Here is a 113,818-nt window from a genome sequence, read left to right as displayed (position 1 = left end):
TCACGGGGGAGCATCTCGCGGCGTACGTCGGGAGCTGAGACGCCTGGACGCCGAGGTCGGGAGGTGAGCTCCCCGTCCCGGCACAGAGCCTGAGGTTCTGTGCCGGGACGGGGAGCTCGGTGTTCGAGGAGACCAGGAGGCGGTTGTCTCAGTCCGCCTTCCTGAACACCTCTGACATCCCGTCGCCCGTCTCCTGGGCCAGCAGTCCCGTCGCGTCCGGCGCGATCAGGCCGACACGCGTGGCGAGTTCACGGCCGTGCACGTCGACGGCCGCCTCGATCAGGCTCGCGAAAGCGTCCAGCGCCGTCCGGGCGCGGGAACGCGCGACCGCCCAGCAGCCGACGGCGATCAGCACGGCCGGCCACCACCAACAGGCGAGCAGGCCATAGCCCACGGCCCAGGAAGCCAGCCGAGCCGCGGCGCTGAAGGAGTCCCGGCCCGCCCGGATCTGCTGCACGGCTGGTTCGGGGAGGATCAGCCACAGACGCGGCCACAGGACGGCGAGGTCCACGCCGTACGCGGCCTCGACGCGGTCCGCCGTCGCCTGCATGCGGTCGCCGTACCAGGTGGGCCGGGCCGGTTCACGCAGCGCGATGCGGTCACGAGCCGCTGAAAGGGCCTGGATCCGCTCCCAGGTGTCTCTCGGGATCGTCACCACGCCGTCCGCCACCGCACCGGCGGGGCCGGCGTGTCCGACGGCGTCCTCGACCTTCGCATCCCCTTCCTTCCACCGATGTGTACGCCGTGCGGTGAGGACCCGCGAGAGCGGGTCCCGGCCGAGCCGCAGCCAGAACTGCTCGATCGCACCGCCGAGGAACTGCGCCGCGAGCGAGGCCGCGGCCGCGGTGAGAAGAACGACGGCCACGACGAGCGCGGCGGCGCCGGTCCGGTCCAGCGCGGGGCGGGTCGCGAGGTCGTCCAGGGCGCCGCGCAGCCGGTCGAGGTCGTGCCAGTGACGATGCCCCAGGGTCGTGCCGGCGGCCGCGACGGCGAGGAACAGGGCGCCGGGCAGCACCAGCAGGTTGAGCCAGCGTTCGGTGAGCTTGCTGCCGAGGGTGGCGAGGAGAGGATTCATGGGGTCGAGGGTCCGGGGGTGTTCACCGGGCCGGGCTCAGCCGCGACTTGAGCATGCGCGTGTCATTGACGGCGCAGTGCGGGGCGGGCAGCAGATCGCGGGCCCGTTCGAGCCGGGAGCAGCGAGCCGGCCCCGGGCAGACGGCCACCTTGATGTGGGCCAGGACACCGGGTGCCCGGGAGCTCCGGGACTCGCCCAGCAGCCCGCCCGCGTACCCCGCCCTGCGCAGCACGTGGTCCAGGTCGTCGTAGCCGCCCGCCACCGCGGCGTCGTCCGCGTCCCCCGACCGGATCAGGGTCAGTACGCGCTCGGCCGCCGTCCGCACCTCGGACGGCCGCGCATGGTTCGACGAACCGAGCAGAGCACACAACGCCGCTGCCCTCTGGGCGAGTTCGGCGTGATCGGGCGGTACGGTCATGCGCCAAGTGTGCCGCAGAATGAGCCCGGTCGAGGATGATTGCTGTGGTGACGGCGGGTGGAGTCGCATGGGGGAGTTCGGCAACGTGCGGGAGGATCGGGACCGGCTCGTCCGGGCCGTCCGTGATCGCGTCACGCGGTCGGCGACCGTGGACCGGCGTGTGGACAGGGACGCTGTCTTCGGCGACGAGGCGGACACCGAACTGCGGTCACTTCTGCGGATCGTGGACACGAGGACCGACATGGAGGCCCGGCACGTGGCCGGCTGGCTGCTGGCAGCCCGGTCGGCGGCCGACCCGGGGGATCACGGCCGTGTCCACGGGTGCATGGCCGGAACGCTGCTCTTCCCGGTGTGGGTGGTCGATCCGGGACTCGTACCACCGGAGTTGGCGGAAGGGTATGCGCGTACCGATCCCGCCGTGCGCCCCGACCCGGCGAAGGCCGACGGTCCCGCCGACTGGGCGGGCGAGTGCGCCGCGGGCATGATCGCCGCGGAGGGGCGGCAGCACAATCCGCCGCCCGACGCCACCGAAGATGTCCGTCGGCTCTACGAGTTGGCCGCGCGCTTCGGCGCCATGACACCGTCGCGTGACATGCGGCTCGCCGTCGCGATCGGATGCGGCAGCCTCGCCGTGCTCGCGACGCCGGAGGACGACCCCGCGTACGCCGCCCGGCTCGACGTCCTGAGAAACGCGGTGGCCCTCGCCGGGACGGCCGGCCTGTTCGGGGACCCGGGCGTCGACCGCGTCCGGGCGGCCCACCAGGCCCTCAAGGGCATCCCGGCCGATGCGCCCGGCCGGCTCCTCGCCCTGAGCGATCTGGGCATCGCGTTCCTGGAACGCTATCGGCGGTCCCACGACGCCCAAGACCTGGACGAGGCCGTCGGCATCGCGCGTGACGTGCTGGCTCAACTCCCGCCGGAGAGCCCGCATCTGCCCCACTGCCTCGGCACCCTGGCGGGCGCGCTTCTGCTGCTCCGGCAGCGGGAGGGCAGTACGCCGGAGGAGTGCGACGAGGTGGTGGACCTGTTCCGCAGGGCCGCACCGGGCGATCCGAAGGGACCGGCGGTTGCGGGCCTCAACCTGGGACTGGCGTTGATCCTGAGGGCCCAGCGCACCGGCCGCGTGGACGACCTGCACGAAGCGGTCCGGGTGCTGACCGAAGCACTCGGAGCGGCCCAGGACCCGGAGCGGAGCGCCTCGATACGCCGGGTCCTGGGCAACGCGCACCGTGCCCTCTTCACGTTGATCGGTGATCCGGCCGATCTGGACGCGGCCATCACCTACCTCTACGACACGGTCGCCGCGGCCGGTGAGACAACTTTTCGCACCGCGCCGCAGCTACTCGCCCCCGCCATGGCCCTGTTCGCGCGCTTCGAGCGCGATACCGAACGGAATGCGGCGGACCTGGCCGAGGCTCTGCGGCTGCTGCGGCAGGCCGTGGCACTCATGCCGCCGAGCCACCCGGAGCGGCCCGTGGCGCTCAACGATCTCGGCGAGGTGCTGAAGAGCAGCTACGAGCGCACAGGCGACGCGCAGGAGCTGAACGAGGCGGTGCAGGCACAGCGGGAGGCAGTGGCGCTCACCCCCGAGGGGCACGAAATGCTCGGAGTGAGGCTGCTCAACCTGGGCTCCACGCTGGGTCTGCGACACCTTCTGACCGAGGACGGCGAGGACCTGCGGGAAGCCCAGGAGTGCTCGCGCCGGGCCGCGGCACTCCCCGGACCGGGCCGCGCGCATCAAGCGATGCTGCTGGGTGCGGCGGGGATCAGCCGGATGACGGGCTTCCAGCGTGCTCCCGACCTGGCCGCCCAACTCGACGAGGCAGTAGGGCTCTTGAGGCAGGCGCTCGCCCTCACTCCGGAGGGCGACCCGCTGGTGGCCCGGCGACGCCACAACCTCGCCATCGCCCTGTTGGCCCGCTGCGCCCACACGCTGCGGCTCGGCGACGCCCGCGAGGCGCGGGAGCTGGCCGACGCGGTGATCGCGTCGCTGCCCCCGGACTCTCCCGCTCTGCCGGGTGCCCTGGCGGTAGCGGCGAACTCGCGGCTCCTGAGCCCGCGAAACCTGTGGTCGTCGGCCGCTCGGGGCGAGGCGGTGGCGCTGCTCCGCAGGACGGTCGAGGTCACACCGCCCGGCCACCCTCTGCGGACGCTGCGACTGACCAACCTCGGCACCATCCTGCGGGACCGGGGGCCGCTGCGCCGTCGGCGTCGGGCCGATCTGGTCGAGGCGGCCGAGGCGTTCCGCGAAGCAGCCCTGGAAACGCAGTGCGCCCCCTCCCAGCGCCTGGACGCCGCACGGGCGTGGGGCGAGGCCCGGGCGGAGCTCGGTGACTGGGCCGGCGCCCTGGACGGCTACGCGACGGCGGTCGACCTGCTGCACGCCGTCGCACCGCGCCATCTCGTCCGCGACGACCAGGAGTTGCTGCTGAGTCGGACCGTCGGGCTCGGCGCCGCGGCAGCCGCGTGCGCGGTTCGCTGCGGCCGCCCCGGTCTGGCGGTCGGACTGCTCGAACAGGCCCGAGGGGTGCTGCTCACCCACGCCTTCGACGCGGACAGCGATCTCACTCGGCTCAGAGAAGCGGCCCCGGACCTCGCCGACCGCTTCGAAGAGCTCCGGGACGCCCTCGACACGGCCACCCACGGCAGCGATCAGGGGTTCCTCGACGAAGGACCCCCTGGCCAGGGGCGCGTGGCTGATGCTCAGGCCGACCAGCGGCAGCGACTGGCCGCCGAATGGCGGGAGTTGACCGCGCGGATCCGCACCGAACACCCGGAACTCGGCCTGCTGCGGCCGGTGCGGGAGTGGGACGAACGGGAACTGTGCGCTACGGCCGCTGCGGGCCCCGTGGTCCTCGTCAACGTCTCCCCGCACGGCAGCGACGCACTGGTCGTCACCGAACGTGCCATCGACGCCGTACCGCTCCCCGGACTGGACCCACGGACGACGGCCGCCCGCCGGCAGGCCCTCCAGGACGCCTTGCTGCGTATCGAGACGCCCGGAACGTCCGGGGCCGACCCCCTGCGCTCGCAGCAAGTCGTCAACGACACCCTCGACTGGCTGTGGCGGACGGTCACCCGACCGGTCCTCGACCACGTGGGCATGTCGGCGATGCCCGCAGGACCGTTGCCCCGGGTGTGGTGGTCGCCCGGTGGTGTCCTGGGCACCTTGCCGCTGCACGCAGCGGCACCCGAGGGTGCGCCCGGAGCGCTGGACCGGATCGTCTCGTCGTACACGCCGACGCTCCGGGCGCTGCACCACGCCAGGCAACGCGCGGCCCGCCCGGCGGGCACCGGCGCGCTCGTCGTCGGCGTCGGCGAAGCCCCCGGACTCGCACCCCTGCCCGCCGCCCGCCGCGAGGCCGAACACCTCGCCGGGCTGCTGCCCGGGGCCCACGTGCTCACGGGCGAGGCTGCCACCCACACCGCGGTGGTCTCCGCACTGCCCCGGCACGCGTACGCGCACTTCGCCTGCCACGCCGCGGGAGATCTCGAGCGCCCCTCCGCCGCCAGGCTCGCCCTGCACGATCACACCGACGCCCCGCTGACGGTCCGTCACCTCGCCCGGCTTCGGCTGCCGTCGGTCCGCCTCGCCTACCTCTCCGCGTGCGACACCCTGCGTACCAGCCCCGAACTCGCCGACGAGGCCGTCCACATCGTGAGCGCCCTCCAGATCGCGGGCTTCCCCCATGTCGTCGGCTCGCTGTGGCACGTCGACGACACGATCGGGGCCGGTGTCGCGCAGAGCGTGTACGAGGCGCTGATCAGGAGCGACGGCACGCTGGACGTCGACCGGACGGCGGAGGCGGTGCACGGAACCGTGCGCGCGCTGCGTGACATGTACCCCCGGACGCCGAGCCTGTGGGCCTGCCAGGTACACGCAGGGCCCTAAGGGCTGCTGGGTGCAGGAGCTGCCTGCCCAGGGTCGTGCTCGGGGTCTCGTGGCAGTGATGTCAGGATCTCGATCAGCGCGGCGGTGGCAGGTGGGTCCGGCGGGTCGCCGTACGTGGCCGCGTAGACCTGGCGGGCGTTGTCGGTGAGCTGTGTGGTGTGGATGCCCGGCGCCCGATGGGCGCGCAACGCGAGCCCGTTGAGTATCGCGACACCCATTCCGGCGGCCACGAGTGACTGTGAGACGACCGTGTCGTCACAGGCGTAGGCGATACGCGGTGAGAAGCCGGCCCGCTCGCACGCGGTGATCGTGGCCGCCCGACAGCGTTCGCAGCCGCCGACCCAGGCGGAGTCGCGATGGTCCTCGAGACGCTGATGGGGTTGGTCACTGACGAGATGGAGGGGGTCGTCGAGCAGATGGGTGAGCCTGATTCCTTCCTCCTCCAGCGGAGTGTCGGCGTGCCGGAATATCAAGGCGATGTCGACGTGCCCGGCACGCAGCAACCTCAGTCCGTCGTCCGGATGGGCATCGACGAGGTTCAACTCGACTCCCGGGTACCTCCGGGACAGTTCGACGGCTGCCCTCGGTACGAGGGTGCTGAGCACCGTCTGGAAGCCGGCGAGTCGTACTCGTCCGGCACGAAGTCCCACGCGCGCGGCCAGTTCGACGGACGCGGCATCCAGTCGCCCCAGGATCTCGGTGGCCCGCTGCGCCAGTAGTTCCCCTTCGGGCGTGAGCCGGATCCCGCGGCCCACGCGTTGGACGAGCTTGGCTCCGGTGGCGGCTTCCAGCCGCCCCAGGTGGTGGCTGACCGACGGCTGCGAGTAGTGCAGCTGCTTCGCGGCCTCGGTCACCGATCCGTGCCGGGCGACCGCCGCCAGCACCGTGAGGTGGGTCAGGTTCAGCATTCATCAAGTTTATTGATGGGACCGGCGCGGAGTTGGCATAGGACGTCATGCCATCGGGAGGGCTACCTTCGCCTTGTGGCCGAGCTGATGGGACGAAGCTCGACCAACCGGAGGAAAGGAATACGAACCATGTCACTTGCTCGCGTCCAGCACATTGCCGTCTCGCTCGACGGGTTCGCGACCGGCGAGGGCCAGAGCCTCGAAGCGCCGTTCGGCCACGCCGGCGAACGGCTGCACGAGTGGATGTTCGCCACCCGGTGGGGCCGCGCGATGCTGCGTCAGCCCGGTGGCTCGGGCGGCGTCGACGACGCCTTCCTGCGGCTGTTCACCGCCGGGATCGGCGCCGAGATCATGGGCGCCGGGAAGTTCGGGTACCCCGGCTGGCACGAGAACCCGGACTGGAAGGGGCCATGGGGTTCCAACCCGCCGTTCCACACACCGGTCTTCGTCCTCACCCATCACCCGCGCCCGTCGATCGAGATGAAGGGCGGCACGACGTACCACTTCATCGACGCCTCGCCTGCCGAGGCGCTCGAGACGGCTCGCGAGGCCGCGGGCGGCCTGGACGTACGCATCGGCGGTGGCCCGACCATGGTCCGCGACTTCCTCACTGCCGGGCTCATCGACCACATGCACATCGTGGTGGTCCCGATCCTGCTCGGCCGAGGCGTTCGTCTCTGGGACGGGCTGGAGGGCCTGGAGAAGGACTACGAGGTGGAGAGCGTCTCCACGCCCAGCGGGGTCACCCATGTGTCGTTCACCCGCGCGGGTCTGTGAACCGCCCCCGTCGGCAGGCGGGGGCGGTTCGGCGTCGTCCGGGCCGACGGGCAGCTCTCGGACCGCCTGCTGGTGACTCGTCAGTGCCGGGCGCAGGACCAGGCGCCCATGCCCTGCATGGCGGCGAGCCGCCTGGCCGTGGCGATCTGCTCCCTCTTCGTGGCCAGATCGGCGCGCGGCGCGTACTTGAGGCCGCCGGCCGCCGCCCAGCTCGACCGGGTGAACTGCAGACCTCCGTAGTGGCCGTTCCCCGTGTTGGCCTTCCAGTTTCCGGAGGACTCGCACTCCGCGATGGCGTCCCAGTCGACACCGGCCTTGACTGCGGCCCGGGGCGCGGAAGCCTGGGCGGCTCCAGCACCGAAGAGCAGGACCGGGGCACACGTCAGAGCTACCGCCAGCGACCTGACAGGCAGTCCGTACCGGTGGTTCATCTGGTGACGGCGCATCAGCAACCCTCTCGCTCGGAGGCCCGGCCGCGAGCGCGGCGGAGCACTACCGAACGTAAGCGGGCAGCGTCGTCGCGGCACACGGAGAGCGTCCATCAGCGGCACCCGGTCGTCAGGAGCAGCCCGTTCGGCGGATCGGTGAGGCGGCGCAGGGTGTGTGATCGTCCCCGCGCCGCGGCACAAAGGAAGGCCAAGGCGTCCTCGACGGCCCGGGTCAGGAGACTCCGAGGAAGATGCCGCCCGGCGTGTTGAGATCGTCGTTGTACAGGTGGAACGCGCGCAGTGACCTGGCTACCTCCCGCTGGGAGATGAAGGCATCGCGGTCCAGGTCGAGTCGCTGGAAGATCGCCGCCGCATCACCGTCGGAGAAATCGCAGAAAGCCAAGTACCTGGCGAACTCGTCACGGTTGATCCGCTTGTCACCGTCGACGTCCAGGACGGTGAAGATGGCCTGGGCGATGTCCTCCAGCACCTGGGACGCGTGCGCGCCATAGCCGGCAGCGCGGTGCGCCGCGACGAACTCGTCCTGGGACAGCCGGTCCCGTCCTGGTGTCGCCTGCGCGAGGAGCCCCAGCCATTGAGCCCAGTAGGCCCGCTCCAGCGCCTTGATCTTGGTGTCACTCTCGGCCAACCCGTAGCCGGTGACGTACCGGTGCACGATCCGCTGGTAGTTCTCCCAGGTGACGTATCGGTCTTCGTCGGTGTCCAGCGCGGCGAAGAGCCGCCGGAGCCGACGGGTGAGGGGATCGGCTGTCGCCATGGTTCCAGGTCCTCCGGGGAGCTCATTGACAGTGCCTGCACAGTGAATCGGTGTCGTGGGTGTCGTGGCCACGGTCGGTGGCTGCTCTTTCTGGCGGCCGACTCTCTGAGGAACTGACTTCGGCGTGTGAGACGTGCCCGGGCCGCGGGAGGTTCACCCATCGAGGCACGATCTCGTCTCCGGCCACGGTGACCGGAGGACTGCCCGGTTACCGCCGGTGGCCGACAACGGCGCAACGTGTCTCCACCACCCGGTCACGCCGATCACGTAGCGTCTGCGCATGACTGTTTCCCTGTTGCTGCCCGGGCCGGGCGGGAGCATGTCCGAGACCGTGGGTACCGAGGTCTTCCACCACGACGGCGAGGAGGACCACTACGAGTACGAGATCCATGCCAGCGGGGCTCTGATCGTGTGGAGCATCAAGAGGGGCGCGGCCGACGCGGTTCTCGAGGCATACGGGCCGGGGGCCTGGCTCAAGGTGAGCGGGTCGGTCTACCAGCCGTAGGCCGGGGCGTTCGGCGCAGCCGGCGGGTCGAGCTCTGGACGGCGCACGGTTCCGCCTGGCGGTCAGGTGGTCCTGCGGCCCGGAGGGAACTCTTTTCCGTCGCGGTCGGAGACCGTGGCGAAGCACGACGTGGCCCATACGGTGAGGCAGTCCGTCTCGTGGATCGTCTCGAGCGGGTGGTCGTTCCACGTCCCGTACGACGTGACGTACACAGCCTCGCCGGGCTTCAGCCAGTAGTCCTGGCCCCATGGCTCGAGCCACAGCTGCAACTGCTCCTTGCCGTCGTTCTGCACCAACATCGGGACTGGGTTTCCCAGTTGGCGGATCGCCTCGAAGCTGTAGTCGCCGGCCTCGGCCATGTTCGTCTTCAGCGGGTCCATGATCCGGTCGATCGCTGCCCGTCGAGGGTCCTGTCCGTTCACCCGGTGATTGTGGACCGGGGATCGCAGCCGAGAACAGTCCGTCGGCGAACAGACCTTTCACCGGGTGCGGTCGGTCGGTATCCCGCGGCCGGGGCTGCCTGCTCATCGCTGAAGTCGGAACGAGCCCGCCACCACGGCATGAGTTGGGCGGCACCGAACGCGACCTCGACGATGAAGCGGCTTCAGACCGACCGCGGGACAGCGTGCGCCGTCGCCCGCCACGGCGAGGAGGTGCGGGGCGCGCCGGAGACCGCCGACGGGCATTCCGGGCTGTCGGAGGACGAGGTCCCGATCATCGACGCGCGCCGGCCCAGATCGCCGCGGTGCGCGCCGACCTCGAAGGGCGCGCTCGTACCGCCTGTCCGCCGCGGCCGGTCGGTCTGACCGGCCGCGCCGACCACGTGCGGGGCCGACCGGCGGCTGGGCCGCGTATCGGCCGGGCCAGACATCGGCATGGGCCGACGAATGGGTTGACGAATGTCACACACCCAAGAATCGGCCTCAATGGCTCTATTTCGGGCATAGCGGCCACGCTGCCGTCACCCCTGCCCTGTTAGCGTCGCCGTCGTCCGGGATCGTGCCGCTCGCAGGACCGTCGGGCGGCGTGCACCTCCAAGCCCCGGTGCCCCGGGCCACCGCCCCAGCGCCGCCCCCGGCCTCCGACGGCGAGCGCGGACCGAAGCCCTCGGACCTGAAGTGACCGCAGAAGCACAGCAGGACGGAACCCCCATGCTCCGAACGCACCTACCGCGCCGCGCAGTACGGTGCCTCGTCACGGTTCTGGCCACCGGAACCGTGGTGGCCGGGCTCGGGACCACGGGCGCGTCAGCGGCCGGCACCGGTTCGCGTGCGAGCGCGAAGGTCGGCGGTTCACAGGTCACCTGCACATCGCACCGGGCCGGACTGGCGAGCCGTCTGTCCCAGGACATCGCCGGCGCGCTCCGCGGCCGCCAGGGCGCCTCCGCTCTCGCGATCTACGACCGCACCACGGACACCTCGTGCACCTTCCGGGCCGGCGCCCGGTTCGACTCGGCGAGCGTGGTCAAGGTCACCGTCCTCGGGGCTCTTCTGCGCAAGGTCATGGAGGAGGACCGTCACCTCACGCCCCGCGAGGTGTCGCTGACCAAGGCCATGATCACCAAGTCGGACAACGACTCGACATCAGCGCTGTGGCGCCAGCTCGGGCCGAAGAGCGTGCAGCGCTTCCTGGATCTGGCCGGGATGCGGGAGACCGTTCCGGGGCCGAAGGGGTTCTGGGGCCGTACGCAGATCACCGCCGGTGACCAGCTCAAGCTGCTCCGCCTGCTGACCTCGGGCAACACCGTCCTCGATCAGGACGCCCGGGCCTACGCGCTCGGCCTGATGAACCGCGTCGTCCCCGCCCAGCGGTGGGGCGTACCGGCCGGGGCCTCCGGCACGGCGACCGTCCATCTGAAGAACGGGTGGCTGGAGCGAGAGACCAAGGGGTGGCGGGTGCACAGCGTCGGTGTGTTCACCGGCCGCGGTCACGATTACGGGATCGTGGTGCTCTCCGACGGCAACCGCACGATGAAGGACGGGATCGCGGGCATCCAGGGCGCCGCGCGCGCGATCAACCGCGATCTTCCCTGAGCTCGGCACAGGCACAGGCACAGGCACCGGCACCCGCGCCCCCCGAGTAGAGCGAGCGCACCGCCCGACACCGCGAGACCTGGGCCCCACGTCCTGGTGCACGTCCGTGCGGGGACGCAGAGCAGGCAGCGCGCGGCCCGGCAGCACGCGGACCTGCCGGTCACGCCACCGACGGCCACGCCACCGACGGCCACGACGCTTCGACATCCGCCGGACCGGCCGCCACCTGGTCCTCCGCAGCGGAGACCGAGGGGTCGCAGGTGTCACCGGCCCCCTCGTTCCGTACGAGTCCAGGCCGCGCTCGCTCGTACGCCTCGCCATGAGGTCGACGCATCCACGCAGACCCCGGTCGAAGGCCGGACCTTCTGCCCGTCCACGGCCCCGGCCGACTGCTATGACATCGCGCCCCCGTCGCGCAGTGTCATTGCATGAACACGCCTGGTCGAGGTGCGGCGTCACTCAGGATGGGTGTCGTTCGGGCCGCACACCGTCGAGGTGCACGTCGGCGGCGGACGACAGAGCCTGGAACCGAACCGGAACGTGGTCTCGCGCGGCGTCGAGGTGCACCTCACGCTCGACGCTCGACGAAACGACGGCCGTCAGCCAGCCGTGAGCTGCGCCGTCGTACCGCCGGAGCCGACGGCGCCCGGGGAAGGAGCGACCGATGCCCACACTGCTGTCCGTGAACGTCGGCATGCCGAAAGACGTGTCCTGGCAGGGCAGGACCGTCTACACGGGTGTGTGGAAGTACCCGGTCCACGGGCCGGCCATGGTCCGCCGGCTCAACATCGACGGTGACGGCCAGGGGGACACGGCAGGCCACGGCGGCGAGCAGCGGGCCGTCCTCGTGTACCAGCTCGACTCCTACCGCCACTGGCAGCAGCACTTCGGACGCGACGACCTCGACTACGGCCGGTTCGGGGAGAACCTCACCGTCGACGGCCTGCCCGACGACGAGGTCTGCATCGGAGACCGGTACCGCATCGGCGAGGCCGAGTTCGAAGTCACCCAGCCCCGCGTCACCTGTTACCGGGTCGGCCTGCGCCTCGGCCGGCCCGAGATGCCCGCGCTGCTGGTCAGCCACCACCGCCCCGGCTTCTACATGCGGGTCCTCCACGAGGGACACATCCAGGCCGGTGACCGGATCGAGAAGACCGCGACGGGGCCCGGCAAGCTGACCGTGGCCGACATCGACGCGCTGCTCTACCTACCCGGCCGGGACCTGGCCAAGCTGCGCCTGGCGATGCAGATCCCCGCCCTGAGCCCCGGCTGGCAGGGCTCGTTCCGCGAACTGCTGGATGCCGCGGAGCGTCCGGACACCGCCGCCGCGCCCACCTCCGCCGGACCGGCCTGGGACGGCTTCCGCGAGCTGCGCGTGGCCGAGGTGGTCCGCGAGACCACGACAGTCTCCTCGATCCATCTGGGCGCCCCGGACGGGACCCCGCTGCCGCCCGCCCGCGCGGGCCAGTACCTGACACTGCGGATCCCCGATGCCGGCCAACCGGCCCTCGTACGCAGCTACTCACTGTCATCGAGCACCGAAACCGGCCACTACCGGTTCAGCGTCAAACATGAGCCGCACGGCACCGCGAGCGGCTATCTGACCACGAAGCTGCGCCCGGGTGCGGTCCTCGAAGTCGCGGCGCCTCGCGGTGAGTTCGTCCTCGCCGAAGGGACCGGCCCGGTCGTCCTCGTCTCCGCAGGGATCGGGCTCACGCCGGTGCTGTCGATGCTGCACGAACTCGCCGAGCGGGACAGCGGCCGTGAGGTCTGGTGGATCCACGGTGCCCGCAGTCCGCGGGAACATCCACTGGCGGCCGAGGCGCACGCCCTGATTGCTTCCATGCCGCACGCCCACGAGCATGTGTTCTACAGCGCGGCGACACCCGGGGAACGGCGCCGGGTCCACGCCGTCGACGGCCGCCTGACCAGGGACAGACTGACAGCGCTGTCGCTCCCGTCCGACGCGACCGCCTACATCTGCGGCCCCACCTCCTTCACCGCGGACATGCAGGAGGCACTCACCGCGGCCGGCATCGCCCCGGCCCGCATCCACACCGAGTTGTTCGGGACCCTGGCGTCCATCAACCCCGGCCTCACCGCGCAGGCCACCCGGCCACCCCACCAGCCGCCGGGACCTCCCGGCACCGGCCCGCTGGTCACCTTCGTCCGTAGCGGCATCTCCGCGCCCTTCCCGGACGGCAAACGCAGCATCCTGGAACTCGCCGACGCCTGCGACGTCCCCACCCGCTGGAGCTGCCGCACCGGCGTCTGCCACACGTGCACCACCAGCGTCCTGTCCGGTGGCGTCACCTACTCCCCGGCGCCGCTGGAGCTCCCACCCGACGGCGAGGTGCTCATCTGCTGCGCCCAGCCCGAAGGCGACATCGTCCTGGACATGTGAGGACGGCCGGCGTCATGCACACCCAACCCTCCCGCTGTCGGTCGCCACGCGCCCGGCTGCACCCTGCGTCCCGTCAACCGTCACCGAGGTTGCCCGTCAGCCTCCGTCTGCGTCGTACGGCGGAGACCGCCGATTCCAGACGGCGTCCAACCGGCCGATGATCCGGCGGAGTTCGCGTGCGCTTCGAGGTGTCAGGGCATGCGTCACGGTGTCGAGGAGAGAGCGGGCTTCGAGAGGGTCGGGGCAGCAGTACGAGTGCACGTTGCCCCACTCGTAGTCGTGCCACAACTCGCGCTCAGGACGGTGGACGTAGTCCTTCCACAAGCGCACGGCCGCGCTGATGTCTCCTGGTCGGAGATAGTTGCGGGTGCGCTCGAGACAGGCGATCTCGGACAGTGCGCGCGAGGACAGGCCGTCGATGACCGGGCGTGCGGCTGGTGTCCGGTGCCGGGACATACCGGTCCTGAGGTGGGCCGGCCGACTACGCGGCATGGGCCTTTCGGTTCGTCGTCATGCCGTGCATGGTGTCACGATCGCGGACGATGTCTCGAACCAATTCCCCTGCCCTGGAGGCTGTTTCACCAGTGGCGTCGCGCGACTCAGACCTCGGGAAGGGAGGGGTCGGGGGTCCAGGGGGCCGGTGCGGTGATGGCCCAGCGTTCGTGGTCCCGCCAGCCGCCGTCGATGTAGAGGTAGTCGGGCGACAGTCCCTCGTAGCGGAAGCCCAGCCGCCGGACCACGGCGAGGGATGCTGTGTTCGCCGGCTGGATGTTGGCCTCCAGCCGGTGGAGCCGCAGGTCGGTGAAGGCGTGCCGCAGAGTGGCGGTGAGCCCTTCGGTCATGTACCCGTGCCCTGCGGACGGGGCGAAGGCCGCATAACCAAGGGACGCGCCCTGGTAGCGGCCCCGGATGATCGAGTTGATATTGACCATGCCGGCGGCTGCTCCGGTCTCCCGGACACGGATCAGGAAGCCCAGGTTGGTGCCGTCCTCGAAGCGGCGCATCCAGACCCGGAAGTCCTCGGCGGTCGCGGGTAGTTGCATCCATGGCTGATGGAGCTCGGAGCTGGCCCGCACGAGTGTGCAGAACTCCTCCTGGTCGGAGAGGGCGAGCGGGCGCAGTTCAATCCGTGACGGCATCGTGGGCATGGGCCAACGTTACGGCTCCTGTGCCGTCAACGGCTCATCGGACCCCGCGGCGACCGCCTGGCTGCGGACACGACTGCGATAGCGCAGCGGTGACTCGCCGACCTCTCGTTTGAACGCCGTGCTGAAGGCGCTCTCCGACGTGTATCCCAAGGTCGCGCCGATCGCGCCGATACTGTCGTCGCCGGCACGCAGGGCGCGCTGTGCCAGCAGCATCCGCCACCGGTTCAGATAGGCGAGCGGCGGCATACCGGCCGCCGTCCGGAACAGCGTCGCGAAGGAGGTCCTCGACATCGTGGCAGCCTGTGCCAGGGTCTCGAGTCGCCACGGTTTGCCCGGGTCCTCGTGCATGAGGACCACCGCAGGATGGAGCCGCTCGTCGGTCAGCACCCGCAGCCAGCCCGGGGGGATCTCCGCCTGGTGGATGTAGACCCGCAGCATGTCCAGCAGGAGGAGTTGGCCGTGCTGGCGGATGGCGAACGATGAGCCGATGCGCCCGCCGGCCGCTTCGTCGAACAGGTGCACAAGGCGGTCGCGCAGGGGGGTGTCCGTTACGGAGGCGCGCACGAGACCCATCGGAGGCAGCGTGTGTGTGAACAGCTCCCGGCCGATCGGGTTGAGGTCGATGTGCCCGCCGAGAACGACGTCCGCGCCGTCTTCCTCCAGCGAGGTGAAGCCCACGCGTGTCACGTCGATCTCCACGGGGGGTTCGTCCTCGGGCCCTCCGCGAACCGTCAGCCAGGACCGGTGGTTCAGGAGGGCGACGTCACCCGCATCGAGGATCACAGGCCCGTCGCACCCGTCGGTGGTCACCCGGGCCCGGCCCCTGGCCACCGCGACGAACTTCAGTGGATGGTCGAGAGCTCCCTGGGCGATCCATGACCCGTCCACGGCGAAGCCGCTCGACATCAGTCCCTGGATCTCGATGAGGTCGAGCACCCCGGACAACGGGTCGCCGCGCATGGGTACACCATCGCGCACTCCGGACGACCGAGCAAAAAGACCGGGTGATCCGGCATTGCCCGTACAGATGAGTGCGGGCCGCCGATCACCCGGGCGCGGTATCGCGACCCGCTGAACGATCGCGAAAGGAATCAGGACTTTTAGGTATTCAGGATCCTCCCGTTGATTCCTAGCGTGAATGCATGACCCACAACCAGCACCCTCTCGGATCCGGATTCACGTCGGCATCGACAGCCGACGACGTCCTCACCGGCATCGACCTGACCGGCGTCAACGTGATCGTGACCGGAGGCCATGCGGGGCTCGGTCTGGAGACCACGCGGGCCCTGAGCAAGGCCGGCGCGTCCGTCACCGTCGGCGCACGCAATCCGCAACGCGCCACCCAGACCGTGGAGGGCATCGAGCGCGTCGAGGTCGGCAGGCTGGATCTGGCCGACCCGGCCTCCATCGAGGCTTTCACCGCCCGCCGTGCCGACTCCGGCCGACCGCTGCACATCCTGATCAACAACGCCGGTGTCCCGCTCCACGAGAAGCGGGAGGTCGACGCGCGCGGCTACGAGATGCAGTTCGCGACCAACCACCTCGGCCACTTCCAGCTCACCCTGGGCCTGCTGCCCGCCCTGCGGGCCGCCGGTGGAGCGCGCGTCGTCAACCTGTCCTCCGGTGGCCACCGGCTCAGCGACATCCGCTGGCACGACCTCCACTTCACCGAGGGCTACCAGAGCTTCCTCGCCTACGGCCAGTCCAAGACCGCCGCCGTTCTGTTCGCCGTCGAACTGGACCGGCGCTGGGCCGATGACGGGATCCGCGGTTACGCCGTGCACCCGGGCATCGTCGCCGGCACCAGCCTGAACAGCTCGGTGGGGGAGGAGCAGTTGAAGGCCACCGGCCTGATGGACGAGCACGGGCAGCCGGTCGTCGACCTCGAGCGCGGAATCAAGACCGTCCAACAGGGCGCGGCCACCACCGTATTCGCCTCCACCAGCCCTCTGCTGGAGGGGATCGGCGGCGTCTACCTCAAGGACAACGACATCTCGGAACTGGACAGGGACCCGCAGCCCCTCACGGGCGCGGAGAAGGCGCCCCCTGCCGACGTCGTGCAGTACGCCATCGATCCGCAGTCCGCGCGGCGGCTCTGGGAGCTGAGCGAGGAATTGATCAAGGGGTGACCACCACCCTGAGGCGGACCGCGGCAGCCGCCTCACCGGTCCGGGCCGCCGCCCCGCCGCGGCGGACACGGGCCCCACACCTGGTCCTCCGAGGAATCAGTCCGAACCGGTGTCGGCTCGTCTCCTGAGTACCAGCACGGCGGTGTCGTCCGTCGGTCTGCCACCGGTGTGCTGTTGCAGCTCACGGTGCACGGTCCTCGCGATATCGCGGGGAGCCACCTCGCCCCAGTGGGTCACGCGGTCCTCCAGCGGATAGAAGGCGCCCGCGGCGTCGCGGGCCTCGGTGACACCGTCCGTGCAGAGCAGCAGAGTGGAGCCGGGCGGGAAGTCGAACCATTCCACGGTGCGTGGCTCCGGAGTCAGCGACGCCAGACCCAGCGGCACCGACGGCTCGTGGCGCAGTGCCGGTCCCGCCTGATCGCCGTGCAGGATGTAGGGCTCGACGTGGCCACAGTTGATCGCCTGGGCTTCAGGACCGGAACTGATGCCGAGGACGAGGGCCGTGACGAACCGTTCCCGTTCTCCCGCCTGAGCCGCGAACGAGTTGTGCCTCAGCACCGAGTTCTCGAGGGCGTCCACCACCGCCGTGAGCGTGGGCTCCGACACCGCGGCCTCCCGGAAGGCCGTCAGCACGGCGAAGGCAGCGCTGATCGCGGACAGGCCCTTGCCCTGGACATCGCCGATGAACACACGGCTTCCGTACGGCGAGTCCACGACCTCGTAGATGTCGCCCCCGACCCGGCTGTCCTCCTCCACCGGCTCGTACAGACCCTGGACGAGCAAGTCGTCGGTCAACAGGGGAAACGGGCGAAGGATCTGACGCTGCAGGGCGGCTGCCGCTGAACGTAGCCGGGCGATCTCTCCCTCCCTGCGGACGCGCTGGGCCGCTCCGGCAACACTCAGGCCGGTGAACACGAGCGCGAAGACGACCACTCCCACATCCGCCGCCAGTGTGTCGAGCGGTGTGTCGATGAGTGAGGCGATGACGACGAGGTTGACCCAGACGGACGCGAACACGGTCTGACGGACGCTGCCCCTGCCGGCGAACAACGCCGGCAGAACGATGAGGAAGGGAGCGAGCCTGGTCTCCCTGCCGAGGAGAAGACCTGTCAACGCCAGGACCACCGTCACCCCGACCAGCGAGAACCACACGGTTCGCCAGGGGAGCGAGCCTGCGCGCGAGCCGCGGCTCTTCACCGCATCCGGTGCATCAGGATCGTTCGAGGCGTGCACCGTTGCTCCTGCCCTCCGGCCGACGTCGTGACAGCGCCCACGGTCCTGCCCACACGGTCCGGGACCGGTCGGAGCCGAGACTTCGCGCCGGAGCAGCAGGGCACCGAGGGCGCAGGGACATCCGTATCCCATGCCCCGGCGGTTGTACGTGAGGGAAGGTCGGCGTCACTCGGATGCCCGACACGGCGTGCGTCGAAGGCGGGCTCCGGCCGGGCGGTCACCGTCCCAGAAGTGCGCGGAGGCCGCTGAATGCCTCCCGGCCCGCCGGCCGTCCCGACCTCCTCGTCCTGGTGGCGGTCGGCTCGACGGACATACGGTTCTTTCGGGGCCGCCGGCGCCCGGACCGACCCGCGCAGGACGCGACGGGGCTGCTACGCATCGTCGTCGCCGAGCGCTTCCTCGACCCAGATGATCTTTCCGTTCGGTGTGTAGCGGGTTCCCCACCGTCGAGCGAGCGCTGCGATGATCAGCAGGCCCCGCCCGTTCTCGTCCTGTGCCCGGGCATGACGCAGGTGCGGTGATGTGGCGGCCTCATCCGAGACTTCGATCGTCAGTGAGCGGTCGCGTATGAGGCGTACCGTCGGGTTGCCGCTGGCGTGGCGGATCACATTGGTCACCAGTTCACTGACGATCATCTCTGTCGTGAACGTATGAGCCTCCAGCCCCCAGTCCTCGAGCTGGTGACCGGCTTTCTCCCTGGACTCGGCCACCGCGGCGGGCTCCCGGCTGCCCGTCCAGGTGGCGACGGACTCGGCGGGAAGGCGGTGGGTGAGGACCGCCAGAACGGCAGCCCCGTCACCCGGATCTTGCCCCAGCAGGCTGTGCACAATGCTGTCGCAGGTCGCTCTGGGGTCGTGGGCCGCATGGTGAGCCGCTTGGCGCAGCTGGGCCATACGCTCCTCCGCGCGGGCGCTGGGCTCCAGGAGCGACTGTGAGTAGAGGGTCAGCATGCTCTCCGGAGCCAGGGACGTACGGCTCACGTCGTAGCTCGCACCCTGTCCGAGTGGGGGCCCGACCGGCACGTCCACGATGGTCACGTCACCGTCGGCGGATGCCACGAGCGGGGCGGGCCAGCCGGCCGAGGCCGCCGCGAGTTCCCCGGTCACGGGGTCGTAGACGGCGTACAGGCAACGGGGAGAATCCGCGGTGGCGGGCGATGCCCCCGGCTGCGGACGGGCACCGGCGGGGAGGATATGACCGGTGGCATCGTCGAGATGAGCCAGTAGCTCGTTGGGCGGCAGGTCGAGCCCGGCGAGGGTGTCCAGGGCCGTGCGGAATCGCCCCATGGTCACGGATGCGTCGACTCCCTGCTGCGGAACCTGCCCGATGGCCAGACCGACACGGGCTCCGGACAGCGCGATGACATCGAACCAGACCGTCTGCCGGGATCCCGGTGTGTAGAAGTGCGCCGTCGTCACCCCCGAGAGCTCCGGGAACGTTCGCGGGAGCAGGCTCCGCTGGAGCGCGACGGCGGTGGTGTGCTCCCTGGTGTAGCAGCGCGCGTTCTCGATGTGAACGCATGCCTTGGCGCTCACCTGCTCGGCGAGGCTTACATCGAGGGTGTCGAAGGGGACGGGGTGGCGCGGTCCTCGATAGAAGCTGGCGAGCCCCAGGAGACGCCCGCGGGACGACAGGGGCAGCACGATCATCGAATGGACCCCGGCGTCCCTCAGGGCGCCTGCGCGAGCGGCGTCGTGCGTGAGCCAGTCGGACGGCGATGTGTGCGGGTCCAGCAGTCGGGGTGTGAGGTCGGCCATCACCTGCGTGTAAGGGGTCGGGGACACGAAGTAGCTCATCTCGCCGACGGCGTAGACGGGTTGCAGTTCGCCCCGCGACTCGAAGGCGGCCCGGCGCACGGGCACATCGGTGCCGACCGGCGGCGCCGGCGCCTCGCCTCCCTGCAGGACCGCGTCGATGAGGTCGACCGAGACGGCGCCGGCGAAATCCCGTGTGGCGACGCCGGCGAGTTCCTGCGCCGTCCGCATCGCGTCGAGTGTGGTGCCGATCTCCGCGTGCGCCTGGGCGAGAAGGTGCGCTGCCGTCCGGTCGCGGTCCTGCTCGGTGACATCGTGGATCACGGCTCCGACGCCGATGGTCTGCTGCTCGTCCAGGAGCTGAAATGCGGTGACGGCGAAGACACGGGGGTGATCATGACCGTCGTGCCCGCCGACCCTGCCCTGGACAGCTGGTTCGCTGCCGTCCAGCACCTGCTCGAGAACCGCGGCAAGGGGGAGGCGCGAGCCGAGGTCCGCCACGCGGTGCTGCAGTACGTCGCCGGCCGGGCGACCGCGCATGGCCAGGGCCGCGGAGTTGCTGCGCAGGACACGAAGCTCGGTGTCGTACACCTCCAGCCCGGCGCTGGACTGCTCGAACGCCGAGTACTCGAAGGCCGCTTCGACGTGCGCGGCCCGGAGGCTGGGAGCGGTACCGCGGATGTCGACGACAGTCTCTGTGCCGTGGCGCCCCACGCTGAGCAGCAGGGCGGCCGGCGCAGGGGCATCGCCCTGTGCTGCGAGGTGGTCCAGGAGGTCGGAGAGAAGGCGGCCGGCAGGCTGTCCCACGGGGTCGGCGGAGAGGGCAAAGTACCTGCCCGTGGGGTCACGCCAGCTGGAGACATTTCCGCTGTCGTCCAGAGTGAACGAACTCTCGTGTGCCATCAGCGGCACCTCCTCGCACAGCCCCGTCCACTGCCTCCCGCTACGCGGCAGCGATCCGGCTGTGCGGCATCCTTTCCAGCTTGACGGGGGAGCGCCGCGTCGGCAACCGGCAGCCGGCTCCCCGTCCAGCGCCACCTGCGCGCCCACCGCCACCTGCCCGATGGTCCGGCCCACCGCGCGGGGCCAGGCGCGTCCGAGTAGAATTGTCGGTCTGCAATCGTGCCCGGGTGCGCCTGTGGTCCACTCCGTCGGACAGCATCCACATCACCGCATCCACACCGTCAATGCAGGGCCGGGTGCCATGAGTTCGACCGCGCAGTCCTCCGCGAAAAGACTGGTCAGTCTCCCGCACTTCGCCATTCCGCTGGGATTCGCGGGTCTTGGCGGTGCATGGGCGGTAGCGGCTGTGACGCTGGGCGCGCCCGCGTGGATCGAGGTCACCTTCTATTCGATCGCCGCGGTCCTCTGGATTCTGTTCTCCACCGTCTACATCGGCGAGAGGCTGCGGAACACCCGAGAGTTCCGGGACGACAGGGAAAGCGCGGTCTCCGGAGCAGGGGCCGCATTCCTGCCCGTTGTCGGGATTCTGCTGCTCGCGCACTTCGGTCAGTACATGCCTCTGCAAGCGGCGAGAACTGTCTGCTGGATCCTCGTTGCCGCACTGGCGACCGTGGCCGCTCAGCTGTTCGCTCACTGGCTGACCGGGCAGCTGACGTTCAAACAACTGCATCCCGGATACTTCCTCCCGCTGGTGGCCGGGCCGTTCATCGCCAGCATCGGCCTTTCCAGCGTCCACGCCATTCCGGCTGCCAGGACGGCTCTGGGGGTCGGCATCTTCTTCTGGGTCATCATCGGCGGCGTCATCACCGCTCGACTCATCACGGCCGGCCCTCTGCCCGTGCCGGTCATTCCCTCGCTCTCCGTGCTTCTGGCCCCGCCGGCCACCGGAGGGATCGCCACGTTCTTCGCGTACCCCGGACCGGTCGGCCCCCTCCAGCTGGCCTTCTTCGGCGTCTTCATCATGATGGTGCTCATCCAGATCGCCCTGTTCAGGGCATACATCAATCTGCCCTTCAATCTGAATTTCTGGAACTTCACCTTTCCCGTCTCGGCTTCGGCCAACTACGGCCTGCACTGGCTCGGCGAGGCCACCTTCGACGGCCGGCGTCAGCTCGCCTGGGCGATCGTCTGCCTCGCCACCGTCATCGTGCTCTCGATCGCCGCGGCGACGGTGCGCAGCCTTCTTCCGGACCACAGAACCTGAGTACCGGCCCGTCTGCCGGCGCCGGTCACGGCCCGCGGTCCGGCCGTGCTTCCGCATGCTCCTCGGACTGGGCTCCGCCTGAGCGCCGGGCGTAGAAGCGGCCGAGCGGCTCGATGCTCAGTCCGTGCAGCACGATGCTGAGCATCACGGTCACCACCATGACGCGGACGATGAAGTCCGCCTGTTCGCCGGGCAGATCGATGACCGCGAGCGACCCGAACACGATCGATGTCACGCCTCTCGGGCCCATCCAGCCGAGGAACAGTTTGTCCGAGCGCTTCAGCCCGCTCCCGGTGAGCACGAGCAGTACAGGGAGCATGCGGACGAGAGTGACGACGAGGAGCGCGTAGAGGATCACCGAGGCATGGAAGCCGTCCCAGAAGGCGTTGTTGACGATCTGGCCGAACAGGAACCAGAGCGCGAGGGTCATGAGCGCGACGAGGTCGTCGGTCATGGCCGCCGCGTTCTCCGGGAGCCGGCGCATCGCCGGGGCGAAGAACACACCGGCCACGAAGGAGGCGACGAAGCCGTTCCCTCCCACGGCGGAGGAGAGACTGTACGCGGCCACCGGGACGGCGAGCACACCCAACCTCGTGGCCGAGGGATGAGTCCACCCGTGCGACCAGGACGTACGCAGCAGCCACCCGGCCGCACCGCCGACGACCAGGCCCGAGGCCAGCGCCCAGCCCGCCGCCTCGACCGCTTGCAGCAGCGCGTCCGCGTAGTCGGCATGTGAGCCGTGGGATTCGGCGGCAACGGCGACGCAGAGCAGAAAGATCGGCGAGGTGATGCCGTCGTTGAGGCCTCCTTCGACGTTGAGCACCTCGCGCAGCCGGGCCGGGATACGGGTGTCCCGGACGATGGCCGCCGTGGGCGCCAGGTCGAGCGGGACGACAATGGTCGCGAGGACCGCCAGCAGCCAGCCCGACTGATCGGGAAAGATCAGGTACCCGGCCAGAAAGGCGCCGCCCAGGGTGAGCGGCAGTGCACCGCCGAGAAGCCGAAGGACGAGCCCTTTCTCCCGTCCGAGGATTCCCCCGGGAACCTCGATGGCGTCCACGAAGAGCAGCAGGGCCAGAACGACTTCCACCGCGTGCTCGAACACATTGGTGTCGAGGTCGAACCGCAGCGGGGGATCCGAGCCTCCCGTCAGAGCGATTCCCGCGCACATCATCGCGATGGGTGCGGTGATGCTCCAGCGCGACAGCCGGTGGGCGAGAAGCGACCACACGAACAGAATTCCGGCAATGACCGCGACGGCAAGCATGCCACCCGCTTCCTACTCTGCGCGTCCCCCCGGGACTCGCAAAAGCTTAGGCGGGCAGGCCACGCAGCCGTTGACGACGCTGCCGGGGAATGCCTCGACTTCAATGGAAGCGCGGTCGTCCGGATCAATGCGCCGGCGTTCAGCCCTTCGCCGCCGCGCGGTACGGGCGGAAGAACTCGCGCAGTTCCTCGGCGTAGAGCTCCGGCTCCTCGAACGGCGCGAAGTGCCCGCCGCGTGCGGGCTCGGTCACGCGCACGAGGTTCGTCGTGCGCTCGAGCCACGCCCGCGGCGGCCGGACGACGTCACCGGGGAAGAGCGAGAATCCGGACGGCACCTCGACCCGGCGGGCGTGCTGCGCGGCCGGGATCGCCGCGTTCGCCCGGTACATGCGCATCGACGAGCCGATCGTCCCGGTGAGCCAGTAGAGCGTGAGATTGGTAAGGATCTCGTCCTTCGTGAAGCTCCGCTCGATGTCCCCGTCGCAGTCGCTCCACGCTCGGAGCTTCTCGACGATCCATGAGGCGAGCCCGGCCGGGGAGTCGTTGAGACCGACGGCAGCGGTCTGAGGCTTCGTACGGTGCATTGCGGCGTAGGCGCCCTCACTACCGCCCCAGGCCGCTACGCCCTCGAGCCAGGCGCGTTCCTCGGGTTCGAGGTCCGCCAGGTCGCCGGTGAACACGGGAACACCGGCGTCCGTTCGATGGACGGCCACCACCCGGTCCGGATGATCGAGCGCGAGGTAGCGGCTCACATGGCTGCCGATGTCCCCGCCCGCCGCACCGAACCGCGGGTAGCCGAGGAGGCCCATGAGTTCGGCCCACAGACCGGCGACGGCGATGGAGTCGAGAGGGGGACCGATGGGAGCGTCGGAATACCCGAAGCCCGGTACGTCGGGCACGACCACATCGAACGCGTCGGCAGGATCGGCGCCGTGCGCTCCGGGGTCGGTCAGGAGGGGGATGACCTTCGTGTACCGCCAGAACGAATCCGGCCACCCGTGACTGAGGACCAACGGCAGCACCGGACCTGACGACGCGACAGCCCGGGCGTGGACGAAGTGGATTCCGAGACCGCCGAGCGGCACACGGAAGCGAGGGAGCCGGGCAAGCGCCGCCTCCTGCGCCGGCCAGTCGAAGACGTCCGCCCAGTAGCCGACGAGTTCACGGAGGTAGTGCACGTCGGTCCCGAGGAACCACCCGGCGCTCTCGGGGCTGTCCGGCCAGCGTGTCGCGCGCAGCCGCGCCCGAAGGTCTTCGAGCACGGCGGGATCGGCCTGCGGGGTGAACGGGTCCGGCTGGGGCAGGGCTTCCGGCATGCGAGGCATGCTAACGGCGTCGGCCCGCGTTTCCGCCGCGCCCGCACCTGCGCGCCGCGACGAGGACGGAACCCGCTGCCGGTGCCCTGGCAGCCGGTACGCCCCGGGCCGACGAAGCCGTACCTACGCACGGTGGCGTCGCCGGCCCGGGACGATCCCGGGCTGTCAGTCCAGCGGCTCGATCCAGACGTTCCTGAAGCGGACCTTGTTGCCATGGTCCTGGAGCCTGATCGCGCCCGCCGCGGCCGATTCCGCGTCGCCCGCGCCGGTCGGGCCGTCCACCGCGACGTTGTCGTGCACCTTCTTGCCGTTCCACACCACGGTGATCCTGGAGTCATCGGTCTTCTTGCCCGCGGCGTCGAAACGGGCCGCGCGGAAGACGATGTCGTACGTCTGCCAGGTCTCCGGTGCGGTGGAGGCGTTCAGGTCCGCGGCCTTCTTGTTGTAGATGGACGCGGCCTCGTTCGCGGCGAGTTTCGCCACTTTGAACGAGTCCAGGATCTGGATCTCGTACCGCTCCTGGAGGTAGATGCCGCTGTTGCCGCGGTCCTGCCCGGTGACGTCGTCCGGCAGCTTCGGCACCCGGAATTCGGCGTGCAGTCTGAAGTCGCCGAAAGCCTGCTTGGTGCGGATGTCACCGCAGCAGACCTCGATGGAGTTGTCGGCGGTGTGCGGCCATTCGGCGCTGCGGCCGTCGGTGTGCTGCCAGGCGGTGGAGACGCTGCCGCCGGAGAACAGGTCGATACGACTGCCGGGTCTGCGCACCTCGATCATGTCGAGGTTGACGTGACCGGTGTCTTCGGCCCGGTAGGTGTAGGTGATGGTGTTGCGGCCCTTGCGCAGGGCGAGCCGCTCGGTCTTGGTGGACCAGCGGTTCCAGGCGCCGGTGAAGGGGAGGCCGGTCTGCTGTGCCTGGCCGCCGTTGACGCTGACACCGAGGGTCTTGGTGCCGGTGAAGGGGTGCGGCCCGTTGGCGTACCGCAGTCCCACGTCGTAGCTGCCCTTCGCGGGTGCCTCGACCTCGAAGGTCGCGGTGGCGCCCTGGGTGCTGAAGCCGTCGACGAAGCCACCGCCCGTGTAGCCGGCGTGCTCGGTGTCGATGTCGGCTCCGCCGGACAGGCGCGCCGATTCCGCGTCGTACGAGGTGGTGGGCTGCTCGGGGCCGGGGCGTGCGTTCAGCGTGTACCAGGCCTCGGTGGACCAGAGTTGCTCACCGGCGTCCGAGGCGAAGGGGCGCGGTGAACGTACGTGCACCACCCGGTCGGTCTTGAGGCCGGGGATGGTGAGCCGGACGGTCCGACGGTCGGCGGAGAGCCGGGCGCCCGTGACCGGGAGCACCTCTTCGTCGACCTTGGGGCCTCCGTACGCCGGGGTGGGGACGTAGCGCCACTGCTCGACGGAGTAGGCGCCGTTCGTCAGCTTGGCGGCCGTCTCCTCCGACAGGGGCTTGGTGTAGGTGAGGTCGAAGCCGTCGCGGGTGGCGCGCATGGTCTTGATGTCGAAGGCGGTCCTGCCGTTCGGCGTGAGCTTCTGCAGGCCGAAGCGGAGTTTGCCTTCCTGGCCCCAGTTCCCGTCGGCGCCGAGGCCGCCGGCGTAGATGGCACCGTCCGGTCCGGTGCTGATGCGGGTGATGCCGGCCTCCAGGCCCTGGGTGTGCCGGAACACGGCGCCCTGGTATTCGCCGTCCACCTTCTCCAGGTCGGCGCGCTGGAGCCCGCCGTAGGTGACGTCGCCGAAGAGCATCTGCCCGGCGAAGGGGCCCTTCTCCAACAGCATCGGTGTGCTGGGGGAGTTGGCGATCTCGTTCTGCGGCAGCCAGAGCACCGGCTTGCTGACCGTCCGGTCGTCGAACGGGCCGTCCGGGTTGGTGTAGTGGTTGAAGAAGCGGTCCTGCTCGACGTGGACCAGCTTGGAGGCGGGCAGCCAGCCGCCCTGGTTGTCGGTGACGAACAGCTCGCCCTGCGGGCCCCGCCCGATCCCGTTCGGCGTGCGGAGGCCGCCGGCCAGGTAGGTCACCTTGCCGGTCTTCTTGTTCACCTTGATGGTGGTGCCGCGGTTCGCGGCAGGCTGCGGATCGGTGGTCGCGCCGCCGTAGTTGATGGCGACCGAGAGGTTCAGATAGAAGTCCCCCTTCTCGTAGAGCAGGCCGAAGGCGAACTCGTGGAAGTTCCCTCCGTAGGGCCACTCGGCGATCTTGCGCATCTCGTCCGAGGCGTTGTCGGCCTCGATGTCGGAGAGTTCGGTGAGCTGGTGCTTCTCCGAGACGTACAGTTTTCCGTCGACGTACTTGATCCCCATCGGCTCCTTGAGCCCACCGGCGATCTTCTTGTAGGTGACCTTCTCCGGGCCGGTGTCACCCGTGACGTGGTCGAGGACGTACACCTCTCCCTCCGTCTTGGTGCTGCCGCCCCACGTCGTCACGGCGAGCCGCCCGTCCGGCAGCCAGTCCATCGCGGAGACCTGCGGCTCGAAGCCCTTGGGGCGCAGATCGGTGAGGGTATAGCCGGGATTGACCGAGGTCAGCGGGAGGCCGTCGCCGGGGGTGTCGTAACTGCCCTCGCACTCCTTGCGACCGGGAGCGGTGACGCGGACGACGCCGGCGTCGGTGCTGAGTACGGACTGGGGGACGAGCGTGAAGTCGTCGGCGCCCGGCGGCTTCCACTGCAGTGTGACCTGCTGGTCGCCGCCGCGGTCGAAGTGGTCGATACGCAGGGCGTGGTAGCCGGGGGTCAGGGCCGACTCGCCGTCCTTGGGCTCGGCACCGTGCAGCCCGTCGTGGTCGATGACCTTCTTGTCGCCGATGAAGAGGCGGGAGCCGTCGTCGCTGATGAGGCGGAAGGCGTACGTGCCGTCTGCGGGGACGTTGATGTTGCCGAGGATCTGCGACACGAAGTTGTCGGTGAAGCCGAAGCCCTCCGTGGAGGACCAGTCGGCGGTGGGGATCAGCTTGTCGACGTTGGGGGTCTGGGCCGGTTTGAGATCGCAGAGCTTGCTCAGCGGGGACTGGACGTCGAAGACGCGGAGAGTGACGCCGGGTTCCTGGGGCGGTAAGTCCGCGAAGGGCTTGTCGCCCGGAGAGGGCTTCTCGTCCGCGTCGGCGACAGGGGCCGCGAGGCCGCCGGTCAGCAGGGCCGCGAGGAGCAGCCCGGTGATTCTGCGTGGTCTGCGGCGAATGGTGCGGAGGGCCGGGGCCTTGCGTGGCGTCACTCTTCCTCCTGCTGGGCGCTGCGAGGCGGCGCGTCCGAGGTCCCGCCTCGAACGCGGAGTGGTTTTCGTCCACGTACGGGTGCTGCGGCGCGTTCCGCCGTGAGGCACGCAGACGTCCGTGCGAAATCGACGCCCAGCGTACGAAGGTCACCTCGAACCGTCCATACTTTGTCCTCAACGAGTGGAAACTTGCCGGGTGTTGACCATGAGGACTTCTCTTGCGTGTGAGGTCTCCGTGGTCGGCAAGGCCACGCGAGGAGCCGCGGTCCGGGCGGGCCGGTCACCCTCCGGGGGCCCATCTGCGTCCGGCGCGCAGGTCGCCTGCCCGAGAAGCGGGCGAGGTGCCTGACCCCTCAACTCGGGTCAGGCACCTCGCCTTGTGGTGGTCCTACCGGCTAGGGCGCATCCACCAGGATGCGTCCGTCGGCCGGGGTGCGCACGACGCCGTTGGCGTAGGCGGATTCCACGCGGGCCTGTTCAGCCGCGTTCGGGACCGCGTTCTTGCAGGTGGTGCCCGCGCTTGAACCCGACATCAGCTGGGAGCACGGGCCGGGCTTGGTGTCGGGCAGGCCCAGGTTGTGGCCGATCTCATGGGCTGCGATACGGATCTTGTCGTGGCCCTGGGTGACTGCCTGGCTGCCGAGTTCGACACGGGCCTGACCGCCCGGACGGACCGGTCCGAGGGTCGCCTGCGGCCAGCCGCTCGTGGCCACGATCTGGATCTCGGCCCGGGTTCCCGGCGCGGCCTCGACCAGCTTCACGTTGTCGACGTTCGAGTTCCACGCGGCGACTCCGGCGGCGATCGCCGCCTCCCAGCCGGCGGCACGGCTGTCGTCGTAGCGGAGTGTCACGGTCGCTGCCGTGGTTTTCGACTCGGCAGGCTCAGGCGCGGACGTGGCGTTCGCCGTCGGTGCCGTGATCAGGGTGACCGCTGCGGCGGCGCCGGCGGCCTTCAACCATAGGGAGTGCGGCATTGCTGTCCCTTCACTCGTGGGGGTCGGTTCCATGCGGAACCGAAAGTGCGGGAGAGGGCGGCGACTGCTGAACGGACGGAGTCCGGTGGGCAGTTGCCGAATCTCCCGGGGGATTCGGAACGTGCCCATCACCGCGTACTGGCCATGCCCCTGTCAAGTACGCCTCTGCGGAGTTGAGTTGGCGACGTCGACCTCGCTCAGCTCGTCGCGCACCTTCCGCGCGTCCGGATCGTGCGTCGTCCCCCAGCCCCCTCCGCCGTCACCCGGGCGGGATGCACCGGCGCTGTGGCTGCGGATCCTCTCCTACCGGCGACCACGGCGACTCGGGCGTGGCGCTACCCACCGCAACACACGCGAGAGGCCGGGCCTCTCAGCGCAGGCTCGTCGGCTGATGTGCGTCTGCAGCAACGTCACCGCCAGGTGGTGGTCGTAGTTCACCGCCATCTCCATGGGGGTGCGACCGTCGGGGTCGGGTAGCTCCGGGTCGGCACCGAACGCGAGTAGGACTGCAGTGGTGTGGACGGTCAGCGGCTTGCCGCTCTGCACAGCGCCGTCACCTTCAGCATCCATGGCATGCGTCAGCAGCGTCATGTTGCTGAACACTTCATCGGGGTCGCCCCCGCCTGCCAGCAGCCGTGCCAGGGTTTCGGCGTCTTCGAGTTCGACAGCCTGGTGGGCCGGCGTCCAGTAATTCTCCACAGCGAACGCTAACCCTCCACCCTCCCGTGCCACCAGCGGGTAGGGAACCGCTGAGCAACGCTCATGACGTCTGGGGCCGGGGCGCTCGCGCCGCAGCCGGTGGGCAGGTGCCACCACTGCCGTGGCAACACCTGCCCACCAACACACAGCAGTGTGCCGCTCCTTCACCTGCTGCTCAGCGCAAGGGTGCTTTCCGCGTCAGGCCCGGTTCCGGTGGCGATGAGCCGGGAGTGGACGAGGCCCGGGCGGGCCGCGTAGAGGCCGAGGACGGTCTTGGGCACGAGCAGCACGAGAAGCACCATCAGCGGTGTCTGCCAGCTGCCGGTGTCGCTGCGGAGAAGGCCCATCGTGAGGGGTCCGAGGGCGGCGAGAAGATAGCCGACGGTCTGTGCCATGCCGGACAGGCGTGCGGTGGTCGGGGGTGAGGGTGAGCGGAGAGCGAGGAGGATGATCGCGAGAGGGAAGGCGCTGCCGGTGGCGACGCCGGTGACGAGAACCCACGTCCAGGCGTGGGCGGGGGCGAGGACCAGGCCGCCGAGTCCCGCGGCCATGACGGCCAGGACAGCGAGGAGCAGGGGCCGCTGGTCGGTCAGTCGTGTGGCAGCGAGAGGGATGACGAAGCCGAAAGGGATGCCGACGAGCATCATCAGGGACAGCATCGCCGCGGACTCGGATCCTGTGTAGCCGTAGTCCTGGAGGATCATCGGGAGCCAGGACACCAGCACGTAGAACGTGCACGACACAGCTCCGAGGAATCCGGCGACGGACCAGGCCAGCCCGGAGCGCAACAGCCGTCCGGTGGGCTCCGCGTCGGCGGGCACCGAATCGGGGCGGCGGGCGTGGCGCCCCCGTGAGACCGGGGCGATGCGTCGGTACCGGACCGTGCGGGCGTTGCGCACCCACAGCAGCGCGGCCGCCAGGGAGGGCAACGCCCAGGCGATGAACGCGAGATGCCACCCGATCGTCTCTTCGAGAGGGATGGCGAGTCCGGCGGCCACAGCTCCGGATGCGGCCATGATCGTCATGGCGATCCCGGTCAGTGTGCCGGTGCGGATGGGGAATCGGTGCTTGATGATGGCGGGCAGGAGGACGTTGCCGATGGCGATGCCGGTGCCGGCGAGGACCGTTCCTGTGTAGAGGGCGAGGGGTGAGGCCAGCCCGCGCAGACCGATACCGGCGGTGATGAGGCCGAGGGCGGCGACGATGGCCGGTTCGGTGCCGACGCGACGGGCGAGCGGCGGGGCGAGGGAAGCGAATACTCCCAGGCACAGGACGGGCAGGGTCGTGAGGACGGCGGCTCCGGTGTCGTCCAGTCCGTAGCGGGCACTCAGCTCGCCGAGGACCGGGGCAGTGCCGGTGATCGCGGGACGCAGGTTGATGGAGAGTAGGACGATCCCCGCGAGAATCCAGAGGCGGCCTGTTCGGATTCTTCGCTGGTGTGCGGACATGCTGTGGTTCCCCCTGTTGTTGTGCCGTGCGGCAGAGCGGCCCGGCCCCCAACCGATCGGGTTGAGGGCAGGGCGAAGTCGTATGTGGGCACGGGTGGTGCCGTGTTGGTCTCCCCCCGGAGCCCTGCTGATCCTCTGCGGTGAGTGGCAGAGGACGGCGGATCAGACCTGGGCGACCGTCCGCCCGGTGATCGGGCAGGTCATCGCTGCCGCCCCGGTCGTGGCGAATGCGGCCTGCGTCGCCGACGAGGCGGAGAGGGGCTTCTCGAGTTGTTCGAGGATCTCCGTGGACAGCAGGTCCTGCTTGCCCTTGAGGGCGTCGGCGATGACGGTGTCCGAGACGAACACCAGCTCGGCGGCGATGTTGTCCTGGACGATGCGGGCGATGTTGTCGAGGACGGTGAACACCGGGTCGGCCGGCGGCGACGTGGTCGGGAAGTCGATCAGGTGGGTGTCGACCTTCTTGGCGTTCATGTGCGGCTTGATGATGATGGTGTTCTGGTTCAGGACGGACGTCGTCCACTGGGAGAGAACGCCTACGTACAGGTCCGCCCACGCGGCCTCGCCGATCTGTGCCCGCCACTTCTTGAGCAGGGCCTGCACCCCGGCGATCTGCGCGGCCGAGGCGTGTTCCATGTTGACGCCCACGTTGGCGAACGCGGCCTTCGCGAAGTCCTGGTACGACTTCATGTCGAACGTCTTCGTCTTGACGGCCGCGTCGATGAAGATGTTCGCCTTGTTGAGCAACTCGTCGCAGGATTTGGTCAGCCCTGCGGGGAGTGCCGCGTCCTTGAGGTTGCCCTTCGCGACGCCGAGGGTCTTCTGGTACTCCAGCAGCGGGGTGATCCATCCGGTCCCGGTCTTCATGGAGACCATAGCCAGGTCGTGCGGATCGATCCGGGCAGCGTTGGGGACGTTGGGTACCTTCTCACCCAGATAGGCGGCGAGGACCGAGAAGATGCCCAGGGGAACGTGGGCTATGGACTTGGCCATCTCGAATATCTCCGAGACGGGCTGGACGGCCTCTTGCTTGCCGCCGTGGATCAGGGTGAACCTGCCACCCTTGTTGTCGTTCTGGACGACCATGACCGGGCTGAGCTGCTTGATCAGCTCGGCTTTGAGTGCTGCGTAGTGGGAACGCATCCCCGCGTTGACCGCGAGGATCGAGTCCCGCGCCTCCCGCTCGGTGACGGCTGCCAGAGCGGTGGCGTCCTCGGCGGCAAAGGCCTGGCCGTTGGCGAGGAGCGTTGCCGCACCGACAGCCGAGGCCGTACCGAGGAAACTTCTGCGCGTAGCCACGTGCTTCTTCTCCCTAATGGATGTGCTTGCCCTCGGCCCCGGGCGGGGACGAAGACGGTCGTGCGGTGGGGGGAGATGCCGGCTCCGCCCCAGCGGGGGGAGAAGGGGGGAGGGCGGAGCCGGTGGCTGGTTGCGGGCGGTCAGGTCAGTTCGGCGCCGGACTCGACGACCACCCCGTAGAGGTCGCCGATGGTCGCAAGTGCGCCCCGGTGGACCTGTGCGGCGGACACGCCGCCGCCCGGGGTGGGCAGGGGCCGGGTCGCGGAGGCGTCGGAGACGACGGTGGGGGCGTTGCCTCGCAGGAACGCGCCCTCGGCGGTGAAGGTGACGCACATGTGGGTCATGAACCCGGCGATGACGACGTTCTTGTTCCCGGCCTTGTCGACCAGTTGGCCGAGGTTCGTGCCGACGAAGGCGTTGGGGACCTTCTTGGTGACGACCGGCTCACCGTCGACCGGCGCGACCTTGGGGTGGATTCTGCCGATGTCGGCGGTGACGTCGTACGGAGTGCCCTTTCCGCCGTCGTTCTGGACGTGGATGACCTTTCCGCCGGCCGCGCGGGTGCGCTTCAACAGATCGGCGGCCTTGTCGAGGGCGGGCTCCCAACCCTCCAGTTCCATCGTCCCCTTGGTGTACGTGTTCTGGTAGTCGACCAGGATCAGGGTCGAGTCCTTGAGGGCGGCGGGCTTCGCCGGGAGCTTGTTCAGCGTGCGCAGCGTCGTCGTCCCCGACAGATCCACGGCGGCGCCGGCCGCAGCCTCGGCGGACACGGCGGCCGCGGTGTCCTTCTCGTCGTCCGTGAGCCGGACTCCGACGAACATGGCCGCGGCGCCGACGGCTGCGGCAGCGACAAGTCCGACGCCCACGCGGGCCGCCGAGGGCTTCTTCGCGCTTCGGGTGCTGGTCTCGGTCATGGTGATCAGCCCAGTTCGTCAGCAGTGGGAACGACGACGCCGTACAGGTCCTCGACGGTGGCCAGCGCTCCCTCGTGGAGCTGTTCGGCGGTGACGCCCTTGCCCGCGGCCGTGAGGGCGGGTCGCCGACGCGTCGGCGACGACCGTGGGGCGGTTGCCGCGCAGGAACGCCCCGGCCGCCGTGTACTGCACACACATGTGCGTCATGAACCCGGCGATGACGAGATCGTTGTTCCCGGCGCCGTCGACCAGCTTGCCCAGGCCGGTCTCGTGGAAGGCGTTGGGGGTTGTCTTGACGACGGTCGGCTCATCCCCGACCGGCGCCACGGACGGGTGGATCCGGCCGATCTCGGCTCGGATGTCGTACGGGGTGCCCTCGCCGCCGTCGTTGACCACGTGGATGACCGTCGCTCCGGCTTCACGGGCCCGGGCGAGGAGCAGCGCGGCGGCGTCGAGGGCGGTCTGCCAGCCCTCCAGCTCCATCACGCCCTGTGTGTACGTGTTCTGGTAGTCGACCAGGATCAGGGTGGAGCCGGCCAGCTTCGCGGGGGTGTCATCGAATCCGTTGAGCCGGCGGAGCGTGGTTGCAGACATGAGCTATCCCTTGCAATGGGGCGATGGAGTGCAGCCCGCCCCGTCCGGCAGGCTGCGCTCTTGACGCTATGACGCCCACTCAAGTGACGGCAATGTCATGTAACTTGCAGGATCGGACATGCCCGAAGCCGGCCCAGGGGGACATACCGTGCGCATCGTCGAACGTCTCGTCGTGATCGTTCTCTTCGAGGGTGTCGATCTCCTCGACGTCACCGGCCCGCCAGAGGTCTTCGCCCTGGTCCGGCGGGAAACCGACGACGCCACGGGCTATCGGGTCCTGCTCGCCGCCGAGACCCTCGATCCGGTCACCACCTCCACAGGTGTGCGGATCATGCCCGACATCACGTTCACCGACGCCGTCACGCAGAACATCGACACGGTCCTGGTGCCCGGGTCCGTCACCATCGACAGCAACCGCCGCATCCGCGCCGTCGTCGACCGTGACGTGGTCGTGCAGGTCAAGGCCCTCGCCGCGCGGTCCCGTCGCATCACCTCGGTGTGCGTCGGGGCGCACCTCCTGGCCGCCGCGGGACTCCTGGACGGCAAGCGCGCCACCACGCACTGGTCCACCGCGCCGCAGCTCGCCGCCGACCACCCTGCTGTGCGCGTGGACCCGGATCCCATCTTCATCCGCGAGGGGAACGTCTGGACGGGGGCCGGGATCAGCGCCTGCCTCGATCTCGCCCTCGCCCTGGTGGCGGAGGACTTCGGCGAGAGCACCGCGCTGCGCGTCGCCCGGCAACTGGTGATGTACCTGAAGCGGCCCAGCGGGCAGAGTCAGTTCTCGGTACCTCTCGAACCGGTCTCCACGACCCGCCGGATCGAGGAGATCCGCCACTACATCAACGAGAACCTGCGACAGCCGATCAGCGTGGCGGATCTCGCCGCAGCCGCGCATCTGGGGGAGCGGCAGCTCGCCCGCGTCTTCCGGGCGGAGCTCGGGATGACTCCCGCCGCCTACATCGAATCCGCCCGCGTCGAACTGGCCCGCCACCGGCTCGAATCGACGGACGACACGCTGGACCGCATCGCGTCGGCGTGCGGGTTCGGCACCATCGACACCCTGATCCGAGCATTTCGCCGTACGCTCAACACCAGCCCGACGGAATACCGCCGTCGCTTCCAGACCGTGTCCCGCCTCTGAGCCGTGCCGGGTGTCGGTCGCGGCTCTCGGGCGAGCTGCGGGGCTCCCACGCACTGCCGTCGGATCACTCGACCCGCAAGATCAGTGACCGGGCATGACGGGTGCCGTGATCGCGCAGGTTACCGGGTTGTCGGGACGGACCTACCGGTCGGCCCGGGGGAGGAAGTCGATGAGAGCTGCGGTGAGTTCGGCGGGTGCGTCCTCCTGGACGAGGTGGCCCGCACCGGCGATCGGCTCGAACCGCGCGCCCGGGATGCGGGCTGCGAGCTCTTGTCCCTTCGCCACGGGAATCCAGGTGTCGTCGCGGCCCCAGCACACCAGCGTCGGGATGCCGATCTCGCCGTACCGGTCCTGCACTTCGTCGGTGTAGAGCTGGTCGGCCTGGGCGATCTGCCGGTAGAAGGCCGGCTGGCCGAGGTCGCCGAGCCAGGGCTCGACGAGCCGGTCGAGGACGGCCGGGTGCAGCCCGGGGCTGCTGGCCGACGTCACGTACTCCCGCACCAGGGCGTGGTGCAGAGCGGGCGGCAGTTGCTCGAAGACCTCGGAGTGCTCGCCGACGAGCCGGAAGAACGGGGATCCCCACGGCGCCAGTGCGACCGGGTCGACCAGGGCGAGGGCGCGGTAGCGGGCGCCGTGCAGCAGATGTGCCCGCAGGGAGACCGCGCCGCCGAAGTCGTGGGCGACCACCAGTGGTTCTTCCAGTCCCCAGTGCGCCAGGAGTTCGGTGAAGACCCTGCCCTGGGCGGCCAGGGAGACATCCTGGCCGGCGGACTTCTCCGATGCCCCGTAACCGGGCATGTCCCACACGAACACCTGATGACGGCGGGCGAGGGAGCGGGCGACGGCGCGCCATACGTACGAGGAGAAGGGTGTGCCGTGGAGGAGGACCACCGGTGGCCGACCGGGTGGTCCGAGGCGGTCCCAGCGGACATCGCCGGAGGTACTGCGGAATGTCTCGGTCAGCTGCCATTCACTCACGGGCGTTACCCCTCTCGGTCGCGTCTCCGGCCAAGGTAGCGATCATGCCGGATTCGGGGGCCCCGCACCGCCAAGGGCTCGGAGGACCGACGTCGGGGCACTGCATCAGCCGTGTGTCCGATCACCCGGAGGGGGGTGTGAGGGGGTGGCCCGCCCCGGTACGGCATGCCCGCCGGCCGAAGCGGTGCATGGCAAGGCGGAGGGTCGTCCTCATACCGGTCGCGTTCGGGGGTCCGGCAACGAGGCGAGGGGCCGCAGCTGTCGTCGTGTGCCCGCCGGGAATCAGGGGACAGCCCTTAGGGTGGAACGGTGACGTCCCTACCGGAAGACCCGACGCGACTGATCGTCGACGACGACCGCGACTCCGCCGTGCAACGCCTGCAAGAGGCGTACGCCGAGGGGCACATCTCGCACGAGGAGATGGACGAGCGCCTCGGCCGGGTGCTCACGGCCAGGACGGGCAGCGAGCTCGTGACGGCCCTGGGCTCACTCCCGGCGGAGAAGGCGGCCACCACGTCCACGATCGGCGCCGCGGGCGGACGGATCAAGCGGCGCGGGGCGTGGCGGGTGCCGCGGATCCTCAAGGTCCATTCCGCGTTCGGCAGGGTGTACCTGGACCTGTCCCGGGCCATCATCGAAGACCCCGTGATCGACATCGAGCTGCAACTCGGCACCGGCAAGGCCAAGATCACGGTGCCCCGCGACGCGATCGTCGACGTCGAGGGCCTGACCACCGGATGGAAGGACATGGTCTACGAGCCCCCGCGGCGCTCCGGCCCAGGCGGGCCGACCATCCGGATCTCCGGGGCCATGGGATTCGGGCGGTTGAAGATCCGCCACGCGAGGCGTGGGAACCGCTGAGAGCGGGCTATGACGGACGAACACCTGACACTGCGGGGATCTGCTCGCACGGCCCGGGCCTGTGGGGCAGGCCCGGCTCGTCCCTGACCTGCCGGAAGGCCCTCTGTAGGGTGGGCGGGCGACAGCGCATCGTGAACCGCAACAAGGAGCAGAAGTGAGCAGCCAGCCGGCGTCCAACGCCCTCCAGCAGGAGATCGCCCGAGAACTCATGGTCGGCGAGACCTTCGAGGCCGAGCGGGAGATCGAACGCCGGGTTGCCTTCCTCGCCGGGCAGCTGACCACCACCGGCCTGCGCTCCCTGGTGCTCGGCATCAGCGGCGGCGTCGACTCCACCACGGCCGGAAGGCTGTGCCAGCTCGCCGTCGAGCGGGTCCGCGAAGCCGGGCACGAAGCGCGGTTCTATGCGATGCGGCTTCCCTACGGTGTTCAGGCCGACGAGCACGACGCCCAGCTCGCGCTCTCCTTCATCCGCGCCGACCATGTGCTCACCGTGGACATCAAGCCCGCGAGCGATGCGGCGCTCGAGGCCTCGCTGGCCGCGGACGTGAGCTTCCGCGACGACCACCACCAGGACTTCGTGCACGGCAACATCAAGGCCCGGCAGCGCATGATCGCCCAGTACGCGGTGGCGGGTGCTCACGACGGCCTGGTCGTCGGCACCGACCACGCCGCCGAGGCGGTCTCCGGGTTCTTCACCAAGTTCGGCGACGGCGCCGCCGACCTCGTCCCGCTGACCGGACTGACCAAGCGCCGGGTGCGTGCCGTCGCCGACGCGCTGGGCGCGCCTGCCGAGCTGGTGTGGAAGATCCCGACCGCTGACCTGGAGACCCTCGACCCCGGCAAGGCCGACGAGGACGCCCTCGGGGTCTCGTACGACGCCATCGACGACTTCCTGGAGGGCAAGCCGGTGGACGAGCGGACCGTCGAGGCGATCGTCAGCCGCTACCGCCTCACCGATCACAAGCGTCAGCTGCCCGTCGCCCCGTAGGTCGCGTCGCGAACGAAGGAGCGGCCGGGGGAGCCGCGGCAGACCTGTCTGTTCATCAACACCTTTGCCGTAGCCGGTTCTTGGTGCGCGCGGACTGCCATGGCGTGCCGTGCGTTCTGCTGTTCGTGACCCTTCTGCTCGGCGTTCATCCGTTGTTCGGTTATCTCTTCGAGACTCGGCCAGTCGCTCCCCAGCAGCTGATCGAGAGGCTTCACCGTGAGGGCAAAGAACAGCGAAGATCCTGAGGCTTCAGCGATCTCACGCCGTCGGTTGGTCAAGTACGCAGGTGTCGGAGCGACGTTGGCGGCCGCGAGCCCGCTCGCCGTTGCCGGACCGGCGTCAGCGACCGAAGAGGACCGCAGCGATACCAGACCCGGCGACGCGCGCAGAAGGGTGTGGCGAGCCGGCGACCACCACGTGCACTCGGAGTACAGCGGCGAGTTCGACACGTCGACGAACCCGCCGACCTTCCACAAGGGTGCCGACGCCGTCTACCCGATCGTCACCAACGCGATCATGGCCAAGCACTTCGGGCTCAGCTGGGTGATGTGCACCGACCACGGTGGACCGACGCACTCCAAGGTGAACATCGAACAGGCCTATCCCGACCTGCTCCGCTCACGGGTGCTCGTCCCCGGAGTCCTCCAGTTCTGGGGCATGGAGTTCGACGCTCCGGCACTGGACCACCACACCCTGATGATTCCACACCACCGTGACGAGGCTCAGCAGCTCTTCGAGCTGGAAAGCCGCTTCGCCAAGCACGACGCCTTCCCCGCCGATCGAGGCCGCGACACCGAGGCCAAGATGATCGAGTTCCTGAAGGCTGCCAAGGACATGCCGCGCAAGCCGCTGGTCATCGCGCACCACGCGTCCCGGTCGGCCACCGGGCTCGGCGTGTACGGCCAGGACACCCCGCGGGAGTTCCGCAACGGCAACAACACGGCGCCGGACATCTACGTCGGCTTCGAGGGCGCTCCCGGCCACCAGGCGGGCCCGCTCAACGGCGGCCCGCGCGGTGGCTACGGCAACTACCCGACCCACGGCGGCTTCGACCAGATGACGGCCCGTGTCGGCGGACTGTGGGACTCCCTGCTCGGCGAGGGGCGTCGCTGGTGGATCACCGCGACGTCGGACTCCCATGTGCACTGGACACGCGGCGGCGCCGACTTCTGGCCCGGCGAGTACAGCAAGACCCACGTCCTTGCCCGCCACGACTACGCCGACATCATGGACGGACTCCGCAACGGCCGGATCTGGGTCGGCACCGGTGACCTGATCACCAGCCTCGATCTCACCGCGAGCAATCGCAACCGTGAAGCGGCCATGGGCGAGACCCTGACCGTGAGCAGCCGCAATCGTACGGACGTCGACATCGAGATCACGTTCCGGCCCCTGAAGGGGAGGAACGCCAACGGTGACCGCCCGGAGGTCCGGCGTGTGGACCTGATCGTCGGTGAAGTCACCGGCCCGAGTTCCCAGCTCGACGTCGACACCAACCCGACCACCAAGGTCGTGGCGCGTTTCGGCCCGCGCGACTGGCGCAAGCGGGGTGACGACTACGTCGTCCGGCACACACTGCGCAATGTGGAGGGAGACCTCTACGCCCGGGTCCGCGGCACCAGCACCGACGAGGCGGAACCCCTCGCGGACGGGCTGGAGAGCCCGTGGGACGATCTGTGGTTCTACTCGAACCCGGTTTTCGTCGCGGTCCGTTAGCCACTGCCGCGTCTCACAGGAGTGAGCACCTTCGCCTGGCGCTCCGTCGGGCGATGGCCGCCCGGCAGGGAGGCGCGGACGGGGCCGGCGCCCCCTGACAGGGACGCCGGCCTCTGGTTCACGGCAGCGGCCGACTCACTCAGGACCCGCAGTGTCCCGTGAGGCTCACGCCCCTGCGGGACACGGCTACGGGATCATCGGCAGCGTCACGTCCCGTTGCGGAGGGATGGCCACGCCGTTCTGCTGAAGGGTGACGGCCCGCGCCGGAGAGGGAATGCGGATGCCCTCCAGACGGAAGCGCTTGTGCAGCTGCTTGATGAACTCGTGCTTGATTCTGTACTGATCGCTGAACTCTCCGACGCCGAGGATCACGGTGAAACCGATCCGCGAGTCCCCGAAGGTGTGGAAGCGGACGGCGGGTTCGTGGTCGGGGACCGCGCCCTCGACCTCCTTCATGACCTCGCTGACGACCTCGGACGTGACGCGCTCCACGTGGTCCAGGTCGCTGTCGTAGGCGACGCCGGCCTGCACCAGCAGGGTCATCTCCTGTTCCGGGCGGCTGTAGTTGGTCATGTTCGTGCTCGACAGCTGGGCGTTCGGGATGATGACGAGGTTGTTGGAGAGGTTGCGTACGACGGTGTTGCGCCAGTTGATGTCGACGACGTACCCCTCCTCCCCGCTGGTGAGGCGGATGTAGTCGCCGGGCTGGATCGTCTTCGAGGCGAGGATGTGGATGCCGGCGAAGAGGTTGGCGAGGGTGTCCTGAAGAGCCAGCGCGACTGCGAGGCCGCCGACGCCGAGGGCGGTGAGCAGCGGGGCTATGGAGATGCCCAGCGTCTGGAGGACGACCAGGCAGCCGATGGCCAGGACGACGACGCGGGTGATGTTGACGAAGATCGTGGCCGATCCGGCCACACCGGACCGTGACTGCGTGACGGCTTGCACCAGGCCGGTGATCACGCGCGCCGCCGTGATGGTGGCGGCGAGGATGAGGAGCCCCGACAGGACCTGGTTGACGGTGTGGTTGACCCGGTCGGTCAGCGGAAGTGCCGCCGCGGCGGCCGTGATCCCGCCGGTGAGCGCGGCGACCGGCACCAGCGCCCGCAGCGCGTTGACGAGGACGTCGTCTCCGCTCCAGCGCGTACGGGTCGCGTGCTTGCCCAGCCAGCGCAGGAGAAGTCGCAGCAGGAGACCTGCCGCGAGCCCGACAGCCACCCAGATTCCCGCGACGATCCAGTCGTGCGGCGTGAGATCGCGGTTCACCGGTTGCCTCCCACCGCATCAGGAAGGGATCGTACGTCCGGTATGCAATGTGTCGTCAACGTGTTGCCGCCTGCTGCCTCGGTTCCGGAATATGTAAAACCGCCGGTGACGAGACGCCCGTCGACCGTCGGTCCGCTCATCTTCCTGCATCTGCGGGGGTCTTCGCGTCACAGTCGAGGGGGTCCACCGACTTGTTGCGCAACTCACCGGCCGACGAGGGCCCGGGTGATCTGACGGGTGGTCTGCTCGGCAACCGAGGGTTGGCGGCGGCGTACGCCATGCAGGCGTGCACCGCGGCGAAGTACGCCATGCAGGTGTGCACACCGTGGGCGGAGCCCCTGCCCGCAACTGTGTGTCAACCAGGCGCCGGACCAGGCCTGCATCCATCAAGGGGCGGATGTGCGAGGTTTCTTCGGCGGTCAAGAGCGGCTCCTGCGGCCGGCCCGTCGGCACGACATGCTGTCGACGGTCACGATCGCAGAGACACGAGGCTCTCGTCACGGTCGATTCGGTCAGCGGGCGAACGCTCCACATCCGACGGCCAGCGCTGTACGGGGGCGATGTAGCCGAGCCGGGTACTCCAGCTCCAGCGGTCGCCGCGCGAGGTGAGGGAGAGCACGGACGACGGCACGTCGAGGTGCCAGAACGCTCGTGCCGGTGCGGCCATGGCATGGACGAGCGAGGCCCGGATGATCGCCGGTTCGGTGACGGCCAGTACGTGCCCGGCATCGGTGGGGACACTGCTCAGCCAGTGCGCGGTCCGCCGACAGAGCTCGCGTACCGACTCGCCTCCGTGGGGTGTGGCGTCGGGGTCCGTGAGCCAGGCGGAGAGCCCGAAGGGGTCGTCGGCCACGATGTCGCCGACCGTGCTGCCGTACCACTTGCCGTAGTCGAGGTCGCGCAACCCCGGTTCCGGCGTGGTGTCCAGCCCGAGGCTGTACGCGGTCAGCGCGCAGCGGGTCGAAGGCGCCCGGACGGCCAGCGAGTGGGGAGGCAGTGCTGCTATCGCCGCGGCTGCCGCACGCACGGCGCGCTTGCTTTGAGGACCGTCTCCGAGGCGGGTGTCCGTGAGGGGGGCCGGAGCGGTCGCACACAGGAATGTCAGTGTGACGGTCATGGCATTGACCTCCTTCTGCCGGCCGAGATGACAGGGGCCCGGTCCGGTTCCCGCGAGTCAGGTGATCAGGCGGGCGGGTTCGGTGGCGGCGTGCAGCAGGTACTCGAGTGAGCCCCGCCGGAAAGGTGTCGCCGAGCGGTCGAGGCGGATCAGCCGTCCTGTCGACGACGCACGGAAGCGGGTGTCGTCCGCCGGGGCGGACGCTACGACCGAAGCCACGGTGTGCGTCATAAGCCAAGCGTCGGCGAAACGGCCCGGGGCAACCATCCGGCAGATGTCCGGAACTGCCCCCGCCGACCGGCTGGCGACCGTGCCGCCCGAGACACCGGCGTACGGTGCCCGACCAGCGGTTTCCCGGCGACGGACGTGCCCCGGAGCAGGGGAGCGGACCCGTCACGCTCTGCCGTCGGTCGGCAGTTCCAGGTGAAGTTCGTATCCGCCGTCCGCCGTCGGGCCGGAGGTGACGGTGCCGCCGAGGAGCGCGGCACGCTGATGCAGGCCGACCAGGCCGTACCGCGCGCTGGGCAGGCTGAGTGTGGGCCTGGTCGGAGCGCTGTTGGTGACGGTGACCCGCACGGTGCCGTCCTGGTGGCGGACGCTCACCGTCGCAGCGGCGCCCGGCGCGTGCTTGCGTACATTGGTCAGTGCCTCCTGGACGGTGCGGTAGATGGCGCGCTGGACGGCCGGCGAGACGCCGTTGGGCAGGTCCGTCCGCAGCTCGGCCTCGATGCCGCTGCCGTCGATCAGCTGCTGGAGGTCGGCCAGGGAGGGCTGCGGGGTCAACTCCGTGGGACGCCCCCCGGAGGCGCGCAGGACGTCGACCATGTGCCGCAGCTCCTCGAGGGTCTGCACGCTCAGTCCCCGGATCGTGGCCGCGGCGTCCTTGACCTCGGCGTCCTGGCTGCCGACCTGGAGCGCCCCGGCCCGTACCGCGATCAGGCTGACCTGGTGGGAGACCACGTCATGCATCTCCCGGGCGAGCTGCGCGCGCTCCTTGGCCAGCACGGACTGGTCGGTCAGCATCCGCTCGTGGTCACGCGCCTCGGAGATCTCGTTGAGCCGCAGCGACAGGTCCCTCCGAGCCTGGACGAGCTGGCCGAGGAAGCAGGCCGCGGCCGCCGTCGCCGATGTGTAGCCCAGTGTGATCAGGGTCGACGTGTCCGTCAGGTCGATCTCCGGCGACGGCCACGACGACATGTCACAGATCGCGTATGCCACGCCGCAGAAGCCCAGCACGATGCGGTTGCGGGACAGCGAGGCGAGCGAGTACAGCGCCACCAGCCCGGCGAAGATCGCGGCGGACAGCAGGATGGCCGGCAGGGTGAGCAGGAAGGTGAGCAGAGGCAGGCGGCGGCGCAGCAGAAGGGAGAAGGCGGCTCCCACGGCGAAGGCCAGACGCAGCGGCTCGTCGGCGTCGAGGTGGGCCCAGACATCGAGGAGCGCGACGGCGACGAGGGCGGCGTCGACGACGACGGGGGGAACGTGTCGGCCGTTCATTCCCGCTCCTGGTCCCGAGGCTGCTTGAGGAGGCCCGCCCTCTCGGCGAGCAGGGCGGCCTGTACGCGGCTCGCCACCTCGAGCTTGGTGAGGATGGCACTCACATGGTCCTTGACCGTGCCGGTGCTCAGGTGGACCCGTGTGGCGATGTCGTTGTTCGACAGCCCCTCGGCGACGAGGACGAGGACATCGCGCTCGCGATCGGTCAGCCGTGCCACGCTGCCGGCGGCCGCTTCCTGGGATCCGGCATCCAGATAGGTGTCGACGACCATCCGGGTGACCTTGGACGACAGGACCTTGTCGCCGCCCGCGAGGTCGCGCACCAGGAACGGAAGTTCTTCGGGGTCGGTGTCCTTGAGCAGGAAACCGGCAGCGCCCGAGCGCAGTGCCGTGGCCACGTATTCATCCATGTCGAACGTCGTGAGCATGGCCACGACGGGAGGCTCGGGCAGCCGGCGGAGGGCGGCCAGGACAGTGAGTCCGTCCACGTCGGGCATACGGATGTCCAGCAGCACGATGTCGGGACGTTGCTCCTTCACCGCTTCGACCGCCTGGCCGCCGGGAACGGCGGCGACGACCGTGATGTCGTCCGCCGCGTCGAGGATGCGCTGGAAGCCCGTACGGATCAGGGCCTCGTCGTCGACCACCATTACCCGGATCACGTGTGCTCCATTCGCCACCGGACCACTGTCCGATTCGTACCATGCCGAGAGGCGCTTCGCGGGTGCCGGAGGCCGAATGCGGCCGCGTGGCGGGGGACGCCAGCCGGTCGGCGGGGTGCCTCCGGCGCTCTGCCGTGGCGCGGCGCGACCGCTCCCTCGGCCCGGTGGCCACGGCGCCCACTCAGACCGGCAGGCTCCGGCCGTCAGGACGGATCCCCCGCTGTCCGTCACGTGATCCGGCGAGCCGGAGCGGTGGCGGCACGCAGGAGGTACTCCAGTGGTCCACGACGGAAGTAGCGGGTCCACAGAAGGGCGAACAGCATGGCCGCCACAGTGAAAGCGAGGAACACCGGCAGTGGGGCCCAGCCGTCCAGATCCTCCAGGTTGTCGGCGCCCAGGAAATGGATCGCCACGATATGGGCGACATAGGCGGTCAAGGAGATCGACCCCACCGCGGCGAGCGGAGCCAGCAGCCGAGGGCGGTCCTTGGTGAGCTGAACCGTCAGGCAGCAGACGGCCAGGACGGCGAGCGCGACACCGGTGTTGCCCACGATGGACCACGTGGTCTGACTGTGCGGGACGGCCACCAGCAGCCAGGCCGGATACCCGGACGCGAACTCCTCACCGACGGCGTCCGACCACCACGCGGAAGCGGGAGGCCCACCGCCCGCAGCGGCGCTGACCGCTGCCCGAGCTCCGGGAACCATGTGCAGAGCGAGCCACGATCCCCCGTAGCCGATCACGGCGAGGGCCGCGCCCGTGCAGGCCAGCTTGACGAGGGTGTCACGGCGAGAGAGGTCCAGCTTGGCCAGGGCCATGCCGGCGACGATGAAGGAGAACCAGGTCAGCGCCGGATACTCACCGGTCACGAACAGTTCGAGAAGCCCGTCGGAGTCGGTGATCCGGGCCAGCGGATCAAGGTCGATCAGGGTGTCCGCCCAATTTCCGCCGTCGACAGCCGCCCTCAGCAGGTACAGCACCTGAGGCAGGACGAGAGCGGTCGACGCCGCGATGATCGCCAGCGTCCTCGCCGTCAGCCGGTACAGCGGGAGCGCGAGGACGAACAGCAGCCCGTAGAAGGCCAGGATGACGTCGACATCGGTGTCGAGCAGGACCAGCGCGTAGCCCAGGACGATCAGAACGGCGGCGCGGATCAGAACGCGGCCTGCCGCCTGGCGTCCGCTCCGCCCTGTGCGCGGCTGCGGACGGCCCATGAGCAGGATCAGGGTGAAGCCGGCCAGGAGGGCGAACAGCGCCGCCGACCGACCGCGCGCCACCTCCATGAGCCAGCCCATCGGGCCGCCGACCGATGGCTCGGGGCCGATGTGTGCGGCGAACATCCCGAAGATTGCCAGGGCGCGCGCGACATCGAGACCGATCATCCTCCCCGTTGACGGGGTGTGGCCGGGTGCGTCGTCCACGACTGTCGCGGACGGCATGCCCGGAGCGGAGACGCGTCTCATTGGGCACCAATCTCCGGGAAATTGTTGATTTCAACCATCCGGCAGGTGACCGGAGTACCCCCGCCGACCGGCGGGGGTACCTCGGGTCTGCCGGCCGATTTCGTGCGAGTCGGCAGACCGGGGTTGTCCGCGCCGCCCGACGCCGCGATTTCGCAGCCGCATTCGTTTGCCCTGCCGGATCCCGAAGTCCTGTGCCGGATCTGTCCCATCGGGCCGACCCGATGGGTTGAGGAGTGTTTACACTGGGGAATTGCCTTGATTACCACATCTGTTACCAGCCCCGATATGCGCGGTCCGGTGGGACCGAGGGACATCTCGACGTGAACCGCACCGACTGCAGGTGAACGACCATGTACTCGCAGTTCGACGAATCGACGACTGATCATGTCCTCGTGGCAGGCGGATTGTTTGTCCCGGCTCCGGGCCGAGCGTGCATCCGCCGGACGCACGTTGCCCGGGCTGAGGCTTTCCTTGTGCCCCGGAAGGAACTGTTGTGAAGGGCAACAGCACTGAGGTGGATACTGCCGCATCCGATTCCCCGGCCCTGGTGGACTCTTCTGCCGGTCGCCATGAACAGCCCAGCTCCGAGGCGCAGTTGGCCGAGATTCTCGCCGGAGTTCTGCACACTGACGAGGTGTCGGTGGACGGTGATTTCTTCGCCGATCTGGGTGCGGATTCGTTGGTGATGGCGCAGTTCTGTGCCCGCGTGCGTAAGCGTGATGATCTTCCGACGGTTTCGATGAAGGACGTCTACCGCAACCCCACGATCCACCGGCTGGCCACAGAATTCCCCGGCGTGTCCACCGAGCCGACCGCGGTGGATTCCCGCGGTGTCACTGATGCGCCGTCACGGGAGGTGGAGGCGCAGTTGGCCGATGTACTGGCCGGAGTTCTGCACGCTGACGAGGTGTCGGTGGACGGTGATTTCTTCGCCGATCTGGGTGCGGATTCGTTGGTGATGGCGCAGTTCTGTGCCCGCGTGCGTAAGCGTGATGACCTTCCGACGGTTTCGATGAAGGACATCTACCGCAACCCCACGGTCAAAAGCCTGGCCGCCAATCTGGTGGTGCCGGAGGGCGAACCGGCCCCGACCGACGCCACCGCGCCGCAAGCCGGGGGAGTGAAGACTGCCGAGCCCTCCCCGGCCGGCATCGATGAGCCGGCCGCTGTGGTGACGTCGCGAGCCGGTACGGGGCAGTACATCCTCTGCGGGACGCTGCAACTTCTCTTCTTCCTCGGTGTGTCCTTCCTCGCCGCCCTCTTCGCCGTGCGCGGCTACGAGTGGATCCAGGACGGCTCCGGGGCTCTCGACCTCTACCTGCGATCGACGCTGTTCGTGACCGCGGCCTTCGTGGGCGCCTGTGCCCTCTCCGTGGTCGCCAAGTGGCTGCTCATCGGCCGCTTTCTGCCCCGCCGGATTCCGGTGTGGACCCTTGGGTATCTGCGTTTCTGGTGTGTGAAAACACTGATCCGCTCCAGCCCGATGCGCCTGTTCGTCGGTACACCCCTGTATGTGCTGTACCTCAGGGCACTGGGCGCCAAGATCGGCCGCGACGTCGCGATCTTCTCCCGCAACGTGCCGGTGTGCACCGACATGCTCACGGTCGAGGAAGGCACCGTCATCCGGAAGGACGTGTTCTTCTCCGGCTACCGGGCGCACGACGGGGTGATCGAGACGGGTCCCGTCACGCTCGGACGGAACGCGACGGTGAGCGAGCAGACCGTTCTCGACATCGACACCGTGATGGGTGACAGCGCCCAACTGGGCCATGTCTCCTCGCTCCACAGCGGCCAGAGCGTCCCCGCGGGGGAGGCGTGGCACGGTTCCCCGGCCGAACCGACCACCACCGACTTCCGGGCCGTCGAGCCCACATCGTGCGGCGGAGTGCGGAAAACCCTCTACACCGCTGCCCAACTCGTGCTGCTGTTGGGCGTCTATCTGCCGCTGGCGCTCGGCGGTCTGAGCCTCGTCTTCTCCGCACTGCCGCAGCTGGATGCGCTGCTGAACCCCGAACCGGCGTTCACGAGCCCCGGGTTCTACATCGATGCCCTGCTGGCCTCCCTGGTGGCCTTCTTCGGCGGCCTGCTGGCGGGCCTCGTGGCCGTGAACGCGGTGCCGCGGACGCTCCGCCCGGTGATCAAGCCGGGCAAGATCTACCCCCTGTACGGCTTCCACCACGGTCTCCAACGAGCCCTCACGCGGCTGACCAACATCAGGTTCTTCGTCCTGCTCTTCGGCGACAGCTCCGCCATCGTCCACTACCTGCGCTGTCTGGGATACGACCTGTGCAGGGTCGAGCAGACCGGCTCGAACTTCGGCTCCCTGGTCAAGCACGACAGTCCCTATTTGAGCCAGGTCGGCAGCGGGACGATGGTGGCCGATGGCTTGTCGGTCATCAACGCCGACTTCTCCAGCACGTCTTTCCGCTTCTCCCCGACCTCGATCGGAGCGGGCAGCTTCCTCGGCAACAACATCGCCTATCCCTCACGCGGCCGCGCCGGCGACAACTGCCTGCTCGCGACGAAGGTCATGGTGCCCATCGACGGGCCGGTGCGTGAGGGCGTGGGGCTGCTGGGCTCCCCCAGCTTCGAGATCCCGCGCACGGTGATGCGCGACAACCGGTTCAACGATCTGGAGACCGGCGACGAACTGCGCCGTCGCCTGTCGGCCAAGAACAGGCACAACGGGCTCACCGCCACGCTGTACTTGCTGATGCGCTGGTTCCACTTCTACGTCGTCGCCCTCATCGCGATGGCCGCCGTCGACCTGTATCACGTCCACGGTGTGGCGCCGATCGCCGTGGCCGGCCTGTTCACCCTGGTGTTCACCGTCCTCTTCTACTCCCTGGTGGAACGGACCATCACCCGCGTGCGGCCGCTGAAACCGCTGTACTGCTCGATCTACGACCTGTCCTTCTGGCGCCACGAACGCTTCTGGAAACTGACGACGCACCGGTACATGCAGCTCTTCAACGGCACCCCGTTCAAGAACGTCGTCTGGCGGCTGCTGGGCGTCCGGATCGGCCGCCAAGTCTTCGACGACGGCTGCTCGCTGATCGAACGAGCCCTCGTCACCATCGGAGACCGCTGCACCCTCAACGCCGGAACCGTGATCCAGTGCCACTCCCAGGAGGACGGGGCCTTCAAGTCGGACCAGGCGACACTCGGCGCCGGTGTGACCCTCGGGGTCGGTGCTTTCGTCCACTACGGCACCACCGTGGGGGACAGGGCGTTCCTGGCGGCCGATTCCTTCCTGATGAAGGGTGAGGAAGTGCCTCCTGATGAGAGGTGGGGTGGCAACCCGGCCCGGGAGGGAGTCGCGGTCATGGCCGGGCAGCCCGGGGGCGGAAGGGCATCGGTGTCACGGACGGCGGGGTAGACGCCGTCCGTCTGAACCGGCTCCGAGATCGTCGTGCAGCGCCGCGCGGAGGCCGCACACGCGGCGCGGAGAGTACTCGCTTTCGTGGATCAGCCGTTGCGAGATGCTCATGTTCCATGTGGTTAGTTCGTCGTCACCGAAAGTCACTGTTGTCGGGTGCGTCGCTAGGGTCGGGCACCCCGCGCATGGAAGGTGCCCTTCGGCTACGTGGAAGGTCTGCGTGTGAGCACTCGCCTTGGCATGACTCGGGGGAAGGCGCTCGTCATTGCGGCAGTGGCCGCGATCGTCGCCTCGACACTCTCCGCATCGCTGTCGACGGCCGCAGAAGGAAACGACGGAACGGAGCGCGCCCGGACCACTGGGGCGTGATCGCCCGCAATACGATCGGCTCTCCCGTAGCCGATTTGCGGAACGGCCCGTACGGCTCCTTCGGTGTGACGGGCACCGCCGCCAGGCCGCCCTACGGACGGGGCAGCCTCGGTATCGCCGTGGCGGACGGATTCACCTCGCTGAGCCCCGCCGGCGAGAAGGTCGACTTCGGCAATGAGGTCGACTTCTTCGGCGACCCGGTGCAGGGGCTTCGGAGGGTCGGGTTCCACGTCTTCCAGACCGGGGAGAACATCACGTACGGCGGCACCGAGAACCTGCCGAACATCCGGTTCGAGATCGATCCGAACCTGACCGCGCTCCCGACCGACAACTACTCCACGCTCGTGTGGGTGCCGGATGCCTCCCCCGTGACGAACGGCTGGAGTCCCTTCCTCGATGCCACCTCGACCGGCTACTGGTACCTCACCGGCAACGAGACGGCCTGCAACCCTGCCGCCGAAGGCACGTTGGAGGAGCTGAAGACCTCGCTCAACGACGGTGGCCAGGGAGCGACCATCCACACGGCCGCGGTGGGCAAGGGCCGCGACAACATGTGGGTCGGGGCCGTTGACGGCCTGCGTATCAATCAGACGGTCTATGACTTCGAGACCAGCGGCGTCAAGGAGCGCCGGGCCGGCTGACGCTACCGGCCGTGCCCTGGAGCGACCGACCGGACGACGATCGGGGCGATCCAGGGCACGGGTGCCTTGCCTTCCGTGAGCGTCAACTCCTGGCGATCAGGGCGTAGCGTTCGTCGGTGACCGGACCGCCCCACAGGTCGGCCTTGCCGCTGAGGTCTTCGACGCGCAGGTGGGTGACGAAGGGGCTGACAGCGGCAGTGAGGTCGTCGGCGCTGATGCCGCGATGCCAAGGCAGGGTTTCGGCGCCGGCCACATACGGAACTCCGCTTTGTCCGGCTTCTCGCCAGCGTCCCTCGATCAGGACGAGAGTGCCGCCGGGCCGGAGCCGGGCAACCCAATTGCGCAACGCGACCAGCGGGTCGGGCAGGGTCCACACCAGATGCCGGGAGAGCACGACGTCGAAGGTCTCGTCGCCGGTGGGCGGAGCGGCGGCATCGCCCACCAGGAAGCGCCCCTCCAGGTGTGCGGCGAGGAGCTTGGCCCGGGCCTGTTCGGCCATGCGCGGTGCGAGGTCCACGCCGGTGACCCGGTGTCCGGCTTCGGCCAGCAGCAGCGACAGCGACCCGGTGCCGCAGCCCACGTCCAGTACGTCCGCCGGGCCGGCCGGCAGCCAGGAGACAAGGCACCTCGACCACGCCTCGCGGGTCTCGTCCTGGCGCAGGCCGTGGTCCGGCTCGTCGTCGAAGGCGGGGGCGGCAGCATCCCAGTAGGCCCTGATGGCAGCAGAGTTGGTCATGGGGCCGACCCTTTCATCCGGCACTGACAAGGGGTCCTGCCCGATGTCCGGTGGGTGCGAGCGGCTGCCTACCGCCGGCCTCCGGTTCGTGCTCGGTACGGCCCTTTCATCGCCGGGCGCCGCGGGTGCGCAGGGCGAGCGCGCCGGCCATGGCCACGGCGCCCACACCGACCGCGGTGAGCGTGCCGGGCGACGCGAACGGGCGGTACGAGCCGGCGGCCATCAGGGACCATCGCGTCTGGACGGACAGCGCGCTCCCGACGCTCTGCAGAGACCCGAACGACAGCACCGACATGCCGGACCCGATGGAGCCGATGGACAGCGAAGAGCCGATGGACCCGATGGAGAGCGCGCTGCCCACCGAACCGATGGACAGCACGGAGCCCACGGAGCCGATCGACAGGAAGGAGTCCTTCGACCACAAGGAGAGGGCGGAACCCCGGACTGCACGGGACGGGAATCGCGTCATACGGTCATTGTGTCGTGAGACGGCGAAGCTCGCGCTGCAATGCGCACACGTGGCCGAAGAACTGCCGGAGCGGTGGTGTCGTCACGATCGCTCGGGATTCGAACGGTCCTGTGGGAACAGGGCCGTCAGGATCCGCTGGAATCGCGAGGTCATCTCGTCGGCGGTCTGCTCGGGATGGTGCCGCCACCAACCGACCGCAGAGCTCACCGTCCCGTACCAGAGGTGCGTGACGAGGTCGGCGTCGAGCGGCTCGGTCACCTGTGAGGCGCTGAGCACCTCGGCCACGCCGACCGCTCCCATCCGGTTGAACTCGCGCCGGTACTCGGTCGCCCTCGCATGGAGGTCGCTGTTGGCGGCCACGGTGGTGTCGTAAACGAGTTCCCAGTCGTGCAGGCGGGATTGGAGCGCCCGGAAGACGGCCTCCATGGTGCGCGCGGCCCGCGCGATGTCCGGTGACCCGTCCTGCGCCGATTCGATCGCCGCGGCGAGGCGGGAGCCCGCGCGGTCCAGGCAGGCCAGATAGAGCCCGTCCTTGGACCCGAAGTACTCGTAGATCATGGGCTTGGTGATCCCTGCCCGCGTCGCGATGTCCGCGGTCGACCCGCGCACGTAGCCCTTGGTGCCGAACTCCTCCGCCGCCGCGTCCAGGATCAGTTGTTCCCGGTCCCTGCGGGGCATTCCCTTGGTTCCCACACCGCGCGTGGCCTTGTCCTGCTTGCTCATGGAGGCATCCTATGTCAATCTGACCGCTCGGTAACTTACCCATCATTAAGATCGGTGGTGTCGGGCGATGCAGGGCAGGACGCGTTCGTGGTGGGGATGGGGCAATGTCGAGGACGCGGTGGTCGGCCCGGAGCGGGACGCCCTGACCCGGAGGGTCTCGGATCTGCTGCCGGGAGCGGACCTGACGGCACACGCGGCGCCGCCGATCGAGTCGTTCGGCGTGGGCGCGAGCAGAGTCCGGGCGCCGCGGACTCTGGCGCCGATCGTCTCCGAAGGTGTACGCGACCGGCTGGCGCACAGCCACGGTCAGGCTTTCCGCGACGTTGCCCGGGCGCTGCTGGGGAAACTGCCGCACGTGCCGGACCTCGTCGTACGCCCCACCTCGGAGGCCGAGGTCGTCCAGGTGCTCGACTGGTGCAGCGACGCCGGCATCGCGGTCGTCCCCTTCGGTGGCGGTTCCTCGGTCGTCGGCGGCGTCGAGCCGCGTGTCGGCGGCGACTACGCAGGGGCGATCAGCCTGGACCTCACCGCGATGAACCGCGTCCTCGAAGTCGACCGGACCAGCCGGGCCGCACTCGTCCAGGCCGGGGCTCTCGGCCCGGAGCTCGAGGACCAACTGCGGCCCCACGGCTACACGCTTCGGTTCTTCCCCCAGTCCTTCGAGTTCTCCACCCTCGGCGGCTGGCTGGCCACCCGCGCCGGGGGCCATTTCGCGACGGTCCTGACCCACATCGACGACCTCACCGAGTCCCTCCGGGTCGTCACCCCCGCAGGTGTCGTCGAGTCCCGTCGGCTTCCTGCTTCGGGTGCGGGCCCTTCGCCCGACCGGATGTTCCTCGGCTCCGAGGGGTCGCTCGGCGTCATCACCCAGGCATGGGTCCGCCTCCAGGACCGCCCCCGGTGGCGGGCAGGCGCAGCGGTGGCCTTCAGGGACTACGACGCGGGCGTGAACGCCGTGCGCTCTCTCTCCCAGTCGGGCCTGCATCCATCCAACTGCCGCCTCCTGGACCCCGTGGAGGCGTTCATCAACGCCGGCGCCCCGACGGCCGTCCTGGTGCTCGGCTTCGAATCCGCGGATCACCCCGTCACCGCCTGGATGGAACGCGCCGTAGAACTCTGCCGCGATCACGGCGGCACCCTTCCCGAGCCGGCGCGCTACACCGACACCGCCGACCGGTCCGCGCACAGCGGAGCCGCCGACACCTGGCGGTCCTCGTTCGTACGGATGCCCTATCAGCGGGACGCGCTCGCGGCTCAGGGCATGATCGTGGAGACCTTCGAGACCGCGTGCACCTGGGACCGGTTCGACAGCCTCCGCGCAGCCGTCGACGACGCGGCCCAGGACGCCATGCGCAAGGTCGGCGCCACCGGTGTGGTGACATGCCGGTTCACGCACGTCTACCCGGACGGCCCCGCACCGTACTTCGGGATCTACGCCACCGGTGACTGGGGCAGGACCGTGGAGCAGTGGGACGAGATCAAGGCGGCCGTCTCCGAGGCACTGCTCGCCACCGGTGGCACCATCACGCATCACCACGCGGTGGGCCGCGACCACCGGCCGTGGTACGACCGGCAACGTCCCGACCTGTTCGCCGCGGCTCTGCGGGCCGGCAAGGCGACGCTCGATCCGGCGGGCATTCTCAACCCGGGCGCTGTGATCGATCCTCTGCGCCGGCGGCAGGACCTGCCGCCGGCGTGAGAGGAGCCGCAGGGCTCGGCGACAGCGCCGGCGTGTTTGTTGCGTGCCCCCGGGCCTCGGGGACGACCATGCGTCATCCGTGTCGTCGGTGTCATCGGCGTCGTCCGCGGCGCCGGGGCACGGTCACCGTGAGGCGAGGGGGGTTTCGGACTCGACGCGGCTGAGCTTCTCCGGGTTACGGACGTAGTAGAGGCCGGTGACGCGAGCGTTCTCCACGCGGAACGCCAGTACGCCGTCGACCTCGCCGTCCAGGCGCAGGATGAGTCCCGGGTTGCCGTTGACCGTCGTGGACTCACCGGTGAGGACGCCGCCCGCCTTGTCGACACTGCCTGCCATGTACCGGAGCACCTTGTCGGGGCCGACGACCGGCCGCAGGGCCGCCAGCCTGAGGCCGCCGCCGTCGCTGACGAAAACAACGTCCGGCGCGAGTACATCGAGCAGACCCTGCAGATCCCCGGTCACGAGTGCGGACCGGAACGATTCCAACGCCGCCCGGGCTTCTTCCGGCGAAGCCGGTGTCCGCGGCCGGCGCGCGTCCACGTGCCGGCGGGCACGGTGGGCGATCTGGCGTGCGGCGGCGGCGCTCTTGTCGATCGCGGCCGCGATGTCCTCGTAGCCGAAGTCGAAGACTTCGCGCAGGACGAAGACCGCGCGTTCGGTCGGTGAGAGGGTCTCGAGGATGTACATGAGCGCCAGCGACAGGTTCTCGGACAGTTCCACGTCCTCGGCCACGTCCGGCGCGGTGAGCAGGGGCTCGGGCAGCCAGGGGCCGACGTACGCCTCCCTGCGCCGCTTGACGGTGCGCAGCCGGTTGAGTGCCTGCCGGGTCGTGATCCTGACCAGGTAGGCGCGCTGGTCCCGCACCTGCGACTGGTCGACCTCGACCCACCGCAGCCAGGCCTCCTGGAGGACGTCCTCGGCGTCCGCCGCCGATCCGAGCATCTCGTAGGCGACGGTGAACAGCAGGTCGCGGTGGGCGACGAAGGCTTCCGTCGCGGGGTCGGCGGTGTGGTCGTTCATGTCGTGCGCTTCACTCTCTGGGAGTCGGCCCCATATGCCGGAACAGGCCGTGAGAGAACGGCCGGCCCGAAGGCGGGGTCGTCGGCGGCATTCTCCCCACTGATCAGGCTACGTGGGGTGGGTGGACCGGTGCGCGGCGCGCCTCGGCGCGGCCGGGCCGTACGTGGCCACGGCGTCGCGTGTTGCCTCGCCGGCTCGGTCCTTCCGGGGCCGGTCCGGTCGGACCGGCCCAGAGAGGCGACGTGGTGGCCGGGCCGCCCGTCAGGGGCTGGACGGCGTTGTGCGGTGTTCCGGCCGAGGCGTGTCCAGGCGGTCGTTGCCATCGCTCCGGGATGCGCGGGACGTGGCCTTGCGCGCCCCGGAGACCAACTTGTTGAGGGTGAACCGACAAGCGATCTCCTTGACGCCGGCACCGGGCCGCCCGCTGATGTGGAGCGCGTTCACCCTGTCGTTCGGATAGGAGAACTGGGTGACGCCCTCGTGTCGGCCGAGACTGAGGCACTGCCCCGCGAAGAACATCCGCACCGGAGCGGGCGTTCTCCCCTCGATCCGGCGCAGGATCGTCGCGGCCGCTGCCGGGCCCAGCTGCACGGCGGCCTGGCAGCTCATCCGGAACGGCCGGTCCGTCATTCCCGCCGCATCCCCGGTAGCGATGATGCGCGCGTCGTCCACGCTGGTCAGCGTCGCGTCGGTGACCAGACGGCCTTGGGCGTCGGTGCGCAGCCCGCTGCGAGAGGCCAGGTCCGGGACGCGGAAACCCGCGGTCCAGATCGTCACCGCGCTGGGCAGCTCGCGGCCGTCGTGGAGCTGTACACCGTCGCGGGTCACTTCCCTCACCCGCGCACGGGGACCTTCGAGGACGGTCACACCCAGCCTGGCGAGCCGCCGGGCGACCGGGCGGCGGACCCGGGCATGCAGGGAGGGGCCGAGCACGTCGCCGCAGACCAGGGTGACCCTGCGGCCCACTTCCGCCAGCTCGGCAGCGGTCTCCAAGCCGGTCGGGCCGGACCCGACCACAGTCACCGGATCCGACGCCGCCGTCGCTGCCAGAGCCGACCGCAGCAGGTCCGCCCCTTCGATGTCCGACACCCGATGGGCGAACTCCGCCGCTCCGGGCACGCCGGGATCGAAGGCGCCGCTGCCCACCGCGTAGACGAGGTAGTCGTACGGGAGCGTGCTGCCCCCCGCCAGTGACACCGTGCGCTCGGCAGCGTCGATCCGAGTCGCGGTGTCGACCACCACCCGGACGTTCCCGCCCAGGACCTCACCGAAGCCCACGACCGCGTCGTCGGAGCCCGCCACGCGCTGGTGCAGGCGGATCCGCTCGACGAAGTCGGGGCGCGCATTGACCAGCGTCACCGACACACCATCGTGCCGGGACAGGCTGTTGGCCGCTGTCACGCCTCCGTACCCGCCGCCGACCACGACCACCTCGACGTTCCCGTTCATCGTCTCTCCCTATGTCATGTGGATTCGGCATGGAGACACCAGCCGCGTATCCGGTGTGACAACCCTTGGATGAGACGTGGCACACACGGCACGGGGCGCAAGCGCCGCCCCTTCGGCTTCGGCCGCGAGTGGCGAGCCGGAAAGCGGAGCACATCCGTGTGCGGCAAGATCCGAACGGCAGGGCCCGGACTGGGCCTAGGCCTTTGGTGCCGGTTGACCTGGGCCTCCGGCCCGATCTGCCGCGCGCCGACAACCGTTAGCGTCCCACCATGCGCTTTGGACTACTTGGCACCGGCAATGTCGCTCGAGCACTGGCCCACGGCTGGAAGGCCGCCGGACACGACGTGCTCCTCGGTTCACGTCAGCCCGAGGAGCGGACCGGCCTCGGGCTCCCCGTAGCGGGCCTCGACGAGACAGCAGCCCACGCGGAGGTACTCGTCAACGCCACCCCGGGGACCGTCTCCGTGGAACTGCTGCACTCCATCGGGGCGCCGGCGCTGGCCGGCACCCTGCTGATCGATGTCGGGGTCGGCCTCTCCGACGACTTCACCGAGCTCTCGCACCCCAACAGCAGCCTGGCCGAACAGATCCAGCACGCCTTCCCGCTGACACCCGTCGTGAAGACGCTGTGCACCATGGACTCCACCGTCATGACCGAACCGGGCGCACTGGACGGCCCGAGCACCGTCTTCCTCTCCGGTGACGACGCCGAAGCCAAACGGACCACCGGCCGGCTGCTCACCGACCTCGGATGGCCCCCCTCGTCCCAGCTGGACATCGGCGGCATCACCACCGCACGGGGACAGGAGCACTTCGCCCTGCTCTTCATGGGCATCGCGGGCGGTCTGGGTTCTCACACGTTCAACGTCAACGTGGTCACCCGCCCTCGTGCGTAGAGGGGGCATGAACTATCCGACCCGGGCCCGGGCGTCGTCCCCCCGGTCGTCCGAACCGTTGCGTGGCCGCAAGCGGCCGGACGCCCGAACGGCCGTCAGCAGAAACGTCATCCGTACATCCGTACAGGGGAGTGGCCTGCCCGGTTTCGCGTGCGACGGCGAGTCGCCGGAGAGAAACTGGGCAACAGGCCGCCGGGTGATGGTCGCCGGCCGGACAGAGGGAGAGTGTGATGGGGTGGATCACTGAGGAGTTCGGGGATTCCCACGAGGGCATTACCGGGGCGGTCCTCACGGACGGCCATGAACCCAAGCCCGTCTACCTGGACTTCGGCAGCGGCAGCGGTTCCGTGCACGAGACCAGCGAGTGGTGGGCCTACAACGGGGAGCTGAACCGGCCGAGGGCCGCGGCCGTCCGAGCGGCGTGCGCGTGCGGCTGGCGCGGCCCCGACTACCCCATCGCCTGGGACGAGTTGCCGGACGGCGGCCTGAATGACGTGGACACGTCGGGTCCGTACCGGGACTGGAGCGGGCACATCGCCACCGTCGACCGCCGTACGGTGCCGCTGCCCGCCGAGGTGGCCGAGGCGATCGAGCGGCTGGACGAACAGCTGACCACTCTCGCCGAACAGGCACCGGTGGCCGCGCTGAGGGCGGCCGCGGCGCTGGAACGCATCACCGCCGCGGTCGGTCTGGAGGCCGCCCACGCGGTCCAGGCCGACGAGCTGTCCTTCGACACGATCGCCACCGCGCTGGGCATCAGCCCGAAAGCCGCTCGCTCCCGCCTGACCCGGTACCTCCTCACGCATTAGATACCGGAGTCGGCGGCCATGGCCCACCGGCTGCTCGCGAAGCGGGAAGGGAAGGTGCTGGAGTTCAGCGCCCTCGTGGGCCGGGGTTGACCCCGGGCGCGGCGGCCACCGTGCCCGGGCGGGCCCGCGGGAGCCCTGAAGCGGCGGAGTCAGCGGCCCGTCGCTCCGTCGATCAGTTCGCGCAGGATGTCCGCGTGGCCGGCGTGGCGGCCGGTCTCCTCGATCATGTGGGTGAGTGCCCAGCGGACGCTGGGGGCGGGGCTGTTCGGCTGAGGGCGGGGGACCGGTGCGCCGAGTTCGGTGCACCCGTCGAGGACGTCGTTCGCCCGCTCGACCGTCGCCCGGTAGCGGGCGACGACATCGGCCACGCTGTCGGCCGGCGCGGCCTGGAACGTCCCCGGCCAGTCGGTGACTTGGTCCCCGAGAAACGTCGCCCGCTCGACGAACGTGAGGTGATGGAGCAGGCCGAGCAGGTTCGTGCCCGACGGCACACCGGCTGTACGGACCTGTGGCTCCGGTGCGCCGTCGACCTTCGCGGCGATCGAGGCCCGCAGGTAGTCGAGGAAGCCACGCAGGGTGTCGAACTCGCTGCTGCCGGTGCGAGGCGGGGGGCTGTCGCCGCGTCGGTTGCGGCGGGAGGCGGTCGGCATGACGGTCACCTTTGCATGGGTTGGGGGGGTGTGTCGGTCAGGCGGTGCGGCGGATGAGCAGGACGTGGTCGATGACCTCGGCCGTCTGCCCACCCGGCCCGGACGCGATCCGGCGCGGTGTGTCAGCCCGCTCGATCGTCCACGTCGCCGGGTCCAGGTCCATACCCGCGGCGACCTCCTGCGGGGTCGGGTACCGGACGTCGGCATCCTGGTTCCACGACCACGGCGCGGCCGAGCCGTGATCGACGACCAGCAGGTGCCCGCCCACGCGCAGCGCGTGCGCGGCCGTGCGCAGGACGGTCGCCCTGTCCAGCGCGAAGGGGGTTTGCAGGTAGTGCGCGCAGATCAGGTCGTACGCACCCTGGGGGAACGAGTCCTGGAGATCGCGCCGCTCGGCGACGATCCGATCGCCCAGACCGCGTGAGCGTGCAAGGCCCGCGAGGCGCTCGACCGCCACGGCCGCGATGTCGACGGCGGTGATGTGCCACCCGTGGCGGGCGAGCCACAGTGCGTCGCCCCCGTCGCCGCATCCGAGGTCCAGCGCGTCGCCGGGCAGGCGGCCCGTGACCGTCTCGGTGAGACGGGCGTTCGGCCGCGGGTCGGTGGCTGCCGGCCGGCCCGCGTAGACGTCTTCCCAGAAGGTGACCGCATCGGTGGTACTCATCAAGGCTCCTTGTGTCGGATGCCCTCAGTCTTGGCCGGTGCCCGTGACCTGGCACGAAATCTTGCGGTTCCGGCAAGATGGTCTTGTGGACCCTGGAACGGAAGACGTACTCGATGCCGTGGGACCGCGGCTGCGTGCGCTGCGTCGCGACCGAGGTATCACCCTCGCCGACCTCGCTGCGACGACCGGGGTGTCGGAGAGCACCCTGTCCCGGCTGGAGAGCGGGCAGCGGCGGGCGACACTGGAGTTGCTGCTGCCGCTGGCCCGTACCTACGACGTTCCGCTGGACGACCTCGTCGGTGCGCCGCGCACAGGCGATCCGCGGATCCACCTGAAGCCGATCGAGCGGTTCGGGATGATCTTCGTGCCGCTGTCCAGGCGGCCGGGCGGAGTACACGCCTTCAAGATGATCATCCCTGCGCGGCCGGCACCCCTCGAACCGACCCTCCAGACGCACGAAGGTTTCGAGTGGCTGTATGTGCTCAACGGCCGCCTGCGGCTGGTCCTCGGCGAGCGCGACCTGACGTTGCCGCCCGGTGAGGCGGCCGAGTTCGACACGTCCATGCCGCACTGGCTCGGCAGCGCCGACGGCGGCGTGGTCGAGCTTCTCATCCTCTTCGGCCTGCAAGGCGTACGAGCGCATGTACGGCCCGGCGTCCATCCGTCGGCTCACGGCGGGAGCCGGAAGTGAGCTCAGCGAGATGGCCGCCGACGCCATCTCGGTCCGAAGAACAGGATCTGTGCGATGCCGGAGGAGCGGCGCGCGTCACGACCGCCGGCGGTCGTGACGCGCGGGATGCCCGACGGGCTGATCAGCCGCAGCGGCGGCCGGTGTTGATGCAGGCCACGGCCTTCCGCATCAATGGATCGGACATGGCGTTGATGAAGTCACCGTGGTCGGTGATCGGCTTGTGGAACGACTCGGGGAAGCTGTCGACAGCGAAGCGGGTGCTGCCGGCGAGACCGTTGTAGGTGACGCGCTGCACGAGCTGGGGGATCGCGCGGAAGCCCGTGGGGCAGTTGCCCCGGGCGTCGGCGAAGGCGACATGGGACCGGTGGTTGGCGCTGTCGGTGTTCGCACCGTCCCAGCAGCTCTGGAACTTCGAGATCCGTACGACCTTGCTGCCCTGCGGGCAGATCGGGTACTTGTCCTTCAGCTCGACCCGTGACTCGAATCCGGTGCAGCTCCAGCGGGCGTTGGCATTGGCTCCGCCGTTGGCGTTGGCCTTGGCGTCTCCGGTGATGATGCGCAGGAACCGGGGCATGGACGCGACCTTGGTGCGGGGGCTTCCGACGAACTGGAGGCTGACGGATGCCGGTGTCAGGATCTCTCCGACGTTGCCCTCGGATCCACCGCCGGGCTGGTCGGCGTCGGACGGCTCGACGCCGTCGCGGTCCCGCAGGACGGGCCAGTAGTACGTCGACCGGTCTCCGTTGGTGCAGGTGGTCCGGGCAGCAGCCAGGGACTCGTTCGTCGTGAAGGCGTCGACCCCGAGTGCACCCACGTAGTCATGGGTGTGGTGAGCGCCGTTGCCGACGCCCGGTGCCACGATGACGTTGTCCGAGTTGAACTGCCCCTTCTCGTTCACCCCGCACCGCGATACGAAGCTTCCTGTCGAGGCGTTGCGGCCCTTGCCGATCCGCTGGACGTTCGGCGCGACGCTCGTGATGTCGACGAAGTCCTCCGCAGAGGGGCCGTTGTCGCCCTGTTGCGCACTGCCGTCCGTGTTCCCGCCAGCCTGCTGTCCGCCGTCCGTGTTCCCGCCGCCCGCTGTGACACGGTTCGCGTCCCCACCGCCGGCCGTGCAGAGGGCCAGGCTCTGGAGCCCTCGGGGACGTTCGGCGCCGGCCCGCTCGATGGCGATCTCGATACGCTCCAGGGCAGCCGCGCGTTCCGTTCCCAGGGGCTGGAGGACGATGCGGATCCTCTCGTCGTCGCCGCCCCTGGTCCCGGACATCTTCGCGTTGGCGCGCTCGGTCTGCTGCTTCAACAGGTGCAGTTCGCGCTCCACTTCGCCGCGTGCCGGGCCGGGTATCCGGGGCAGTCGTTCGGCAACGGAGGGGCAGGCGACGGCCTCCGACTGCCTGGTTGCTGTCCCGGCGTTGGCGATGGCGTTGACCGCCACCAGTCCTCCGCCGCCCAGTAGCAGTCCGGCGACCGCCAACAGGGCGTTGCGTCGGCTGCGTTTCACTTTGTGTCGCTGATGCATGAGGGTCCTCACCTCTCGGGCGGAGCAGTAGCGCCGCGCGTTCTCGGCCGTCCCCAGGGCGCCCTGACCTGTGTCCGCGACGGGCTCCCGACCGCGGCTCACACTGGCAGAGCAGACGCCCCATCAACACCGCTGACCAACTGACGTCACAGAGTGGTAAGGACCTGCGCGGTGCGAAGGGGGATGGGCGGGTGCGCGGACCCGTACGCCCGACGCCCCACCGCCGGCACTCGGGACTGTCGGCGTGGGCTCGATGCGCGTGGGGACGGGCACCGCCGCATGCGAAACCCACACGGCAACGCCTGCGTGACTCCTTCTCCACGCCGTACTTCGACACCGGCTGCGTGGCGGCCGAGGTCGCGCGGCGACCGTCGCTGAGCGTGGGGGCCGTGACCTACCGGCTGGAGCGGATCCACCAGCCGGCGGAGCGTGAGGGCGGCAGGGGCCCGCCCTCACGCGTGCGTCTGCCGCTACGGCTGCTGTTCCGCGGGCAGCGAGAGGTAGAGGCGGGTGCCTTGCGGCCGGAAGCCGACGCGCTCATAGACACGGCGGGAGCCGTCGCCGGAGTACTCCAGCCAGACCGATCCGGCCCCTTGCGCGAACATCGCCCCGGCCAGCGCGGCGGTCACCGCGGATGCGATGCCGCGGCCGCGGTATCCGGGCCGGGTGCCGACGCCGGCCAGTTCGGCGGTGTCCTCGGCCGGCGGGGAACAGGATGCTCCGCCGAGGCAGCCGTCCTGCGGTGTGCGGACGAAGCGGACCGCGCCGCCGGTCTGCTGAATGCGCCGCAGTCGGTCCGCACCCTGCGGGGAGGGGGCGAAGACGTTTCCGAATGCCTCGGCGAGCGCGGCATCGAGCTCGCTGTACTCCTCGTCGGTGGTCGGGGTCTCCACGCGCGGGGAGTCGGCGGAGCGAGGGGTCGCCAGCGTGCGCTGTGTGCAGAGGAGGTACTCGTGCACCGCCTCGGTGTCGAAGCCCGCCGCCCGCAGGGCCGGTGCCACGCGGGGCGCGGCTTGCGGTGCGAACTCCAGCCGGGGCAGCAGGCCGCGCTCCCGGAAGGCTTTGATCAGCGCCGCGACGTCACGCTCGCTCGGCTCGATGCCGGGCAGCGGAGTTGCGTAGTTGAGGTACGGACTGTCGGTGTCGGGGTCGAAGCCCGCAACGAAACCTCCGGTCTCGACGACCACGGGGCGACGGCGGAGGTTGGCTACGGCAAAGCTCTGGACCTGGTTGTCCATGGTGGGTGTTGACCTCACGATGTCTCAAGTGGAGCCCCGGCGTACTCGGATGAGTACGAGGGGCAGGGAGAGGGGCGGTGCGCGGGCACCGCATCGTGGGGCCGCCGCGGAGTGGGCGTGGCAGGCTGCGGCTGCTGGAGGGCAGACGTTCAGCGCCGACGGCGGCCGCTGGTGGACGCCGCAATCATGGGCTTCGTTCCTCACCGTGAGTGTGTCTGCGAAGTCGCAGAGCGCAGGTCACTGTTCCAGGACTGAGGAGAGGGGACAAGTGATTTTCCGCAGCCGGTCGTGGCGGCCGATCGCCGGCCGTCGAGGTGCCCCGGCGCCACAGGGCCTCCTTCGTTCGGGTTGGCATCTCTGGCGGGTCTGCCTACGGGGGCGTCCGCACGGAAGAGGGAGCAGCAGGCCAAAGCTGCCGAAGGGTGGCTCACGCGCATGGTGGCGAGTCCGCGTGACACCTCGCATGTCTACAGGGGTACGGACCATGGGATCCAGCAGCAGTTCAGCGCGCTGCGAGGGCTGACGTAGTGCCCTCATTCCACCGTGAACTGCTCGACACCGATGTCTCCGGCCGCCGCCCTGGAGCTGACTGCGGGATGCTCCGGCGACACGGCCGGTTGTGGACCTGCCGTCACGGCCGAGATCAGCCAGGCCGACCTGTTACGGCAGCCATACCGGTCCCCACGGAGCACGCCTCGACCTCACCCCGAACGGCGGCACGTCGGTCACCTGCACGGTGAACGATGCTTAGGTAGGGCTAGCCTTCGACGGCCCCCACACCAGTGCCAGGGGTGCGACGGTCACCGAGCTTCTCGTCGGGAAGGCCAACGGACGCTCCGTGCTCTTCGCGCGGCGCGGAGACCCGGTTGTGTGCCGGGTCTTCAAGCCGACCCGGTAGCCATCGACCGCGTTCACGAAGCCGTGCTCGGCGGGTCATCGGGCCCCAGGGCAGGGCGGCGACTGCGAAGAGTTGGTGGCTGCCCCTCACCGACCGGCAGCGAGGCCGCTCACCATCGGACTCAGAGCACGGCTCCCGCCTCGTCGTGGAACACCTCCGGCCAGTAGCGGTAGTCGTCTTCGTCTGTCGCGGGAAGGCAGGCGACCGGGTCCACCGACGAGAGAACCTCGGTCATCGTCTCGGCGAGCTGGTGATAGAAGCCGTGGGTGAAGTGGTGCTCCTCGTCGAGTCGTCCCTCCCGGCTGTGCATCCACACGGTAAACGCCAGCGTCGATATGTCGGCGTTGACCGGGACCACGCGGTCGGCGTTGTACTCCGCGTAGTGCAGAGCGCCCGTGCGCCCGTCGATCAGGACGATGAAGTCGTGCATCAGGCCACCGAGAACGACCATGTGCTCCGCGTCGGGCGGGAGTTCGTCAGTGCCGTTCCACAGATGCCGGTGGGCGGGGTTGCGCTGGGAGGATGCACGGTCCTCCGGCAGAGTCGGCAGGGGCGTGTCATCGCCGTCCATGCCGAACATGATTCCGTCGCGGGGCAGGCCGACCTCGGTGAGGAAGCGCCGGGTGGGCTCGTGCACGAGCGCCGCCGGCAGGGCCGACGCTTCGATGCGCACCATCTCGTCCGGACCGAACTCGTCGTCCAACAACCCGGTGGGCAGGTCCAGTCGAAGGCCCTGGCCCGGTCCGGCGACCAGAGCCAGCGGTCGGATGACAGCAGCGATCCGCCAGAAGGCGGGAAGGGGATGCTCCCACTCCGACGGCGGGTGCACGGTGCCCCAACCCTCGTGGCCCCAGTCTTCGTCGGTGAAGGCCGACATCAGCAGACGTGATGCCTCTGCCACCGCGTCGGGTCCGGTCCGGCCGGTCAGTGCGGCGAACCTCCCCCGCATCGACCGGAAGTCGTCCACGTGCTCGAGGAACCGTGCCAGCGCGTCGAGGGAGGGGGCGAGAGGGATCACGTCGATCAGGCCCGGCGATTTCTCGAAGAGGTCCATGCTGAAGACCCGCCCGCTGGCGCCGTCGAGGACGACCTCCTGAGCGTCGTACTCGTCGATCCGAAGATGTCCGATCAGCAGCAGGTCCGCGATGTACGGGTCGAGCTGGGCAGGGTCAGCCCCCTCGGCGAGCAGCGCAGGAACGGACACCACCCGGGACTCGGCCAGCGGTGCGAAACGGATCAGCCGGTGCTCCGCGGGCAGTCCGGTCCCGGTGAGGCGGCGGCGGGTCGCCTCGTGCGTGATGGACGCAGGAAGTGCGTGCGCGGGCACGACGAAGTCGGTCGTGGACATGGATCCCCCGTGGTGGTGACGTGCGGTCTCTCGACGATCACCACGATAGGAGCCGCCACTGACAACGGGGCGGCGGTGAGCTGCCGGAGCGATGAAACTCAGTTCTTCGACTGGAGTGTTCTGCCCTGCGCGAGTTGGATCCGTCGGGCGCGGACATGGTCGCGCACGGTGGAGTACGAGGCGCAGGTGAATCCGTGCTCGGTCTTCAGCCGTTCGAGAATCACCTTGATGGTGTACCGGTGTTCCGGAGGGCGGGTCTGCTCTTCCAGCAGCATCAGGTCGATCGGTGCCTTCACCGGATCCAGCAGGCTGCGGGGGCGTTCCTTCACGCGTGCCGGTTCGGGCAGCGACAGGGCGGCGGCCACGGTGGCCTGCGACACCCGGTTCCGCGCGGCGAGAACGTGGACGGGTAACCCGGGGTTGTTCCGGCGGTCCTGGCGGATCCGGTCGAGGATCCATTCTCGTGACCTGTACACGATGGCTCCGGAGAGGCTGGCGCGTGTGCCGCGCGGGAAGGTCGGCTCAGGTGCGGTGGACAGGCCGTGGACGACGCGGCCTGTCCACCGCACATGGTTGGAGCTTGTCAGAACACCCGGTCGCTGGTGGTGACAAAAGCACATCGGCCGGCAGCACACTCCAGTGCCATCCAGTCCCATCCGGTACTCGGGCTCGGTGAACTCGGCCACCGCGTGGGGCTCAACTGCGCGTTCGGCTCGGGCATACGGGACGAGGACCACCTCACGGCACGTGCAGGGCGCTGCGAGCCTGAGGGTGCGCCGCGGCAGGGACATCGGCTGGGATCACCACATGTGAGTACCGACCGCACCCGGCACCGGCAACTGACCGGCAGAAAGAGCGGGGGAGGAGCGTGGCGGCGGCTAGGGGGGCGTCAGGTGTCTTCGGGCCGGCGACCGGACCCGCCGAGCTCCGTGCAATAGGCGATCGTCGCATCGTCCGCTGCCACCGACAGGCGCACCTCCTCCTGCCGGACACGACGGATGATCTCGGCGGGTCCGCACGACGCCAACACGTCCAGAACCTCCGGCCAGTCGGCGAGCCGGAACGGGTCCACGACACGGGCGGCCCCATTGCTGAGCAGGGCGGCACCGGTCAGCTCGGAGATCGGACAGCTTCCGGTGATCGCCTCGTCGGCCGCGCGCGGGTCGTCCTTGGCCACCCAGAAGCCGCCCCGCCGATTCCGATGGGCGCGAAGGTCCCGCAGGAGTCGCTGGTGCTCGTTGCTGTCCGCCGCGGCCTCGAGTGCGGGCTCGTACTCCCCGCTGATGATCACCTCACGGGGATCGGACACGACGAGCGGCTCACCGTGCGCTCGGTCGAGCACGAGGAACGAGTCACCGAGAACGAGATACTCGACATGACCGCCGGACTGACCGCCGGACACACGCAGGACGGCGACGGTCGCCGACGGGCTGATGGGGTCGGTGACGTCACAGGTGTTCCGGTGGTGGTCCGTCACCTCCTCGATGGCCTCGGCGAGGAGGGCGGAAAGAGAACGGTCCCCCGTGAGTGACAGGAGGCCGAGCAGGCTGCCGCCCAAGCGGCCAGCGTACCACGCCACGCCATGTCGGCAGACGCTTTCGCTGCCGGGGATGCCGGCGCCGTCGATCAGTACTGCGGCGGTCGGTACGGCGCCGGTGAAGTCCTCGTTCGCCCGGCCGTCCCGCGCCGCACCACTCGCCATCGTCACGCGCATGCGCCGCGCCTCCCGTCGGTCGGGGGTCGACCTTATATCTGCCGACCTGCTGCGGAAGTTCATCTCCAGCCGTGGCAAAGGACCGCGGTCGGAGTGTCACCCGGGCCGCGGCCCAACAGCAGCGAAAGCCCACCGCCGCCATCGTGAACCCCGCGAGACGATGCTGCTGCCGTACGTCAGCCGGTATGCGGTGCCGCGGGTGAGAAGTGCTGTGGCGGGGCGGTGCCGCCCCGCCTCGCGGCGAGTACGGGGGCGCACACGAACCGGATCCGGCGTCAGCGGGACTGAAGGGCGTCCAGGCCGACAGCCTGGGCCATGGCGAGTCTGCGGTCGACGTCAGGGGACAGGATGTCCAGTACGTAACTGTCCCGGAGCCCGAACCTCTTGTTCACCGACATGACCTCGCGGTCGCCGGCCGTGAAGTCGAAGTGGTACGGCCAGGCGAAGGGCAGCCAGTCGGTGAAAGGGATCACGTTCCAGACCCGCCGCAGGACGGCGACGAACATGTTCCGTTCCTTCCCGGCCGATTCGACCGCGCCCGGCTGCTGCAAATGCCAGGTCGAGCGCAGCAGGGAAGCGGCGAAGTTCTTGCGGAACAGGCCGATCACGTTCTCCGACGCGTCCGTCACGTCGTACGTGGCTCCCACGTCGAGGACCTGACGGGCCTTGAAGGCGAACAGGACCTGCCGTTTGGAGTCATCCGTGTAGAACGTGACCCGTTCCCTGAACGCCAGCCTCTTCTGCTCGGCGAAGGCCACGACCTCGCCCTCCGAGCCGTCCGGTTCGGCCACCGTCACCACGTACCGGTTGCCCATCAGGGTCAACTTCTGCCGGACGAGGAAACGCTGCCGCGCCTGGAGGTCCGAGATGTCCACGAGTTCGCTCCTGTTCGCTGTGTGCCGGGACGTCGCCAACCTTGCCGTACCGGCGCGGCCGCAGAGTCCCCCGAAAGTCCCTGTGGGGAACGACGAACGGACGATGGGGACGGGGTCTTTCGGAGGCTGTGCCGACCGCGCCCGGTTCACGAACCTTGCTGTCACGCCGGGAGAACGGCGGTCGGGCAAGTGAAGGAGCCGGAAGTGAGCAAGGCAGTGAAGGTCGGTCTGTGGGTCGTCGGCGTTCTCGTGGTGCTGGTGGTGGCCGGACTGGGCATCGGGGGATACCTGCTGTACGACAAGCTGGACGAGGGAAGCATCACCGAGGAGACCTACGCCTCGATCCAGGTCGGACAGGCGGAGTCCGACGTGGTGAGGCAGCTGCCGCGGCAGCAGTCGGACCTGGCCATGGCGGCGGTCGAGGAGACACCCGCTCCGCCGAAGGGTGCCGACTGCCGCTATCACGCGGCAAAGATCGACGCTGCCTCGGAGTCCGTACCCGTGCACCGCTTCTGCTTCGCCGGTGGCAAACTCACCGAGAAGACCACACTGGAGTGACAACCCCCCGGCAACTGCGCGGGAGACCGGTCAACGGGGCCGGACGAGCCGTGCATCGTGCGCCAGGATGGCGGCTTGGACCCGGTTACCGCAGTCCAGCTTGGCGAGGATCCGGCTGACGTGGGTTTTGACGGTGCCCTCTCCCATGAACAGCGCCCGGGCGATTTCCGCATTCGACGCCCCGCCACCGAGCAGCACGAGGACCTCCCGCTCCCGGTCGGTGAGGACCTGTAGCCGTCGTTTCGCCTCGTGTTCGCGGTTGTCCTCGGGTCCGATGTACCTGTCGATGACCTGTCGCGTGACCTGCGGCGAGAGAATGGCCTGGCCTTGCGCGGCAGCGCGGACACCCTGCGCGAGTTCGATCGGCGGGGTGTCCTTGAGCAGGAATCCGGCCGCGCCGGCGCGCAGGGCTCTGGCGACGTGCTCGTCCTCGCCGAAGGTGGTGAGCATGACCACCTGCGTGCTCGAGCCCAGTTCGGTGATCTCCGCCACGGCGGTCAGTCCGTCCAGCTTCGGCATCCGGATGTCGAGCAGGAGGACGTCGGGGCGGTGACGGCGGATCAGCTCGACTGCTTCGTGGCCGTCCCCGCCCTCTCCGACGATCTCGATGTCTCCGGCTGTCTCCAGCACAAGCCGTATGCCCGTTCTGATCAGGGCTTCGTCGTCCACGAGGACCACTCGGATCACCGTTGGCCTCCCGGGCTGGGGATCTCTTCAGGGATGGGGATCTGCTTCTTCTCGATCAGGGTCCCGTCGACGAAGCAGAAACGGTACACGGCGGTTGGGTCGGACCGGCCGCCGGGCGCGGTGAACACGTAGCTGCATCCGGCGCCGGTGGGAACGGCCGGTTCATCGGCGGTGACCGTTTCCCGGGCGAGAGGGCTGCTGTCGCCGATCTGCTGTTCGACCTGCTCCCGGTTCTGGCCCAGGGCGACGGAGTGGTACGTCGCTGCCGGGATCGTCCGCATCTCCCGTGTCCACGACCACAGTTCGTAGCCGAGCAGGGCGACGGCGCCCAGGAGGAGGACGAGCACCCCGGCCACGACGATCAGCACGATCTTCGTAGAGTCCTTCATCCCACTCCGCGGCCCGGCTGCCGGGAGCGCGGGAAGACCGATACCCCCTTCTCCGGCCTGCGTTGTCCCTATATCGGCCCACGCGCCGTCCGGTCCTGCGCCGTGCGGTCCTGCGCCGTGCGACCACGCAGGATCGGCACCCGCACCCGTCAACTCTGTACCGCCAAGCGGTTCTACCGCCGCCGGGTGCGGCGGCCGGGTGGGCGGGGTCGTCGGTAGTTGCGCGGTCACGACGAACCGGTCGCCGTGTTCCTCACGGCCGGCGCTGAACGTGCCACCGGCCAGACGCACCCGCTCACGCAACCCGACCAGTCCGAGACCGGTCCCGGGGGCTCGGGGCGTAGTCGGACCGTCGTGGGGCAACTCGCTGGAGACCTGCACGCGGACCTGCGCAGCATCGCGGTCCACGCTGATCAGAGTGCGGGATTGCGGGGCGTGTTTGTGGGCGTTGGTGAGTGCCTCGCGTGCGACCCGGTGGACCGCTCGGCGCGTGTGGGCGTCGATGCCTGCCAGGTCGTCGCCGCTCCAGCGCAGTTCGACCGGCAGGCCGCCGTGGCGAGACGCCTCGACCAGCCCCTCCAGGTCGGCGCGGGTGCCCAGATCGTCGTCGGGTCCTTCGGAGTTTCGCGGCTGCGCGTCGACCCGGAGGATGCCGAGGATCCCGCGCAGCTCGTCGAGAGCGGTTTTCGCGGTCGTACGGACCAGTGCGGCCTCCTTGCCCATGTCCGGCCCGCCTGCCTGAGTGCGCATCTCCAGAGCGCCGGCATACAACGCGATGAGGCTCAGCCGGTGGCCGAGGAGGTCATGCATCTCGCCGGCGATCCGTGTCCGTTCCTGCAGTACCGCCTGGGCGTGGCTGAGGCGGTGGGCCTGCTCGAGAAGGGCGTTGCGTTCCCGGAGCGTGGAGAGGCGGCTTGCCCGTTCACCTGCGACGACTCCCAGCCCCGCCGGCAACAGAAGGAGGAGGACCAGGGACGTCGCAGCGCCGATCGCGGTGATCTCCCACGAGTCCTCGTCGGACCAGACGAAGGGGACGGCCAGGACGAGAGCGGAGGCGAGCCCGAGTACGCCTGCTCTGCGGGGCGAAGGCCCGACGCGGCGCCCCACCCCGTAGGCGACCATCGGCAGCGCGAACAGTACGGCCAGCGATGCGGGCAGCACGCTCACCGACAGCAGGGCGAGCGACGGCCAGACCCACCGTGCCGGCAACGCGGCCGCGATCACGGCACCGGCTGCCGCACTCAGTGCCGGTCCGCCGTCGGAGAGGACGAACGCCGCCGCGAACGCGACGGCGGCCAGGACGACTTGCCGAACCTTCGTCCGCCGGCCGGCGGTGCGCAGTCGCGCCCGGGCCATGCCGATCTCGGTGCGTATCCGGCGTCGGCCGGGGAAGTTCGCCATGCACCGGAACGGTATGGCATCGGTCCGCTGCTCCGGTCTGCCGATCGGCCCTCCCCGCGCGCCGATCGGCATACGTCCGGAATCCCGGACCGGACCCATCGGCAGACGCGCTCTCCCGTGCGGATTCCCTGCCGTTCCCGCCATGTTGCGGCGCCGGCAAGTCCACCCTGATGCGCACGGCACTCGGGCTCGTTCTGCCCGACAGCGGCCGGGTCGGCTTCGGCGGCGTGCCCATCGGGCGGCTCGGCTCATCGCGGCGACCCTTCGATGAGAGGAAGGGGGCACAGGGTGTTCCTCCGGGGCAGCTCAGGGGCCTCTCCGCGAAAACGGATGTACGCGACACGGCTCGCACGGCAGCATGGCGACCATGACTGCCACTCCTGCGCGAGCCGATCGCGAAGCCGCTCGCCGCAGCCTCGAAGGTCTCGCTCTCGGGGACGCGTTCGGGGAGCGCTGGTTCCCTCTCTTTCGTGAGCGGGAGCGGGCCGCCGACGAGATCCGGGCCCGGCGCACGCCCGAGGAACCCGAATGGCACTGGACCGATGACACCGCGATGGCTCTCGCCGTCCATCAAGTGCTGGACCGCTTCGGCGAGATCGACCAGGAGCGGCTTGCGGCCTGCTTCGCGCTCACCTTCGACGCGGATCAAGGCCGCGGCTACGGCCACGGCATGCACCTCCTCCTGCCGAGACTGCTGGACGATCCGGCGAGCTGGCGCCGTCACGCGCCCGAACTCTTCGACGGCGGCAGTCTCGGCAACGGCGCCGCCATGCGGGTCGCACCGCTGGGCGCCTGGTTCGCCGCCGACCTCGAACTGGTCACACGTCAGGCCGAGTTGTCGGCCCGGGTGACCCATGCGCACCCCGACGGGGTGGCCGGCGCGGTGGCGGTGGCCACGGCCGCGGCCCTGTCGACCCGCGGTGAACTGACCATCCGGTCCGTCGCCGACCGCACGCCGCCCGGTCCGGTCCGTGACGGTCTCCTCCGGGCCGCCAGGCTCCCCTTCACCACCGCGCCGTGGAAGGCGGCGGACCTCCTCGGCAACGGACAGCGCATCCGCGCCGACGACACGGTCGCGTTCGCCGTCTGGACAGCCGCGCGCCACCAGGACGACCTGGAGGCGGCGCTGTGGTCCACGGCCGAAGGCCTCGGCGACGTGGACACGACGTGCGCGATCACGGGCGGGATCGTGGGGGCGCGTACGGGCGTGGACGAGGTGCCGCCTGAGTGGCTGGCACGCCGCGAGGCACTTCCCATCGGCTGAGAGGCCCCGGGGGCCGTGGGAGGCAGGCCTCGTCCGCTGCCGCGCTGGTCAGGTCGCACCCCGAGGTCGGGCCCCACCACCCTCTGCTCAGGCGGTGGTGGTGAGGCCGACGGCGGAAGTCGCGGTCAGGACGAGGGCAGCCTGGTCGACGTCCATGTGGTTGCCGGCGGTGAAAACCCGACGGCCTCGGTGACGGCGTCGATCGCGTCCTGCGCTGTGTATCTCTCGCCGGGCCGGTTCAAGGCGTCCGCAAGGCGTTCCTCGCCGAATGGTCGTTCGAGGTGCCCCGTGCCTCGGTGATGCCGTCGGTGTGGAGCAGGAGGCTCACCGACGGCTCGAGGTGCAGGTTCGGGCTGTCGATCACACTCTCGTGCGCAGTAAGGTCGGATCATGGTGCAGAGCCAGGCTGACGACGTGGACGGCTACCTCGCGGAGGTCCCCGAGGACCGCAGAGAGGCCTTGACCCGGCTGCGTGAGCTGTGTCGTGGGGAGCTCCAGGGGTTCGCCGAGGTGATGGCATACGGCATGCCTGCCTATGAGCGGGACGGCACGGCGGAGATCGCCTTCGCGAGCCAGAAGCAGTACATCTCCGTCTATGTGCTGCGGGAGGGCGTCCGCGATGCCTTTGCCGACCGGCTGGCGGGCCATGACATGGGTAAGGGCTGCCTGCGTTTCCGTAAGCCGGAGAAGATCGACTTCGAGCTGGTGCGGGACATGTTGAGGGCTACGGCGAAGGGGCCGGGCGAGGTCTGCTGACTGCCGTTGATGGTCTCGCGGCGATCTGACGGGTGAGCAGGTGGACCGGCGCGAGCCGTCGGGGCGGAAGCCGAGCGGACCGCGCGCCGGCCGCTGGTGGCAGCCAACTGGCCTGCTCCCACGCGCCGTTCAAGCCGTGTTCGGTGGTCGGCGTGGCCGCGCGTCCGGCTCTCGGAGGTGAGCGGTCCCGAGGTCACGGCAGGGTGAGGATGCGAGGGCCGTCCTCGGTGATGGCGATGGTGTGTTCGAAGTGGGCGGCTCGGCTGCCGTCGATCGTGCGCAGCGTCCATCCGTCGTGGTCGGTGTAGTACTCGTTGTGCCCTCCGGCCATGAACATGGGTTCGATGGCGAGGGTGAGGCCGTGGCGCAGGGGGAAGCCGCGGCGGGGTCGTCCGTGGTTGGGGACGTGGGGGTCTTCGTGCATCTGGCGGCCGATTCCATGGCCGCCGAAGTCGGACGGCATACCGCAGTCGGCCTTGCGGGCGACCGTACTGATGGCATGGGAGATGTCCCCGATCCGGTGGCCGACGGTGGCGGCGGCGATGCCGGCGTCCAGGGCCTGCCGGGTGGCGGCGATGAGTTCACGGTCGGCGGGGCGAGGGGTGCCGACGGTGAAGCTGATCGCCGCGTCGCCGGTCCAGCCGTCGAGCTCGGCTCCGCAGTCGAGGCTGACCAGGTCGCCGTCGCGCAGACGGTAGTCGTCGGGGATGCCGTGCGAGACGGCGTCGTTGACGGACGTGCAGAGTGTGGCGGGGAAGGGGACGGGGGCGAAGGAGGGCTGGTAGCCCAGGAACGGAGAACGTGCTCCAGCTTTGGTGAGCACGCTGCGGGCGGCTTCGTCGAGCTCTCGCAGGCGAACTCCCACGGTTGCCGCCGCACGGGCGGCGGCAAGTGCGTGGGCGACGACGCGCCCGGCTTCCCGCATTGCCTCCAGTGCCGTGTCGGTCTTGATCTCCACCATGCGTGGCTCCCTGCCGTGTGCGCTGCCCAATACTTATACCGGTATTAGTATCACGGGTATGGGTGAGGGGTCCTCCGGGTGCGGAGGGCTGGGGTCCGTGCAGGGTCGGGCGGTGGCGGCCGCCGTGTGTCCGGTGAATCCTCAGCAGGGTCGAGGCCGGCCCGGCGCTGACTCACGGCCTTCTTGGGTGCGGCATCTGCGATTCGCGCCCTGTGCCCGGCGGTGGCTGACCTGGTCGCCGCGTGTCGGCGCGACCCGACACGCGCCGGCCGGCCGGAGGTGCCGACGTCCGTGATGTGGTGCGGCGGCGCAGGCCGCACGCGGGTCGGGCGCGCGTCCACTCCGGTGCCGCTATCGGCCAGTCGGGTAATTGCAAGAGCTTTGTGGTGTTTTGACACCTTCTTCCGAAGGTTCATGGCATCTCATGGGCGACGGCTGATCTGTATGACAATCATCCCGGCTCGAAGGAGTTCAGCATGCAGCTTTCCGCTTCCCTCCGCCTCGGCGGCGTTCGTGCGGGCACCACGGTGGCCGCCGCAGTCGCCATCGCTGGAGTCACCGTGATCGGCGCACCCGCCGCCTACGCCGCGCCCGGAGACAGTGGTGACCTCAGTGTCTCCTCGGCCGGCTGGCATTCGCGCGGTGAAAACGGAGTCGAGGTCTGTGCGTTCAACCTCGTCGCCACCAACTTCGAGTCGTACCCCTCCGTGCCGTGGACGATCACCGCGCAGCCCCCGACGACTCCCCCGGGCGACACCCTGGCCAGCACGCTGCCCCTCGTGAACGGCGCGGCGCGCAGCGACAGATACCTCCTCCCGGAGGGGACGTACCAGCTGGTGTGGACCGTCCCGTCGGGCCCGAAGCAGAGGGCCTTCAAGGTCGACTGCGCCCAGCGCGGCGACAGCAACCGACCCGCGGAGATCGGCCCGGGTGCGAACGGTGCGAACCGGGAGAACGGTGAGAACGGGGAGAGCGGCGAGAAGGGCGGGGAGTACCGCAAGCCCTCCGGTGCGGTACCCGCCGGTGCCGGTGGCGTCCCGGACATGGAGAACCTCGGCACCGAGAACGAGTCGAGCCTCGCCACGCCCGCCGCCCTGACCGTCGGCGCGGCCGGAGTAGCGGCCCTGGTCATGGTTCGCCGATCCGCACGGCGTCGTGCCCGCAACGAGGCATAGGGCCCACAGCCGACGGCCGCGACGGCGGGGACCGAGTCGCGCATGCCGTCTCACTCTGACGCTGTCCGTGACCTTTGCGCTGCTGACCGGCATCGTATGGGTGTGCTCGGACTCGTCGGACGATTCCTCGGTCACCGCCGTCCGCGCCGATGACGCCGCGGGCGGCGGTGCCCCACCGTCACAACAGCCCTCGCAGGAACCTCTGGTGGGCTCGCGGCCGGTGAAAGTCACCATTCCCACCATCTTCATCGAGGCCCCGATCACCGGTCTCAGCCTCGACAAGAAGGGCCGACTCGGCACCCCGCCGCTGAACAAGCCGATGCAGGTGGGCTGGTACCGCAACGGTCCCTCGCCCGGTGACGCGGGTACTGCCCTGCTCGTCGGGCACCGCGACACCCGCACGGGACCGGCGATCTTCCTCAACCTCAACGTGCTGCGCAAAGGTGCCAAGGTGAAGGTCAACCGGGCCGACCGGCGCGTCGCGGTCTTCACCGTCGACGAGGTGAAGACGTACACGAAGGACAAGTTCCCGGACGACAAGGTGTACGGGTCCACGGCTCGTCCGGAACTCAGACTCATGACGTGCGGTGGACGGTTCAACGCAAAGAGCGGCTACTCGGCCAACGTCGTCGTCTTCGCACATCTGACCTCGATGAAGAAGCTAGGGGTCTAGCGTCAGGCGGAAGGGGTTGGTTCCTCGGCCATGCTGCCGATGAACCAACCCCTTCGCTGTAGTCGATGAACCTGACCTGACGTCAGCTCCCGGCGCCCACCGACTACCGGCGGTCACCCCGGCCCAGGGTGTCCTCCAGCCAGTCGAAGACGACCTCACAGTGCTGTTGGGGCGCCATCGGCGAGCAGTGCAACTGGGCGCCGGTCGCCGCCCGCATGAGCCGGTACTCCTTGCGGGTGCGCAGCAGCTCGAAGAACTCACGTGGCTGACCCGGATAGAAGGCCTCGTCCTCGTAGTCGAGAACCAGCGTGGGGCACTCGATGCGGCGTACGATCCCGGTGATGTCGAGCGCCATGATCCGCTGCGCCGGAGTCCAGAAGTCGGTGAAGAGCTGCCCCTGCCGGGCCGCGAGCATCGCGGGGATCGAGAAGGGCTCGATCCGCTTCTTGATCACGAACTGCTCGGACGGCGTCAGTTGGGGAGCGACCTCCTCGTTCCAGATGCGGTTGGTCTCCTCCTTGTCGGGAGTCACGATGGCCCGGAGCTCCTCCGGGAAGCCCAGCCACGGCGAGAGACAGCCCGGCAGTGCGGCCAGGGCGGCGATCCGGTGCTCGAACGCCGCGGCGCGCGGCGCGAGGTTGCCGCCCATGGAGAGGCCGGTCAGCGCGATACGGCGGACGTCGACGTCCTTGCGACGCTCCAGCCAGTCCACGAGCGGCGAGACCACCTGCTCCCAGCGCGGGCTGAAGACGACCTGGTCGACGAAGAGCAGCTGGCCCTGGCCGGGGCCGTCGTAGACGAGGGCGTTCCAGCCGCGGGCGAGCGCGGCTGCGACACCGTAGGTCCACATGTCGACGTTCGGACCGTCGCTGCCGTTGGTGAGGATGACGGTCGGCCGGGGCCTGCCGGAGTCGTCGGGGCGGAAGAACCAGACAGGGATCGAGACCCCGTCCTGGTACGGGACGTCGTCGGTGATCGCCGCGGGGGTGCACAGCCGGGCGAAGGTGTCCCACGCCCGGCGTCCCGCCAGATAGAGCTTCTTCTCGTCACCGGGGGTGTCCGAGCCGAGTACGAAGAAGAGCGCCTGGCCGAAGTACTGGGCGCCGCGCAGCGAGCGGGCACGACGTGTCTGGCGGTGCCGCGAGGCGGTAGCCGTCAACCGCTCTCCCCATTGGCGGAACTCGGCCGTGTAGGTCTGCTCGTTCGCCCCGGCGGCATTGATGGCGTTGACGGCGGTGAGCACCTCGCCGACCTCGGACGAACCGAACCCGGCGCCGCCGAGCGCGAGCAGCGCGCCGAAGTTCAGCCCTGGGTCCGTGAACAACTGCATGGCACCAGGCGTCGGCGACGCGTCAGGCCCCGGGGGCGGGGCGGAGCCGTCGGCGCCACGCCCCGTGACGGACGCGGGTGACGAGTTCGCCGAGGCGGTCGACGCCGCCGACAGCACGACTGCCCCCGCCCCGGCGGCGAGCCCGGCGAGCGCGCCGCGCCGGGTGGGCGCCTGCGCACGGTCTGTGGGTGTGTTCGTCATGCGCCCGAACGTAGGAGCAGGCTCCACCCCTGGCCCACCCGCCACTCCCGACGGTCCTCCGAACGGCCCCTCTTCGGCGGTACGAGGACGGCCGAACCCTGCGGCGCGGAGTTGTCCCGTCAGGGACACGGCCGTTGCGAAGCAGCCGGCCCGGTGGGAGCCCGGAAACGTGGTGCGGTCCGCGGAAGCGCGCGTTCTGGCCGCATTGATCTCACACGCCCTGACGTTCGGCCCGCTGCCGGATCAGCTCTTCGACCGCGCTGGGCAAGGTGGTTTCGAAGTCGATGAGCTTCGCCCAGGTCGGGGTGACGACGATCCGGACCATGCCGTCGTAGAGCGAGCGGACCTCGGCCTCCCACTCGATGCGCTGCTCGGGTGTCATCTCATAGCTGCCGTTCATCCGGAGATACTCGTCCGGGATGCCGTCGACGACGTCCAGCTCGGCCCGCCCGCGGATGAGCAGGATCTTCGGCGGGTGGACCTCGGTGTCGATGGTCAGGGCAACCGCCGGGTGTTCGCGCAGTGCGGGCAGCTTCGGGGCGTTCTTCGTGGTGCACAGGACGATCTCCGAGCCGTTCCAGGTGAACGCGATCGGGATACTGCGCGGTGTGCCGTCCTTGGCGACGTAGGCCATGCGGGTCAGGTCGCGGGCCAGCAGCTCCTGGCTCATCGGTCGGTTCAGGATCTCGGTGATCTCGTTCGGCTGCATGGTGATCGCTCCTTCGTCGTTGTCGAGCGCGTCTCCGTGGCCGCGCGTGTCCCTGGGACGGAGCGGGCCGGACGTTCTCGACATCCGAGGCGCGCGAGCTCTCGAGACTTTGCTGAGCTCGATCGCCACGACACCTGAAGATCGCCTGACGACGTCGGGGCACGCTGGTGGGCGGACCATGCACATGGCCCAGGTGCTCCATGGGGCCTGCCCGCCACGGGAGGACCGCCGTCGGCCCGTCGAAGGCGTCCCTTCAGGGGCTTGTGGCGGCCGGAGTGACTCAGCGCATGCCCGCAGGCGCACAGCGCCACGAGCGTCCCACAGGTTCGCAGACGGGATCCGGTTCAACTCCCGGGCGAGGGGCAGGCGGGTCGATGAGTGGCTCTACGAAAGGACCGACATGAGTGCCGGAGAAAAGGCCAAGGCCAAGGCTGAGCAGGGCGTCGGTAAGGCCCTGCGGAAGGCGGCCCACGCGATGGGCAACGAGACCACCGCGGCCAAGGGCGGCGCGTTGGAGGCCCGCGGCAAGGCCCGTGAGGCCAAGGAGAAGTCGAAGGACACCTTCAAGCACTGAGTCAGAGCCGGCCGGAGAGCCGGTACGTCGCGAGGCCCCGGCGGAGGTCAAGAGCCGGGGCCTCGCCCCGTGCCGCTGGTTGTCCGGCCGGGAACGCCGCCGTCGCGATGCAGGATGCCCGTCTGCCGGTGCGCTACTTCTCCGGGCCGTCGTCCCGCCCCTCCACGGTGCGTCGTGCCGCCGCTCCTTCGTCTTCGACCAGTCCGGCCGGGTCGGGCAGGTCGAGAGCCGCCCCGCAGTGCTCGCACAGTTTGCCGTTCCCGGCGGGCGTGCCGCATGCCTTGCAGAATCGCGCGGTTCGCCGGTCGCCCGTACTTCCTGTCATGGCATCTCCACAGCTCGGGGGTGATGCGGCGCCGAGTACCCGGGGCCGACTCTTCCATGTTCGGCCGAGCAGAGCTCTCAGGCCGGTCACCGTCTCCTCCGAGCCGCGCGCTTTCACCGCCGCTGACAGACCGGTGACGCGCTACCCCTCGGCTGCCCAGCCGTCCTCCCGCACCCGCGCGGCGAGGTCGATCTTGGTGTAGGTCGGGCGTCCGGCCTGCTGGTACTTCTCCTTCACCCGGTCCAGGTAGTACTTGGCCGTGTGCGGGCTGACACCGGCGCGGCGGGCCGTGGCCTTCAGGGTGAGTCCCGAGGCGTATCCGAGGAGCACCTCGCGTTCCTTGGGTGACAGTCCGGGCCGGTCGGGGGCGCTGTCGTGCGCCCAGGCGAACGCCAGTTCTGCGGAGTGCACCGTCTCGCCTCGTGCCACCTGCTCGATCGCTCCGACGAGCGTCGGCAGATCGTGGCTCTTGGTCAGATAGCCGTCGGCGCCCGCCGCGATCGCGGCGATGATCCGCCGGCGGTCCGCCACCGTGCTGATGACCAGCACACGGCTGTCCGCGGCCCGCAGCCGCCGGATGTTGTCCGAGGACTGTGAGTTGTCGCCGAGCACCAGGTCCAGGAGCACCACGTCATAGGGCAGCGTCGCCGCCTGCGTTCCGGCGAAGAGGCCGTCGACCGTGCACTCCGCCGCTGCCAGACGTACGTTCGCGACTCCGTCGAGCCAGACTCTCAGTCCGTCGAGGAGCATCCGGTCGTCGTCCACCACGGCGACGGTGATCACGCGGGCCATCGCAGTTCGATGCGGGTGCCCTCGCCGGGTGCGCTGTCGACGACCGCTGCGCCGCCCGCCTCGGACATCCGCAGGTGCACCGAGGAGCGCAGTCCGAGCCCTTTGACCACGGTGGCCGGCTCGAAGCCGACACCCTGATCGACGACCGTCACCACCACCGCTTCACCACCGCCCTCGCCGACGACGGTGACATGGGCGTGCCCCGTCCCCGCGTGCCGTAGCACGTTGTTCAATGCCTCGGTGGTCGCGTCGGCGAGAGCCTCGGCCGCGTGCGCCGGCATCTCCGGCAGGTTGTCGTACTGGGCGCTCACCCGCAGTCCCAGGTTCTCCGACGACCGTACGGCCCGTTCCATCGCCGCCGCCGTACCCGGTGCTCTCTCCTCCTCGGCGTGCTGCTGAATGAGCCGGCGGAGGTAGGCGGCTTCCCGGGCGCAGCGTTCCCGTACAGGCGGTGCGTCGGCGTCGGCGTGGCCGCGGGCGATCGCTGTCAGCGTCGCCAGCACCGTGTCGTGCAGGGCGCGGTGGTGCGCGATCCGCTCGGCGTAGCGAGCCCGGCCGGCCTCGGCGGCGACGGCCTGGGCGGTCGCCTCGTCCAGGGCGCGGCCCTGTCGGCGCAGGTACCACCAGAAGACCCGGGCCAGAACGGCCGACGAGAGGATGGCGTTGAGGTGTGCGGCGATCACGGCGATGTCCGCGCCGGTCGGCCAGTACCCGGCGGCGTGTGTCACCGCCAGCGCCCCGACCGCGCCGGCCACCGCTGCCGGACGCGCGAACGCAACGGCCGCCATCGCGCTGGCCGAACCGCCGAGCAGCATCACCCAGGCGATGTCCTCCGTGCGGTGCATACCGCCCGCGTACACCGCGAACGGCAGGACGCAACCCACGACGACGACGTCCGCCAACGGGGGCCAGGTGCCGAACCAGCCTCGGGACCGGGCCGTGGCGAAGACCAGCACGCTCACGGCGAGGGCAACCGCCAGCGCAAGCCATGCCACGGGGCTCTCCCGGTGATGCTGCACGACGGCGAGCACGCCGACCGCCAAGTGGCTGGCCCGGTACAGACCGGTGGCCAGAACCATGAACGTCTGGGCCCGTTGGAGGCCCGACCCCACTCTCACCGCATGCCTCCCCAGTGCACGCAACCCCCCTGAACCGGCGGTACAGCCGGACGACGAGAACCGTTAGGTTTCGGGGCGTTCCGGCGCCGGACACGACGAGCCATCACACCACTACGTCGGGTCGCGGCGCCCATCGCAATCCGGGCAAAGAAGGAGTCACAGTGGCTCGAAGTGTGCACCGCGGAGGGATACTCGCGGTCCTGGCATCACTGCTTGTTCTGCTGATCCCCGGCAGCGCGAGTGCTGCCGATCCGCCGATCCGCTACACGGCGTGGATCAACAATGCCGCCATCTACGAGATGCGGGCCTCGTACTCGTGGCAGTGCATGGATGTGCGGGGCGAATCGCAGAACCCGGGCGCCGTCATCCAGCGCTTCGACTGCAAGGGCCGGCTGCACCAGCGTTTCTACTTCATGCCGTCGGGCACTCCCGGGCTCTTCTTCATCGGGGTGTACGGCAAGTACTGCATCGGCGCGCAGAACGCCTCGACCGCCGACAACACACCGATCGTCCTGGGGCACTGTCAGGGGCCGGGCCAGCACTTCCGCTGGGTGGACCGCGGCAGCGACCACTGGGAGATCGTCGAGGCGGCCAGCGGCAAGTGCCTTCACGACACCGGTAAGCGCAGCGCGATCCAGCTCCGGGCGTGCGGCAACATCACCGAGCCGTACCCGAGCCTGTGGACGCCTCGCTACGACGGTCAGTACAACTACACCAGCGTCTGGGGCTGAGCGCTCCTGCCGGAGGTGGGCCGCGCCGGATACCCGGCGCGGCCCACCTTCGTGCTCCGATGCCCCTGGGGCTGGCCGATCAGCCGGTTCTGTTGATGACGAACTGCGATCCGGGCTCGATGAGAACGTCTCCGTCCGCCGAGTCGGTGATCGTCACGTTCGTCAGGGTCGCACTGCCCCGGGCACCGCTCATCGCGAGGATGCCGGAGCCGTTGTTGGACTTGTCGATCCTGACGTTGGTGATCTTCACGTTCGGCATCTCTCCGCCGCCCGTCTTGAACTGGATTCCGTCGTAGGTGGAGTCGTGGATGTCCGTGTCACGGATGGTGACACCCGGGATGCCCTGCCCCTGAGCGAAGAGGGTGATCGCGCCGAACTCCTGGTCCTCGTTCCAGAACGCGCCGCCCGTGCGGTACAGGGCGTTGTTGGCGATGAGGGTCTGGCCGGTGAAGGGCAGCGGGTCGTGGTCGGTGGCGAGCATGATGCCGGGGTAGTTCATGGTGTCGGCGATGATGTTGTTCTCGATGGTGTTGCCGTATCCGCCGTAGACCGCGATGCCGTTGGCGCGCCACGGCAGCTGGATGGTGTTGTTGCGGAAGTGGTTGTCATGGCCGATGTCGACCGAGGTGTCCTTGACGTATTTGCTGGCCCACACAGCCAGAGCGTCGTCACCGTTGTTACGGAAGGACGAGTTGTAGACGGTCGAGTTGCGGGTGCCGTTGGCGAAGTTGATGCCGTCGGCGTACGTGTTGCGTATCCGCATGCCGCTGAACTCGACGCCGTCGCCCGGTCCCCACAGTTCAGGGATGTTGGAGTAGTCCCGGCCGGCCCAGACACCGACGTTGGCGTGCTCGATCCACACGTTGGTGATCTTGGTGTCCTTGCCGAACCGGCCGTTGAGACCGACGCCGCCCTCGTGGTTGCCGTCGCCGCCCCGGATGGTGCCCGAACCGAAGATGGCGATGTCCGAGATCTTGGTGTTGTGGTCGATGTCGAAGCCGAAATTGCCTTCGTGCGGGTGGTTGATCCCGCCCGCCTGGTGCGGCGGCGTCAGGGTGTACAGCTGCGAGTGCCACATGCCCGCGCCGCGGATGGTGACGTCCCGGATGCCCACCTGGTTGTGTGTGCCCCGGTTCAGCGGGTCGTCGGTGAGGATCTTCTGCTCCTGGCGCCACTGGCCCGCCGGGATCCACACACAGCTGATGTCACCCTGCTGGTCCGCGGTCACGGCGCGCTGGATGGCGTCGGTGTCGTCGAGGCCGTCGTTCGGTACGGCACCGTAGTTCGTGATCGAGGTGCAGCCGGCCGGCTGGGCGCTCGGCGGCGCCACCTGCTCGAGGTCGATCAGGTCGATGATGTAGAACGAGGCCGAGTCGCCGGCGTCGCGCTGGAGGCGGAACTTCGTGCCGGGCGGGTAGCTCTGTGACAACAGGGCGTGGGACTCGTCGAACAGGCGCCGGGCGTCGGTCCCGGGCGTGTTGGTCAGGCCCTCGGGGTCGTCGGTCCTTCCGTACAGCCAGCTGTGCTTGGAGGACAGGGTGAGCTTGCGGCTGAAGGTGTCGTTGACGTAGAGGCTGATCGTCGCCTCGGCGCCGCCGCCCGAGGGCGCGTCGGGGATCGAGTTGCGCACGACGATCGAGTTGGCGGCGTTGGCCGAGGTGAACTCGACGAAATGCCCGGTGGTGGTGAGCCTCACCGACTGGCGTCCGGAGGACTCGGTGGCGAAGTTGGTGTGCCCGAAGGTCCGCTTGGCATCGGTGGTGAGGAGCGTGCCCTGGTAGCGGGCGGCTTCGGCTTCGTACTCGGTGTAGGGCACGGCGGCACCGCGTCCGACGACCAGGGAGCGTGCGAGGACGTTGTTGTTCTCGTTGGTCTCCGTGACGGTGTTCGTCGCGTCGGCCGTCGCGGTGAGGGTGACACCGCCGCTCGCCGCGGTCCACGTGCCGTTGATCGGTACGGTGACGCTCGCGCCTGCGGCGATTGCTCCCGCCGTTCCGTTCAGAGTGGTGTTCCCGGCGGCGAGGCGTGTGACGGTCCCGGCCGCGACACCGCTTGTGCCGCGGTTGTCCACCGTGACGGTGAAGGAGACCTGCGCGCCCACTGCCGGAGCGGCCGGGTTGGGTGTGATCGCGGTGACGGTGAGGTCGGGTCCGGGGCTCTGCCCGACGACCAGTTTCGAGGACGCGGTGCGGCTGTTGTTCGTGTCGTCCTGCTCGACGACGGTTCCCGCCGGGTCGACCACGGCGGACACGGTGTAGCTGCCCATGGCGCGCTTGCCGACCGGAACCTTGACGATCGTGGAGGCGCCGGCGGCGAGCGTGCCCACCTGCGCCGAACCGGCTGCCGCGCCTTCGAGGCTCACGTTCACCGACGTGGCGGGGGAGGTGGCACTTCCGGCGTTGCGGACCGTCGCGCTGACCTCGACGGCGTCCGTCTCGGACGGTGAGGCCGGGGCCCAGGTCAGATCGGTGATCGTCAGGTCCGGGTTGGGTGCCGGGGCCCCGATCACCTGGAACTCGGCCACCTGTGCCCCGAAGCCGCTGGAGTTGGAGAAGAACTTCAGCTGTACGTCGGAGTAGCGGCCGGTCACCGGGATGGTGACGCTGTTGCCTCCGGAGGAGGGGCTGAACGCGTAGTCGGCGCGCGCCTTCAGCGAGGTGAAGCCGGACGCCGACTGCTCACGCCCGAGCACTTCGATGGCCTGGGTCCGCGGTCCCCATGCCTGGTCCGGGTTGAGTTTGACGACGACCGCCTCGACATCGGCGTTGGCGCCGAGCTTCACCGTGAGGGTCGACGGGAAGCCGGAGGATTCCCAGTAGGTGGCCGGGCTGTCGTCGTTTGCGTTGGAGGCGACATAGGTCTGGGTGAATGACGACGCCTCGATCGGCTTGTTGCGGGCGAGGTTGGAACCGGTGACGGGCGGCTCGCCCGGCCCGTCGTCCTCGCCGTAGACCTCCAGTTCGGACAACTGGGCGGCGTTCCAGCCGCTGTTGGCCGACACCTGGACGCGCACGTAGCGGACCGTGGTCGCCGTGACGGGGATGCTGACGGTGTTCGCCCCGGCCGGATCGAAGGCACGCGCGCCGGAGGCCGACAGCGGTGCGAACGATGATCCGTCGGTGCTTCCCGACACGCTCAGGGTCTGGTTGCGGGCTTCCCAGGTCGACGGCAGCTTGAGCGCCACCCGGCTGATCTCCGCGTTCGCGCCGAGGTCGACCTGCACCCATTGAGGCAGCGCGCCGGCGGGCCCTTCCCAGTACGACGCCTGGCTTCCGTCGGTGACGTTGCCGGCCGGGTAGTTGCCGTGACTGCCGCCTGCGCGGGCGGACTTGCCGAGGGCCAGGTTGGGCCCTTCCGCGGCGTGGGCGGGAGCGGGCAGCAGCCCGACGCCTATCAGGCCCGCCAGCACCATGCCGACGATCACTCGCCAGCCGTGGTGTCTCAGTTTCATGGTGTCCTCTTGTTTCGTGATCCGGTGTCCGGGCGCGCGGCTCGGCGCCCGCAGGTGGCGCCGTTCGAGGCGTTGGGGCAGGGCGACTTGCATGACGGACCGGTGCGCCGAGGGGACGGCGACCACGTAACTCGCCAGGTACCTGACATCTAGAAGGCGAGGCAGTTGAGGGGTTCTCTAGAACTTTTGAGTTAATCAGTCAAAATTTTGCAGCGACAGGGTGACAGGTTTCTACCAGGTGGCCACTTTGTCAACGGCACTGACACGCAAGCGAGTTGGCACCAACAGTTTCGCCAGGTCGGCGGGGTGAACCTGTGTTCCGGCTGTAGGCAGTGGACGCGCCTGCCGAGGGTGAGCGGGCGGCGGGCCCAAGGCCTCCCGGTCGGTGCGGACGGGCCCAAGGGGCAAGGCGGGAGTGCGCGGCCGGGGATCGGGCCGCTCCGGTGAGGCCGATCAGTGGGGCTGGATGGCGAGGAGATGGCGGCGCGCAGCCGCGGCAACGGCGAGCTGTCGGTGCCCGCAACCGCGTGCGAGGGGCCGCGGGTCACTGCCCGCGGCCCCTCGCACGCGAAAGCTTCGGCAAGGCAGGTCAGTTCTTGCGGCGTGCGGCCCAGACCGTGCGTTCGGTGCGTACCACCAGGTCGGTGCGACGCAGGATGCTGTGGCCGCTGCTGGTATCCAGCAGTCGGTCGAGAGCAGCGAGGTCTTCGGGCGCGAGCGATGCAGCGGCGACACCGCGGATGCGTTGCAGGGAGCCCAGCGCGTAGCGGCCGATCGCCTCGGTCGGGCCGTCCTCGATGTTCACCGCGATGGTGCGTTCGGCTTCGAGAGCGAATCCGGCGGCGGTGAGCTTCGGTCCCCAGTCGGCGCCACGGTGGGGGACGTGCTCGGCGTGGAAGCGGTCGGTCGCGGCATGGCAGCGGTCTTCCAGGCCGGGACGTTCCTCGGGTGCGCTCTCGGGCAGGAAGCGGGGGAAGCCTGCGAGTTCGACGACGGCGAACAGGCCGCCGGGCGCGAGGGCGTCGTGGACGTGGCGCAGGGCGCTGTCGGGGTCGGCCATGTGGTGCATCGAGGCGGAGGCCCACACGAGATCGGGCGTGCCGAGGTGGGGCCAGTCCGCGGCGTCGAGGTCGGCCAGAACGGTGCGCACGCGTTCCTCCACCCCCTCGGCGCGTGCCCTCGTCCGCAAGCGGTGAAGGTGGTCGGCCGAGGAGTCGACGGCGGTGATGTGCGCCTCGGGGAAGCGGTCGAGCAGGGCGAAGGTGCCGGTTCCGGTGCCGCAGCCCAGGTCCACGATCTCGTGCGGTGCGGCCTCGATGGGCAGCCATGCGGTGATGGCGGCGATGTGCTCGGCGAGGACTTCCGCGTCCAGGTCGAGCATCTCGGCTTGACCGCCGGAGTCGGCGACGTGCTGGTGGCCGTGGTGCGCACCGTGGTCGTGGGTGTGTGGTTCTGCGTGGCTCATGCCCTCACGCTAGAACGCCATTGCGTACATGGCACGACCTCATGCCGTATTGGCAAGGAAGAGGTCGGCTGCCGTGCCGCACACGCAAGGGCATGCGGACAGCTCACGTACAGGAGCCGTCCGATGCGTAGTCGCTGCCGGGGCCCTTGCTGCCGCTGTCGCGCCGGTGCCCGCGTCGGGCGTCACGGTCGAAGATGCCCAGGATCTCGCACGGGCCGCCCTCGGTGCCGATGGCGTGGGGGAGCATCGTGGGGAACTCCGCGGCCTGGTTGGTCTCGATGCGCAAGCGGCGGTGGCCCAGCATGAGGATCGCGGTGCCCGAGAGGACGACGAGCCATTCGCGGCCCGGGTGGGCGCGCATGCGCGAGGGATCGTCGGGCGGTGGCTCCGTCAGACGCTGACGCATGACGCTCATGCCGGGCTCCGCCTTGATGGGCCAGCGCATCAGCCGGTGGACGCTGTCGATCGTCGGGCTGGTGACCACATCGTCGGAGGCGGTCTCCACCAGCTGGTCCAGCGAGGTGTCCAGGGCGCGGGCGAGGATGACCAGCTGATCCAGTGCGAGCCGGCGCTGACCGTTCTCGATGCGGCTGAGGGTGGACTGGCTGACGTTCGCGCGGGTGGCCAGTTCCTCCAGGGACCAGCCCTGCGCCACGCGCAGAGCCCGGATGCGTTTGCGTACCAGGCTGTCCAGTTCGCCATCGCTTTGCGTCATGGGCAACATCGTATGCTCTGAATGCAAGTCCGGTTCAGGTGCTCCGATCGCATCAGCGAAGCCGGCCGGCCCTTCCCGCCCGGCGGGAACGCGCGTTGAGCAGTGTCACGGCATGGTTTCCGCGCCGCTGAGCGGGATGACGCGAGCCGTGGCGCTGGCTGTTGCGATCACGATGTCGTCGGCGTCGGTGAGCGAGGCTTCGAGGTGGGCGATATCGCCCACGCGATGCACCACGCGGCCGTTCCCGAAGAGCCGTCCGGGGCGGACCGGGCGGAGGAAGGACACCTTGAACTCCAGGGTGGACTGAAATTGGTCGGGCTGGAGGGTGGCGAGAAGAGCAGGGCCGACCGTGTCGTAGAGCATCGCGGCGAGAAAGGCCCCCAGGACGTTGCCGGTTGGATTGATGAAGTCCTCGGTCGCGTGGAAGGCCACGCGAATCGTGCCGTTGTCGACGTCCGCGTCGATGAACTCCCACCCCAGGGTGGCCGCCGCACGCGGCATCGGCGAGCGCCCGTTCACTCCATCCCAGAACGGGCCTGATCGTTCGCTCATCGCGTCTCCCTGGGCTGCTGCTGTCCGGTGCCGTCCGTCCTTTCCCTCTGGTTCCCTTCGCCTGTCGCTCACCCGCGGCGGCTCACCCGGTTGGACCCGGTCATCCACTGGCGGACGCCCGTGGGCGATGTGCGGCCGGATCGCACGACGGGCGGGGACGATCACGAAGGGATGAATACGTGCAGAGGGCACCCCGTCGCCTCCGGACGCCGTGCACGCTGCCGATGTGCACAAAGAAGGAGACAGGGCTGTTCCCCGACAGCGGACCACGGAGCCGGAACGTCACCGGCGACCCACGCAACGGCCCCCCGCCCCCCGTCGAGGCGGACCGGGCGACCGTGTCGGCACCGTCGAGGCCCGCATCCGCTACTGGTTCGACACCACGCTGGCCCGCGGTACCTCCGCACTCGTCGGGTGGCTCGCCCTCGCCTGTCTCGCCGTGGTGGTTCCCGTCAGCGCTCTCCTCGTCTGGACCGACCAGCGCGCACCGGTGGCCACGGGATCGAAGATCGTCGCGGTGTGGCGCAGCACGGGCCAGACCATGCGGCTGGGTGGCGAGGTCGGGCCGCCGCTGCGGGTCGCCCTGTCGGTGCTGCTCGCCCTCATCGCCCTCTTCTACGTCTCCACCCTGGTCAGCCTCATCACCGCGGGTATGACCGACCGGCTGATCGCCCTGCGCCGCGGCCACTCCACCGTGCTGGAGAGCGGTCACACCGTGGTCCTCGGCTGGTCCGAGCAGATGCAGACGGTCGTCTCCGAACTGGTCGCCGCGAACGCCGGGCTCCGCCAAAGCATCGTCGTGGTCCTCGCCGACCGCGACCCCGCCGAGATGGAGGACATCCTCCGGTCCGACCTCGGTGACACAGGCCGCACCCGGCTCGTCATCCGCAGCGGACGCCCCACCGACCCCGCCGCCCTGGCCCGGGTCAGTCCCGCGACCGCCGACGCCGTGGTGGTCCTCCCGCGCGACGACCCCGCCGAGGACGCCGAGATCGTCAAGACCCTTCTGTCGCTGCGTGCCGTCGTCGGCGAAGAGCGCGACCTGCCGGTCGTTGCGGCCGTGCGCGACGACCGCTACCTCGCCGCGGCCCGCCTGGCCGGCGGACCCGGAGCCACGGTGCTGGAGATCGACGACGTTTCCGCCCGCCTGCTCGTGCAGTGTGTCCGCAGTCCCGGCCTCTCCCTCGTCCACCAGGAACTCCTGGACTACGCGGGCGACGAGTTCCACACCGTGCGGAGCCCGGTGTTGACCGGCCGGACGTTCAGGGAGGCGGCCGCGGCCTGCCCCGTATCGAGCGCCGTCGGCGTCGTCCACGCGGACGGCGGCCTCACCCTCGCCCCACCCGCCGCTCTCACGCTGACCGGTGGTGACGGCTTGGTCGTCATCGCACGCGACAGGGAATCCACGCACCTGGCACCGGTCGCCGACCCCTACGATCCGACGGTCCTCGCCGACGAACCCCCGCCGCGGGCACGGGTGCCCGAGCGCCTGCTGCTGCTCGGCTGGAACCGCAGGGCCCGCCGGATCGTCGACCAGCTTGCCCGGTCCGCGCCGCCGGGTTCGTCCCTCGACGTAGTGGCCGGGCGCAAGGCCGCCACGGTGGCAGGGCTGCGCGCTGCCGACCGGGCGGTGGCGGACACCCTGACGGTCGTCCACCGGCCGAGCGATCCCACCCTGCGAGAGACCGTTGAAGAACTCGACCTATCCGACTATCACGGGGTGATCGTCCTCGGACCGGATCGCCGCCGTTCCGGGCAGGACGACCCCGACGACCGCACCCTCGTCACCCTGCTCCACCTCCGGGCCCGAGAGCGTGACACCGGTGTACGGGTGCCCGTCGTCACGGAGTTGACCGACGACCGCAACCGGCTCATCGCCCCGGTCGCTCCGGGTGCCGACTTCGTCGTCAGCGGCAAGCTGATCGGCCTGCTCATGACGCAGATCTCGCAGAACCCCCGACTGGCGTCCGTGTTCGAGGAGTTGTTCGCACCTGGCGGCAATACGATCCGCCTCCTTCCGGCCGGCGACTTCGTCCGGCCGGGCCACTGTGCCTCGTTCGCAAGCGTGGCCGAGGCGGCTTCCCGGCGGGGCGGATGCGCGATCGGGTACCGCTCGGCCGCACGGGCTTGGGAGCCCCCGCATCACGGCGTGCGCATCAACCCCCCGAAGGCGTACGCCAGAAGGTGGGGTGACGCCGACGAGGTGATCGTCGTCGCCCCTGCCGTGCCGGCCCCGGCCGCCCGGGTGGACTCGGCGCCACACGACACCGAGTGAGACGCTCACCCGCTGCCGTCCGTCGGTGGCCGCGGCCCGATGGGAGTGGCGGAGGCTGCGTACAGCTGCGGAAGGTACGGCCCAGCACACCGTCAGCGACCGATCGTGCCGCTGGAACTCGGGGGGCAGGGATATACCCCCGGGGGGATCGGAGTCGCATTGACATGGCACCGATAGGAGAGGAGTGTGAAATATACCCTTTCGCCCGCTAAGCGATAATAGTCGGAGGTGTATGAGGGTGCGCCAAAAGATCATTGCCGCAGTCTCCGCAGGAGTTGCCGGCCTCGCGCTCGCAGTCATACCCGCAACCGGTGCGTTCGCCTCGAGCAACGCAGGTGGTAACTACGGATGCTCCGACGGGAGGGGTTGGGACGACCGTCGGAACAACAACTGCGACTTCTACGACAACCGCTACGACAGGAACTTCAACAACTCGGTGATCTTCATCGTGCTGTGAGCTTTCCTGGTCAAGGTATCCGCGGGTCGAGGCGCCTGATCGGACGGACGGCCGAATGGGGCGGTCCGCAGGTCGGAGCGCACGACGTCTGCTCGTCATCTCTTCATGCCGCCCCGTATGAGCAGCCTTGTGGGCCTGCTCTTCACTCATGCGCACGGGTCATTCCGGCGGACGTGTACGTCGGGGATGCGATGGTGGCGGCCGGCGCGATGACCGGCCGGGAACGGGTGGTTCCCGGCCGGGCCGCGGCCTGAAGAATCTCTACGAGAAGCCGGCGACGTTGCCGCCGAGGATCCGCTTCGTCGCCGTGGAACTCATCTGCGCCGCTGGGGCGTTGGGCTATGCGTCGTACGCGACGGTGGTCATCATGCCGGACTCCGAGTGGTAGATGTTGTGGCAGTGGAGCATCCAGTCGCCGGGGTTGTCCGCGTCGAAGTCGAGCACGAGTTTGTTGTGCGGCAGGACGGTGGCCGTGTCCTTGCGGGCGCCGTGCGAGTCGATGCCGGCGAGGGCATAGGTGTGGCCGTGCAGATGGACGGGGTGCCACATGTCGGTGGCGTTGACGACGACCAGCCGGACACGTTCGCCATGTTCGACGCGGTGGACGCGGTCGGGCGAGTAGGGGTGGTGGTCGATGCCCCAGTCGTAGTTCTCCATACCGCCGGTGAGGGTGATTCTGACGATCCGGTCGGGGCGGCGTCGGTCGAGTTCGACGGATTCGTGCGGCCTGAGTTGGCGTGCCGACGGAAGGACGGTGCGCCGTAGTTCGGCGGGCCGGGTGTCGGGCGCGGGCAGTGCGCCGCTCGCTGTGCGCAGGACGGCCATGGCGGCGCCGTTCTTGCCTTCGGCGAGGGCGGTGAGCGGGAAGACGCCGTCCTTGGCGGTGATGAGGACGTCGTAGCGTTCGCCCATGCCGATGAGCAGAGAGTCGGTCCGGTGGTGTCGTACGGGGAAGCCGTCGCTGTGGGTGACCGTCATCCGGTGTCCGCCGAGAGCCACCCGGAACGGGGTCTCCGCGCCGGCGTTGATGATGCGCAGCCGGATCCGGTCGCCGGGTTTGGCCCGGAACTGGGTCGGGTCGTCCGGTGTGCGTCCGTTGATCAGGTAGTGCGGGTAGGCGACGTCGCCGGCGTGACCGCCGAGCAGCGGACTGCTGGCACCGGTCATCAGCCGGCCGGGGCCTCTGCTCGACCTCGGTGAGGGCGGGGCATCGTCGCGCGCCGGCGCGTGGTGGCGCTGTGGCGCGTGGCCGCGCGGCGGGCCGTATCCCGCCGCGACTCCTCCGGAAGGCTTGGAGGGCCGGGCGCCGGGCTCGTGCTGTCCGTGGCCCATCGCGGGTTTGCCCTTGCGGAGCTGGTCGAAGATGTCCTCGGGGCTGGAGCCGCCGACCCCGTCGATCCAGTCGTCGATCAGGACGATCCATTCCGCGTCGTAGGAGAGGGGCTCGTTGGGGTCGTCGACGATCAGCGGTGAATACATTCCGCGGTCGACCTGCAGGCCAAGGTGGGGGTGGAACCAGTAGGTGCCGGGGTGCGGCGCCTGGAAGCGGTAGGTGAACGTCTTGCCCGGCTTGATGGGCGGCTGCGTCACGTCGGGCACGCCGTCCATCTCGTTGCGCAGGGCGACGCCGTGCCAGTGGACCGTGGTGGGTTCGGGCAGGTGGTTGGCGAGCGTCAACTGCAGGGTGTCGCCGGCGGTGATCCGCACCTCCTTGCCGGGCAGTTCGCCGTTGTAGGTCGAGGTTCTGACGGTGCGTCCGTTGCCGATCTCGACCGTGGAGGGTGTGGCGGTGAAGGTGAGACCGCGGAGCTTTCCTTCGGGGCTGGGCGTCCATGTGGGCCGGACCTTCTTGCCGTCCGCGGAGAGGGGGCCCTGGGGACCGGCGGCCCCCTTTCCGGTGCCGGCTGTGGAGTCAGCGCCGCTGCCTGAACAAGCGGTGAGCAGCGCGGATCCCGCTGCGGCGATCCCGGCGCCGAGTACGGCACGCCGGGTGGCAGAGGTCGGACGGGGGTGATCCTGCCTGTACATGGTCCTCCGGTCGTCGTACATGCACGCATCCCGCCCGGGCAAGGGCGGCGCCCCGGGTGGGGCCAGACGCGGCAGGACCAGCATGGAGCACAATGCCGGAAACATGCGGTAAGTCCTATCTGCCTGTCGTATCTGTCGTCTGTCGTGCCGGTGGACATTCCGGCCGATGGCTGTACGGCGCCGGGAGCGTGACGCGAGGTGCCCTCTGGGCCGCCGTGTGCGAGGGCGGCCGGAGGGGACCGGGTCGCGGGCCAGGTCAACTACGCCGAGACGTGCGCCAGTTCCCTCGGTCGGTGGCTTCACCGAGCACCTGTTCGGCCCTTCCGGCGGCGGAGGCTGAGGGGTTGGTCGGTCGCAGGGAGTAGGTCCCGCGCCGCATACGGGGTAGGTCCCGTGCCTCATGTGCGCTGTGTGCCCCGCTGGCTAGCGTCGGCTCTCATGCAGACCACGGACATCGTTCGTCGCCAGGCGGCGGAGCGAAGAGGCGACACTCTGGGCCGGCTCGCGGCCGAGCGGGACATCTGGGTGTCGACGGGACATCCTGATCACGGACCGCACCAGGTGCCTCTGTGGTTCCTGTGGGACGGGCGGGCGGTGTGGATGTGCACCAGCGCCACCTCAGCGATGGCGCGGAACGTCCGCGAGGATCCGCGCGTGCGTCTGGCGCTGGCGGACACCTTCGATGTGGTGCTCCTGCAAGGGGAGGCGGAGTGCTTCCCGGATCAGGAAGTCCCCGCGGACCCGGCGGAGGCGTTCGCCGCCAAGTTCGGGTGGGACCCACGCACGGGGGATGGGCCTCATGTCTACATCCGCGTCGTACCGCGGACGGTACGTGCCTGGCGCGGCGAGCAGGAACTGCGCGGGAGAGTCATCATGCGCGACGGGACATGGCAGAAGTAACCACCGACGTATCCAGCTCGACGGACGGGGGCCTAGCTCGCGGTTCGGAGGGGTCGAGCGCAGCCTCCGCCCCGGTACGCCCCGGGATCGGGGCCGCAGACGCCTGCGCGCACCTGGGCGGCACCCACGGCGAGCAACCGGCTGCTCTCAGCACTCGGTATCTGGCGTGCGGCGCGTGAGACCGTGCCGTGGCAGGGCCCCGGCCGGCCGCGAAGGACTGGCTACCCGCCGACCCCCTGGCGACGCCGTCCGGCACGGCACCTTCGGCACCCGTGGCTCAGGGCCGCTGACCCCAGGCCGTCACCATGCCGGGCCCGAGTTCGGCGGCTTCGGGTGAGGCCAGGTAGGCGAGGGCGTCGTCGATGACGGAGGAGTCCACCCTCCCGGTCTCCTCCAGCGCGGGCCTCATCCGGTCCCACGTCTCGGACCAGAAACGGGCCAGCGGGCCTCCTGGGACCAGCGGCGGGCAGAAGAGCTCCGCCGCGACCTGCTGGAGGCCCTCCTCCCGCAGGAAGTGCGGGTATGCCGGGACCGAGGACGTGTCGGTGCCGATGGTCGACCGCAGCGCCTCCCACATGGCGTCCATGGTCCTCCGGTAGGCCGAGGACGCGTCCAGGGGGTTCGGCATCTCCACGGCGTCACCGAGTACGAGCCAGCCGCCCGGGTTCAGCCACCCGGCAAGCCGTGAGACGAGACGGCGCCGCTCGGGCAGATGCATGAGGACGAAGCGCGCGTGGATCAGGTCGAAGCCGCCCAGGTCCAGGCTCTCGTCCCTGAGGTCGGCATCGACCAGCCGTACCCGCGGGCCCGCCAGGGCGGCCAGGCCGCTGGTGTCCCGGTCCAGGGCGACCACCTCCGCGGCGCCGGCCTCGTCCAGCAGCCAGCGGACCAGTGTCCCGGTCCCGGCCCCCACATCCAGGCAGCGGCTGTCCGGCCCCACGCCCAGAGCGCGCAGGCGGCGTGTGGTGAAGGGGTCGTAGACCAGCGCGGCCGCGTCGATGCGTTCGGCTTCCTCGGGGTGCTCCGGTTCGAACAGATCCTGTCCGTAGCTGCCGGAGCCCGGGGGAGCGGTCGTGGGTTGTCGCTTCCCGGCCGCGGTGTCCGGGCCCGCTGTACGTCTGCTGCCTGCCGGTGCCATGGAGAGTCCTGACGTCGTGAAGACCGGCCACGTGAGGCGCGACGGTTTGGGGAACGTCGCGGAGTCCGCGGATCCGAAACATCGACCGGAGTCCGGGCCGCCAGTGCCAGGGGCCCGCCGGCACCTCTTGGCCGACTTGATCGAACTCATGGCCGTTCGCCCGGTCGCCCGTCTTTCATCGGAGAACATGTCACCCAGCGTGAGGTGCAGATACCCGATTAAGTCTGACAAAGCAATCAAACCATCGATAACCAGAGCATCGCGAATGGGCGGCGGAACGGCATCCGCACACGCCGACCGACAGCGCTCCTGTGGGCAGGCACCTCCAGGACGGCTCAGCAGCCCAACGCGCCACCGCCGGAGCGCACTCTGCCGCCCCCGCCGCGAGGTTGTTCCGCCGTGACTCCGTCGCCGCATGCGCTTCTTGATCCGTCCAGGGCCCGCCCCGCGCCATCTGGTCGAGCGCCAGACTGCCCATGGGCCGGGCGTGCTACCGCCGACGGCACTGCGCAGCCGCGACGCGTGATCGCGCCCTCCCGTGCGCAGCTATGGCTCTGGCTGCGAGTCTTCCGAGTCGTAGGCGCCCAGCGCCACCTGACGGCTTGCCAGGAGGTCCCTGAGGTCCTCAGTACCCAGGCGTTCCTGCGTCAGCTTCACGCAGGCCATCCCTTCTGTTGCGGCCCAGGCCCGCCGAGCACGCTTGTTGGCGAGCCGTCTGCGGTCGCCACGCAGGAAACCCGCGCCCGCCGCGCAACCGGCGGAGGTGAGGGCAAGCAACGCGGCGGGCATGCGCGCGTCGGCGGCGGCGAGCCCTGCGGCTCCGGCGATGCCCGCGAGCAGGGCCGCGGGGAACCCCAGCGCGATGTCGACTTTCGTCCAGAAGTCCGCCCGGCGGTGCGCGAGAACCTTCTGCTGTTCGGCTTCGTCGCGCAGCCGTTCGATCTCGTCGCGCAGTCGACGCGAGGAGTCGGCATGGGCCGGTCGCCTGGATCCATCGGTGGTGGTGGCCATGAATCGATTCCAACACGGCTGTGGCATCAGGGAGTTGGGCTGATACGACAGTCATGGAGGGCTGTGGTGGTGGAGTTCGGACGCAACCGGTCGGAGCAAGGGGATGGGCGCTCGAGGCGGTACCAAATCACCGGTAGCTCTGTTCGTCGAACTCTTCGGGAACGTGGACGGCCGAGGTCCTCGTGAGGCATCGCGTGCGGCCGCCGGGCCTCGCATAGCACCGACACGAGCAGTGCCGACTTTCGGTTGTCGTTCCGTCCCGGCGATTCACGACGTGCCACGGACAGCGGGCTCCACCACGTCGGCCCCGACCCGGGTCACCGACCGCGCGGCTTCGGCCAGCAAATGAACAAAGGCAAGGAGAGCCCTCTCCTTGCCACTCTCAACTTATAGCGCAATGGGGGGCTTGCCACAAGGCCCGGGTGACGGCGCAGAATCATCGGCCGATGCCACAACATGCGGAAACGGGGGGCACGACGTGCGGTGGTTGTCAGTGGCGCATGAGGGACGGGGTGGCGTCGAACGAGCGGTGGGACCGGCGTTTGCGTAGCGGATGCTCCGCGCGGGGCGCGGGGCTGCCGGCCGCCCGAGTGGGCAAGGCGGCCTGCCGACTCGTCAGAGGAAAGCAAGCAGGGATGAGGACATGCACGACAAGAGGGTCGACAGAGTGGGAGGCGCCGGTGATTCGACCGGCCACCGCAGCACAACGGAGCACGGCTGCCTCGGAGGTATCGCAGTGATGGAGCAGTACGTCGTGGATCTTCGCGAGGTCGACGAAACACAGGTCGCGCTCGTCGGCGGCAAGGGCGCGCACCTGGGCGGGCTCTCACGGATCGAAGGCATCCGCGTGCCCGGCGGCTTCTGCGTGACGACGGACGCCTTCCGGCGGGTCATGGCGGACGCACCATCGGTCGGCGGTCTGCTCGATCAGCTGTCGCGCGTGAACCCGGATGACCGGGAGGCGATCCGCACGCTCAGCGCGGAGATTCGTCGGACGATCGAAGGGATTGCCGTCCCGGGCGATGTCGCGGCAGTGATCACCCGCGCGCTCGCCCGGTCCGGTGAGCAGGCCGCGTACGCCGTCCGGTCGAGCGCGACGGCGGAAGACCTGCCGACGGCTTCCTTTGCCGGCCAGCAGGACACGTACCTGAACATCGTGGGGCCGAAGGCGATCCTTCAGCACATCAGCCGGTGCTGGGCCTCGCTGTTCACCGAGCGTGCCGTGACCTACCGGCGGCGGAACGGCATCGACGACCGTACGGTCCATATGGCCGTGGTCGTGCAGCAGATGGCCTTCCCACAGGCGTCCGGCATTCTGTTCACCGCGGACCCTGTCACGGGTAACCGGAAGGTCGCCACCGTGGACGCCGGCTTCGGCCTCGGCGAGGCCCTGGTATCCGGCCTGGTGAACCCCGACGTCTTCACGGTGCGAGACGGCGAGGTAGTCGCCAAGGCGATCGCCGCCAAAGCGCGTGCCATTCAGGCACTGCCGGCCGGCGGCACGCAGGAAGTGACGCTCGACTCGCAGAGGCAGGAGCAACCGGCGCTGACGGATCCGCAGGTCGTGCGGCTCGTGCAGCTCGGGCGACGGATCGAAGCGCACTTCGGCCGTCCGCAGGACATCGAATGGTGCCTCGTCGACGACGGCTTCCAGATCGTTCAGAGCCGGCCGATCACGACGCTGTTCCCCGTTCCGGAGACCGACGACCAGGAGAATCACGTCTACGTCTCCGTCGGCCACGGGCAGATGATGACCGACCCCATGAAGCCTCTGGGGTACTCCATGTGGCAGCTGACGGCCATGGTGCCGATGCACGAGGCCGGCGGGAGGCTGTTCGTCGACGTCACCCGGCGACTGGCCTCGCCCGCGAGCCGCGCCGGCCTCCTGGACGTCCTGGGGAAGGGCGATCCCCTGGTCAGGGACGCGCTGGAGACCGTCCTCGACCGCGACGATTTCGTCCCGTCGCTCCCGGACACGGGTCCCGGCGGGCCGCCCGCAAGCGGTCCGCCCGCCGGTGGTGCTCCCGCGAGCGGTGCGCCCGCACCGATCGAGACCGATCCCGCCATCGTCACCGAGCTGATCGAACGCAGTCAGGAGTCGATCGCCGCCCTGGAGCGCGACATCCGGACGAAGTCCGGACCGGAGCTGTTCGACTTCCTGCTGGAGGCCTTCGAAGAGCACAAGCGGGTCCTCAGCGATTCGCTGAGCCTTCAGGTGATCATGGCGGGCATGGAGGCCACGTGGTGGCTCAACGACAAGCTGCAGGAGTGGCTGGGCGAGAAGAACGTGGCTGACACGCTGACGCTGTCCGCCCCCGACAACATCACGTCGGAGATGGGACTGGCGCTGCTCGACGTCGCGGACGTGATCCGCCCGTTGTCGGATGTGGTGGCGTTCCTCCAGGGCGTCGAGTATGTCCAGGACGACGCTTTCCTGGACGAGTTGGCGAAGCTCGCGGGTGGGGCCGAAGCACGCGACGCCATCGAGACCTACCTCGACCGGTACGGCGTCCGCTGTGTCGGCGAGATCGACATCACGAGGCCACGCTGGCGTGAGCGCCCCACCACGCTCGTGCCCGTGATTCTCGACAACGTCAGGAACTTCGAGCCGGGCGCCGCCGAGCGGCGCTTCGAGCAGGGCCGGGAGAAGGCGCAGAAGAAGGAGCAGGACGTGCTGTCGCGGCTGCGGGCCCTGCCGGACGGAGACGAGAAGGCTGACGAGACCAAGCGGATGATCGACCGGGTCAGAACCTTCATCGGGTACCGGGAGTACCCGAAGTACGGCATCATCAGCCGCTACTTCGTCTACAAGCAGGCCCTGTTGGCGGAGGCCGAGCGCCTTGTGCAGGCCGACGTTCTTCCTGAGAAGGAGGACATCTTCTACCTCACGTTCCGGGAACTCCACGACGTCGCGCGCTCGAACCAGGTGGATGGCCGGCTCATCGAGCAGCGCAAGGAGGCGTTCCGTTCGTACCACGCGCTCACACCGCCCCGAGTGCTCACCTCGGACGGCGAGGCCCTCACCGGGGCGTACCGGCGCGACGACGTACCGACCGGTGCCCTGATCGGCCTCCCCGTTTCCGCCGGGACCATCGAGGGGAGGGCCCGCGTCATCCTCGACATGAGGGAGGCCGATCTCGAAGCGGGCGACATCCTGGTCACGACCTTCACGGACCCCAGCTGGTCGCCCCTGTTCGTCGGCATCGCGGGCCTCGTGACGGAGGTGGGCGGCCTGATGACCCATGGTGCGGTGATCGCCCGGGAGTACGGCCTGCCGGCCGTCGTGGGCGTGGAGCGGGCCACCCGGCTGATCAAGGACGGACAGCGGATCCGCGTGCACGGAACGGACGGGTACATCGAGATCCTGTCGTGACCGAGCAGACGGAGTGGTGCCTCTGCCGCCACCACGTACAGGACACCCTCAGCACGTCCTGTCGTCGGAGCGCAGAGGCACTCTCTGCCTGCGGCTGCTTCTGGCCGGCGACGGTACGGATGCCGTTGCAGAGCGAGTCAGGGGATCGCCTGCCTGGCACGGCGACCTGTTCACGTGACCATGAAGGCTCTTGATGGGTTGGCGGTCGGTGGGCCGGACCGCATCCATCTTGATCTGCTGCCGTACCCAGGTGACGACAAAGGAGCGGAGGTGTCCCGGCTGCGGGCCCTCGGCGCCATCGATACGCGTCCCCGAACCTCATGGGCCGCTTCCTTCCTGTGGCCCGCCGCCCGGGTCGGCGCCGAAATCGGGCAGGGTCAGCGATCCGTCCGCGGCGAGGGGGAAGCCCGGGTTGTGAGCGACCTCCCAGGCATGCCCGTCCGGGTCGGTGAAGGCACTGGAGTAGAACCCGATGGCGTTGACGGCGGCGGGCTTGGTGACGGCTCCGCCGGCCGCTTCCACGGCGACGAGTAGCTCGTCCACCTCGGCACGCGAACGGACGTTGTGGGCAAGGGCGATGCCGCCGAACCCGCCGCTGTTCGTGCCATCCGGCGTCGACGGTCCGGACGGCAGACCGCAGTCCGCCGCCAGGAGGTCGCGGTCCCACAGGACGAGGGCAAGGCCGCCGGCCTGGAAGAAGACGGTTTGCTCCACCTCCTGTCCGCGCCAGCCCAGTGCCTCGTAGAAGCGCCGGGCACGGGCGAGGTCGCGGACGCCGAGGGTGACGAGGGTGATGCGCTGGTCCATGCGGCCACGGTAGGGGACCGTATGGACCGCTGCCGGCCGCCGCGCGCACGGGGTTGACGCGGAGCCTGCGGTCGCGGTGGAGGGGTGTCGTCGCACTGGGAGAAGCAGGTGACGAGACCGGTCAGGAATCGAGAAGCCCCGGCCGCCGGGCAGCCCATAGCGTGATGGACATGGAAAACAACGCATCGACCACGTCCATCGCGTCCGTCACCCTCGAGGTGGCCGACCTCGAGGCCGCCCAGCACTTCCACACCGCCTTCGGAGTGGATTCGCACGTACGTCTGCGGGCGTCCGAGGCGCACTCCACCGGATTCCGCGGCTTCACCCTGGCGCTCACGGTGTCCGGGCCGGCCACGGTCGACAGCTTCCTCGGCGCCGCCCTGGACGCCGGCGCCACGGTACTCAAGCCGGCTGCGAAGTCGCTGTGGGGCTACGGCGGCGTTGTCCAGGCGCCGGACGGTACGACCTGGAAGGTCGCGACCTCGGCGAAGAAGGACACCGGCCCGGCCACCCGCGAGATCGACGAGTTCGTCCTTCTGCTCGGCGTCGAGGACGTGAAGGCCAGCAAGCAGTTCTACGTCGGCCGCGGCCTGACCGTGGCGAAGAGCTTCGGCGGCAAGTACACCGAGTTCGCCTCGGACGAGTCCAGCCCGGTCAAGCTGGCGTTGTACAAGCGCCGGGGCCTGGCCAAAGACCTGGGTGTCGCCGTCGACGGCAGCGGCTCGCACCGCATCGTCCTCGGTGGCACCGCCGGCCCCTTCACCGACCCGGACGGCTTCGTTTGGGAGGAGGCGGCCACGTCGCTCGCTCCCGCGCGCTCCACGCCGTCTGCCATGTCCTGACGGCAAGACCGGGGCGACCCTCGCCAAGTCCGCAGGGAACGGCCGCGTCAGCGATTCCGACCCGGCCGAACTGGACCCGCAGACTCTCTTTAGCTCACTGCCGCGCAGCCTCAGCGACGCAGACGGCCGCGGGGGAGGCGACGGTTCACGCTGAACGCGACTCTGCCGGCTCGGAAATCAAGGCCCCGCCGTCGACCTCGCGCCAGAAGACGCCGACCCTGGGAGTGAAACACGCGCATCCACGCCCGCCATGGCGCCCCCATGCGTATCCCGCGGGCCGGTCGAGCCGGGCTCAGCGCCCGCGACACCCTCTAGGGTCACGTCCATGACGAGGACCACGCCCCCGAGACCGCTCGATGTCGAAGCGCTCTTCCCGGAACTGGCCGCCCACAGAGGCACGACGACACGGCTGCACCCACGGCCGGGGGCACCGGATCTGTCCGCCAGCTCCGTTGGTGGTCCGATGCTGTGGCCGGCGGACGAGCCGTGGCCGGTGTGCAGCGAGGCGCATGGCCGGGGGCGTGGTCGACGGCCGGCCGATGTTCACCGGTGGCGGCAGGTTCTGGCTGCCGCGTGGGCCCGTGAGGAGATCGCGGGCCCTACTGACGAGGAACGGCAACTCCTGGAGGAGTTGCGCCAGGAGCACCGGATTCCCGGGGTGTACGAGACGGACCCGTTGCCGATGATCGGCCTCGCGCAGCTGTACCGGCGGGACACCCCCGACCTGCCGACGGGGCCGGACGGGTGCGACCTGCTCCAGGTGTTCTGGTGTCCCTTCAACGCAGACGGGCCGGGGCGGTGGAACCTGGAACTGCACGTGCGGTGGCGTCAGTCGGACGATGTCGGTGAGGTACGTGCGCCACGCCGCCGCTGCCATGGGTCGTCGGCTCCGACAGTTTCCTGCCCGAGCCTTGTGTGCTGCACCCGGAGCAAGTCGTCACGTACCCGTTCGCGGGGCTCCTGCCCGAGGAACTGTGCGCACAGATCGACGCATGGGAGGAAGACCTCGGAGAGACGTCCGAGCTGCTGTCGGGCGGCGACGTGGCCTATCCGGTCGCCTACCAGTACGACCTGTCCATCCCACCCGGGTGGCGTGTGGGCGGCTTCGCCTCCTGGCACTCGACGGACCCGTACCCGATGGACTGCCTGACCTGCGCGGCACCGATGCACCTGCTCCTGACCATCGACAGCTCGGAGTGGGACGGCGGCAGCGGCAGTTGGAAGCCGCTGGAGGACACGGACGGGGGCACGTATCGTCACGCCACCCCGACCGAGGTCACCGTAGGTCGTTTCGGCGAACTCAACGTCTTCTTCTGCCCGGAGGATCCCGGCCACCCGCACCGCTGGAGCATCCAGTAGCCGGCGTCACCCTGGAAGGTCGTCCCCGCACTGTGTGTCCCCACCGGAATGACCGGGTTGGACGTGGCACTCCTGTCGAGAACGGTGGTGTCCCTGGGTAGACGTTTCGAGGCCGGTGAACTCATCGACACAACCGATCCGCCGGACGATCCACACCACCGATTGCCGCCCACCATCACCACGAGCACCCGCTACAAGGTTGCGCCACCCCGCTGACCAGCCACTTCAAAGATGGCGGAGCTTCCTGAGGCCGGCAGGAGAGACGATCGATCTGCTCTCGTGACACTGGTGATCACCGCCGGAGCAACATGCGCTCATGTACGAAAAGGTGGACAGTAGGGGAGTGGGGCTTCGGGTGTGACGCTCCGACCTCGTGGCCTGATGCCGGAACCGCCCACCCGGATCCGCAGAGGATCTGATGCCCGCCCCTCCCCAACCCGCGGCCGGCCCGAGAGCGGCCTTCCCATGACTCACGTGCCCCCCGACACGGCCGTATGCGGAACCAGATGAGTCATGGGGGTCATGATGAGCGAAGCTCCGCGCACGTATGACGTGATCGTTCTCGGCGCTGGTCCGTGCGGCGAGAATCTGGCGGAACGCACCAGTGACGCCGGGCTCTCCACGGTGATCGTGGAGAGTGAACTCCTCGGTGGTGAATGCTCGTTCTGGGCGTGCGAACCCAGCAAGGCCCTGCTCCGGCCGATGACGGCCCGCGCCGACGCCCGCCGTGTCCCAGCGCTGAGCGAGGCCGTCAGCGGTCCCTTGGACGTCGCGGTCGCCTTGGCCCACCGGGACAAGTTGGCGAACTACTGGCAGGACGACGATCAAGTGGACTGGCTGAACTCCGTGTCCGTCGACCTCGTCCGTGGATTCGGCCGGCTGGACGGCCCGCGGCAGGTCACGGTGCAGACGGCTGAGGGACAGACCGTCCGGCTCGCCGCCCGACATGCGGTCGCCGTGTGCACCGGCACCGACTCGGCTCTGCCTGACCTGCCGGGGCTCAGCGACGTCCGTCCCTGGACCAGCCGCAATGCGACCAGCTCTCGGGAGGTTCCGGAACGCCTCGCCGTGATCGGCGGGGGAGTGGTGGCCGTCGAAATGGCCGCGGCGTGGCAAGCGCTCGGCTCACGGGTGACCATGCTGGTACGGGGCACCAGAGGGCTCTTGCCCCGCATGGAACCGTTCGCCGGCGAAATGGTCGCGGACGGACTGCGGGAGGCGGGCGTCGACATACGGCAGGACACGTCGGTTTCTCGCGTCACCCGCACCGGCCGTGAGGTGCACATCGAATGGGCGGACGGAGGGAATCTCACCGCGGACGAGCTCCTGGTCGCCATTGGTCGTGTGCCCCGCACAGGCGACATCGGTATGGAGACCGTGGGACTGAACCCGGGTGACTGGTTGGCGGTGGATGACACCTTCCAGGTGCCTGGTGTCGCCGGCGGGTGGCTCTACGCTGCCGGCGATGTGAACCACCGTGCTCTGATGACCCATCAGAGCAAGTACCAGGCACGAATCGCCGGCGCCATCATCGGTGTCCGCGCCGCGGGCGGCAGGCTGGACGACGCCAGGTGGGGCGCGCACGCCTCGACCGCCGACAGCGCGGCCGTGCCACAGGTCGTCTTCACGGATCCAGAGGTGGCAAGCGTCGGCTTGACCGCGCGCGAGGCAGAACGCGCGGGGCGCCGATTCGACATGGTGGACTACGACATCGGGCATGTGGCGGGAGCCGTTCAATACGCCGACGGATATCGGGGGAAAGCGCGCCTGCTCGTGGACCTGGATCGCGGCAACGTTCTGGGAGCGACCTTCGTCGGCGCCGGAGTCGCGGAACTGCTGTTCTCGGCAACGGTCGCGATCACGAGCGAGGTTCCCGTGGAGCGCCTCTGGCATGCCGTGCCGGCTTTCCCGACCATCAGCGAAGTATGGCTGCGTCTCCTGGAGACACGGCGCGCCGGTGCTGTCCGCCGCTTCGAGGGAACTGCCGAATGACCCATGCGGGCGGCGCTCGGCGCAGCCTCCTGTGACCCGCCACGAACGGAGCCGCCTGCGACCTCGTCCTCGCGGCGCCGGAGCGAGGCCGGCCCGGCCTTCGATCCGTGAGTCGGGATGCCGCCTGGCCTGAGCTTTGAGAACCTGGTCGGGAGAGGTGGTGAGGCCGCACGGGACCCATGTCGTGGACGTGGCCCGTGGAGGTGGCACCGCACGAATCGGCTGGCGGGGCCGCTCGCGGCAACCTGGGCGGTGGCACCATCCGCCGCTGCCGTCTGCGCGGAAGCGCCGAACGCGGCAACCACCCCTTCGCACGCGGCAGTCCGCCTTCTGTGGGTGCCCTCGACACAGGTACCCGCGTCGAGACGATGGCCCGCCCGAACGGTCCGGCGGGCCTTCCTGAGGGCTTGTGTCTCAGCACAGGAGGTGCGCACCATGCCCCGACCGGTCACTGCTGGAGTCGACGGATCTCCCGAGAGCCTCACCGCCGCAACGTGGGCGGCGAAGGAGGCCCTGCTCCGCAATGTGCCACTCCACATCGTCCATGCCTGGGAGTGGGCACCGCATCCGACGGTCGCGGTGCCGGCCGACACCAGTCAGCGCGACTGGGCCCACCAGATCCTGCTTGAGGCCGTGGAGCACGTGCGCGCTCTCCACCCGGATGTCTCCATCGTCGACCAGCTGGTTTCCCTGCCTCCGGTCACGGCCCTCCATGACGCATCGGAGCAGTCGGCGCTCCTGGTTCTCGGCACCCGGGGTATCAGCGGATTCGCCGGGTACCTCGTGGGCTCGGTCGCCTTGCACGTCATCGCCCGGGCCGAGTGCCCCATCGTCCTCCTACGCGCCGGGCATCACGACGCGAAGGGCGAGGATTCCGCAGCTTCCGCATCCCCTCGCGAAGTCGTGGTCGGTATCGACTTCGACCACCCCTGCGACGAGGTCGTTGCGTTCGCTTTCGAGGAGGCCCGGTTGCGAGGCGCCGACCTGCACCTCATCCATGCCTACAGCGCCCCCAGTCTCTACGGGGTGGGCACCGGGCAGCGCAGTGGTCGCGAGTTGCAGGCCGAACGCGAAAAGACCCTGGTCGCCGCAGCTCGGCAGCTGCATGACCAATACCCGGACCTCACCGTCACGGCGACAGCCTCACAGGGGCGGCCCGCCCCTCGCCTTCTGCGGGCAGCCAAGGAAGCGGAACTCCTCGTCCTCGGCCGTCGCCGCCGCGACAGCCGCTTCGGCCACAACGGCCCGGTGACCCACGCCGCCATGCACCACGCGCCGTGCCCTGTGGCCGTGGTCCCGTACGGCTGACGCGCCGTCCTGAACGCGGTTCGGTTTCTGCGTACCGGCGACGGTGCGGCGTACGCTCCCGTGCAGTTCTTCCGTTGTCGCGACGCACCCCCGATGGCCGCGACTCGCCGTTTCCCGGCCCTCAGAACGGCGCAGGCGATTGCGTGAATCCGTCCGAGACGTCCCCGACGAGGTCGATCCCCTCGGGATGCAGGGTCATGACGAGAGCGCCGGGCGAGAGGTCGAAACGTTCGATCTCGGCCCACAGGAGGTTCGGACTCGTCGTCAATTCGAAGAAGTACCGCTTGCTGGTGAGGTCGCAGACGGTGCGGTACTCGGTGTTGTAGGTCCGGAACCTGCCCTCGCGATACGGCGCACCGAAGGGCACCGAGGCGTTACGGGTGACGGCCAGGATGCCGGCGACCGCCTGTCGGTCGTCCGCCGGCTCGGGCAGCAGGGCGCTGAAGTAGGCGGCACGCTGGAAGCGGTCGACCGCGTTGACGTTCCCCGGCAGCGGGATCTCACTGCTGGGCTTGTCGTGCCCCAGTCCCTGCACGGTGTGCACCTGCTCCTGCAGCAGGCGGAGTTGTTCGTCATAGGCGGGCGCGTTGGTCATGATCGTGTAGCTGCGGTCGTGGTGCACTCGTCGTTGGCCCGCGATGTACTCGATGATCGCCGAGTCTCCCGACGCGTCCTCCAGAGCCACGTGCACCGTGGCCGAGAAGCCGTGCATCTCCACCGGCACCAACTGGCAGGTGTCGAGCAGGTCCAGGGCCTCATTCACGGTGCGAGCGCAGTCCAACAGGTACTGGATCCACAGGGCGATCTGAAGACCTGGCCTGCTGGGGTCGCGGGGGCCGAGGTCGGTGCTGTCCAGGTACAGCATGTGCGCTGCGAGGCCGGCTTCGTTGAGGCCGTCGGCCGTTCCGGCGCCGTAGAGGGTCGTCACGAGGCTGCCGAACGTGCTCGTCCACAACAGAGGGTTGTCATCGACGACGGTGGTGCTCCCCAGCGTGCCGCCGTTGCGCTTGAGCCCTCGGGGGAAGACGGTCAGCACCGGTTCCGTCGATTCCGGCCAGTCCATCGTCCGGCCGGCAAGAACGGCGTGGCTGTTGGTGTTCCACAGAATCCGCGTGCACATGTCTGAATCCCTCTCTGAGCGGGGCGCACGCATCAGCTCGTGGCCCGAGGCATGCACCCCGTGCGGCGCTCACGGCGAGCGTGCCGACGTGCCACCGAGACCTATGCACCAGGAGTGCCACGAGTGAGGGGAGCCCGCTACCTGGTCGGGCCGAAAGAACCTGATCGGCCCGCATTCGGGAGCCGGTCACCATGCTCCGCTCGGGAATCGGGAATCGGGAATCGGGAATGCTTCCGTGCCGAGATCGGGCGCGCACCCGGTTGTCTCCGGACGTACCGGGCCCAGGCCGGTACGTCCGGTTCCTTACCAGGGTGGTCATACTTTCCGGATGGAGGGGCGGGCCGTCGAGGCGGCGCGGCGTTGGCAAGGCTGATCAGGGCGTCAGCCAGGTGCACAACGGGTGGGTGAGCGACGAAAAGCCCGACGTGCTGCTCACAGCCGGCCAAGTGGCGCATTCCTGGGCCGGTGACGTGTTCGCCGAATGCCTGCATGCGGCCGCCGCACTGGCTCTTCTCGACCGGTTGGATCTCCCGCCGAACACGCAGCATCGTGCGGAACCGCGCCAGGTGCTCGTCGCAGGGCACAAGAACCACTACCGCAGCCCCGGTGCCTGGAACGACGCGAAACGATCCGTCAGTCAGTGATGTACCAGTCGTTCTTGAGGTACTCCAGGGTGTAGCTGCCGAGGTCGCTCTCGGAGAAGGTCGCCGAGGACCTGACCGATTCGACCGGCATCTCGATCTTGTCGGGTGTGCGCACGGCGACGCGCTGCGGATCGACCGTCGCGGTTTGCAGGGCCTTCTTCTGCGCCGGCGAGACCATCTGGAAGACGGTGGCGTACGTCGACGTGCACGGGCCGAGCCCTTGGTCCTCCGCCTTCTTCGCGGCGGGCCCCGCCACGTCGCAGACCGTGTCGATGTCCTCGCGGCCGAGGGCGTGGAGGTACTGCTCGTAGCGCTGGATCGCGCCCTCCTTCGTCCTGGGCGCGGGCTGGTCGCCGGTCGGGGTGGCCGACGGCTTCTCGGTCCGGTCCGGCGCGGACGGCGTGGCCGACGGCGTTTTCGCCGGCGTGGACGCGGATGGCTGAGAAGGCTTCGCGGCGGGGTCCTCCTTCGTACCCTCCGGACCGCACGCGCACGCCAACAGCGCCACACATGCCGATACCGCCACGCTCACCACTGCCCGCGCCTTCATCCGGTCCCCTCAGATCGCCTCGACAACACCACAAGAGGTCACGCAGGATCAGGTGGAACGGTTCCCCAGCGGTCCGGGCGTGGTGACCGGTGCCCGCCAACGTCGTCTGGGACGCCTCTGGGATACGCCCGCGGGGCTCCGCTCACATCGAGGCCAAGGCCCTTCACCGGTCGCCATGCGTCCGGTCTCCCCCTCGCCGCAAACGGGGAAGTGCGGGCCGCTCTGCCGGACGTGGCCCGGCAATCTCTGATTCTGCTCAAGCAGGCTCGACCAGGGGTTCATGGTGTGATCCACTCCGGTCACGGGCACCGGCTCGTACGCACGTTGGCAGGGGGCGGGATGAGAGTACGGCTGATCGCGGCGGGGGCCGCGGTGGTGGTGATGGGTCTGGGAGTGAGTGCGTCCGCTGCCATGGCACGGGGGCACGCGCTGGAGGGCGACTGGGGAGGCATTGTCGGTTTCCACCACGCCACGGTCGGCAAGGGCTACTGGTTCGCTTGCCCCCCGCTCAGGAACACGTCCGACCTGCCGGTCGAGGTGCTGAAGGCGGAGCTGCTGGGCGCGCCGGGGCACTGGAGGACGGGCGAGGTCAGGGCCGCCAGACGCTCTGACACGCACGGGACCGCGCTGGCGGCTTACGACACGTCCTTCGTCGAAGACGCGGATCTGGCCCGGGACTACTCGAAGGAACCGGTAGGTATCGCCCCCGGGGAGGAGAGTCCGATCTACTACCTGGTGCGGGCCGAGGCTGTCGCTTCTCCGGTCTCGGGCGAGGCCGAGGGCTGCCGGGTCACCTACCGCACCGGGAACCGCATCCACTCACAGGTCCTGCCCAGCGCGTTCGAACTCATCACCGGGGACTGAGGTCCGTCGGCAGGACCACCGGCGCGCCCCGGCAGAGGTTCGCGAGGCCTCCCCCTGCCTCCGCTGCTTGCGCCGGTGGAAGCCGGCGCAAGCAGCGGAGGCGGCGAGGTCGCATCACGCGACGGCGGTGCCTTCGAGCTCGACCATCAGGGTCGGGAGCGCCAGCCGCGCCACTCCGAGCATCGTGGTGGCCGGCGCCACCCTGGCCGCGCCCAACCGCCCCGCCAGCTCGCCATAGTGCTGGAAGAGCAGATCGACGTCGGTCGTGCAGACATTGAGCCGCACGAGGTTTGCGAGCGACATGCCGGCTTCGCCGAGCACTGCCTCCAGGTTGTCGAGGCTCAGCGCCAACTGCGCCGCCATGTCGCCGTCGTGCAGAGGCTTGCCGTCGTCGCTCATCGCGGTCTGGCCCGAGATGTACAGGGTTCGTGTGTGCCCGGAGACGACCTCGCCCTGGTTGAATCCCAACTCCGCCGACCACGTCACCGGGTTGACCGCCGTTCGTTCCATTGCCACGTCAGCTCCATTCGATGCGTCAGAAGTACGTCGTCCAGCGGCTCGACAGCCGCCCATCCATGACGTCGCGGTGAAAGCCTCCCAACGAATCACGACATCGCACGTCATGTATTCCGCTAGAGTTTTTGTATGCGCGCCAACCGGTTGGTCTCGCTGGTGCTGCTGCTGCGCCAGCGCGGCCGGCTGTCCGCGACCACGCTCGCCCGGGAGCTGGACGTATCCACCCGCACCGTGCTGCGCGACATGGAGGCGCTGTCCGCGGCCGGCGTCCCGGTCTACGCCGAGCGCGGCCGGTACGGTGGATTCGCATTGTTGCCCGGCTTCCAGACACAGCTCACCGGACTGAACCACGACGAGGCGCTCGCCCTGCTGGTCGCCGGATCACGGCGCGGCGCGCAGGTGTTCGGCCTCGGATCGGCGCTCGCTTCCGCCATGCTCAAGGTGGTTGACGCCCTGCCCGAAAGCCATCGGGACACTGCGGCCGGTGTGGCCGAGCGATTGCTCATCGACCCGGAGACCGACCTCCTCTCGCGCCGCTCGGTCGCCGAGGAGGTGCCCGACACCATCGTGGCCGAGGTCCGGCGCGCGGTGCTCGCCGGACACAGGCTGCGTATCCGCTACGCGGCCGCGGGCCAGACACCGAAGTGGCGCACGGTGGACCCGATAGGCCTGGTCACCGTACGCGACCAGGGCTATCTGCTGGCCACGAGGTCCGGCGCGGACCGCACCTACCGGTTGTCCCGGGTGTCGGCCGCCGAGGAACTCCCCGAACCCGCACAGCGAGCAGACCGGGTCGACCTCGACCGGGCCTGGCAGGAGCGCAGCGTGCAGTTCCGGACCGGCGGCGATCAGGTCACCGTCGTGGTGCGGGTGGATCCGGCGCGGCGGGAGGACCTGGTGGGCACCGCACTGGCCGTACGGGCCGAGGAAGTCGACGCGGACGGCCGACTGCGACTGGAGGTGACCTTCCAGGATGAGAGGCACGCCGAATGGGCACTGTGGCAGCTCGCCACGAACGCTGAAGCCCTGGCCCCGCAGTGGTTGCGCACCTCGCTGCGCAGCCGTGCCGCCGCGATCGTCACCTGCTACGACGCGTCTTCCTGAGCGCGGCCTGCTCGACCGGGAGGGGCGCCGCGGGACATGCGGCGGGGCTGTCGAGGTTCCGGACGTCCAGCACGAACCCGGACCCGGATGCCGACCGCGGATTCCTCTCCGGAGACGGTTCCCAGGTGATCAACACCCGCGGCGGTCCCGGAGCGCGCACCGGGACAAAACCGCTGTCCTGCCGGTGCCGTGCATCCCTAAGATCACGTCATGACTGCCGACGCCCCGCTCACCCGAGAGTCGTTCCGACGCCTCCAGCCCATGAGTGCGCCCAGGCCGATGCCCCAAGTGCCTGACCGTGTCTGGACCGACCAGGACTGGGACCGCATCCGGCACGGATATCGAGCCCGGGACATGGACGAGAAGTGGAATGTCTTCACCGAAGGCCATGTCCTCTTCGTGCACCGGAGTTGGACCGGGTACGGCATCTACCAGGCCTCCTTCGCCCCTGTGCCCGGCGGTGGAATCCACATGGTCTCCGCTGTGGTGGAGTCGGATGCGCAGCTCTATCGGAGCAGGGGCGATGAGTCCGACCGCCTGATGCTGGAGCTGGTCATCAGCGCGATCGTCCTGGGCGAGCCGGCTGCCGACCTCAGGGCCGGACTTGTGGAGCTGACTGCTCGGGCTTCGGGAAATGGCGACCTGTACTCGGGTGTGGTGGAGCACAGCGCTCTGGGACTGCGCTCCGGTTCGTGAGTTCGCAGCCGGGCGCGTGCTGTCACGGCCTCGGGCCATGTGACGGGATCACGCGTCGCGGACGCGGGAGCTCGCAGTGAGCGTGCACGAACGCTCCGGTGCCGTCCGAACTCTGTCTCTGCTTGGTTGCGACCCTTGTACGCGGCGAGCGCAGGGGCCCTACCCGCCGAGCGTTGTCTCGCGAGCGCCGCGCGACAGGACGCATGGTCCCCGCTCACGCGGGAGACGAGGCCACCGTGCGTCGGGTGAGGCTCTTCCATCCGCTGGGTGAGTCAGTCGCCGGTGTCCAGGCCGCTGGCGCGGGCGATGCCGTCCAGTTCCTCGTCGACCGCCTGCTGCTCGGTGATCTGGCGGTGGAGATCGGCGCGGAACTCCGCGAGCTTCTCCGGATCGTTCGCGACCTCGGCGGTGACGACCGCGTAGCCCGTACTGCCGTCGGGGCCGGGCAGTTCCACCACGTGGTGGTCCATACGGCCGGTCGTCAGGATCGCCATGACGGCGAGGAACTCGCGCTGGACATCGGGCGTGAACGTGTCCCGGCCGCCCGCCTCGAACGTGCCCGGCTGGCCGTCGGACAGCATGTGCGCCAGTTCGTCCACGGCCTCCTCCAGCGTGGCGAACTGTTGCGGATCCATCCGGGCCTTCACCGATTCCAGGTAGAGCGAGGCCAGGTCGAGCCCGTCGTCCGGCGTCTCCGGTGCATTGTCGTCGTTGTCCATCACCCCACCCTGGTCCCGGAGCCCGCCGCGCGTCCAGTTGCGGTGATCGACAACACCCTTGTGCCCCGTTTTCGGGGTCGGCTCCCGGCAGCTTCAGGAGTCAGGAGTCAGGAGCAGGGGCGCACCCGCGCCGCGTGGAGCCGGTCCGCCACCGTGCACGGCGGAGCCGCGGACCGCGATGGTCGTGGCCGGGTCCGCGACGGTCGTGGCCGGTCCGCACGGACAAGCGATGTGATCACTCGATCGTGAGTTGTTCCACACACGGGTCCGGCGTGACGGGACGCTGGGAAGGACGGCGCACGACCGGCGCCGCACTGTCGTGCTGCGGGTGGGGGATGGGATGACGCATGGAGCGGGACGTCGTGGGGGACCGGAGGAGAAGGCGTTGCTGCTGGCGGCCGGGCTGGCCGATCTGGCGGTGAGCACCGTGGGTTCGGCGCTGGGGACGGTGCGGGGGCTGTTGCGCCGTTCGGACGCCGCGGAGCTGGCGGCGGAGGCCGAGCACGATCTGGTGGCGCGCGGGCGCCTGGTCGTGGACCGGTACGCGGCTGTCCCTCCGGCCCACCTGGAGATTCTCGCCCGGCATGCCCTGGCCCGGCGGGCCGGCGATGATGTCTGACCGGTGGGAGCCGGCAGCCTTCAAGGCCCGTGTCGACGAGGTGCTGCACCACTTCGTCGCCCAGGAGGCCGAGCAGCTGTGGGCGATCGACGAGGTCCTCGGCCCGGTGGCGGAGCAGCTGGAGACCGCGGTCAAGGACGGCAAGCGGCTGCGGGCGGCGTTCTGCTACTGGGGCTGGCGCGCGGTGGGCCAGCCCGACAGCGATGCGCTGGTTCGGGCGGCGGCCTCCATGGAACTGGTGCATGCCGCAGCGGTGGTGCACGACGATCTCATCGACGACAGTCCGTTACGGCACGGCCGGCCCACGGCGCACATCGCGCTGCGCGGCGCTGTGGGCCGGCGTCCGGATGATGTGGAGGCCGCCAGGTCACTGGCGATGCTGGTGGGGGACCTGCTGATGTCGCTGGCCGGGCAGTTGTTCGCCACCAGCGGTCTGCCCGCCGCGTATCTGGCACGGGCCCGGCCGCTGTGGTCGTTGCTGGCACGGGAGCTGATCGCGGGCGAGTGCCTGGAGATCCTGCGTACCGGGGCCGATCCGGACATGGCGTCGTCGCTGAAGGTGATCCGGTACAAGACCGCCAAGTACACCGTCGAGCAGCCGCTGTTGATCGGCGGCGTCCTGGCGGGGGCCGGTGAGAGGCTGCGCGGGGGCTATTCCGCGTACGGGCTGCCGTTGGGCGAGGCGTTCCAGCTGCGGGACGATCTGCTCGGCCTCTTCGGAGACCCGCAACGCACCGGCAAGGACGACGCCGACGATGTGCGCGGCCACCGGCCCACGGCCCTGCTGGCGGAGACCTGGCGCCTCGCCGGCGACGACGAGCGGAAGCAGCTGCGCGCCGTCCTGGGCAGACACGATCTGGACGCGGAGGGGCTGGACGCGGTGCGCGAGCTGATGCGTCGGCTGAAGACCCCCGACCGTATCGAAGCCATGATCAGCGCGCGGGTCGAGGAGGCCCTCGACGCTCTGCACGAGGTGGACGCGCCAGCGCACGCCGCCGCCGCCCTGACCGCGCTGGCGCATTCGGCGGCGGTCCGCTTGTCCTGATCACTGGACGCCGGGCTGCACCAGCCCGTGTCGTCCGTCCCGGCCGCGGCCGGGCTGTCGTGAATGACCCGTTGATGACGAGGAGTTCTGCCATGACGTACACCGAGGCTTCGATGGATGCCCTGCGGCTGGCCGGTGACGAACTCGCCGACGCCACCGTCGCGACCCTGTTCGAGCGCGGGGAGGTGGGCACGTTCAACTCCCTCATGCGCTACGTGTCCACCGCCGGTGCCCCCCTGCCGCCCGGGCTGCCCGACGTCGCGCGGGAGTACCTCCAGGCAACCAGCGTCCCGCCGGCCTGGGTGGACTGGGGAGAGATGGAGAAGGCCCGGCTGTTCTTCATCGACAACAACGTGCACATCTCCACCGCCCTGTCCTTCGCCGCCATGCCCGCCTGCTACGTCGTCCCCCATGTGGCGAAGCTGCTGTCGGCCACCCACGGACTGAGGTACCCCTCCAAACGGATGGCGGAGACCGGCCAGTTCACCGTCTACCTGATGCAGCCCGACGCCTTCGAGGCAGGCAGCCGCTTCATCCCCGCCGCCCAGAAGGTCCGTCTCCTGCACGCCTCCATCCGTCACCACCTGAAACGTGAAGAGCGCTGGGACACCGCTGCGCTCGGGACGCCGATCTGCCAAGAGGACATGATCGGCGGGCAGATGTTCTTCTCCATGCTCGTGCTCGACAGCCTGCACCGTCTCGGCATCCATATGTCGCCGGAAGGCGCGGATGCGTACTACTACGCCTGGCGTGTGGTCGGTGCCATGCTCGGCGTCGACCAGGACGCCGTGCCCAAGACTCTGGACGAGGCCCGCCACTTCCTCGACCTGTACATGATCCGGCACATGGGGCCTTCGGAGGAGGGCGCTCACCTGACCCGTCAGCTCATCGACCTCTACGAGGAGATCGTGCCCGGGACGTTCTTCGACCCGATCGTCTCCGCGCTCATCCGCCATCTCGTCGGCGACACCTGCGCGGACTGGCTCGAGGTGCCCCGCACGCCGTGGGACACCGTGGTCAGGGCGGTGCCACACCTCCTCGGCGTACTGGAGACCATCGAGGACCGTTCACCCCTCGGAGCGTGGGCACTGGACCGCCTGGGCCACCTCACCACGATCCTCGAGCTGTCCTCCCTCACCCGCGGACGTGTCATGCACTACGCCATCCCCGAACAGCTCAAGAAGGACTACGGCGTCCCCGGCACAGTGCCGCCTGCCCGTCGGTGGACCCCGCCCCCTGCCACTGTCTCCCCTTGACCTGCGCGGCGAAGCAGCAGGCATTCCGCACCTGGGACACGTGGCCCGGGCGGCACCTCGGGTGGTGACGCAATCCCCGGCGCTATACGTTCGAAGAGGGGCGGCTACGGCTGTGGCGCGGGATGGCAACGACCTGTCCTGGGCCCCTGGGAGCCGGAGACTGCGTGCCGGCCGAGGACGCCGGCGAGCAGGTCGGTGCTGGGCGGGGCCATCCGACGGCAGGGCCGACCACGGCGGAGCGGAGGTTCGGCGACGCTGAGCAGTAGCCGCGACTGAACTACCGGAGGTGGCCGATGACGCCCAGCAAGCCGATCGCCGAGAGCCTCGCCGACCAGACCGTCGTGGTCATCGGTGCCAGCGCAGGTATGGGACTCGAAACCGCCCGGCGCGTGCGCGCCGCCGGTGGCCAGGTGATCATGGTCGGACGTAATCCCGAGCGGCTGGAGCGGGCCGCGCTGGAAATCGAGCCTGTGAGTACCGCGGCCTTCGACGCCACCGACACCGACAGGCTCAAGCAGTTCTTCCA

Annotated in this window: 99 protein-coding genes and 4 pseudogenes (2 of these 103 only partly in view); 42 read left to right on the top strand and 61 right to left on the bottom strand. The window is 69.5% G+C overall.

The window, feature by feature from the left end; all coding sequences use genetic code 11:
* Nucleotides 1-38, top strand: partial view of an excinuclease ABC subunit UvrA gene (locus RPQ07_RS02265; RefSeq protein ID WP_313942271.1) — the final stretch only. 2,368 nt of this gene lie to the left of the window's left edge; only the last 38 of its 2,406 coding nucleotides appear in the window; the start codon falls outside the window, past its left edge; the stop codon is at nt 36-38.
* A gap of 110 nt (nt 39-148) precedes the next feature.
* Here RPQ07_RS02265 and RPQ07_RS02260 read toward each other — a convergent pair whose 3' ends face one another.
* Together RPQ07_RS02260 and RPQ07_RS02255 are read right to left on the bottom strand one after the other, a co-directional pair.
* Nucleotides 149-1,075 (bottom strand): hypothetical protein, encoded by a 927-nt coding sequence (locus RPQ07_RS02260; RefSeq protein ID WP_313942270.1) that lies wholly within the window; start codon nt 1,073-1,075, stop codon nt 149-151.
* Nucleotides 1,076-1,097: 22 nt separating this feature from the next.
* Nucleotides 1,098-1,493: a hypothetical protein gene (locus RPQ07_RS02255; RefSeq protein ID WP_313942269.1), complete on the bottom strand. Its 396-nt coding sequence runs from the start codon at nt 1,491-1,493 to the stop codon at nt 1,098-1,100.
* Between the two features lie 160 nt (nt 1,494-1,653).
* On the opposite strand from RPQ07_RS02255, the gene RPQ07_RS02250 reads away from it, so the two are divergent.
* A complete protein-coding gene (locus RPQ07_RS02250) occupies nt 1,654-5,385 on the top strand; it encodes a CHAT domain-containing tetratricopeptide repeat protein (protein WP_313942268.1) in 3,732 nt (1,243 codons plus the stop codon).
* Here RPQ07_RS02250 and RPQ07_RS02245 read toward each other — a convergent pair.
* Nucleotides 5,382-6,293: a LysR family transcriptional regulator gene (locus RPQ07_RS02245; RefSeq protein WP_313942267.1), complete on the bottom strand. Its 912-nt coding sequence runs from the start codon at nt 6,291-6,293 to the stop codon at nt 5,382-5,384. The two genes, RPQ07_RS02250 and RPQ07_RS02245, sit on opposite strands and share 4 nt — an antisense overlap.
* A gap of 129 nt (nt 6,294-6,422) precedes the next feature.
* Here RPQ07_RS02245 and RPQ07_RS02240 point away from each other — a divergent pair, with 129 nt between their 5' ends.
* Nucleotides 6,423-7,070 carry a dihydrofolate reductase family protein gene (locus RPQ07_RS02240; protein WP_313942266.1) on the top strand — a complete coding sequence of 216 codons (648 nt, stop codon included), beginning with the start codon at nt 6,423-6,425 and terminating at the stop codon, nt 7,068-7,070.
* 80 nt (nt 7,071-7,150) lie between these two features.
* Here the strand turns inward: RPQ07_RS02240 and RPQ07_RS02235 are convergent, their stop codons facing one another.
* Both RPQ07_RS02235 and RPQ07_RS02230 read right to left on the bottom strand, forming a co-directional pair.
* Nucleotides 7,151-7,516 carry a transglycosylase family protein gene (locus RPQ07_RS02235; protein WP_313942265.1) on the bottom strand — a complete coding sequence of 122 codons (366 nt, stop codon included), beginning with the start codon at nt 7,514-7,516 and terminating at the stop codon, nt 7,151-7,153.
* Between the two features lie 214 nt (nt 7,517-7,730).
* Nucleotides 7,731-8,276, bottom strand: coding sequence for an EF-hand domain-containing protein (locus tag RPQ07_RS02230; protein WP_313942264.1), 546 nt, complete (start codon nt 8,274-8,276; stop codon nt 7,731-7,733).
* A gap of 280 nt (nt 8,277-8,556) precedes the next feature.
* Between RPQ07_RS02230 and RPQ07_RS02225 the strand changes: the two genes are divergently transcribed.
* Nucleotides 8,557-8,781, top strand: coding sequence for a hypothetical protein (locus RPQ07_RS02225; RefSeq protein ID WP_313942263.1), 225 nt, complete (start codon nt 8,557-8,559; stop codon nt 8,779-8,781).
* A gap of 62 nt (nt 8,782-8,843) precedes the next feature.
* Here RPQ07_RS02225 and RPQ07_RS02220 read toward each other — a convergent pair whose 3' ends face one another.
* Nucleotides 8,844-9,203, bottom strand: coding sequence for a hypothetical protein (locus RPQ07_RS02220; protein WP_313942262.1), 360 nt, complete (start codon nt 9,201-9,203; stop codon nt 8,844-8,846).
* Between the two features lie 729 nt (nt 9,204-9,932).
* Between RPQ07_RS02220 and RPQ07_RS02215 the strand changes: the two genes are divergently transcribed.
* The gene (locus RPQ07_RS02215; protein WP_313942261.1) at nt 9,933-10,814 is read left to right on the top strand and encodes a serine hydrolase; all 882 of its coding nucleotides are present in this window, start codon (nt 9,933-9,935) and stop codon (nt 10,812-10,814) included.
* A 664-nt stretch (nt 10,815-11,478) separates the two neighbouring features.
* Complete coding sequence (locus RPQ07_RS02210; protein WP_313942260.1) at nt 11,479-13,218, top strand: MOSC and FAD-binding oxidoreductase domain-containing protein; 1,740 nt, start codon at nt 11,479-11,481, stop codon at nt 13,216-13,218.
* Between the two features lie 96 nt (nt 13,219-13,314).
* Here the strand turns inward: RPQ07_RS02210 and RPQ07_RS02205 are convergent, their stop codons facing one another.
* From RPQ07_RS02205 to RPQ07_RS02195, 3 genes are all read right to left on the bottom strand, one after another.
* Complete coding sequence (locus RPQ07_RS02205) at nt 13,315-13,674, bottom strand: hypothetical protein (protein ID WP_313942259.1); 360 nt, start codon at nt 13,672-13,674, stop codon at nt 13,315-13,317.
* Nucleotides 13,675-13,817: 143 nt separating this feature from the next.
* Entirely contained in the window at nt 13,818-14,366 is a 549-nt protein-coding gene (locus RPQ07_RS02200; protein WP_313942258.1) for a GNAT family N-acetyltransferase, read from the bottom strand.
* Between the two features lie 9 nt (nt 14,367-14,375).
* Nucleotides 14,376-15,326, bottom strand: a complete 951-nt coding sequence (locus RPQ07_RS02195) for an AraC family transcriptional regulator (protein ID WP_313942257.1) — start codon at nt 15,324-15,326, stop codon at nt 14,376-14,378.
* A 182-nt stretch (nt 15,327-15,508) separates the two neighbouring features.
* On the opposite strand from RPQ07_RS02195, the gene RPQ07_RS02190 reads away from it, so the two are divergent.
* On the top strand, nt 15,509-16,495 hold the full coding sequence (locus RPQ07_RS02190) for an SDR family NAD(P)-dependent oxidoreductase (protein ID WP_313942256.1): 987 nt from the start codon (nt 15,509-15,511) through the stop codon (nt 16,493-16,495).
* Between the two features lie 96 nt (nt 16,496-16,591).
* Here RPQ07_RS02190 and RPQ07_RS02185 read toward each other — a convergent pair whose 3' ends face one another.
* Both RPQ07_RS02185 and RPQ07_RS02180 read right to left on the bottom strand, forming a co-directional pair.
* Nucleotides 16,592-17,728: a PP2C family protein-serine/threonine phosphatase gene (locus RPQ07_RS02185; RefSeq protein ID WP_313942255.1), complete on the bottom strand. Its 1,137-nt coding sequence runs from the start codon at nt 17,726-17,728 to the stop codon at nt 16,592-16,594.
* 371 nt (nt 17,729-18,099) lie between these two features.
* Nucleotides 18,100-20,385, bottom strand: a complete 2,286-nt coding sequence (locus tag RPQ07_RS02180) for a SpoIIE family protein phosphatase (protein ID WP_313942254.1) — start codon at nt 20,383-20,385, stop codon at nt 18,100-18,102.
* Nucleotides 20,386-20,545: 160 nt separating this feature from the next.
* Here RPQ07_RS02180 and RPQ07_RS02175 point away from each other — a divergent pair, with 160 nt between their 5' ends.
* Entirely contained in the window at nt 20,546-21,649 is a 1,104-nt protein-coding gene (locus RPQ07_RS02175; protein WP_313942253.1) for a hypothetical protein, read from the top strand.
* A 25-nt stretch (nt 21,650-21,674) separates the two neighbouring features.
* Here RPQ07_RS02175 and RPQ07_RS02170 read toward each other — a convergent pair whose 3' ends face one another.
* From RPQ07_RS02170 to RPQ07_RS02130, 9 genes and pseudogenes are all read right to left on the bottom strand, one after another.
* On the bottom strand, nt 21,675-22,916 hold the full coding sequence (locus RPQ07_RS02170) for a cation:proton antiporter (RefSeq protein WP_313942252.1): 1,242 nt from the start codon (nt 22,914-22,916) through the stop codon (nt 21,675-21,677).
* Between the two features lie 139 nt (nt 22,917-23,055).
* Nucleotides 23,056-24,231: an epoxide hydrolase gene (locus tag RPQ07_RS02165; protein ID WP_313942251.1), complete on the bottom strand. Its 1,176-nt coding sequence runs from the start codon at nt 24,229-24,231 to the stop codon at nt 23,056-23,058.
* Nucleotides 24,232-24,396: 165 nt separating this feature from the next.
* Complete coding sequence (locus RPQ07_RS02160; RefSeq protein ID WP_313942250.1) at nt 24,397-27,438, bottom strand: family 16 glycoside hydrolase; 3,042 nt, start codon at nt 27,436-27,438, stop codon at nt 24,397-24,399.
* A 395-nt stretch (nt 27,439-27,833) separates the two neighbouring features.
* The gene (locus RPQ07_RS02155; RefSeq protein WP_313942249.1) at nt 27,834-28,412 is read right to left on the bottom strand and encodes a snapalysin family zinc-dependent metalloprotease; all 579 of its coding nucleotides are present in this window, start codon (nt 28,410-28,412) and stop codon (nt 27,834-27,836) included.
* A 366-nt stretch (nt 28,413-28,778) separates the two neighbouring features.
* Nucleotides 28,779-29,111, bottom strand: a pseudogene (locus tag RPQ07_RS02150) (ankyrin repeat domain-containing protein); the annotation flags it as partial.
* A 164-nt stretch (nt 29,112-29,275) separates the two neighbouring features.
* Complete coding sequence (locus tag RPQ07_RS02145) at nt 29,276-30,559, bottom strand: MFS transporter (RefSeq protein WP_313942248.1); 1,284 nt, start codon at nt 30,557-30,559, stop codon at nt 29,276-29,278.
* A 162-nt stretch (nt 30,560-30,721) separates the two neighbouring features.
* Nucleotides 30,722-31,858: a hypothetical protein gene (locus tag RPQ07_RS02140; RefSeq protein ID WP_313942247.1), complete on the bottom strand. Its 1,137-nt coding sequence runs from the start codon at nt 31,856-31,858 to the stop codon at nt 30,722-30,724.
* 140 nt (nt 31,859-31,998) lie between these two features.
* On the bottom strand, nt 31,999-32,679 hold the full coding sequence (locus RPQ07_RS02135) for a cysteine hydrolase family protein (RefSeq protein WP_313948752.1): 681 nt from the start codon (nt 32,677-32,679) through the stop codon (nt 31,999-32,001).
* A 98-nt stretch (nt 32,680-32,777) separates the two neighbouring features.
* Nucleotides 32,778-33,366 (bottom strand): annotated as a pseudogene (locus tag RPQ07_RS02130) (isochorismatase family protein).
* 118 nt (nt 33,367-33,484) lie between these two features.
* Between RPQ07_RS02130 and RPQ07_RS02125 the strand changes: the two are divergent.
* A complete protein-coding gene (locus RPQ07_RS02125; protein WP_413777691.1) occupies nt 33,485-34,510 on the top strand; it encodes a GlxA family transcriptional regulator in 1,026 nt (341 codons plus the stop codon).
* 141 nt (nt 34,511-34,651) lie between these two features.
* On the opposite strand, the gene RPQ07_RS02120 is transcribed toward RPQ07_RS02125, so the two are convergent.
* Nucleotides 34,652-35,488, bottom strand: coding sequence for an alpha/beta hydrolase (locus RPQ07_RS02120; RefSeq protein ID WP_313942245.1), 837 nt, complete (start codon nt 35,486-35,488; stop codon nt 34,652-34,654).
* Between the two features lie 309 nt (nt 35,489-35,797).
* On the opposite strand from RPQ07_RS02120, the gene RPQ07_RS02115 reads away from it, so the two are divergent.
* Complete coding sequence (locus RPQ07_RS02115; RefSeq protein ID WP_313942244.1) at nt 35,798-36,349, top strand: DUF1707 domain-containing protein; 552 nt, start codon at nt 35,798-35,800, stop codon at nt 36,347-36,349.
* Between the two features lie 208 nt (nt 36,350-36,557).
* Nucleotides 36,558-37,337 carry an ammonia-dependent NAD(+) synthetase gene (gene nadE, locus RPQ07_RS02110; RefSeq protein ID WP_313948750.1) on the top strand — a complete coding sequence of 260 codons (780 nt, stop codon included), beginning with the start codon at nt 36,558-36,560 and terminating at the stop codon, nt 37,335-37,337.
* On the opposite strand, the gene RPQ07_RS02105 is transcribed toward nadE, so the two are convergent.
* Nucleotides 37,316-37,615: a hypothetical protein gene (locus tag RPQ07_RS02105; RefSeq protein WP_313942243.1), complete on the bottom strand. Its 300-nt coding sequence runs from the start codon at nt 37,613-37,615 to the stop codon at nt 37,316-37,318. The genes nadE and RPQ07_RS02105 overlap by 22 nt on opposite strands.
* A gap of 22 nt (nt 37,616-37,637) precedes the next feature.
* On the opposite strand from RPQ07_RS02105, the gene RPQ07_RS02100 reads away from it, so the two are divergent.
* Nucleotides 37,638-39,053 carry a phosphoesterase gene (locus tag RPQ07_RS02100; RefSeq protein WP_313942242.1) on the top strand — a complete coding sequence of 472 codons (1,416 nt, stop codon included), beginning with the start codon at nt 37,638-37,640 and terminating at the stop codon, nt 39,051-39,053.
* Nucleotides 39,054-39,239: 186 nt separating this feature from the next.
* On the opposite strand, the gene RPQ07_RS02095 is transcribed toward RPQ07_RS02100, so the two are convergent.
* The 6 genes from RPQ07_RS02095 to RPQ07_RS02070 form a co-directional block, all read right to left on the bottom strand.
* Nucleotides 39,240-40,316, bottom strand: a complete 1,077-nt coding sequence (locus RPQ07_RS02095; protein ID WP_313942241.1) for a mechanosensitive ion channel family protein — start codon at nt 40,314-40,316, stop codon at nt 39,240-39,242.
* A 469-nt stretch (nt 40,317-40,785) separates the two neighbouring features.
* The gene (locus tag RPQ07_RS02090; RefSeq protein WP_313942240.1) at nt 40,786-41,433 is read right to left on the bottom strand and encodes a histidine phosphatase family protein; all 648 of its coding nucleotides are present in this window, start codon (nt 41,431-41,433) and stop codon (nt 40,786-40,788) included.
* Nucleotides 41,434-41,490: 57 nt separating this feature from the next.
* Nucleotides 41,491-41,652 carry a hypothetical protein gene (locus RPQ07_RS02085; RefSeq protein WP_313942239.1) on the bottom strand — a complete coding sequence of 54 codons (162 nt, stop codon included), beginning with the start codon at nt 41,650-41,652 and terminating at the stop codon, nt 41,491-41,493.
* 174 nt (nt 41,653-41,826) lie between these two features.
* Complete coding sequence (locus tag RPQ07_RS02080; protein ID WP_313942238.1) at nt 41,827-42,930, bottom strand: sensor histidine kinase; 1,104 nt, start codon at nt 42,928-42,930, stop codon at nt 41,827-41,829.
* A complete protein-coding gene (locus RPQ07_RS02075) occupies nt 42,927-43,592 on the bottom strand; it encodes a response regulator transcription factor (RefSeq protein WP_313942237.1) in 666 nt (221 codons plus the stop codon). The genes RPQ07_RS02080 and RPQ07_RS02075 overlap by 4 nt, the downstream gene beginning before the upstream one ends.
* Nucleotides 43,593-43,819: 227 nt before the next feature.
* Entirely contained in the window at nt 43,820-45,031 is a 1,212-nt protein-coding gene (locus RPQ07_RS02070) for a DUF418 domain-containing protein (protein ID WP_313942236.1), read from the bottom strand.
* Nucleotides 45,032-45,602: 571 nt separating this feature from the next.
* Between RPQ07_RS02070 and RPQ07_RS02065 the strand changes: the two genes are divergently transcribed.
* On the top strand, nt 45,603-48,434 hold the full coding sequence (locus tag RPQ07_RS02065; RefSeq protein WP_313942235.1) for a Pls/PosA family non-ribosomal peptide synthetase: 2,832 nt from the start codon (nt 45,603-45,605) through the stop codon (nt 48,432-48,434).
* Nucleotides 48,435-48,799: 365 nt separating this feature from the next.
* Nucleotides 48,800-49,444, top strand: a complete 645-nt coding sequence (locus RPQ07_RS02060; protein WP_313942234.1) for a hypothetical protein — start codon at nt 48,800-48,802, stop codon at nt 49,442-49,444.
* Between the two features lie 82 nt (nt 49,445-49,526).
* Here RPQ07_RS02060 and RPQ07_RS02055 read toward each other — a convergent pair whose 3' ends face one another.
* The 3 genes from RPQ07_RS02055 to RPQ07_RS02045 form a co-directional block, all read right to left on the bottom strand.
* A complete protein-coding gene (locus RPQ07_RS02055; RefSeq protein ID WP_313942233.1) occupies nt 49,527-50,180 on the bottom strand; it encodes a class I SAM-dependent methyltransferase in 654 nt (217 codons plus the stop codon).
* A gap of 106 nt (nt 50,181-50,286) precedes the next feature.
* A complete protein-coding gene (locus tag RPQ07_RS02050; RefSeq protein ID WP_313942232.1) occupies nt 50,287-50,649 on the bottom strand; it encodes a hypothetical protein in 363 nt (120 codons plus the stop codon).
* A gap of 81 nt (nt 50,650-50,730) precedes the next feature.
* Nucleotides 50,731-51,372, bottom strand: a complete 642-nt coding sequence (locus RPQ07_RS02045; RefSeq protein WP_313942231.1) for a TetR/AcrR family transcriptional regulator — start codon at nt 51,370-51,372, stop codon at nt 50,731-50,733.
* Between the two features lie 67 nt (nt 51,373-51,439).
* Here RPQ07_RS02045 and RPQ07_RS02040 point away from each other — a divergent pair, with 67 nt between their 5' ends.
* Nucleotides 51,440-53,071, top strand: a complete 1,632-nt coding sequence (locus tag RPQ07_RS02040; protein WP_313942230.1) for an FAD-binding oxidoreductase — start codon at nt 51,440-51,442, stop codon at nt 53,069-53,071.
* 123 nt (nt 53,072-53,194) lie between these two features.
* Here the strand turns inward: RPQ07_RS02040 and RPQ07_RS02035 are convergent, their stop codons facing one another.
* Both RPQ07_RS02035 and RPQ07_RS02030 read right to left on the bottom strand, forming a co-directional pair.
* Complete coding sequence (locus tag RPQ07_RS02035; RefSeq protein WP_313942229.1) at nt 53,195-54,091, bottom strand: RNA polymerase sigma-70 factor; 897 nt, start codon at nt 54,089-54,091, stop codon at nt 53,195-53,197.
* Between the two features lie 261 nt (nt 54,092-54,352).
* Nucleotides 54,353-55,540, bottom strand: coding sequence for an NAD(P)/FAD-dependent oxidoreductase (locus RPQ07_RS02030; protein WP_313942228.1), 1,188 nt, complete (start codon nt 55,538-55,540; stop codon nt 54,353-54,355).
* A 269-nt stretch (nt 55,541-55,809) separates the two neighbouring features.
* Between RPQ07_RS02030 and RPQ07_RS02025 the strand changes: the two genes are divergently transcribed.
* Nucleotides 55,810-56,436, top strand: coding sequence for an NADPH-dependent F420 reductase (locus RPQ07_RS02025; RefSeq protein WP_313942227.1), 627 nt, complete (start codon nt 55,810-55,812; stop codon nt 56,434-56,436).
* Nucleotides 56,437-56,666: 230 nt separating this feature from the next.
* Nucleotides 56,667-57,245 carry a hypothetical protein gene (locus tag RPQ07_RS02020; protein ID WP_313942226.1) on the top strand — a complete coding sequence of 193 codons (579 nt, stop codon included), beginning with the start codon at nt 56,667-56,669 and terminating at the stop codon, nt 57,243-57,245.
* A gap of 149 nt (nt 57,246-57,394) precedes the next feature.
* On the opposite strand, the gene RPQ07_RS02015 is transcribed toward RPQ07_RS02020, so the two are convergent.
* Both RPQ07_RS02015 and RPQ07_RS02010 read right to left on the bottom strand, forming a co-directional pair.
* Nucleotides 57,395-57,895: a DinB family protein gene (locus RPQ07_RS02015; RefSeq protein WP_313942225.1), complete on the bottom strand. Its 501-nt coding sequence runs from the start codon at nt 57,893-57,895 to the stop codon at nt 57,395-57,397.
* Nucleotides 57,896-57,932: 37 nt separating this feature from the next.
* The gene (locus tag RPQ07_RS02010; RefSeq protein WP_313942224.1) at nt 57,933-58,559 is read right to left on the bottom strand and encodes a class I SAM-dependent methyltransferase; all 627 of its coding nucleotides are present in this window, start codon (nt 58,557-58,559) and stop codon (nt 57,933-57,935) included.
* Between the two features lie 85 nt (nt 58,560-58,644).
* On the opposite strand from RPQ07_RS02010, the gene RPQ07_RS02005 reads away from it, so the two are divergent.
* Nucleotides 58,645-59,250: an XRE family transcriptional regulator gene (locus RPQ07_RS02005; protein WP_313942223.1), complete on the top strand. Its 606-nt coding sequence runs from the start codon at nt 58,645-58,647 to the stop codon at nt 59,248-59,250.
* A 121-nt stretch (nt 59,251-59,371) separates the two neighbouring features.
* Here RPQ07_RS02005 and RPQ07_RS02000 read toward each other — a convergent pair whose 3' ends face one another.
* From RPQ07_RS02000 to RPQ07_RS01975, 6 genes are all read right to left on the bottom strand, one after another.
* Nucleotides 59,372-60,751 carry a DUF1996 domain-containing protein gene (locus tag RPQ07_RS02000; RefSeq protein WP_313942222.1) on the bottom strand — a complete coding sequence of 460 codons (1,380 nt, stop codon included), beginning with the start codon at nt 60,749-60,751 and terminating at the stop codon, nt 59,372-59,374.
* 488 nt (nt 60,752-61,239) lie between these two features.
* Entirely contained in the window at nt 61,240-62,007 is a 768-nt protein-coding gene (locus RPQ07_RS01995; protein ID WP_313942221.1) for a GNAT family N-acetyltransferase, read from the bottom strand.
* 1,019 nt (nt 62,008-63,026) lie between these two features.
* Complete coding sequence (locus RPQ07_RS01990) at nt 63,027-64,253, bottom strand: SUKH-4 family immunity protein (protein ID WP_313942220.1); 1,227 nt, start codon at nt 64,251-64,253, stop codon at nt 63,027-63,029.
* Nucleotides 64,254-64,351: 98 nt separating this feature from the next.
* Nucleotides 64,352-64,729, bottom strand: a complete 378-nt coding sequence (locus RPQ07_RS01985) for a hypothetical protein (RefSeq protein WP_313942219.1) — start codon at nt 64,727-64,729, stop codon at nt 64,352-64,354.
* A gap of 413 nt (nt 64,730-65,142) precedes the next feature.
* Nucleotides 65,143-66,030, bottom strand: coding sequence for a protein phosphatase 2C domain-containing protein (locus tag RPQ07_RS01980; RefSeq protein ID WP_313942218.1), 888 nt, complete (start codon nt 66,028-66,030; stop codon nt 65,143-65,145).
* A 212-nt stretch (nt 66,031-66,242) separates the two neighbouring features.
* A complete protein-coding gene (locus RPQ07_RS01975; protein WP_413777690.1) occupies nt 66,243-66,842 on the bottom strand; it encodes a hypothetical protein in 600 nt (199 codons plus the stop codon).
* 204 nt (nt 66,843-67,046) lie between these two features.
* Between RPQ07_RS01975 and RPQ07_RS01970 the strand changes: the two genes are divergently transcribed.
* Entirely contained in the window at nt 67,047-67,400 is a 354-nt protein-coding gene (locus tag RPQ07_RS01970; RefSeq protein ID WP_313942217.1) for a hypothetical protein, read from the top strand.
* 30 nt (nt 67,401-67,430) lie between these two features.
* Here the strand turns inward: RPQ07_RS01970 and RPQ07_RS01965 are convergent, their stop codons facing one another.
* Nucleotides 67,431-68,087, bottom strand: coding sequence for a response regulator transcription factor (locus RPQ07_RS01965; protein ID WP_313942216.1), 657 nt, complete (start codon nt 68,085-68,087; stop codon nt 67,431-67,433).
* On the bottom strand, nt 68,084-69,877 hold the full coding sequence (locus tag RPQ07_RS01960) for a sensor histidine kinase (RefSeq protein ID WP_313942215.1): 1,794 nt from the start codon (nt 69,875-69,877) through the stop codon (nt 68,084-68,086). The genes RPQ07_RS01965 and RPQ07_RS01960 overlap by 4 nt, the downstream gene beginning before the upstream one ends.
* A 358-nt stretch (nt 69,878-70,235) precedes the next feature.
* Here RPQ07_RS01960 and RPQ07_RS01955 point away from each other — a divergent pair, with 358 nt between their 5' ends.
* Both RPQ07_RS01955 and RPQ07_RS01950 read left to right on the top strand, forming a co-directional pair.
* The gene (locus RPQ07_RS01955; protein WP_313942214.1) at nt 70,236-71,141 is read left to right on the top strand and encodes an ADP-ribosylglycohydrolase family protein; all 906 of its coding nucleotides are present in this window, start codon (nt 70,236-70,238) and stop codon (nt 71,139-71,141) included.
* Between the two features lie 390 nt (nt 71,142-71,531).
* Complete coding sequence (locus RPQ07_RS01950) at nt 71,532-71,897, top strand: DUF1801 domain-containing protein (RefSeq protein WP_313942212.1); 366 nt, start codon at nt 71,532-71,534, stop codon at nt 71,895-71,897.
* Nucleotides 71,898-72,090: 193 nt separating this feature from the next.
* On the opposite strand, the gene map is transcribed toward RPQ07_RS01950, so the two are convergent.
* A complete protein-coding gene (map, locus tag RPQ07_RS01945; protein WP_313942211.1) occupies nt 72,091-72,858 on the bottom strand; it encodes a type I methionyl aminopeptidase in 768 nt (255 codons plus the stop codon).
* A gap of 476 nt (nt 72,859-73,334) precedes the next feature.
* Between map and RPQ07_RS01940 the strand changes: the two genes are divergently transcribed.
* Both RPQ07_RS01940 and RPQ07_RS01935 read left to right on the top strand, forming a co-directional pair.
* Nucleotides 73,335-74,033, top strand: coding sequence for a hypothetical protein (locus RPQ07_RS01940; protein WP_313942210.1), 699 nt, complete (start codon nt 73,335-73,337; stop codon nt 74,031-74,033).
* A 67-nt stretch (nt 74,034-74,100) separates the two neighbouring features.
* The gene (locus tag RPQ07_RS01935) at nt 74,101-74,706 is read left to right on the top strand and encodes a class F sortase (RefSeq protein WP_313942209.1); all 606 of its coding nucleotides are present in this window, start codon (nt 74,101-74,103) and stop codon (nt 74,704-74,706) included.
* A gap of 103 nt (nt 74,707-74,809) precedes the next feature.
* Here the strand turns inward: RPQ07_RS01935 and RPQ07_RS01930 are convergent, their stop codons facing one another.
* The gene (locus RPQ07_RS01930) at nt 74,810-76,237 is read right to left on the bottom strand and encodes an alpha/beta fold hydrolase (RefSeq protein WP_313942208.1); all 1,428 of its coding nucleotides are present in this window, start codon (nt 76,235-76,237) and stop codon (nt 74,810-74,812) included.
* A 211-nt stretch (nt 76,238-76,448) separates the two neighbouring features.
* Nucleotides 76,449-76,946 (bottom strand): pyridoxamine 5'-phosphate oxidase family protein, encoded by a 498-nt coding sequence (locus RPQ07_RS01925; protein WP_313942207.1) that lies wholly within the window; start codon nt 76,944-76,946, stop codon nt 76,449-76,451.
* 400 nt (nt 76,947-77,346) lie between these two features.
* On the opposite strand from RPQ07_RS01925, the gene RPQ07_RS01920 reads away from it, so the two are divergent.
* Nucleotides 77,347-77,520, top strand: coding sequence for a hypothetical protein (locus RPQ07_RS01920; protein WP_313942206.1), 174 nt, complete (start codon nt 77,347-77,349; stop codon nt 77,518-77,520).
* Between the two features lie 133 nt (nt 77,521-77,653).
* Here the strand turns inward: RPQ07_RS01920 and RPQ07_RS01915 are convergent, their stop codons facing one another.
* The 3 genes from RPQ07_RS01915 to RPQ07_RS01905 all read right to left on the bottom strand — a co-directional run bounded on the left by RPQ07_RS01915 (nt 77,654) and on the right by RPQ07_RS01905 (nt 79,755).
* Complete coding sequence (locus RPQ07_RS01915) at nt 77,654-77,845, bottom strand: hypothetical protein (RefSeq protein ID WP_313942205.1); 192 nt, start codon at nt 77,843-77,845, stop codon at nt 77,654-77,656.
* Nucleotides 77,846-77,986: 141 nt separating this feature from the next.
* The gene (locus RPQ07_RS01910) at nt 77,987-78,637 is read right to left on the bottom strand and encodes a response regulator (RefSeq protein WP_313942204.1); all 651 of its coding nucleotides are present in this window, start codon (nt 78,635-78,637) and stop codon (nt 77,987-77,989) included.
* Entirely contained in the window at nt 78,625-79,755 is a 1,131-nt protein-coding gene (locus RPQ07_RS01905; RefSeq protein ID WP_313942203.1) for a sensor histidine kinase, read from the bottom strand. The genes RPQ07_RS01910 and RPQ07_RS01905 overlap by 13 nt, the downstream gene beginning before the upstream one ends.
* Nucleotides 79,756-79,916: 161 nt before the next feature.
* On the opposite strand from RPQ07_RS01905, the gene RPQ07_RS01900 reads away from it, so the two are divergent.
* Nucleotides 79,917-80,486 carry an RICIN domain-containing protein gene (locus RPQ07_RS01900; RefSeq protein WP_313942202.1) on the top strand — a complete coding sequence of 190 codons (570 nt, stop codon included), beginning with the start codon at nt 79,917-79,919 and terminating at the stop codon, nt 80,484-80,486.
* A 79-nt stretch (nt 80,487-80,565) separates the two neighbouring features.
* On the opposite strand, the gene RPQ07_RS01895 is transcribed toward RPQ07_RS01900, so the two are convergent.
* The 4 genes from RPQ07_RS01895 to RPQ07_RS01880 all read right to left on the bottom strand — a co-directional run bounded on the left by RPQ07_RS01895 (nt 80,566) and on the right by RPQ07_RS01880 (nt 86,669).
* Nucleotides 80,566-83,937: a CARDB domain-containing protein gene (locus tag RPQ07_RS01895; protein WP_313942201.1), complete on the bottom strand. Its 3,372-nt coding sequence runs from the start codon at nt 83,935-83,937 to the stop codon at nt 80,566-80,568.
* Between the two features lie 589 nt (nt 83,938-84,526).
* A complete protein-coding gene (locus RPQ07_RS01890) occupies nt 84,527-85,402 on the bottom strand; it encodes a class I SAM-dependent methyltransferase (protein WP_313942200.1) in 876 nt (291 codons plus the stop codon).
* A gap of 103 nt (nt 85,403-85,505) precedes the next feature.
* Nucleotides 85,506-86,117, bottom strand: coding sequence for a helix-turn-helix domain-containing protein (locus RPQ07_RS01885; RefSeq protein ID WP_313942199.1), 612 nt, complete (start codon nt 86,115-86,117; stop codon nt 85,506-85,508).
* 105 nt (nt 86,118-86,222) lie between these two features.
* Entirely contained in the window at nt 86,223-86,669 is a 447-nt protein-coding gene (locus RPQ07_RS01880) for a PaaI family thioesterase (RefSeq protein ID WP_313942198.1), read from the bottom strand.
* Between the two features lie 361 nt (nt 86,670-87,030).
* Between RPQ07_RS01880 and RPQ07_RS01875 the strand changes: the two genes are divergently transcribed.
* Both RPQ07_RS01875 and RPQ07_RS01870 read left to right on the top strand, forming a co-directional pair.
* Entirely contained in the window at nt 87,031-88,944 is a 1,914-nt protein-coding gene (locus tag RPQ07_RS01875) for a CASTOR/POLLUX-related putative ion channel (RefSeq protein WP_313948748.1), read from the top strand.
* Nucleotides 88,945-89,182: 238 nt separating this feature from the next.
* Complete coding sequence (locus tag RPQ07_RS01870; RefSeq protein WP_313942197.1) at nt 89,183-89,401, top strand: hypothetical protein; 219 nt, start codon at nt 89,183-89,185, stop codon at nt 89,399-89,401.
* A 339-nt stretch (nt 89,402-89,740) separates the two neighbouring features.
* Here the strand turns inward: RPQ07_RS01870 and RPQ07_RS01865 are convergent, their stop codons facing one another.
* Nucleotides 89,741-91,429, bottom strand: coding sequence for a multicopper oxidase family protein (locus tag RPQ07_RS01865; RefSeq protein WP_313942196.1), 1,689 nt, complete (start codon nt 91,427-91,429; stop codon nt 89,741-89,743).
* Between the two features lie 438 nt (nt 91,430-91,867).
* Here RPQ07_RS01865 and RPQ07_RS01860 point away from each other — a divergent pair, with 438 nt between their 5' ends.
* Nucleotides 91,868-92,329, top strand: coding sequence for a pyridoxamine 5'-phosphate oxidase family protein (locus tag RPQ07_RS01860; protein WP_313942195.1), 462 nt, complete (start codon nt 91,868-91,870; stop codon nt 92,327-92,329).
* 277 nt (nt 92,330-92,606) lie between these two features.
* On the opposite strand, the gene RPQ07_RS01855 is transcribed toward RPQ07_RS01860, so the two are convergent.
* Together RPQ07_RS01855 and RPQ07_RS01850 are read right to left on the bottom strand one after the other, a co-directional pair.
* Nucleotides 92,607-93,467, bottom strand: coding sequence for a class I SAM-dependent methyltransferase (locus RPQ07_RS01855; RefSeq protein WP_313942194.1), 861 nt, complete (start codon nt 93,465-93,467; stop codon nt 92,607-92,609).
* Nucleotides 93,468-94,013: 546 nt separating this feature from the next.
* Nucleotides 94,014-94,478, bottom strand: a complete 465-nt coding sequence (locus tag RPQ07_RS01850; protein ID WP_313942193.1) for a hypothetical protein — start codon at nt 94,476-94,478, stop codon at nt 94,014-94,016.
* 739 nt (nt 94,479-95,217) lie between these two features.
* Here RPQ07_RS01850 and rph point away from each other — a divergent pair.
* Both rph and RPQ07_RS01840 read left to right on the top strand, forming a co-directional pair.
* Nucleotides 95,218-97,851, top strand: coding sequence for a rifamycin-inactivating phosphotransferase (gene rph, locus RPQ07_RS01845; RefSeq protein WP_413777820.1), 2,634 nt, complete (start codon nt 95,218-95,220; stop codon nt 97,849-97,851).
* Nucleotides 97,852-98,064: 213 nt separating this feature from the next.
* Nucleotides 98,065-98,154, top strand: a pseudogene (locus RPQ07_RS01840) (VOC family protein); the annotation flags it as partial.
* 15 nt (nt 98,155-98,169) lie between these two features.
* On the opposite strand, the gene RPQ07_RS01835 reads toward RPQ07_RS01840, so the two are convergent.
* Nucleotides 98,170-98,658 carry a VOC family protein gene (locus RPQ07_RS01835; protein WP_313942192.1) on the bottom strand — a complete coding sequence of 163 codons (489 nt, stop codon included), beginning with the start codon at nt 98,656-98,658 and terminating at the stop codon, nt 98,170-98,172.
* A 170-nt stretch (nt 98,659-98,828) separates the two neighbouring features.
* Here RPQ07_RS01835 and RPQ07_RS01830 point away from each other — a divergent pair, with 170 nt between their 5' ends.
* The 4 genes and pseudogenes from RPQ07_RS01830 (at nt 98,829) to RPQ07_RS01815 (ending at nt 104,159) form a co-directional block, all read left to right on the top strand.
* On the top strand, nt 98,829-99,500 hold the full coding sequence (locus RPQ07_RS01830) for a glyoxalase (RefSeq protein WP_313942191.1): 672 nt from the start codon (nt 98,829-98,831) through the stop codon (nt 99,498-99,500).
* 325 nt (nt 99,501-99,825) lie between these two features.
* Nucleotides 99,826-100,859, top strand: a pseudogene (locus RPQ07_RS01825) (hypothetical protein).
* A gap of 525 nt (nt 100,860-101,384) precedes the next feature.
* Nucleotides 101,385-102,851: an NAD(P)/FAD-dependent oxidoreductase gene (locus RPQ07_RS01820; RefSeq protein WP_313942190.1), complete on the top strand. Its 1,467-nt coding sequence runs from the start codon at nt 101,385-101,387 to the stop codon at nt 102,849-102,851.
* Between the two features lie 435 nt (nt 102,852-103,286).
* The gene (locus RPQ07_RS01815) at nt 103,287-104,159 is read left to right on the top strand and encodes a universal stress protein (protein ID WP_313942189.1); all 873 of its coding nucleotides are present in this window, start codon (nt 103,287-103,289) and stop codon (nt 104,157-104,159) included.
* 121 nt (nt 104,160-104,280) lie between these two features.
* Here RPQ07_RS01815 and RPQ07_RS01810 read toward each other — a convergent pair whose 3' ends face one another.
* Nucleotides 104,281-105,279 carry a linear amide C-N hydrolase gene (locus tag RPQ07_RS01810; RefSeq protein WP_313942188.1) on the bottom strand — a complete coding sequence of 333 codons (999 nt, stop codon included), beginning with the start codon at nt 105,277-105,279 and terminating at the stop codon, nt 104,281-104,283.
* 404 nt (nt 105,280-105,683) lie between these two features.
* On the opposite strand from RPQ07_RS01810, the gene RPQ07_RS01805 reads away from it, so the two are divergent.
* Nucleotides 105,684-105,923, top strand: coding sequence for a hypothetical protein (locus RPQ07_RS01805; RefSeq protein ID WP_313942187.1), 240 nt, complete (start codon nt 105,684-105,686; stop codon nt 105,921-105,923).
* Here the strand turns inward: RPQ07_RS01805 and RPQ07_RS01800 are convergent.
* The gene (locus RPQ07_RS01800; protein ID WP_313942186.1) at nt 105,913-106,473 is read right to left on the bottom strand and encodes a hypothetical protein; all 561 of its coding nucleotides are present in this window, start codon (nt 106,471-106,473) and stop codon (nt 105,913-105,915) included. The two genes, RPQ07_RS01805 and RPQ07_RS01800, sit on opposite strands and share 11 nt — an antisense overlap.
* A 339-nt stretch (nt 106,474-106,812) precedes the next feature.
* Here RPQ07_RS01800 and RPQ07_RS01795 point away from each other — a divergent pair, with 339 nt between their 5' ends.
* Nucleotides 106,813-107,337 (top strand): hypothetical protein, encoded by a 525-nt coding sequence (locus RPQ07_RS01795; protein WP_313942185.1) that lies wholly within the window; start codon nt 106,813-106,815, stop codon nt 107,335-107,337.
* 114 nt (nt 107,338-107,451) lie between these two features.
* On the opposite strand, the gene RPQ07_RS01790 is transcribed toward RPQ07_RS01795, so the two are convergent.
* The gene (locus RPQ07_RS01790) at nt 107,452-107,847 is read right to left on the bottom strand and encodes a RidA family protein (RefSeq protein WP_313948746.1); all 396 of its coding nucleotides are present in this window, start codon (nt 107,845-107,847) and stop codon (nt 107,452-107,454) included.
* 135 nt (nt 107,848-107,982) lie between these two features.
* On the opposite strand from RPQ07_RS01790, the gene RPQ07_RS01785 reads away from it, so the two are divergent.
* Complete coding sequence (locus RPQ07_RS01785) at nt 107,983-108,957, top strand: helix-turn-helix transcriptional regulator (protein WP_313942184.1); 975 nt, start codon at nt 107,983-107,985, stop codon at nt 108,955-108,957.
* A gap of 210 nt (nt 108,958-109,167) precedes the next feature.
* Nucleotides 109,168-109,653, top strand: a complete 486-nt coding sequence (locus RPQ07_RS01780) for a hypothetical protein (protein WP_313942183.1) — start codon at nt 109,168-109,170, stop codon at nt 109,651-109,653.
* 272 nt (nt 109,654-109,925) lie between these two features.
* On the opposite strand, the gene RPQ07_RS01775 is transcribed toward RPQ07_RS01780, so the two are convergent.
* Nucleotides 109,926-110,372 carry a hypothetical protein gene (locus RPQ07_RS01775; RefSeq protein ID WP_313942182.1) on the bottom strand — a complete coding sequence of 149 codons (447 nt, stop codon included), beginning with the start codon at nt 110,370-110,372 and terminating at the stop codon, nt 109,926-109,928.
* A gap of 340 nt (nt 110,373-110,712) precedes the next feature.
* On the opposite strand from RPQ07_RS01775, the gene RPQ07_RS01770 reads away from it, so the two are divergent.
* The 4 genes from RPQ07_RS01770 to RPQ07_RS01755 all read left to right on the top strand — a co-directional run.
* Nucleotides 110,713-110,991 (top strand): polyprenyl synthetase, encoded by a 279-nt coding sequence (locus RPQ07_RS01770; RefSeq protein ID WP_313942181.1) that lies wholly within the window; start codon nt 110,713-110,715, stop codon nt 110,989-110,991.
* Nucleotides 110,981-112,036 carry a polyprenyl synthetase family protein gene (locus tag RPQ07_RS01765; RefSeq protein ID WP_313942180.1) on the top strand — a complete coding sequence of 352 codons (1,056 nt, stop codon included), beginning with the start codon at nt 110,981-110,983 and terminating at the stop codon, nt 112,034-112,036. Before RPQ07_RS01770 ends, RPQ07_RS01765 begins: the two co-directional genes overlap by 11 nt.
* A gap of 92 nt (nt 112,037-112,128) precedes the next feature.
* Complete coding sequence (locus RPQ07_RS01760; protein ID WP_313942179.1) at nt 112,129-113,292, top strand: oxygenase MpaB family protein; 1,164 nt, start codon at nt 112,129-112,131, stop codon at nt 113,290-113,292.
* 293 nt (nt 113,293-113,585) lie between these two features.
* Nucleotides 113,586-113,818: the 5' end (the start) of an SDR family oxidoreductase gene (locus tag RPQ07_RS01755; protein ID WP_313942178.1), read on the top strand. 514 nt of this gene lie beyond the right edge of the window; the window shows 233 of its 747 coding nt (coding positions 1-233); it begins with the start codon at nt 113,586-113,588; the stop codon falls past the right edge of the window.

Source organism: Streptomyces sp. AM8-1-1 (assembly GCF_032229325.1).
In the GTDB taxonomy this organism is placed as follows: Bacteria; Actinomycetota; Actinomycetes; order Streptomycetales; family Streptomycetaceae; genus Streptomyces; species Streptomyces achmelvichensis.
The sequence above is the reverse complement of the archived record's forward strand: the minus strand, read 5'-3'. Positions and strand labels throughout refer to the sequence as shown.

Excerpts from the sequence above, each read along its gene's own strand:
- RPQ07_RS02260 (WP_313942270.1), bottom strand. The coding sequence starts at position 1,075 with ATGAATCCTCTCCTCGCCACCCTCGGCAGCAAGCTCACCGAACGCTGG.
- RPQ07_RS02255 (WP_313942269.1), bottom strand. The coding sequence starts at position 1,493 with ATGACCGTACCGCCCGATCACGCCGAACTCGCCCAGAGGGCAGCGGCG.
- RPQ07_RS02245 (WP_313942267.1), bottom strand. The coding sequence starts at position 6,293 with ATGCTGAACCTGACCCACCTCACGGTGCTGGCGGCGGTCGCCCGGCAC.
- RPQ07_RS02240 (WP_313942266.1), top strand. The coding sequence starts at position 6,423 with ATGTCACTTGCTCGCGTCCAGCACATTGCCGTCTCGCTCGACGGGTTC.
- RPQ07_RS02235 (WP_313942265.1), bottom strand. The coding sequence starts at position 7,516 with ATGCGCCGTCACCAGATGAACCACCGGTACGGACTGCCTGTCAGGTCG.
- RPQ07_RS02230 (WP_313942264.1), bottom strand. The coding sequence starts at position 8,276 with ATGGCGACAGCCGATCCCCTCACCCGTCGGCTCCGGCGGCTCTTCGCC.
- RPQ07_RS02225 (WP_313942263.1), top strand. The coding sequence starts at position 8,557 with ATGACTGTTTCCCTGTTGCTGCCCGGGCCGGGCGGGAGCATGTCCGAG.
- RPQ07_RS02215 (WP_313942261.1), top strand. The coding sequence starts at position 9,933 with ATGCTCCGAACGCACCTACCGCGCCGCGCAGTACGGTGCCTCGTCACG.
- RPQ07_RS02210 (WP_313942260.1), top strand. The coding sequence starts at position 11,479 with ATGCCCACACTGCTGTCCGTGAACGTCGGCATGCCGAAAGACGTGTCC.
- RPQ07_RS02205 (WP_313942259.1), bottom strand. The coding sequence starts at position 13,674 with ATGTCCCGGCACCGGACACCAGCCGCACGCCCGGTCATCGACGGCCTG.
- RPQ07_RS02200 (WP_313942258.1), bottom strand. The coding sequence starts at position 14,366 with ATGCCCACGATGCCGTCACGGATTGAACTGCGCCCGCTCGCCCTCTCC.
- RPQ07_RS02195 (WP_313942257.1), bottom strand. The coding sequence starts at position 15,326 with ATGCGCGGCGACCCGTTGTCCGGGGTGCTCGACCTCATCGAGATCCAG.
- RPQ07_RS02190 (WP_313942256.1), top strand. The coding sequence starts at position 15,509 with ATGACCCACAACCAGCACCCTCTCGGATCCGGATTCACGTCGGCATCG.
- RPQ07_RS02180 (WP_313942254.1), bottom strand. The coding sequence starts at position 20,385 with ATGGCACACGAGAGTTCGTTCACTCTGGACGACAGCGGAAATGTCTCC.
- RPQ07_RS02175 (WP_313942253.1), top strand. The coding sequence starts at position 20,546 with ATGGTCCGGCCCACCGCGCGGGGCCAGGCGCGTCCGAGTAGAATTGTC.
- RPQ07_RS02170 (WP_313942252.1), bottom strand. The coding sequence starts at position 22,916 with ATGCTTGCCGTCGCGGTCATTGCCGGAATTCTGTTCGTGTGGTCGCTT.
- RPQ07_RS02165 (WP_313942251.1), bottom strand. The coding sequence starts at position 24,231 with ATGCCGGAAGCCCTGCCCCAGCCGGACCCGTTCACCCCGCAGGCCGAT.
- RPQ07_RS02155 (WP_313942249.1), bottom strand. The coding sequence starts at position 28,412 with ATGCCGCACTCCCTATGGTTGAAGGCCGCCGGCGCCGCCGCAGCGGTC.
- RPQ07_RS02145 (WP_313942248.1), bottom strand. The coding sequence starts at position 30,559 with ATGTCCGCACACCAGCGAAGAATCCGAACAGGCCGCCTCTGGATTCTC.
- RPQ07_RS02135 (WP_313948752.1), bottom strand. The coding sequence starts at position 32,679 with ATGTTCGTCGGAGTCCGGCTCACGGACGACGAGAAGGACACCGCGGCC.
- RPQ07_RS02125 (WP_413777691.1), top strand. The coding sequence starts at position 33,485 with ATGCCCGAAGCCGGCCCAGGGGGACATACCGTGCGCATCGTCGAACGT.
- nadE (WP_313948750.1), top strand. The coding sequence starts at position 36,558 with ATGGTCGGCGAGACCTTCGAGGCCGAGCGGGAGATCGAACGCCGGGTT.
- RPQ07_RS02090 (WP_313942240.1), bottom strand. The coding sequence starts at position 41,433 with ATGACCGTCACACTGACATTCCTGTGTGCGACCGCTCCGGCCCCCCTC.
- RPQ07_RS02080 (WP_313942238.1), bottom strand. The coding sequence starts at position 42,930 with ATGAACGGCCGACACGTTCCCCCCGTCGTCGTCGACGCCGCCCTCGTC.
- RPQ07_RS02070 (WP_313942236.1), bottom strand. The coding sequence starts at position 45,031 with ATGCCGTCCGCGACAGTCGTGGACGACGCACCCGGCCACACCCCGTCA.
- RPQ07_RS02055 (WP_313942233.1), bottom strand. The coding sequence starts at position 50,180 with ATGACCAACTCTGCTGCCATCAGGGCCTACTGGGATGCTGCCGCCCCC.
- RPQ07_RS02050 (WP_313942232.1), bottom strand. The coding sequence starts at position 50,649 with ATGACGCGATTCCCGTCCCGTGCAGTCCGGGGTTCCGCCCTCTCCTTG.
- RPQ07_RS02045 (WP_313942231.1), bottom strand. The coding sequence starts at position 51,372 with ATGAGCAAGCAGGACAAGGCCACGCGCGGTGTGGGAACCAAGGGAATG.
- RPQ07_RS02040 (WP_313942230.1), top strand. The coding sequence starts at position 51,440 with ATGCAGGGCAGGACGCGTTCGTGGTGGGGATGGGGCAATGTCGAGGAC.
- RPQ07_RS02035 (WP_313942229.1), bottom strand. The coding sequence starts at position 54,091 with ATGAACGACCACACCGCCGACCCCGCGACGGAAGCCTTCGTCGCCCAC.
- RPQ07_RS02030 (WP_313942228.1), bottom strand. The coding sequence starts at position 55,540 with ATGAACGGGAACGTCGAGGTGGTCGTGGTCGGCGGCGGGTACGGAGGC.
- RPQ07_RS02025 (WP_313942227.1), top strand. The coding sequence starts at position 55,810 with ATGCGCTTTGGACTACTTGGCACCGGCAATGTCGCTCGAGCACTGGCC.
- RPQ07_RS02020 (WP_313942226.1), top strand. The coding sequence starts at position 56,667 with ATGGGGTGGATCACTGAGGAGTTCGGGGATTCCCACGAGGGCATTACC.
- RPQ07_RS02015 (WP_313942225.1), bottom strand. The coding sequence starts at position 57,895 with ATGCCGACCGCCTCCCGCCGCAACCGACGCGGCGACAGCCCCCCGCCT.
- RPQ07_RS02010 (WP_313942224.1), bottom strand. The coding sequence starts at position 58,559 with ATGAGTACCACCGATGCGGTCACCTTCTGGGAAGACGTCTACGCGGGC.
- RPQ07_RS01995 (WP_313942221.1), bottom strand. The coding sequence starts at position 62,007 with ATGGACAACCAGGTCCAGAGCTTTGCCGTAGCCAACCTCCGCCGTCGC.
- RPQ07_RS01990 (WP_313942220.1), bottom strand. The coding sequence starts at position 64,253 with ATGTCCACGACCGACTTCGTCGTGCCCGCGCACGCACTTCCTGCGTCC.
- RPQ07_RS01980 (WP_313942218.1), bottom strand. The coding sequence starts at position 66,030 with ATGAACTTCCGCAGCAGGTCGGCAGATATAAGGTCGACCCCCGACCGA.
- RPQ07_RS01960 (WP_313942215.1), bottom strand. The coding sequence starts at position 69,877 with ATGGCGAACTTCCCCGGCCGACGCCGGATACGCACCGAGATCGGCATG.
- RPQ07_RS01955 (WP_313942214.1), top strand. The coding sequence starts at position 70,236 with ATGGCGACCATGACTGCCACTCCTGCGCGAGCCGATCGCGAAGCCGCT.
- RPQ07_RS01950 (WP_313942212.1), top strand. The coding sequence starts at position 71,532 with ATGGTGCAGAGCCAGGCTGACGACGTGGACGGCTACCTCGCGGAGGTC.
- map (WP_313942211.1), bottom strand. The coding sequence starts at position 72,858 with ATGGTGGAGATCAAGACCGACACGGCACTGGAGGCAATGCGGGAAGCC.
- RPQ07_RS01940 (WP_313942210.1), top strand. The coding sequence starts at position 73,335 with ATGCAGCTTTCCGCTTCCCTCCGCCTCGGCGGCGTTCGTGCGGGCACC.
- RPQ07_RS01930 (WP_313942208.1), bottom strand. The coding sequence starts at position 76,237 with ATGACGAACACACCCACAGACCGTGCGCAGGCGCCCACCCGGCGCGGC.
- RPQ07_RS01925 (WP_313942207.1), bottom strand. The coding sequence starts at position 76,946 with ATGCAGCCGAACGAGATCACCGAGATCCTGAACCGACCGATGAGCCAG.
- RPQ07_RS01920 (WP_313942206.1), top strand. The coding sequence starts at position 77,347 with ATGAGTGCCGGAGAAAAGGCCAAGGCCAAGGCTGAGCAGGGCGTCGGT.
- RPQ07_RS01915 (WP_313942205.1), bottom strand. The coding sequence starts at position 77,845 with ATGACAGGAAGTACGGGCGACCGGCGAACCGCGCGATTCTGCAAGGCA.
- RPQ07_RS01910 (WP_313942204.1), bottom strand. The coding sequence starts at position 78,637 with ATGGCCCGCGTGATCACCGTCGCCGTGGTGGACGACGACCGGATGCTC.
- RPQ07_RS01895 (WP_313942201.1), bottom strand. The coding sequence starts at position 83,937 with ATGAAACTGAGACACCACGGCTGGCGAGTGATCGTCGGCATGGTGCTG.
- RPQ07_RS01890 (WP_313942200.1), bottom strand. The coding sequence starts at position 85,402 with ATGAGCCACGCAGAACCACACACCCACGACCACGGTGCGCACCACGGC.
- RPQ07_RS01885 (WP_313942199.1), bottom strand. The coding sequence starts at position 86,117 with ATGACGCAAAGCGATGGCGAACTGGACAGCCTGGTACGCAAACGCATC.
- RPQ07_RS01880 (WP_313942198.1), bottom strand. The coding sequence starts at position 86,669 with ATGAGCGAACGATCAGGCCCGTTCTGGGATGGAGTGAACGGGCGCTCG.
- RPQ07_RS01865 (WP_313942196.1), bottom strand. The coding sequence starts at position 91,429 with ATGTACAGGCAGGATCACCCCCGTCCGACCTCTGCCACCCGGCGTGCC.
- RPQ07_RS01860 (WP_313942195.1), top strand. The coding sequence starts at position 91,868 with ATGCAGACCACGGACATCGTTCGTCGCCAGGCGGCGGAGCGAAGAGGC.
- RPQ07_RS01855 (WP_313942194.1), bottom strand. The coding sequence starts at position 93,467 with ATGGCACCGGCAGGCAGCAGACGTACAGCGGGCCCGGACACCGCGGCC.
- RPQ07_RS01850 (WP_313942193.1), bottom strand. The coding sequence starts at position 94,478 with ATGGCCACCACCACCGATGGATCCAGGCGACCGGCCCATGCCGACTCC.
- rph (WP_413777820.1), top strand. The coding sequence starts at position 95,218 with ATGGAGCAGTACGTCGTGGATCTTCGCGAGGTCGACGAAACACAGGTC.
- RPQ07_RS01835 (WP_313942192.1), bottom strand. The coding sequence starts at position 98,658 with ATGGACCAGCGCATCACCCTCGTCACCCTCGGCGTCCGCGACCTCGCC.
- RPQ07_RS01830 (WP_313942191.1), top strand. The coding sequence starts at position 98,829 with ATGGAAAACAACGCATCGACCACGTCCATCGCGTCCGTCACCCTCGAG.
- RPQ07_RS01820 (WP_313942190.1), top strand. The coding sequence starts at position 101,385 with ATGAGCGAAGCTCCGCGCACGTATGACGTGATCGTTCTCGGCGCTGGT.
- RPQ07_RS01815 (WP_313942189.1), top strand. The coding sequence starts at position 103,287 with ATGCCCCGACCGGTCACTGCTGGAGTCGACGGATCTCCCGAGAGCCTC.
- RPQ07_RS01810 (WP_313942188.1), bottom strand. The coding sequence starts at position 105,279 with ATGTGCACGCGGATTCTGTGGAACACCAACAGCCACGCCGTTCTTGCC.
- RPQ07_RS01800 (WP_313942186.1), bottom strand. The coding sequence starts at position 106,473 with ATGAAGGCGCGGGCAGTGGTGAGCGTGGCGGTATCGGCATGTGTGGCG.
- RPQ07_RS01795 (WP_313942185.1), top strand. The coding sequence starts at position 106,813 with ATGAGAGTACGGCTGATCGCGGCGGGGGCCGCGGTGGTGGTGATGGGT.
- RPQ07_RS01790 (WP_313948746.1), bottom strand. The coding sequence starts at position 107,847 with ATGGAACGAACGGCGGTCAACCCGGTGACGTGGTCGGCGGAGTTGGGA.
- RPQ07_RS01785 (WP_313942184.1), top strand. The coding sequence starts at position 107,983 with ATGCGCGCCAACCGGTTGGTCTCGCTGGTGCTGCTGCTGCGCCAGCGC.
- RPQ07_RS01780 (WP_313942183.1), top strand. The coding sequence starts at position 109,168 with ATGACTGCCGACGCCCCGCTCACCCGAGAGTCGTTCCGACGCCTCCAG.
- RPQ07_RS01775 (WP_313942182.1), bottom strand. The coding sequence starts at position 110,372 with ATGGACAACGACGACAATGCACCGGAGACGCCGGACGACGGGCTCGAC.
- RPQ07_RS01770 (WP_313942181.1), top strand. The coding sequence starts at position 110,713 with ATGACGCATGGAGCGGGACGTCGTGGGGGACCGGAGGAGAAGGCGTTG.
- RPQ07_RS01765 (WP_313942180.1), top strand. The coding sequence starts at position 110,981 with ATGATGTCTGACCGGTGGGAGCCGGCAGCCTTCAAGGCCCGTGTCGAC.
- RPQ07_RS01760 (WP_313942179.1), top strand. The coding sequence starts at position 112,129 with ATGACGTACACCGAGGCTTCGATGGATGCCCTGCGGCTGGCCGGTGAC.